The following is a 115,343-nucleotide window of genomic DNA, read 5'->3' as shown; positions in this document are numbered from 1 at the left end:
CAGTCATATTGCATTTTCATCAACACCTCCGAAACAGATGAGGCCAAAAAGAGGCTTGATATCATGAATAGATCCAACGACGGATTTGAGATCGCTGAGGAGGACCTTAAGCAAAGGGGCCCTGGAGATCTCTTTGGCATAAGACAGAGTGGTGACCTTAATTTCAGGCTGGGTGACATATATCATGACAGCGATCTTGTAAAGGAATCTGCCATAGATGCGGATATGATTCTTTCACAAGATAGTGAACTTAAGTCTCCACAATATAGTGTACTTAGAGATTTGCTAAGCACAAAATCTGCAAATTTGGTTGACTTTGCGACCTTATAAAAGTAAGATTATTTTAAGTTTAATGCTAAAAAGGAGGAGTGTCGGCATTTTGCCGGCGGTGAAAAAATGGGAAAAATTGCAGTAATAACAGACAGCAACAGCGGTGTAACCCAGAAACAAGCCTCTGAGCTAGGCCTCTTTGTTGTGCCAATGCCTTTTATGATAAACGAAGAGGATTTTTACGAAGATATAAATCTTACTCAGGAGCAGTTCTATGAGAAGCTCGTTGGAGATGCCAATGTATCTACCAGCCAGCCAACTCCTGATTCTCTTATGACCCTTTGGGATAAAGTTCTTAAGGAATACGATCAGATCATTTACATTCCTATGAGTAGCGGCCTTTCAGGCTCTTGCCAGAGCGCATACATGATTGCCCAGGAAGAGTACGAGGGAAAGGTTTTTGTAGTTGATAATCAGCGTATCTCTGTAACCCAGAGACAGTCTGCTCTTGAAGCTAAGGCTATGGCTGATGCAGGTCTTTCTGCACAGGAGATAGTTGATAAGCTCATGGCAGATAAGTTTGAGTCCAGCATTTACATCATGCTTGATACCCTTTATTACCTTAAGAAGGGCGGACGTATCACTCCAGCTGCAGCAGCACTGGGAACTCTTTTAAGACTTAAGCCAGTGCTTCAGATTCAGGGTGAGAAGCTTGATGCCTTTGCCAAGGCAAGAACCACATCTCAGGGTAAGAGCATTATGATCAATGCCATCAAGAGTGACATCGAGAATCGCTTTGATGGTATGGAGAATGGCGATTTTACTATTGCCTGCGCTTATACTCAGGATTTAGAGGCTGCCACAGCCTGGAAGAAGGAAGTTGAAGAAGCTTTCCCTGGATTCGATATCCATATGGATCCACTTTCACTTTCTGTTGCCTGCCACATTGGGCCAGGCGCTTTAGCTGTTACAGTTACCAAGAACATCCGCGCTTAATATCAAGGATTAAGCTTTCGGCTAAAAGAGATAGCTCTTTTAGCCAATTATCATGAAATAAAAGTTTTGAAGAGGGGTTATAGGAATGTCTTTACAAGAACAATATGATGCTTCCAGTATTACCGTACTAGAAGGACTTGAGGCTGTAAGAAAACGTCCTGGTATGTACATTGGAAGTGTTACTACAAGAGGTCTCAATCATCTGGTGTATGAGATTGTAGACAACGCTGTAGATGAACATCTTGCAGGCTTCTGCACTCAAATCCATGTTACTTTAGAAGCTGATGGCTCAGCCACAGTAGAAGATAACGGCCGAGGTATTCCAGTTGGAATGCACGCTAAGGGCATCACAGCCGAGCGTGTAGTTCTTACTATGCTTCATGCCGGTGGTAAATTCGATAATAACGCATATAAGACAAGTGGAGGACTTCACGGTGTAGGTTCTTCTGTTGTTAATGCGCTTTCAACCAGAATGAACGTCCGTGTTAAAAAGGACGGATATATCTATGAGGATTCCTACGAGAGAGGTATCCCAACAACAGCCCTTGAAAAGGGTCTTCTTAAGCCTGTTGGAACCACTAAGGAAACTGGTACCACCATCAATTTCCTTCCTGATGATACTATCTTTGAAAAGACTAGATTCAAAGAGGATGACATTAAGTCCCGTCTTCACGAGACAGCTTACCTTAATCCATCCCTTACGATCATATTTGAGGACAAAAGACCTGGCGTTGAAGAGTATATAGAGTTTCATGAGCCAGATGGAATCACAGGCTTTATCAAGGACATGAATAAGTCCAAGGAAGCTGTATGTGATGTTGTGGCCTTTAGCGGCGAGAGTGAAGGCGTAGAGGTAGAGGTTGCCTTCCAGTACGTTAACGAGTTCCATGAAGAAGTTCTGGGCTTCTGTAATAACATCTACAATGCCGAGGGTGGTACTCACCTTACAGGCTTTAAGACTATGTTCACCAACATCATTAACCAGTATGCCCGTGAACTGAACATCCTTAAGGATAAGGACAACAACTTTACAGGTACCGATGTTCGTAATGGTATGACAGCTGTTGTTTCAATTAAGCATCCTGACCCAAGATTTGAGGGCCAGACCAAGACTAAGCTTGATAATCAGGACGCTGCCAAGGTTGTTTCCAAGATTACCAACGACGAAGTCACAAGATTCTTTGACAGAAACCTTGAGACTCTTAAGTCTATCATCGGATGCGCAGAAAAAGCTGCCAAGATCCGTAAGACAGAAGAGAAAGCCAAGACCAACATGCTTACCAAGCAGAAATACTCCTTTGATTCCAATGGTAAGCTTGCAAACTGCATAAGTAAGGATGCTTCCAAGTGTGAGATCTTTATCGTAGAGGGAGATTCCGCCGGTGGAAGTGCCAAGATGGCAAGAAACAGAGATTATCAGGCTATCCTTCCTATCAGAGGTAAGATTCTTAACGTAGAGAAGGCCAGCATTGATAAGGTCCTTGCCAACGCCGAGATCAAGGCTATGATCAATGCCTTTGGCTGCGGTTTCTCAGAAGGATACGGTAACGACTTTGATATTAGTAAGCTTCGCTATGATAAGATCATTATCATGGCCGATGCGGACGTAGATGGTGAGCATATTTCAACACTGCTTTTGACTCTGTTCTACAGATTCATGCCTGAACTTATCTATCAGGGACATGTATACCTAGCTATGCCACCACTTTATAAGGCAATACCAGCAAGGGGCAAAGAAGAATATCTTTACGATGACAATGCCCTTGCTAAATATAGAAATTCTCACAAGGGAAGCTTCACACTCCAGAGATATAAGGGTCTTGGTGAAATGGATCCTGAGCAGCTTTGGGAGACAACCCTTGACCCTGAGCGAAGACTCCTTAAAGCAGTAGAGATTGAGGATGCCAAGATGGCTTCCCAAATGACAGAGCTTCTTATGGGAGTTGACGTTCCACCAAGAAGAGAATTCATACACCAGCACGCCACAGATGCTGCTCTGGATATCTAAAATAACCAAAGGACAAAATTATGGAAGATAGAATTATAAAAACCGAGTATTCGGAAATAATGCAAAAATCTTTTATAGATTATGCCATGAGTGTAATTGTGGCCCGTGCACTTCCTGATATCAGGGACGGTCTTAAGCCTGTTCAGAGAAGAACTCTTTATGATATGTATGAGCTGGGCATCAGATATGACAGACCATATCGTAAGAGTGCAAGAATCGTGGGCGATACCATGGGTAAATATCACCCTCATGGTGACAGCTCCATCTATGACTGTCTTGTGGTAATGACTCAGGACTTTAAGAAGATGGTTCCTCTTGTGGATGGCCACGGTAACTTCGGTAATATCGAAGGCGACGGCGCAGCTGCCATGCGTTACACAGAGGCAAGACTTTCCAAGATCACACAGGAGAACTTTCTTGAGGATCTTGATAAGAACGTGGTAGATTTTTTACCTAACTTTGATGAGACAGAAAAAGAGCCATCAGTTCTTCCAGTTAAGATTCCCAACTTCTTAGTTAACGGATCTGAAGGTATCGCTGTAGGTATGGCTACCAGCACACCTCCTCACAACCTTGCTGAGGTAATTGATGCTGAGATTGCCTTTATTCAAAATGATACTCTGACAACCAAAGACCTTATGAAATACATTAAGGGACCAGATTTCCCTACAGGCGGTATCGTAATCAATAAGGACGAGCTCCTTAGTATCTATGAAACCGGAACAGGTAAGATTAGGATAAGAGGTAAGGTTGAGACTGAGAAGGGTAAGAACGGTCACATCAACCTTGTGATCACAGAAATTCCTTACACTATGATCGGTATGGGAATCGGTAAGTTTATGTCAGATGTTGCAGAACTTGCAGAGAAGAAGATCACCAATGATATTGTTGATATTTCCAACCAGTCTTCTAAGGAAGGTATCAGAATCGTAATCGAGCTTAAGAAGGATACTGATGTTGAGAACTTTACCAACCTTCTTTATAAGAAGACCAAGCTCGAGGATACCTTTGGTGTCAACATGCTTGCTATCGATAACGGAAGGCCAGAGACCATGTCCCTTAGAGATATCATGAGGGCCTGCACTGACTTCCAGTACGAGATCACCACTAGGAAATACACAACACTTCTTAAGAAGGAACAGGAAAAGAAGGAGATACAGGAAGGTCTCATTAAGGCCTGCAATGTAATCGATCTTGTTATAGAGATTCTCCGTGGTTCCAAGGACAGAGCAATGGCTAAGAACTGTCTTGTAAATGGTATCACAGAGGGTATAAACTTTAAATCAAGAGAATCAAAAGCCATGGCAGCTCAGCTTATGTTTACTGAGGCCCAGGCAGATGCTATTCTTGAAATGAGACTGTACAAACTCATTGGTCTTGAGCTTGATGCCCTTGTTAAAGAACATGAGAATACAGTTGCCAACATATACAGATACGAGGATATTCTTGAAAGCCATGACTCTATGTCCATGGTTATCCAGGATGAGCTTGTAAGGATCAAGAAGGAATATAACCAGGCAAGAAAGACTGTCATCGACAACAGAGAAAATGCTGTATATGAAGAAAAGCCAGTAGAAGAGATGGATGTAGCCTTTATCATGGATAGATTCGGCTATGCCAAGACCATCGATGCTACAACCTATGAGAAGAACAAAGAGACTATTGAGAACGAGTTCAAATTCTCATTTATCATGAAGAACACCGGTAAGGTTTGCTTCTTTACTAATATGGGTAATCTCCATACTGTAAAGGCCACAGACCTTCCTCAGGGTAAGATGAGAGATAAGGGTGTTCCTATCGATAATATCAGTAATTTTGATACATCCAAGGAGACCATTATCCTTGCTGCCAGCCAGTCAGATCTTAATCTTTACAGACTTCTTTTCACAACAAAGATGTCTATGATGAAGGTAGTTGACGGTGGTGAGTTTGATGTAAGTAAGCGAACAGTTGCTGCAACAAAGCTTACAGACGGCGATGAAGTAGTTAATGTTGAGATACTTCACACACAAAAGACCGTTATTCTTTGCTCCAACGAGGGATATTTCCTACGCTTTAACGTGGATACTATTCCAGAGAAGAAGAAGGCGGCTGTGGGCGTTAGGGGTATGAGACTTACCAAGAACGACTATGTAAGAGAAGTTTACTATCTAAATGACATGGAAGAAAGAACTATCAAACACAATGATAAGGATCTTCATTTAGGTCATTTAAAGGTAACAAGCAGAGATACCAAAGGTACAAAGGTGAGATTATGAGAGTAATTGCAGGTTCTGCCAGGAGACTTAAGCTTGTAACTCCAGAAGGAAAGGATACAAGACCAACTCAGGACAGAATAAAAGAGACACTATTTAATATGATCCAGATTGAGGTCCCAGGCTCAGTCTTCATAGATCTTTTCTCTGGATCAGGCGGAATAGGCATTGAAGCCCTTTCTCGCGGAGCCAAGAAGGCTTACTTTATAGAGAACGGACAGAATGCCTATAAATGCATAATGCAGAATCTTAAGACCACACACTTTGAAGATGTGGCTACAGTCCTTAAACAGGACGTGGTCCTTGGTCTTAGAAATATTCATGAAGAAGAGGCTGATATTATCTTTATCGACCCTCCTTACCATGAGGATCTGTATGAGAGAACACTTTCACAGCTTGCTAACATGACCTACGTAACCCCTCATACTATGCTAATCTTCGAAAGTGACTTGGATAAGGATTTCTCCTTTGTAGAGGATTTCGGTTTCGAAGTAAGAAGAGAAAAAGAGTACAAGAACAACAAGCATGTATTCGTATACAGGAAAGGATGACGTATGAAGGTTGCAGTATATCCAGGAAGTTTTGATCCGGTAACCTATGGTCATTTGGATATAATTCAGAGAGCATCTGAAATGTTCGATAAGGTAATTGTGGCAGTTATGTGTAATTCCGCCAAAACTCCATTGTTTACCCTTGATGAACGTGTTAAAATGTTAAAAGAGTCTATAGGAAATCTTAATAATGTCGAAATCAAATCCTTCGACGGGCTTTTGATCGACTATTGTAAGGATCAGGGAATTCATATTATTGTAAGAGGTCTTCGTGCCATTACAGATTTCGAATATGAACTTCAGATTGCACAGGTTAATAGAGAGCTGTCTCATAACCAGGTGGATACAGTATTCCTTACAACCAACATTAAGTACTCCTATCTTAGTAGCTCTGTAGTAAAAGAAATTGCAAGTTATAATGGGGACATCACTCCATGCGTTCCTAAGAACGTGGAGGATGCACTATATCAAAAATATGGATTAAGATAAAGTCAGGGGGTAGTTTTTATGACAAGCAGGATAGAGCAGCTGATTGACGAGATAGAAACATATATCGACAACTGTAAGCCACAGCCTCTTTCACAGACCAAGATAATTGTTAACAAAGAAGAAATTGATGAGCTTTTAAGAGAGCTTCGCAGTAAGACTCCTGAAGAAATAAAGCGATATCAGAAGATCATCAGCAATAAGGAAGCCATCTTAAATGATGCCCGCCAGAAGGCTCAGGCCCTTATTGATGAAGCTACAGTTCATACCAATGAGCTTATCAACGAGCATGAGATCATGCAGCAGGCCTACGCTCAGGCTAATGAGGTAGTTTCTCAGGCTGCTAAGCAGGCCAAGGAAATCCTTGATAATGCTATGAATGAAGCTAACGACATGAAGGCAGCTGCTGTACAGTACACAGATCAGCTTCTTGCTGGTGTTGAGGATATTATTTCTCAGGCAATTGATGCTACTAACAAGCAGAACGACGAGATCATTGCTTCCGTTAAGCAGAACAGTGAAGCTATTATAGATTCTGTTAAGCAGAACAGCGACGCCATTGTTGCTAATGTTGGTGCTCACAACGACAACATTCTTTCTGCTCTTACACAGTATAGTGAGGTCATTAAGTCCAATAGATCAGACTTAAGACCACCAGAGGTTGTTAAGCAGGAGTCAGTAGTTAACCCTGAATCACCTCTCGATGCAGGTATTCAGCCAATGGTTAGCGAAGAGGGTCTCAATTTAGATATGCTTAACTGATATTCATTTGTATTTAAGCTGCCATAATCTATATTTTGGCAGCTTTATTCTTTAAAAGGACAGGGGGACATTATGAAAAGAACTATATCTGGTTTTTGCAAAGTAATCTTAAGCTCTATTATTTTTCTTATGGCAGTCCTGACATGCTTTAATACTCAGGAGTTCACTTCCAATGCAGCTAATAATATCGTAATTGTCATTGATCCAGGACATGGCGGCACAGGAGACAGAAATCTTGGCGCCCAGTACAATGGCTTTTCGGAAAAAGAGCTGACATTACAGGTAGCAAACGCCATGAAGGCAGAGCTTGAAAAGTACGAAGGTGTTACTGTATACCTTACAAGAACCACTGACGTATACATGTCACTTGATGACAGAGCAGCCTTTGCCCAGAGCGTTGGTGCTAACTTCGTATACAGCATTCACTTTAACGCTTCCAGTGAGCATGAATTCTATGGATCAGAGATCTGGACTTCAGCTTTTGGTTCTTACTATCAGAAGGGCTATGATTTTGGACAGATCGAAAGCACAGAACTTGGTGCTCTTGGCCTTTACCAGAAGGGTGTTAAGACAAGACTTGGCTCCTCTGGAAAGGATTATTACGGAATTATCAGAAGCTGCGTTGCAAGAAGTATCCCATGTGTAATCATTGAACACGCATACATTGACCACGGTTATGATGTGCCACTTCTTCGCTCAGCAGATTTTATCAATAAGCTGGCTGTTGCTGATGCCACATCAGTAGCTAAGTACTACAATCTTAAGTCATCTACCAATGACTTTGCAGGCTTTAAATACAGTAAAGTAGCTAAGCCTTCCAGGGCAGTTCCAGATGATACAACAGATCCAGAGGTTTGCGATATTAAGATTCTTGGAACTGATAAGGCCAGTGGCAATGTTCTTGTGGAGATGACAGTTAAGGACAGCCAGAGTCCTATTATCTATTTTGCCTACAGCTATGATGGTGGCAAGACCTACAGCTACCTTCAGATGTGGGATAGGACCAAGGCAACCCAATCCTTTAATGTTAAGGTTCCAGCTGGCTACAGCAATCCAGTAATCAAGTGTAAGTGTTACAACAGCTACGAGAAATTTAAGGAAAGCCAGGAACTTACAGTAACTTTTTAAGAGGTAATAATTTAGTACATGAGATTAGATAAGTTTTTAGGTGAACAGGGCATAGGTACAAGAAAGCAGATCAAGGAATATGTTAAAAACGGTCGCTGTATTGTAAATGGCGTTGTTGCAACCAAAAGTGATATTCATATTGATGAAAACAACGATGAAATAGCCTTTGATGGCATTGTTATAAGCTATCAGAAGTATCACTATTACATGCTTAACAAGCCTGCAGACGTGGTTTCTGCAACCTATGACGGAAAGAACACTACAGTCATAGATCTTTTAAGAGATGAGAATGTTAAGGATCTAAGCCCTGTAGGAAGACTGGATATAGACACAGAGGGACTGTTATTATTAACTGACGACGGAGCCCTGATACACAGACTCCTTGCTCCTAAAAAGCACGTTGATAAGGTCTATGAGGTGCATATTAAAAAGGATCTCACAGATGCCCAGATAAAGCATCTTGAAGAAGGCGTTGATATCGGTGATAAAAAGGATAATGGAGAAATCTACTACACCAGACCCGCCAAAGTAGAAGTTGTTGGAGATAAGGTAATTCATCTGACAATCCACGAAGGCAGATTTCATCAGGTTAAGCGCATGCTTGAGGCTGTAGATAATGAAGTTCTTTTCCTTAAGAGATTATCTATGGGCCCCATCAAATTAGATGAAAACCTTGAAAAGGGTGAGTACAGACCTCTAACAGAAGAGGAAATGAAGAGTCTTGGAATTTAAGAGGTATATATGGTTTCAATCAATTTAAAGGATTACGATGCTGTCATATTTGATCTGGATGGATCCCTTGTAGACAGCATGTGGATGTGGAAAGCAATAGATGTTGAGTATCTTGGAAGACACGGAATCACGCCACCTGCCACACTTCAGCAGGAAATTGGCGGCCGTAGCTTCGTAGAAACAGCTCAGTACTTTAAAGAGCGCTTTAATATCAAGGATTCAATCGAAAAAATCGGTAATGACTGGAACGAAATGGCTTGGGAGAAATACACCTATGAGGTTCCACTTAAATCAGGTGCTCTTGAGTTTTTGAAGGCCTGCAGAGACCTTAATATCAAAATGGGAATCGCTTCAAGTAATTCCAAGGAACTTATAGAGCAGGTTCTTTCTGTACACGGCATAAGAGATTTCTTTGTAAGCATCAAATCAGGCACAGAGATAGTAAAGGGTAAGCCCGCTCCAGACGTATATCTTGCTGTATCAGAGGAGCTTAATGTAATCCCAGACAGATGCCTTGTTTTTGAGGATCTTGTGGATGGCATCATGGCAGGAAAGAGCGCAGGTATGACTGTAATAGCTGTTAATGACGCCTATTCAGCCCACAGAGATACAGAAAAGAAAGATCTCTCAGACTTTTATATAAACGATTATAACGACATCGAGGTTAGCGCCTAATGAATAATAAAGTAACTAAAGGTGAATTTGGATATATTGAGTATTGTAAAAAGAGGGGAATTATAAGGACCAGCTTATGCTTGGGACTGACACTTCTTTGCTTTTTTATTGGCCTAATCTTAACCCACACTCAAAAGAACCTGTTTAGTATCCTGGCAGCTCTTTTATGCCTTCCAACAGGCTGGTTTGCCGTTAATATGATCATGTTCATAAAGGCAAAAGGCTGTAATAAGGATGACTACGAGAAAATAGAAAATGCCAAGGGTGGCCTTCTTATTAACTATGACCTTGTGATCACAGCCTATGATCAGAACTTCAACTTAGGCGCTGCCACAGTTCTTGATAAGAACATTTGCTGTTACTCAAGTGATCCTTCAATGGAGCCAGGGGACTGTGAGAAGCACATTAACAAGATGATAGCCCAGAGCGGTTATACAGACTATAGTATCAAAATATTTGATAACATTGATAAATATGTAGACAGACTAAAGACCCTGGATAAGCTTAGAAGCGATAAGAACATCGATCCACAGGCCATTGAGGATAACTGGGAGCGTGGTACAGTTCAGACTCCTACAGGAATTCTTTTATCAATATCTCTTTAAGGAAAGCCATGAAAGAAATAAATATAAGTAATAATGAAGCAGGAAAAAGGCTGGATGCCTTTCTAAAAAGCTATCTTCCTAAAGCATCCGGTGGCTTTATATACAAAATGCTTCGCAAAAAAAATATTGTCCTTAATGGTAAAAAAGCTGACGGCAAAGAAAAGCTTAATAAGGGCGATAGTATCAAAATATTCTTTGCTGACGAAACCCTGGATAAATTCAGGGGTGACACAGCACAGAAGGTTAACAGCTTTGAAAAGGGAAATGTACTTAAAGCTGTTGGTGACCTGGATATCATCTATGAAGATGACAACGTTTTATTCGTTAATAAGCCAGCAGGTCTTTTGTCTCAAAAATCAACTGATAAGGACATCAGTCTTAACGACTGGCTAATAGAATATCTATTGTCAAAGGGCGACGTTACAAGCGCCACTCTAGAGACTTATAAGCCTTCTATATGTAACAGACTTGACCGTAACACTAGTGGTCTTGTAATCTGCGCTAAGTCCTTAAATGGCGCCAGAGTAATGAACCAGATGCTGAAGGAAAGAACTGTTGATAAATATTACAGAACTATTGTGGAAGGCAAGCTTGATAGCAACGTGACACTTAAAGGATATCTTTCCAAGGATGAGAAGACCAACAAGGTTAGTATCTGTGCCAAAGATCCAGGAAGCGATGATTATTCCTATATCGAAACCTTGTATGAGCCTTTAGCTTACAATTCCAATGATAACTTAACTTACCTTGAAGTTAAGCTCATTACTGGTAAGCCGCATCAAATTAGAGCTCATTTATCCAGCATTTCACATCCAATTATTGGAGATGTTAAATACGGCGGAAGTAAATCCTTTGGCATGAAGTATCAGCTTCTGCACAGCTACAGACTTAAGTTCCCAGAAGAAATGCCAGAGGGGTTTGATGCTCTTTCAGGAAAAGAGTACAAAGCGAATTTACCAGAAGTCTTTAATAAATATTTTTCTAAATGATCTTAAATAATTAGGGGGACATATGCCTACTTGGAACTCAAGGGGCCTAAGGGGCCAGGCTTTAGAAGAACTGATAAACAGAACCAATGAACGCTACTTAGAGCTGGGCCTTGCCCTTATTCAAAAGATTCCAACCCCCATCACACCTATAAAGATAGACAAGAATACAAGACATATTACATTGGCATACTTTGACCAGAAAAGTACCGTAGACTACATAGGAGTAGTCCAGGGTATTCCTGTGTGCTTTGATGCCAAGGAATGTGCCTTCGATACCTTCGCCTTAGAAAACATCCATCCTCATCAGGTCTCTTTCATGGACAGCTTTGAAAAGCAGGATGGTGTGGCTTTTTTCCTTATTCATTTTTCCAAAAAAGAAATCTATTATTATCTTCCCTACAGAAAGCTTAAAGAGTTCTGGGACAGGGCAGAAAAGGGCGGTAGAAAGAGCTTTAGATTCGATGAGCTCTCAGATGAATATATACTAAGTGACAAGAATGAAAACGGCATTTTTATCCCTTATCTGGAGGCAATTCAGATAGATCTTGATAATAGATAATAATTTTTCATTGACACCGTCAGGAATATTAGGTAAACTCTGTATTATGATAACGAATTAGCATGGTAGCACTGTGACGTGCTAAAGTGAGGTTTATATGAACAAAGTACTGTTACATACACCAGATGGAGTTCGAGACATTTACGGAGAGGAATGCAGTGATAGAAAGATCATCGCTTCCAAGATCCATAGCAAAATGAAAAGCTATGGCTATAGAGACATAGATACTCCAACCTTTGAATTCTTTGATGTATTTGCTGAAGAAATAAATACAAAGGATGCCAGAGAGCTGTATAAGTTCTTTGATAAAGAGGGTAATACGCTGGTCCTTAGGCCTGACTTTACGCCTTCTATTGCAAGATGTGCATCTAAGGTCATGCTTGAAAACGGCGATCCTGTAAGGGTTTGCTATGAAGGCAATACTTTCCTTAATACTTCTGAGCTTCAGGGTAAGCTTAAGGAGAATTATAACCTGGGCGTTGAGCTTATGAATGATTCTTCTGTCTATGCTGACGCTGAGATCATAGCTCTTTTGGTAGAAACTCTTTTATCAGCTGGTCTTAAGAACTTCCAGGTTAGCATTGGAGATGCCGATTATTACAAGGGCATCTGTGAAGAAGCTGGAATTGATTCAGAGACAGAGGAAGAGATCAGAGAACAGATCACTGGAAAGAACTATTTCGCAGCTGAGAATATTATGGCAAAGCGAGGAGTAGTTGATAAGTACAAGGATCTTATCATAGGCGTATCAGAGTTTGTAGGCTCAGATGAGGCCCTTGAGAAGGCTCTTAAGAAAGTAACCAATAAGAGGTCAATAGAGGCTATAAACAGGCTTAAAAAGCTATATGGAGTGCTTACATCCTACGGTGTTGAAAGCTATGTATCCTTTGATCTTGGTATTCTTAGTAAATTCAATTACTACACCGGCGTGATTTTCAGTGCTTACACCTATGGCGTTGGTGATGCCATTGCCAAGGGCGGAAGATACAACAATCTTCTTGGCAAGTACGGAAAGGATGCTCCAGCTATTGGCTTTGCCATTGTACTTGACGATCTTGTAAGTGCTCTTAAGAGACAGAATGAAGAGATCGATCATGAGAAGCCATTAACAGTAGTTGAGTATGATGAAGACAGCTTTGATGCCTGCCTTTTAGAGGCTAAGAAGCTACGAGAAACCGGTAAATATGTAGTTCTTAAAAAGAAAGCTTAAGCCCTGGAGGTTTATATGAGATATCTGACTTTTGCCCTTGGAAAGGGAAGGCTCGTGGATTCTACCATGGAGCTTCTAAATAGATGTGGGATACAATGTGCGGAAATCCTTGATAAAAAAACAAGAAAGCTGATCTTCACCAACGAAGAGCTTAAGCTTAAGTTCTTTTTGGCAAAGGGTCCTGACGTTCCAACCTATGTTGAATACGGCGCTGCCGATATTGGAATTGTTGGCGCTGATACAATACTTGAGGAAAAGAGAAGAGTATACGAGGTTCTTGATCTTGGCTTTGGAAAGTGCAGAATGTGCGTATGCGGACCTCACGAAGCTGCTAAGCTCTTAGAGCATAGAGAGATGATTCGTGTAGCCAGCAAATATCCTAATATTGCCAAGGATTATTTCTTTAATCAAAAACATCAGACAGTAGATATCATCAAGCTTAACGGTTCTGTTGAGCTTGGACCTATCGTCAACCTGTCCGATGTTATCGTAGATATTGTTGAGACAGGATCTACACTTCGAGAGAACGGACTTGAGGTCCTTGAAGAGATCTGTCCACTTTCTGCAAGAATGATCGTCAACCAGGTCAGCATGCAGATGGAGACTGAGAGAATCAGAAAGCTTATAAGTGATATGAAGGAGAATCTGCAATAATGCGTACTTTAGAGTTAAATGATAAGACAATGGATGAGCTTTTGGGAAACCTCCTTGGAAGAAACCCTGGAAGCTATACAGAATATGAAAATACAGTAAATGAGATTATAGATAACGTAAGGAAAAATGGAGATAAAGCTCTTTTTGATTACACCCTTAAATTTGATAAGTGTGAGATAAATGAAAGCTCAGTCAGGGTAACTGATAAAGAAATCGAGGATGCCTATAAAGAGCTGAATCCAGCCTTTGTAGAGGTTATGAAAAAGAGCGCTGAGAACATCCGTCTGTTCCACGAGAAGCAGAAGAGAAACACCTGGATAGAGACAAGGGAGGATGGCTCAATTCTTGGTCAGAGAATCCTTCCAATCGAGATCTCTGGTGTTTACGTTCCTGGAGGAAAGGCTGCATACCCATCAAGCGTTCTTATGAACGTTGTTCCAGCCAAGGTTGCAGGAGTAGAGAGAATCGTAATGTGCACACCTCCTGGTAAAGATGGAAAGGTCAACGCTGGAACTCTTGTTGCAGCTAATATCGCAGGTGTTACCGAGGTTTACAAGGTTGGCGGAGCTCAGGCTATCGCTGCTATGGCATTTGGAACTAAGTCAGTTCCTAAGGTAGATAAGATTACAGGCCCTGGTAATATCTTTGTGGCTCTTGCCAAGAAGGCCTGCTTTGGACATGTTTCAATTGATTCAATTGCTGGTCCTAGTGAGATCCTGGTTCTTGCAGATGAGACAGCAAACCCACGTTTTGTGGCTGCAGATCTTTTATCTCAGGCTGAGCACGATGAGATGGCAAGTGCCATTCTTATCACAACTGACAAGGCTCTTGCAGAACAGGTTTCAAAAGAGATTGATGAGTTTTTGAAGACTCTTTCAAGAAGTGAGATAATAAAGAAGTCACTGGATAACTATGGATATATCTTTGTGGCAGATTCTATGGAAAGAGCTATAGAAGGCGCAAATGCTGTGGCTTCTGAGCACTTAGAGATCATCACCAAGGATCCATATGAGACCATGACTAAGATTAAGAATGCTGGCGCTATTTTCCTTGGTTCCTATTCATCAGAGCCTCTTGGAGATTACTATGCAGGCCCTAACCACATTTTGCCAACCAATCGCACAGCAAGGTTCTTTTCACCTCTTAATGTTGATGACTTCCTTAAGAAGACAAGCATCATTTCATATTCAAGGGATGCTCTTATGAAGGTACATGAGGATATCGAGCTCTTTGCCAAGGAAGAGGGATTAACAGCCCACGCCAATTCAATTGCTGTAAGATTTAGTTAACAATTAAGTAATATTTAGTCCGATTTTATTGTATTAATTTGTTTTTAAATTGCAAGATAACTTTCTAAATTAAGTATAAATTGCAAGTTTGCAAGATTAAATTTAAGGCTTTTACAATATTTAGTTAGGACTTATGAGGGAGACACAAATTATGGGTAGCAGAGTTGCAACTGTTGAAAGAAATACTAAGGAAACTAAAATTACATGCACCTTAAATATTGACGGTTCTGGGCAGGGTAAAATCGAAACCGGAATTGGATTCTTTGACCACATGCTTGAGGGATTTGCCCGTCACGGTCTCTTTGACCTTGATTTAAGGGTTTCTGGAGACCTGAATGTTGACGGTCACCACACAGTTGAAGATACAGGTATCGTCCTTGGAAAAGCCATAGCTGAAGCCATTGGTGACAAGAAGGGTATCAAAAGATACGGAAGCATGATACTTCCAATGGATGAAACATTAGTTATGAGTGCTATTGACTTATGTGGTCGACCATATCTTGTAATGGATGGTGAGTTTAGTTCACCTATGGTGGGGGATTTTGATACTCAGCTTGTTAGAGAGTTCTTTTACGCTGTATCCTATTCAGCTGCCATGAATCTTCACCTTAGAGTTATCACAGGAATCAACGATCACCACAAGATTGAAGCTATGTTCAAGGCCTTTGCCAAGGCTCTGGATGAAGCTACAACAAATGATAGCAGAATTACTGACGTATTAAGCACAAAAGGAGTTTTATAATGGCTAACTTAGGCAAGAAGTTCATTGCATCCATATATCTTTATAATAAACAGGCAGTTAAGAATCTTGATGATAAAACAGTTGTGAACGCTGATCCTGTGGGGCTTGCATGCAAATACTCTGATTCAAACGTTGATGAGATCATAGTTTTTGACATGTCAGAGGGCGGAAGTGATGCTGATCACGAAGCTTCCTTAGATATTATCAAAGACATTTCCAAGGCTGTTGATGTTGACGTTACAGGCTGTGGCAACGTTAAGAGAATGGAAGACATCAAAAAGCTCTTGTATGCTGGCTGCAAAAAGGCCTGTGTTGACTTCTCCAAGCAGGGAAATGTTGATATCATTCAGGAGGTTTCTGAGAAGTTTGGAAAAGAAAAGATTGGCATTACCTGCACAGATTTAAAGGAGCTTACTGATAATCAAAAATTGGCAGAGGAATTCGCCAGCGAAGTTATCCTGATGGCAGGAAAGGATACATCTAAAGTCCGCCAGGCAGAAATCCCCCTTCCAGTGACAGTTCTTTTTGATGAAGGTGCTGTATCCGGCGATGCAGTCACAGCATTCGAAGAATACGAGTTCATGGCTGGAATCACAGGTAATATCGTCAATTGCAGTATTGATAAGGTTAATGAATATAAAGACATATGTATCTCAAAGAACATCCCTATATGCAGGCTGGAAGCTGCCATAAGCTGGGATGAACTTAAGAAAAACTCCGACGGTCTTATTCCTGTTATTGTTCAGGACTACAGAACAGATCAGGTTCTGATGTTGGCTTATATGAACGAAGAGGCTTATAATAAAACTCAGACAACAGGTAAGATGACATACTTTAGCAGGAGCAGAAGTTCCTTATGGCTAAAGGGCGAGACCAGCGGTCATTTCCAGTATGTAAAGGCTCTATATGCAGACTGTGACAAGGATACGATCCTTGCCAAGGTTAAACAGATAGGCGCTGCCTGCCATACCGGTTCCTATTCCTGCTTCTTTAATGAAATTGCTAAAAAGGATTACACAGAAAAGAACCCTCAGAAGGTTTTGGACAGTGTCTTTGACGTGATCAAGGACAGACAGGTTAATCCAAAGGTTGGCTCCTATACCAATTACCTTTTTGACAAGGGCATCGATAAGATCCTTAAAAAGGTCGGTGAAGAAGCCACTGAGATGGTTATCGCCGCCAAGAATCCTAATAGCAATGAAATAGTTTACGAAATGTCTGATTTCCTGTATCATATGATGGTCCTCATGGCTGAAAAGAATATCAGCTGGGAGGAAATAACCGACGAACTGTCACGAAGATAAGGAAAAGAAATGAATAATTGTTTAGCATTATCAGATGAGACACTCCTAAGTATTGAGAAACCGGAGAGATATATCGGAAATGAGGTCAACAGCGTAACTAAGGATAAGAACGCTATTGATATCCGCTTTGCCATGTGCTTTCCTGATGTTTACGAGATAGGAATGTCTCATTTGGGTATACAGATTTTATATGGAATGTTCAACTCCTATGAGGATGTATGGTGTGAGCGTGTGTATTCACCATGGCTTGATATGGACAAGCTCCTTAGAGAAAAGAACATTCCTCTTTTTGCGCTTGAATCACAGGATCCTGTAAAGGACTTTGATTTCCTTGGTTTTACTTTGCAGTATGAGATGTGCTATACCAACATACTTCAGATTCTGGATCTGTCTGGCATAGCTCTTTTATCCAAGGATAGAACCTGGGACGATCCTATCGTTATCGGTGGTGGTCCATGTACCTATAACCCAGAGCCAATCACTGACTTCTTTGATGTGTTCTACATTGGAGAGGGCGAGACTAAATACAGAGAGATCTTTGACCTTTATAAAGAGGCTAGGAATAGCGGCATGTCCAGAGAGGATTTCCTTCATGAAATGGCTAAGATTCCTGGAATGTATGTGCCTTCTCTTTATGAGGTTTCCTACAAGGAAGATGGCACAATCCTTGAGTACAAGCCTATTTATGAGGATGTTCCATCTACTATTCAGAAGGAGATGTGCACTGAGCTTGCGGATGCCTTTTATCCTACAAAGCCTGTAGTTCCTTATATCAAGGTTACTCAGGACAGAGTAGTTCTTGAGATCATGCGCGGATGTATCAGAGGCTGCAGATTCTGCCAGGCAGGACAGCTTTACAAGCCTCTTCGAGAAAAGGATGTTGAGCGACTTAAGAAGATTGCTATAGAGTCCCTTAACAACACTGGCTATGAGGAGATTTCCTTAAGTAGTCTTAGCTCCAGTGACTATAGTAAGCTCCCTGAGCTTATCGACTTCCTTATTGACAGCTGTAACAAGAAAAAGGTCAATATTTCTTTGCCATCTCTTAGAATTGACGCCTTTTCTCTTGATGTTATGAGCAAGGTTCAGGATGTTAAAAAGAGCTCCCTTACCTTTGCGCCAGAGGCTGGAACCCAGAGAATGCGTGATGTTATCAATAAGGGTCTTACTGAGGAGGATATTCTTAGAGGCTCCCACGAGGCCTTCCTTGGTGGCTGGAATAAGGTTAAGCTATATTTCATGTTAGGTCTCCCTACAGAAACTGATGAAGATATCGCTGGAATCGGCGATATTGCCAATAAGGTCTGCGTTGAATACTACGAGACCGTTCCTAAGGAAAAGAGAAATGGAAGAGCAGTTGAAGTTACTGCCAGCACATCCTTCTTTGTTCCAAAGCCATTTACCCCATTCCAGTGGGCTCCTATGGACACTAAGGAAGACTTCCTTGAAAAGGCTGCCAAGACTAAGGCAGGAATCATGTCTCAGCTTAACCAGAAGCACATTAAGTACAACTGGCACGAAGCTGATGCCAGCATGATGGAAGGCGTATTCGCAAGAGGCGACAGAAGATTAAATGAAGTAATACTTAAGGCCTATGAAAAGGGCTGTATTTATGATGCCTGGGGCGAATACTTTAAGTTTGATGTATGGATGGAGACCTTTAAGGAATGCGGAGTTGATCCATTCTTCTATACAACAAGAGAGCGCAGTGACGATGAGGTATTCCCATGGGATATTCTTAACTGCGGTGTTACAAAGGCATTTCTTTTACGTGAATGGAAAAATGCCCTTCAAAACAAGAAATCATCCAACTGCCGTTTGAACTGCCTTGGCTGCGGTGCTGCAAGTTATGGCGTTGGTGTCTGCATGGAGGGAAGAAATAATGCATAAGCTTAGAGTTAAATTTACCAAGACAGGCCCAATCAAGTTCATTGGTCATCTTGATGTTATGAGATATTTTCAGAAGGCCATAAGAAGAGCAGAAATCGATATCAAGTACTCAGAGGGCTTTAGTCCTCATCAGGTTATCTCTTTTGCCCAGCCCCTTAGTGTTGGTGCCACTTCCGAAGGCGAATACATGGATATGTCAGTTAATTCCATGGAAAGCTCTAAGGATATCAAGAACAGACTCAGCAGTGTCTGTAACGAAGGAATCGATATCCTTGCTGTGACCGAGCTTCCTGAGAATGAAGACAAGGCCATGACTCTTACCTATGCTGCCAAGTACAGGGTTAAGATAAGAGAGAGCCTTAAGCCAGATTTTGACTGGGTAAGCGAATTTGAGAAGTACCTTGAGAACAAAACACTTCCTGCAATGAAGAAGACTAAGAGCGGTGAAAAAGAAATCGATATGAAGCCGATGATCTTTGACTGCAGCTTTGATCACAAGGGAGAGTCTGTAGTTCTTTTACTTAGCATGAGTAGCATGGCTACTTTGAAGCCAGCTCTTTTATTCGAAGGCTTCTATAAGTCCAAGGGCCTTGAGTTTACTTCAAATGCTCTGGACCTTCACAGAATAGATATTTACAAGAAGGAAGAGGACGATAAGGGCGAATATATCATTCCTTTTATCTGCGATAAGAACCAGGAAAAGATCTATCTATAAATAATATGAATACTATTGTTATTTCGAACTACAGAAATCAGGATGTTGTCTGCGGTCTTATCGATAACAAGCTTGAGCACCTGTCTGTAGTAAGACAAACACAACTTCATAATATCTATGTGGGCAGAATCGATAACATAGTAAAGAACATTGAAGGAGCCTTCGTGCGATTTGGAGATGGGGAAATAGGATATCTTCCTCTTAAGGCAGTTATTGGATCCTGTGTCCTTAATAGAGAGGACCTTTCAAAGGGGCCTAAATGCGGCGATGAAGTCATCGTTCAGGTGGAGTCAGAAGCCATAAAGACCAAGAAATGCAGGCTCACAACATATCTGTGCATTAACAGTAAGTACTGTGTGATCACCCTTGGTAGAAAGGGAGTTGGATGTTCATCTAAGATATCCGAGCCCACAAGAAAGCTTCTTGTAGAAGGAGTTAAGGCTCATTACGAAGAACTTCTTGATGAGTTTAGCAAGGATATAGGAGACAGCTCTTTTGGCATCCTGATAAGAACCAGCGCCTATCAGTTTGCAGAGGACCAGACTTTGCTCATGCAGGATATTAAGGACTGCTTAGAAAAGCTGATATCTATATACAGAGAAGCTAAGGTCAGAACTGTTTATTCCTGCATTTACAATGAACTGTCTTCTGATGATAACGAGATCACTGTTGACACTTCCAATATGGAAATAGAGGAAAGTACTAACATAGAGCCCTATAAAGCCTATATTCAGAAGGCTGGCTCTTTTATCCATAATAGGAATAAGGAGCTGATCAAGGTCACAAACGACACCGGAATATATGGAATTAAGTCCAAAATTGATGAGCTTATGTTTAATAAGGTTTATCTTAAAAGCGGCGGATTCCTTATTATCGAGCAGCTTGAAAGCTTTAATGCTATCGATGTGAATTCAGGAAAGGCCATTCAGGGAAAGAGCAATATATCTTTGAAGCTTAATCTGGAAGCCGCTGACGAGATCATGAGACAGGTAAGGCTCCGTAACTTGACTGGAATGATCCTTATTGACTTCATCAATATGGATAAGGAGGACTACGAGGTTCTGATCCAGCATGTAAAAGAGCTATGCAGGTTCGATACGGTTCACACCAATTTTATTGACATTACAGGCCTTGGGATTATGGAGCTCACCAGGAACAAGAACGATAAATCGTTAAAAGAAATCCTTCAATAACTGGCCATGTATTTATAAACCCAGATACAGCCTTAATTAAGATTTTCGAAAAAATACAAATTATGTGTTGACAATACTTCGCCGTGATGCTAATATATCATGGTATGCCGCATAACTAGGCATAAGTGGGCCATGCCCCGCCAAAGTTAGCGAGTTTTTTGAAGAAGGAGGTAACTTATGTACGCAATTATTGTAACTGGCGGTAAGCAGTACAAAGTTTCCGAGGGCGATCAGATCAAGGTTGAGAAGCTTGATATCGAGCCTGGAAAAGACATAACATTTGATAATGTTATTGCAGTAAACGATGGAAAGGCACTTAAGGTTGCTGATGATGTTAAGTCAGCAAAGGTTAGCGCAACAGTTGTTGAGCAGGGCCGTGATAAGAAGGTTATCGTTTACAAGTACAAGAGAAAGACAGGCTATCACAAGAAGAACGGTCACAGACAGCCTTTCACTCTCGTTAAGATTGACAAGATCACACTGTAATTATTAACTAGCGGAATATTATGACTACTATCACGATCACTAAGACAAGCAATGATTCTTATAAGAGCATTGAATGTAAAGGTCATGCTGGATATGCCGATTATGGTAAAGATATAGTTTGCTCAGCAATCTCTGTTCTTACCATAAACACTATCAATTCTATTGAGTCCTTCACCAAGGATGAGATGGTTGTTAGCTCCGATGAATCGAAGGGTATAATCAGATTTGAGTTTAAGAGTGAGCCTTCAAAGGAAGCAGATCTATTATTAAGATCCTTTGAGCTTGGTGTAGACAATATATTTCAGCAATATGGTAAGAAATTTTTGAACATTAAATTTAGGAGGGAATAAGTCATGATGAATATGAACCTTCAATTTTTTGCTCATAAGAAGGGTGTAGGATCTACTAAGAACGGTAGAGATTCTGAATCCAAGAGACTTGGAGCAAAAAGAGCTGACGGACAGTTCGTAAAGGCTGGTAATATTTTATACAGACAGCGTGGAACACACATTCATCCTGGTGTTAATGTTGGAATCGGTAGCGATGATACATTATATGCACTTGTTGATGGTGTTCTTAGATTTGAGCGCAAGGGCAGAGATAAAAAGCAGGCTAGCGTTCATCCTGTAGAGAATAAGTAATTTTATGTCTAATCGGGCTTCAAACTATTTGTTTGAAGCCCTTTTTACTACTAATGTGAAAGGGTAAAAATATGCCTGTTTTTGTAGATAAAGCTAGAATTTTCATACAGAGTGGAAAGGGCGGCGACGGACATATCTCTTTTAGAAGAGAAAAGTATGTTCCTAACGGCGGTCCTGATGGTGGTGACGGCGGAAAAGGCGGAGATATCATCTTCAAGGTTGATGAGGGTATCAATACTTTAGCTGACTTCCACTATGGTGGTAAATATAAAGCAGAAAATGGACATGACGGTGATAAACGTCGTTGCCATGGTAAAAATGGTGAGGACCTTATCATTAAGGTTCCTGAGGGAACTGTAATTAAAGAAGCAAGCACCGGCAAGGTTATCGCAGATATGAGCCGCGATAACAAGGAAGCCGTTATATTAAAAGGTGGCAGAGGCGGAAATGGTAACATGCACTATGCAACATCTACCATGCAGGCTCCTAAGTATGCGCAGCCTGGCCAGCCATCAATAGAATTAGAGGTTCTTCTTGAGCTTAAAGTAATTGCTGATGTAGGCCTGGTTGGCTTCCCTAACGTAGGTAAATCAACCTTCCTTTCAAAGGTATCTAACGCTAAGCCTAAGATTGCCAACTATCATTTCACAACACTTTCACCAATGCTTGGTGTAGTGGATCTTAATGATGCAAGAGGCTTTGTTGTTGCGGATATCCCTGGACTTATAGAGGGTGCCAGCGAGGGCCTTGGTCTTGGCCATGAGTTCTTAAGACATATTGAGAGAACCAGAATGATGATCCACGTTGTGGACGCAGCATCAACAGAGGGCCGTGATCCTTTAGAGGATATTGAGGCTATCAACAAGGAGCTTGAGGGCTACAACGCTGATATTTCCAAGAAGCCTCAGGTAATTGCTGCCAACAAGATTGACATGCTTCCAGAGGGCGAGCAGGCTGAGATCATCCAGAAGATAAGAGATAAGTATGAACCTCTTGGAGTTAAGGTCTTTGCCACATCTACCCTTACTGGAAAAGGCATTCAGGAACTGTTATACTATGTAAGTAGAGTTCTTTCTGAAATGCCAGAAAAGCCTGTTGTGTTTGAACAGGAATTCTTCCCAGAGACAATGGCTAGAGAAGCCGACGAAGCATTTACTGTTACTTACGACAGCGATGCAGCTGAATATGTAGTAGAAGGTCCCAAGATTGAGAAGATGCTTGGTTATACCAACCTCGATTCTGAAAAGGGCTTTGCCTTCTTCCAGAAATTCCTTGTGGATAATGGAATTCTTGATGAGCTTGAGAAGCTCCATATTCAGGAAGGCGATACAGTAAGAATTTACGGATTTAGTTTCGAGTACTATAGAAACGCAGATACAATCCCAGTTGAAGAAGAGGATACAGATAATGAATTTGACCAGTAAGCAACGTTCATATTTAAAGAGTCTGGCCCAGGTCCTTGAGCCAGTATTTCAGATAGGTAAATCAAGCGTAACTCCTGAGGTTACTGAGGCTATCGCTGAGACCTTCAACACTCATGAACTCGTTAAGGTTACAGTTTTAAAGAACTGTGTTGACGACGTTAAAGAGGTTGCCCAGACTGTAGCTGACAGAACACGTTCTGAGCTTGTACAGGTTATTGGAAGAAAGTTTGTTCTTTACAAGCCTTTCAAGGATAACCCAAAGATTGAGTTACCTAAGTCCAAGAAAAAAGACATTTAAGATCTGTTATAAATATATACCAGAGGAGGCTTAATTATGGATTGCAGAAAGATTGGTATACTTGGTGGAACTTTTGACCCTATACATAACGCGCATCTTCTTTTAGGAGAGGCTGCCAGAGAACAGTTTGGATTGGATAGAGTTATCTTTATCCCTAATTATCTTGCGCATCTTAAGAACAGGACAGAAGTATCTTCTGGTGATACCAGATATCAGATGGTAAAGATGGCCATCAATGACAATCCATACTTTACCTGCTCAAGGCTTGAAATCGATAAGCCAGAGGGCACCTATACCATCGATACTCTGGAAGATCTTAAGCTTATGTATCCCGGGGATGAATTGTACCTTATACTTGGTGGAGATTCAGTAATCGGCATTGATACCTGGTATAGATATAAAGACATTTTAAAGTCCTGCATTATTCTTGCAGCAGTTAGAGAAGAGGAAGATATCGCAGCTCTTGATAAAAAGAGACGTGAGCTTAAAAAGCTTTATGATGCTGATATCAGGATCCTTACCTTTAACAGAATTGATATTTCATCAACAGATATCCGTGACCGAGTAAGAACTGGAAGAAGCGTCAGATATATGCTTCCTGATGAATGCATAGAATACATATGTATAAAGGGACTGTATAAATGAAGACTAAGACTATAGAAATAACCAAAAGGCTAAGTTCTACACTTGAAAAAGAGCTTAAGCCCGACAGATATGTCCATACTCTTGGCGTTGCTTATACAGCGGCGAGCCTAGCTATGGCTCATGGCGCAGATGTAGAAAAGGCTTTAATTGCCGGACTTTTACATGACTGTGCTAAATGCATGTCCCATGAGGAACAGATTAAAATCTGTGAAAAGAACAAAATAGATATAACAGAGGTTGAGAGAAAGAATCACTCACTTCTTCATGCAAAGGCTGGTGTATATATCGCAAGGACCAAGTATGATGTCTATGATACAGAAATCCTTGGGGCCATAAGATGGCATACAACAGGAAAAGAAGACATGTCTTTGCTTGAGAAGATCGTATATATAGCTGATTTTATTGAACCGAATCGTAAGCCTTTAGAAGGAATGGATCAGATTAGAAAAGAGGCATTTACAGATATCGATAAGTGTCTTGCGCACATACTTCATGATTCAGTTATCTATCTTAAGACAATAGGAAAAGAAATTGATGAAATGACTATGACCGCATACGATTACTATAAGGACTTTTATAAAGAATAACCATTAGAAAGAGGTATTTATGGCAACAATTGAAGTATCAAAGGAAATGGCCAAGATGGCTGTTGAAGCCCTTGAAGATAGAAAGGGTGAAGACGTAAGAGTAATTGATATTACAGAAGTATCTACTCTTGCAGATTATTTCATCATTGCAAGCGGAACCAATATTAACCAGTGTCAGGCCATGGCTGACAGCGTTCAGGAAAAGCTTGGCAGAGCAGGTCACATGACCAAGGACGTTGAAGGATATGACTTCGGCAACTGGATTCTACTTGATTTTGGTGACATCATTGTACATATCTTTGACAGTGAGAACAGACTTTTTTATGATCTTGAAAGAATCTGGAGAGATGGAAAGGTAATCGCAGCAGAAGAGCTGTAATATACAAACATATATAATCATCTATATGAAATGATTAAGTGCAAAATAAGCCCACAGCAATCAAATGATTGTTGTGGGCTTTATTATTAGTCAAACATTAAAACAGATAACAGTACATTAAAGCCAATTATTTATAAAATCTCATTACACCAAACACTTTACCTAAGATAGTACAGTCATCAACAATAATAGGATCCATAGAATCGTTCTCAGGCTGTAATCTTATGTGTCCATCTTCCTTGTAATAGGTCTTAACAGTAGCAGAATCATCAATAAGAGCAACTACCTGATCACCATTCTTAGCAGTGTTACACTGTTTAACAAAAATCTGATCCCCATTATGAATGCCGGCATTGATCATAGAGTCACCCTTAACATTAAGAATAAAGGCATTGGCACCCTTAGGACACATACTAGCTGGAATAGGAATATATGAATCTATATTCTCCTCAGCAAGAATTGGAGTACCGGCAGCCACCTGGCCAATGACAGGAATACTAACTATCTCTGTTCTAATCATATTAAAGCTGTCATCAATGATCTCGATAGCTCTTGGCTTAGTAGGATCCCTTCTGATGTAACCATTTCTCTCAAGAGTTGCAAGATGAGAATGAACAGTAGAAGTGGAGCTGAGATTAACAGCTTTACAGATATCACGAACAGCTGGTGGAAAGCCCCTTTCAAGAATCTGTTCTTTGATATAATCCAGAATTTCCTGTTGTTTCTTTGAAATATTACCTTTTTCCATGAAAACCTCCTGTCAACGTATACAGTTCACAGATTTATGGTATCATAACCGAGTCAAAAAATCAAATACTTGTTCGGAAAATTTGTTCGATTTTCTATTGACATTCGAAACTTTGTTCGCTAATATAATAACAGAACAATTGTTCCGAACACATGTTTATTGATTGAGTAATAGTGGTTTAGTTTCATATTGTATGTGAGGTGTATCATGAGTGATGCAATGTATGCAGCAGTAAGCCTTTATAAAGACCCAAGATTCTTTTCAGAAAGCGAGATACGTATTCGCAACAACAAGATCAGACGTAGGAGAATAGTAAGACGTCAATTTGCGCTTCTTATGTTAGTTCTAACAATAATTGTTTTTGCTCTTATCTTTATGGCTAATTCATTTATGTCAGATGCCCAGAGCGATAACTTTACTCCAGAGTATAAGTATTATAAGAGTGTAACAGTACATACTGGTGACACTATATGGGATATTGCATCTCAGAATTATTCCGCTGAGCATTATGACAGCATTGCTAAATACATTAATGAGATCAAAGAACTAAATAACATCTCTGATACTACCAAAGTATACGCAGGCGAATGCATTGTAATTCCATATTATGCGCCTTTCCAGTGATTATTGATGACTCTCCCTTTAATGTATATAATCATTAAAGGGAGAGTATTAAGATGAAGTTATCAAGAATGCTACAATATGACACAATTGTAATACAGTGCCATGATAACCCGGACGCAGATGCCATCTGTTCTGGGTATGTTTTATATAGATATTTTAAGAAATACAATAAAAAGGTTCGCTTTATCTATTCTGGAGACTTCCAGATAGCTAAGAGTAACCTTGTATATCTGATAGATAAGCTACAGATTCCAATTGAATATGTCTCAAGCCTTAAGAAGGCTCCGGATCTTTTAGTCCTTACAGACTGCCAATATGAGGAAGGTAATGTTACCAGATTCCATTCCGAGAATATAGCAGTAATCGACCATCATCAGGTTTCCACCAAATTGCCTAAGCTTAATGAAGTTCGCAGTAATCTTGGAAGCTGCTGCTCAGTTATATGGAATCTTTTAAAGATTGAACATGAAGAAGACGTAATAGACGATCATGCGGCAACAGCTCTTTATTATGGTCTTTATTCAGACACTCATAGCTTTTCAGAGATTTCTCATCCGCTGGACCGAGATATGATAGATTCTCTTCAATACGATAAAAGCCTTATCCTTAAGCTAAAGAACATGAATCTGACCCTTAAGGAAGCCAAGATTGCAGGAATTGCGCTACTTGGCATAGATTACCATAAGGACTATGGATATGCTATTTTAAGAACTGACCCTTGCGACCCTAACATATTAGGCCTTATCGGTGATTTTATTCTAGCCATCGATTCCATAGATGTATGTCTTGTTTACAGCGTTCTTCCTTTTGGTATTAAATTCTCCATAAGGAGCTGCACTAACGAAACAAGAGCCAATGAGCTTGCGGAATTTATCGCTGAGAAGATAGGTTCAGGCGGTGGTCATACGGAAAAAGCCGGCGGAATTCTTAAATACGAGCTTCTGGCCAAGGAATATAAGCATTTCTCACAAATAGATGATGAATCCAATAAACATTCAACAGCCAATATTATCAGCGAAAGAATGAGTAATTATTTTGAGAACTGTGATATTATTTACGCCGGAAAGACTAAGATGGATACTAAATCCATGAAGGAATATGTTACTGATTCCATTTCCCGCGGATATGTATATCCAAGTAAGCTGATTCCAGAGGGTAATATGGCAATTATCAGAACAATTTCTGGTGATACCAACTATCTGGTAAAAGATAATTCAGTCCTGGTTATAGACGGTAACGGAGAGGTAACTACAGCAACTAAGAGCAGATTCAACAGTAACTATTCCAAGATCAAATGCTCTTTTGATCCCCATATTGATTACATACCATCTCTTAAGAACGCTGACACTGGTAAAACCTATCCGCTGCTTCCAACTGCCAAGTCATGTATCTACACCAGTGCCCTTAGTATATATGCTAGGCCCCTTCATAAGACCACTAAGGTATTCTCAGCATGGGATAATGACAACTACATCCTTGGCAAAAAAGGAGATTATATAGCCGTTAGCAAGAATAATCCAAAGGATATTTTTATCATACCTAAAAAAGTCTTTAAAAAGACATATTACGAGCAATAAACATGACGATTCCTCTCATTTTCACTGGTTTTTTTGGCCAATTAGTGTTAAGATTGAGAGGAATTTTCTGTTGGGCGGGTATTTATTTTGGGCATTAAATCAAATTATAGAAAGCGGGATGGCAGACGTCTTTCCGCTTCAGAATATAGAGCAAAAAGAAAAAAAGAAATAATCATCCATATTTCACTTTTAATTCTGGCATTTATAGCTGTATTGTCTCTGATCATATTCGGAGTATACAAGCTTACTCATAGGCCAAATAAGGGTGTAAATGACAATTCAAATGAGTCTACTACCGAGATGACAGTAATAGATACCATCATTAAGGATGTTGAATTGCCTGTGGAGAATCCCTATCTGGCGCAGTCTCCTGAAGCCGCCGGATTTTTTAATGGCTATAATGTCAGTGTTTCCACTAATACTCCTTATATCTACAATGAGGATGTATTCAGTTCCTATGCTGTTTTAGTCAACATAGATGACGGTACTGTTGTGGCATCTAAGGATGGCAATCTCAAGATAAATCCAGCATCTATGACCAAGATTCTCACACTCCTTGTAGCGGTTGAGCATTTAGAAGGAGAGGATGCCTTAGATGATAAGGTGACCATGACCCAGGAAATTGGTGATTATGTCTTCAAAAATGACTGCAGTGCTGTTGGTTTTGAAGTGGGAGAGCAGGTTATAGTCAAGGATCTGTTATACGGAACAATACTTCCATCAGGCGCAGATGCTGCAATGTTATTGGCAGAATATACTGCTGGCAGCCAGGAAGAATTTGTTGCACTGATGAATGATAAACTTAAGGAGCTTGGTCTTTCAGATACTGCTCATTTTACAAACTGTGTTGGTATGTATGATACCGATCACTATTGCACTCTGTTAGATATGGCTATGATCCTAAAGGCTGCAGAAGAGAATGAACTATGCCATGAGGTCTTAAGTGTAAGGAAATACACCACATCAGCAACCATTGAGCATCCAGAGGGAATCAACATATCAAATCTCTTTTTGAGAAGGATAGAAGACTATGACACCAATGGAGAGGTTCTAGGGGCCAAAACAGGCTTTGTAAACCAATCAGGGTGTTGCAGTGCCAGTTATATGGTTTCAAGCCGGGGAGGCCATTATATTTGCGTTACATGCGATGCCATGTCTCCGTGGAGATGTATTAAGGATCATATAGCAATTTATCAAGAATATACAACGTAAGGATTTATCTTAGAAATGAAACTCATTAAGAACTTATCTGCATTAGAATTTGTGATCAATCTTATTGTACCTGTATTATTTGCTTTCTGCTTAGTTATTTTATTGCCGGTCCTTCTTATCGTCCCAAGCTTAATGGAAGATCTGGCAGAGACTACACGTCAAAGTTATCTGGCAACATATAGCATTGGCATGATGTTCTTGATTGTTCTTATTGGAACAGTAATAACCTTAGTCATTCCAATCATAATGAAAATCTGCATTTTCAAAAACAATATAGGATATTTAGTAGCATCAGGTTTTCATATGGTTCTATATATTACCTGCACTACATCTCTTAGCCTTGTCAATTATTCCAAGGTAGAGAATGGTTCTCTGAATTCGTTATATAACCTTATTATTTTCTTTTTGGTCATTATTATAGGAGCAAATATACCAACAAAAGTATTGCTTATCCAGAATATGATTAAAGAACACAGAGAAAAGGTCTTAAACGCAGAGAAGCTAAGAGAGTTTAACTGGTATAGAGAACAACAGGAAGAATTAGATGAACAGATAGCAGAGATCAGATCACATGTTAAATGTAAATACTGTGATAGCGTTGTTCCATACAACAATGGATTATGTAGCCATTGCGGAGCTAAGCTAGTAATATAATCAAACAAGAATCTACAATAAACGTTCATAATTTCTTAATTGAAGTTATGAACGTTTGTTCTATTTATATCAAATTTCTAAATTTTCAAATCCATGGTTATGAATCAGATTTTATGTCCGATATAGTATTTGAGAAAAAATATAGGAGAGAATACTATGGATTTTGGATTCTTAATGGCAGCCAACAGTATAACAAGCAAGTATCTGGATCAAAATACAGTTGGCAATAATCCTGTAAATGTTCTTAGTGATGAAGAAAAGAAGAAATTTGGCCAGCAATTTGAAGAAGCCTATGATTCACTGGTAGCAACCAAAATGCTAAGTGAAAACATGGCAAAAAGCTACCAAAATAAGCAGGACAATAATTTCTATGAGCATGCATCAAGACTTGGTTATTCAATTGATAACAGAGTCATAGATATGTTACATGTTCAGTTATCAGATAGTATGGCGAATAAAGTAAATGAAGCCATAAAAAACACCGAAATTTAAGCCTTTGCATCCGTTTTTATCAAATACTGGCGGAGCAGAGGCTTATATATCGAGATATTCTTTTTCGCAAAATTCTAGTTTTACGCAGTTTGATACCGTAAAATCAATCAATCTAGATAAAATCCTTCAAATTAGGCACATATTATATAAGTTCACCAATACATAAAAATACCAGGTAAGACTATTTGCTTACCTGGTATTTATTCTTAGTTATTCGACGTTATTAGTCATCCTCAAGAAGGTCTGCAAGATCTGAACAAGCTTCTGTTACAGGATCACGAAGATCAATTGCATCGTTAAGGTCATCGCAGTACTTCTGGCAAGAATCTACATTGTACTTAGGCTTATCCATAGGCATTGTATCAATAAGATTCTGAAGAGCTTCCTTGATATCAGCAAATTCCTCGTAGTCGCCACATGTCTCAATAGCATACTCATAGCTATCATAAGCTGTCTCGAAATATGACATATCACGAGTTCCCTCGTACCAGCCCTTATCATACTGAAGATCATAATATGAAAGGTGTGTTAAGTAATAATCAAAATATGTATCACCAAGAGCTACAGCTGCGATAATATCGTAAATCTCATCCTCGAGTTCATCCTGATACTCATCACATCTCTCACAATAACCCTGAATACAAGTGTGGCCAAGAGGCTCTCCCTCTACTTCTCCACATCTGTCGCAATACTTAGCCTCAGTACATGTAGCATCTACCCAATCATGTCCAAGAGGATCACCCTGCTCAAGTCCACAAATCTCACAAGTCTCTGGATGTGTACAGTCAGCTTCTGTGAAATGATGCTGTAAGCACTTACCAGTTACATTGTAGATCTTAACGAGCTGTCCATGCTCATATAAATATCCGGATTTAAGAAGATGCATGAATACACCCACACCAATTCCGATAAGAAGAAGCAATACAACTGGAACAATGATAAGTCCAAGGTGCTTTTTCTTTTTAGGTGGCTGCATAGGAGGCATTCCGCCGCCAAATCCACCGTTATTATACATATTATTGTTTCTGTTAAACTGCTGATTAGGATTGCCCATAGGTGGCATTCCATACCCCTGATTCTGCTGATTAAAAGCAGGTCCGTTATTAGGCATACCATTACCCTGCATATTGCCATTCATGTTGTTGAATGGGCCCTGCTGCTGAGGTCCTGGTCCCCCAAATCCGTTATTCATGTTATTCTGGTCGTTCATACACTTCTCTCTCCTTAATAATTACAACATTACAAGTATTTATACCACATTATTAAGTTTTTTTCTAGTTCTAAAATTCATTTAAAAATAAACACAAAAACAGATAGGAACATAGAAACTCTGTTCCTATCTGCTTTTTACGCATATTCATACTTCTTTATGAATTTGATTTATCTTTTAACAAAGAACTAACTATATCTTCCAAAGTATTCCCTTTATAGGAATTACCATTAATGTCAGCAAAGAAATTCATCTTGCCATTCTTATCGACACTGATTCCAAAATTAGAAATTTCGTCCTTTTCGTCAGTGTTTTCGCCTATCTGCTGACTCATCTTATCAATTGAAGTCATAGCATCATCAATCTGCTTAAGAAGTTTATCTTTTGCCTCCTTATCAGATGGATCATCTGATGCAAGGAGTTTCATTTCATTTTCAGATAAAATAATGCTATATTCCAGATCTCCGCCTATCTGCGATAGATCATCACCCTTTGAAGCCACAAATACATCGGCATTTTCATACTTTCTTTGGAGAAGGTCCACAACTTTTCCGTACATTTCTACTTCTGGAGACAACTCCAAGGATGCACTTTCTCCAAATTTGGAAGCTACTGTAGAAGCTTTTGTATTGTCAGCTTTTGAAGGAGCTTTGGGTTTTGCGCCCTGAACCTTGCCTTTAGGAATATCATTTGATACTCTGTATGGCTGGTTAAAAGTTCCGTTTACGTTACCTGCCATAAGCTTTTCCTCCTTGAAAACCACAAGCGGAATCCATTCCGCTAATAAGTAACAAATATTAAACAGATACCTTTATGCAAAAAAATCATTCTAAGATAGCCTCATTATATCAGAGGCTTTAGAAAATATTATTAAAATAAACTAAAATTTCCCACCTATAACAACAAAGTTACAGGTGGGAAATATATTTCTGAAATAAAAAATTATTTGTTTAATGCCTCAAAATCTTCAATGTACTGAATGATGAATTTAACTGTTCCTTCAATTCCCAGTATTGATGAATTTATTGAAAGATCATAGCTGTCACTTCTGCCCCACTTCTTGGAAGAATAGTAGTTGTAATAGCTCTGTCTCTGTTTATCCTTCTTGTTCATCATCTCTCTTGCTTTATCATCGGTCTTGATATCATCAAAACGCTCTTTAATCCTGGCGATCTTAAACTCTTCATTAGCATGGATAAAGATATTAAGAACATTAGGAAATTCTGATAAGGCATAATCTGCGCATCTACCAACAATTACGCATGGGCCCTCTTCTGCAATCTTCTTGATTGTATCGAACTGTGCAAGAAAAACCTTGTGGCTTATAGGCATATCTACAAAGCTTGAAGAATTATAGCCAAAGGAATATGTATCCATGACAAGATTATATAAGAATGAATTGGTAGGTCTTTCGTCGTGATTCTTGATCATCTCCTCACAAAAACCACTTTCCTTAGCAGCTCTGCTAAGAAGCTCTTTGTCATAGCATTTAATTCCAAAGTACTTAGCTACCTCTTCACCAATTTCTCTACCGCCTGAACCAAATTGACGTCCTATAGTAATAATAGTATTCATAGGCTCACCCCTTTTGCAAAAAATATTATGTTGATAGCTTTATTATACCCTATTTGAGAACATCCAACAAATGGGAAAAGTATTGTGGTAAAGGGGCATCCGTCTCGATATACTCGTTGGTTCTTGGATGAACAAATCCAAGAGTCTTGGCGTGGAGACACTGTCCCTGAAGTTTGAACTTACTGCTTCGTCCCTGAGCGTATACCTCATCCCCTAAAAGAGGATGCCCGATATGAGCCATATGGACGCGAATCTGATGAGTTCTGCCAGTTTTAAGCTTGCACTCTATATATGTAAATTTATCCTCAGGAAAGCGCTTTAAAACGCGATAATGGGTATATGCCTCTTTACCGCCGCTCTTAACTACGGCCATCTTCTTACGATCATTCTGACTACGGCCAATAGGAGCATCTACAAAACCTTCGTCCTCATCGATTATTCCGTAGCAGATTGCATGATATACCCTGTTAATAGAATGCTCTTTTAACTGATCAGCTATGCTGTTGTGAGCAAAGTCGTTCTTGCAGATAATAACAGAACCAGTGGTGTCCTTATCAATTCTATGAACAATTCCTGGTCTCATAACCCCGTTTATACCTGAAAGGTTGTCCTTGCAATGAAACATGATGGCATTTACAAGTGTATCCTTGTAATGGCCCGCAGCAGGATGAACCACCATGTCCTTAGGCTTATTAACGACAATCACGTCGTCGTCCTCGTATAGAATGTCCAATGGAATATCCTGAGGAACAATCTCCGGAACCTCCACAGGCGGAATCTCAACCTGAATCACATCGTTCTCAGATAGAGAAAAGCTTGCCTTTACAGGCTTTCCATTGCAAAGAACCTTCTTGTCATCAATAAGCTTTTTAATATAGGTCCTGGAAACAGACTCCACAAGCTCACTTATAAGCTTATCGATTCTGTATCCCTCATATTCATCTGTAACAACAAATTCAAAAGTATCGCTCTTTTGATCCATTATTTGAATTCCTTATACTTTTTCTGCTGTTTAAAGGTTAAGAAGTTAAAGTCGTTTTCCTTGTAATAAAATATGAAAAGGAAAACAAAAAGAAATGTTGAAACAGTAACGTAAATATCAGCCACGTTAAATACAGGGAAGTTGATGATTGAAAAGTAGATAAAATCAACAACATAATCATATCTGATTCTGTCTATCATGTTACCAAAAGCGCCACTTGCAATAAGAACAAGAAGCACATGCATTACATTGTATTTCTTGTCATCAGGAACTCTGTAAAGCACATAGCCAATGATAAAAAGAATCAAAACAGCCACAAGAACAAAGAATGTTTTCTGGTTCTGAAGCATTCCAAAGGCTGCTCCTGAATTCTCCAGATACTTAAACTCTAAAACGCCCTTGATAATATTGAACTCAGGCTTATTCTCAAGATACTTAACTGCAAGGAACTTGGTCAGCTGATCTATAAATACAAAAGCGATGATCATCAGTAAATCTGCGACTAAAAAGAATTTCTTTTTCTTAGACAACTTGTTATTCATTAAATAAATCCCCTCTTACTCATTATCTTCAACGTAAATAATCTCATTAAGTGCATCCAGCATTTCCTTATCGGTAACATCTGTGGATACAAATGCCTTACCAATGCCCTTAAGGAGCACAAACCTTACCTTGTCAGAATCAGCTTTTTTATCAGACTTGGTAAGCTTAACAATCTCTTCTGCGTCAACGTCTTCGATTGAAATTGGAAGGTTAAATGGAACAAACATATCTCTTATCTCATAGAACTCTTCCATGGTAAGCAGCTCTTTTTTCCAGGAAATGTAAGCAGCCGCAACGCAGCCAAGAGCTACACACTCACCGTGGGCAAGCTTAAAGTCCTTAGCCTTCTCAATGGCATGTCCAAGAGTATGACCAAAATTAAGAAGCATTCTGTCGCCCTTTTCTGTAGGGTCCTTCTCAACAACCTTCCTCTTGATATCGCAGCTATGCATAACCATCTCAAGAAGAATATCCATGTCCTTTTCGCAAATTTCATACATATTTTCAAGAAGCCATAAATAAAACTTCTGATCCTTGATAAGGCCATGCTTCATAACCTCTGCAAAGCCTGAAAAGAACTGTCTATCATCAAGCGTTTCAAGAACTGAAATATTCATATATACAAGTTTTGGCATATAGAAAGCGCCAACCATATTCTTATATCCATCAAAGTCAACGCCAGTCTTACCGCCAATACTGCTATCCGTCTGAGCTAAAAGAGTTGTAGGAATCTGCACAAAAGAAATTCCTCTTAAATATGTTGAAGCTGTAAAGCCCGCCATATCTCCAACAACACCGCCGCCCAGAGCAACGATCAGATCGTGTCTGTCAAAGTGGTTCTCAATAAGAAATGCATATATCTTGTGAATCTCATCCAGATTCTTATTCTCTTCCCCTGCAGGAATAGCATATACATATACATTTTCAGATACTGGTAAAAGAGCTTTCTTAACCTTGTCAGCATATAAAGGCTCTACATTGGTATCTGTAATAATCGCAATCTTTCTATTTTCAAAGGAAAGATCCTTGATTTCCTTAGAAAGACCATCAAAGCTCTTGTCAAAAACAATGTTGTAACAAGGCTTCTCCTGGTAGTTTACTGTCATAACCTCACTCATCGTCATGTCCATCCTATTGTTGTATTTTATTACGAAAGAAAAGCTGTTGACAATCAAAACGTCAACAGCCTTTAATATCAATCAATCTGCTGTGGTCCCTCAGCTATACCGCTTCCGAAGGCTCCATTTATCATGCTCTGGAAATCACCGGAAATATCAACACTTGAAGGTGTGATAATAAATATATATCTTGATATCTTCTGGAGATTACCAGAAATAGCAAAGCAAGAACCTGATGTAAAATCAATGATTCTCTGTGCTATGTCAACATCAAGACCTTCAAGATTAAGTACTACTGTGCGGTTAGCTAAAAGAGTCTCTGTAATCTCTCTTGCATCCTCTACTGAAGTAGGTTTGATAACACAAACCTCCATGCCAGCAGCGCTTAAGTTTCTCTTTCTGGAAGGAACAACCTTAGGTGCTACCTTCTTAACCTTTTCCTCAGATGCATCAATTGTAGGATCATCCTTGCCAATTGGTGCATTTGCATTTATGGATTCAATCTTAGAACTTCCGTAGTTATCATAATCCTCATCATAATAACCACTATCATCATCCCCATTAAGCTGAATTGCTTTCAAAAACTTGTCCATTACGCTCATTGTATTATTAACTCCTCAAAATAATTTCCCAATCAAAACTAAATATAATATTAGCTTAATATTACATGTTCTGTCAAATTTCTGAGCCATTAAGTAATAATTATTCTGACGTTTCAGAACCGGCGCTTTCGGAATTTTCAGTTTCTGTTTCTTCAGTATCAGCGCTTACGCCTTCTTCTGAATTCTCTTCTGAAGACTCTTCTGAAGTCTCTTCAGATGCCCCTTCAGATGCCTCATCCTTGGAGTCATCTTTATCAATGCTTAGATTACTGCTCTTCTTGGCATTTCCGTCCTCACCAATGGTTGAGGAATCAAGCACGATGTAATCATAAACAGAAAGACCATACATAGTATTAGATTTAACTATGGCGTACTCCTCATTCTGATAAAGGATCTTGATCTGTCTAAAGTCCGCATAGCCCTTATTGATATTGTAAACTCCAATAAGCGAATCCGTCTTGGATACCGTATACCTTTCTGTAGACTCAGGCTTAATAAGGCTATCGCCACTTCTAAGTACCTGAGTGTCCAGGTAATACTCAGTCTCTGTCTCATTATAAACGGTAACGGTTACAAGCTCAGTGGTTTCATTACCCTGTTCATCATATTTAACTCTAAGAACGGTAGACGAATTGTCATTATTCTTGATCACATAGTCCTTAGGAACAAGATAGAAATTCTTGTTAACTATGGCAGAATTAGGAATCTTAAGTCCGCTCTCATCCTCTGTGATCAGCTCCACATTAAGAAATCTGTCTCTGCAAAAGGTGATCATTGAATTAGTAAAGGTAAGCTGAACAAAAGTATCACCATCAGCATTAGTAAAGGCTGTAACCTTTCCCCAGGATTCATCCTGATTCTTGATGAATCTAACCTTTACATATTCTCTCTCCACCAGCTCGTTAACCTTGTCCTGATCATTCTCATGAATAACTATGGACCATTCCTCACTGGTACAAAGCTTATAAACAGGATCTCCCACCTTAACGAGATTATTGTTGATCAGCTGATTCTTGTTATAGTTTGGTTCATCAAAATCAGCCACAGTAAGCGTCTGTAAGGTTTTGTCCTCATATCCGTCAGTTGAATATACTACAATTCCGGTGTTACCAGCATATTTGTAATTAATTGCCGCCAGTGTAGAGCCTCCGGAATTAAGAGACTGAATATTAGAGAGAATACTGTTGTTGGAAAGCTTCTGAACAGTACCACTAAGTGACACCTTAAAGTCATACACAGTATGGAAATTATGTGGGTCAAAAGAGGCATCAAAGCTCACCATCTGAGTTCTAAGCTCAGACATATCATCATCAGAAAGAGCTACCTCCTCAGAGCCCTGGGACTTAAGGTAATCAAGAAGCTGTCCCGATTCATCTACAGTATAGACAAGATTTCCAACGGCAACTCTTCCGCCCTCTGAAGCGAAGTAATTCACATATCCGGCGGTGTCACTTTCTACAATCTCCTCTTTTCGAAGGGCCACAGCCTCATAGATATTGTTTGAAGAAAGAGATCCCTCTTTAACCTCGTATCCTACAATATGATCCTTACGAAGATATGTAATAACACTGATAACAACATAGATAGCAATAACAGCAAAAAACACCATGCCGATATTGATGTTATTCATATTCTTAGGATATTTAGTAACTTTCTGGTTTGTATCCAAAGACTAAAAACTCCCTCAAAGAATAAGCCGCGGCGTAGTTCCGCGGCTTATAGAACTATTCAATATTACAAAGAAATAACAACCTTAGATTTAACTGCTTCTGGAAGCTCAGATTCATCTCTTGATACACTAAGAACGAAGTCTACATTAAACTTCTCAGAAAGCTTCTCTAGCTTCTCAATGGTAGAAACCATGTCATCAATATTCTCTTCTAAACATGAGATATTAAGGAAACTATCAAAATACATCTGCTGGAGATCGTGGTCCTGCGAAATGATACCACTTACGAATCCGATAAACTCATCGGAATTTGAAATCATGAAATCTGAAACAACAATTAAACGGATCTTGTTATTAAGCTCATACATGTGCTTAGTGTTCTTATCAAGAAAGGCAACACTACCTAAAACGTTCTTAACCTCAGTGTTTACCTTGTCCAATAAGCATTTGGTCTTACCCTTTCCCTTTTTCCCAACAATTAACTGAACCATCGGCATACCCTCCTGCAAGCAAGAATTTAAATTGATGTATTAATTATATGTTATTAGGGCGGAAAAGACAACCTTAATTCACTATTTCTCCGAGTAATTGTGACATATCATTATAAAGAGTTGCAGAGTCTGTATCCCGCATGATTACTGAGATGTAAGGATTGCCACTTGTGTCTCTTGCAAGGAGAACAAGACAATGACCTGCAGCCTGAGTTGTTCCAGTTTTACCTCCAATAACTGTAACGCCAGATGGAGCTGCCTGTGCTCCGGCAAGGTATCCATTGGTGTTGCTGACACTGACCTCTTTGGAAGTACCACTTGCGTCAAGATATGAAGTAGTATATTCATTCATATTGATGATCTCACTAAAGGTATCGTACTCCATAGCAGCATTAAAGATCAGATACATATCATAAGCAGTAACATAGTGATCCTCTGCTGTTAAGCCATGGGGATTAACAAAATGAGAATTGGTTGCTCCAATTTCAGAGGCCTCTTTGTTCATAAGCTCGATAAATTCAGCGTAGGAACCGCCAATGTTAGATGCGATAAGATTGGCCACATCATTGGCAGAATATATAAGCAGAATATGAAGGGCCTGATCCAAGGTGAGTCTGTCTCCCTCTTTAAGACCGATCTTCTGTGCTCCGCTTTCGTTTACATAAACATCAGAACCTGCAACAAGCACCTGATCCAGACTTCCATACTTAAGGGCAACAAGAGCTGTCATAACCTTTGTAAGAGAAGCTGGCTGAACCTGCTCATTGACGTTCTGAGCATAAAGAGTCTCTTTCTTATTAAGGTCAAAAAGACCAGCGCTGACCTTATCACCAAGGGCAACGTCATCAGAAAGTATATCTGTATTCACAACACAAATATCTGAGGCAAATGTAGGATAATAAAGATTATTCCTGGAATCTGTCTCAGATGTCTGATTGGTATAATGGGCAGAATAGTCAAAAAGACTGCACCCAGTTAGATTTAATGTGATTGTTATAGTCAGTAGAAAAGCTATAATAAGCTTATTTGTACATCTCACGCCACTCAAGATCTCCCCTGTCAAGTGATTTGATAAGAAGTTCAGCTGAAGCAAGGTTAGTTGCAACAGGGATATTATGCATATCACAAAGAGTCATAATATTATTGATATCTGGCTCGTGGGATTTAACTGTAAGTGGATCTCTAAGGAAGATAACAAGGTCAGTCTCGTTGTGCTCAATAGCAGCTCCAAGCTGCTGAACACCACCAAGATGTCCTGCAAGATACTTGTGTACAGTAAGATTGGTAACCTCTTCAATAAGTCTTCCAGTTGTACCTGTTGCATAAAGATCGTTTTTACTAAGGATACCTCTATATGCTATACAAAAATTCTGCATAAGTTTCTTTTTTGCGTCATGTGCTATAAGTGCTATATTCATAAAACTTATACCCTCCAATACTTATTGTTTATGACTTTGAAGTCTTACATTTAATACAAACCCGACTCCCATGTATATACTTAGAAGCGAGGTAAGTCCATAACTAACAAAGGGAAGTGGAAGTCCCGTATTAGGCATTACTCCAGTGGCAACTCCGATATTAAGAAGTCCCTGAAATCCAATCCAGGCTCCAACACCGGCTGCGATAATCTCTCCTGCTCTGTTACCGGCTCTCATGGCGATCATAAAGCACTTCATTGCAATAACCATAATAAGAACAATAACAAGGCAAGCGCCTACAAAACCAAACTCTTCACCAATAACGGCAAAGATAAAGTCTGTCTGAGATTCAGAAATAAATCCACTATTAAGAACTGAACTGATCTCATTGGTATTATAACCCTTACCATACAACTGTCCAGAACCAATAGCCATCATAGAATTAAGGGTCTGATAGGCATCTGAATTGGCATAGTCTTCAGGATGTAACCATGCAAGGATACGTCTTCTTTGATAATCATGAAGAAAACTACTCTCACCCTGAACGGCACTATAAATTACAAAGAAAACAGTAGGAACTGCGACAGATAGAACTGCAACAACAATCTTCCAACTAATGCCACTGACAAACATGATCGTAGAAAAAATAAGTAAAAGCATGATACATGTGGACAAGTCAGGCTGCTTGTATACCAGTCCTAACGGAATTGCTAAAAGACCCACACAGATGACTACAAAACCAAAGTTTTTAATCTTATCTTTATACTTCATAATAAACTGCGCATAAAATAAAATCAATAAAATTTTGGCCGCTTCAGAAGGCTGAAAAGTAACACCAAAAAGGTTGATCCATCGCTGCGCACCGTTGGTACTACTGCCTAAAGGCGATAAAACCAGTGCAAGAATTACCACATTAAGTATATAAAAAACAAAATAAAGTTTGATTATAAACAGATAATCCAGGATAGAAATGAACACCATAAGAACGATACCCATAACCAAACCTGCAATCTGTTTATTCCTAAACGAAGGCTCAGCTGAATTAATAGCCATTATTCCAATTATAGTCAGTGCTATGACCATGACTACCAGTGAAAAGTCGTAGTCGATGATCCTATATTTCTTAATCATCAAATGTCTCCTTGATCAGTCTGCGTTAGTAGCACCATCCTGGAGAGTCTGAGCTGTTCCAGAAAGAATATCATCCTCATCCCTAAGATCAAAGTAATATGCAAGTACTTCTTTAGTAATCTGCGCTGCATAACTTGAAGTATAACCATTAGCTATACGTGTTGCTATGGCAATCTCAGGATGTTCATAAGGAGCATAGCATACAAACAACGCATGGTTTGGTCTGCTGGCTGATTCCTGAGCTGTTCCTGTCTTACCAGCAACTGAAACTCCAAGGTCTGCATAATATGATTTATCCTGCACCACCTGTCTCATACCAAGATGGATCGCATTCCAATAAGAAGTAGGCATTTCTACAGTGTTCCTAACTTCTGCGCTGTAATCTTCAAGAAGATTACCGTTTGAATCTGTGGTCTTATCTACAAGAGTCAGGTTATAGCAGGTTCCGCTATTGGCGACAGTAGTTACATATCTTGCAAGACCAACAGTGGTATAAAGGTTAGTACCCTGACCGATGGCAGAACGAACTGAGTCCATATCAGAAACCTGAGGCTCTGACTCAGCGATCTCAATGCCAGACTTCTCAGTAAGTCCGTAAAGACCTGCATAATTAGCAAGCTTCTGAAGACCTGTATCAGAAGAATAGGAATCTCCCACAAGTCCTAATCTAAAACCGACTTCATAAAAGAATACGTTACAGGAATTTCTGATTCCGCCGGTAACATTTAATCCTCCATGTCCGCCAGGATAGATCCAACACTTAGGATGAACGTCAAGCTTATCAAAAATACCACCGCAATAGATAACAGAATCAGTGGTAATAACTCCCTCCATAAGGCCAGCAGTAGCTGATACCATCTTGAAGGTAGAACCAGGAGCAGTCTTCTGCTGAGTTGCGTAGTTATAAAGCGGATTGGACTTATCACTACGAAGCTTAGCGTAGTAATCTGCATCAACTCCATTAGCCATCATATTGTTGTCATATCCAGGATATGAAACAAGGGCAAGTACATCACCGGTATTAACATCAGTAATGACCATAGAACCTGAACATGGATCAAGGGCAAGCTGCGCAGGTGTAATATCCAGATTGGATATTCTGTTGATCATGAAGGTGTATGAACTTTCTCCACCTCTTTGCCAAAGAGAAAGCTCTTCGTCCTCGATACTTACAACATCCTGTTCAAGAAGAATATTGCATACCTGATTGCCGCTGATATATCCATCAAGCAAAAGATATTTATAATACCTGGTCTGAAAATCCACATCAGAACCAAGCTTATCAATGATATAGTTAACTATCTGATTAAAGATTTCCTCAGAATCAGCGTACTGGTTATCAATGCTAAGCTTAGATACATCTACCCAGTTCTCAGAGATTGTAAATCTGATATACTCTGCCAGTGAAATAGTCTCATCTGTAGTCCAGGCAATATATTTCTCATTCTGCTTATCTACTAGACTACTGTCGATGATTCCATCAGAATAAAGCATGGCAGCGATATGTGACATATACCACTGATACTCCTTGGAAAGCTTATCATAAGGAGTAGCCTTGCTTGTAAGCTCGCTCCTTATCTCTGATAACACCTCTGTATTCTTGTTTATAAAAGCTGAATATACAGCCTTCTCATTCTCTCCTGCTTTATCAGAAGTAAAATGATCCAAATCTACCACATGATTATCAAAAATTGCAAAATAAACATCATAAATAGGAATAACAATGCTGCTGGAACTTGATGCAGAAGTATAGGTATAAGTCTTAACATTCTGAATCTTGGATGTAAGAATACCTGCAAGTGACTGCTCAATGATATTGTAGCAAGCCTCAGTAAGGTCCTTATCGATAGTAAGATAAACATCATTACCAGCAACAGAATCTACATAGCTGGAGGTCTCAATTACCTGACCTGTATTATCTACATAAACAGTCTCAGATCCCTTTGTACCCTGAAGCACACTCTCCATGGCCTGCTCAATTCCGGATTTACCAACAGTATCATTGATACCGTAATTAGGATTGGTTTTAACAAGCTCAGCAAGCTCATCCTCAGAAACCTTACCGGTATAGCCAAGAACCTGTGAGAAGTAAACAGAATCTACGTACTTTCTTGCAGTGCTTTCTTCAATGGAAACACCCTCAAGAATATCAGCATTCTCCATAACATCAGCAACAGTCTGGTCGCTAACATCAGAAGCAACTGTGGTATCAATATATTTCTGGTATGAGTTTGAACTCATATTATATCTGACATTTAAGATCTTAAGAGCTCTGTCATTGGTATAGCCAAGTCTTGGAGTGAAGGTCTTACTGTCATCTTCTACCTCATTACTTCCAATGCCAAAAGTAGTGCAAAGATCGTCAACAACCTCCTGGGCAGTCTTGGTCTTCTCTTCATACTTAAGGTCATTTATGGAAGAATGTCCATAAACATCAGCAAGAAAACGTAGTAGCGCATTGCCTTCAACTGTGAATACGAAATTATCACCCTCGTCAAGAATAATCTTAAAATCCTGATCAACACTATCACCGTTTGACTCAATGATATCGATCAGAGTGTTAAGAGTATTATTGATATTACTGTTCTTACTTCTACCGGATTTATAAACGTCCTCGATAGTAACAGAATTAGCAAGCTCGTTATATGCAAGAAGATTGCCGTTTCTGTCGTATATATTTCCTCTTGTAGCAGCAATTGTCTTCTCCTTCTTGATCCTTAACTTAAAAGAGTCAAGATAATACTCACCACTTACAATCTGCAGAGAAAACAGCCTGTAGATAAGAACACAGGCTAAAAGAAATACAACTGCACAAACAGTTACAAATCTGGATGTTATGAACTTAATAAAATTCTCTTTAAATTCATTAAACAAATTTCTTAGCGCTCCTTTGCTCCTTCTCATCTATTGACGTATTAATGCGAAGGATTATTGGATAAAGAAAAATAGCTACAATAGCTGTATAGACCATTTCCGGAATAACAATCGTAACCATGAAATAGCCAATGTCGTACTTATTCCTAAACAGGAACATAAGCACATAACAAATAAAGCCAAAAATGAAATCGGATATTGTTATAAACACAATTGGAATAGCCAGATTCTGGGAAAAGAAAATTGCATGAAGCTTACCCATAATAAAACCAATATACATATAGATAAGTGCAAAAAAGCCCAGATAATTGCCAAAAAAGATGTCGATCAAAAGGCCGCTAAAAAAGCCCACCAAAAGCCCTGGCTTATCTCCCTTCATGAATCCGGTAGAAGCCACGATAACCATCATGATATTAGGTGCAACATCGCCAAAATCAAGGGCTCTAAAAATCGTGGTCTGAAGAATAAAGCCCACGATAACAAGTATGAAATTAAAGATTATACGTCTAAAATTCATAGAAAAACCTTAATTATCTATATCCTTTTTAAGCTCAAGAATAACAAGAACCTCATTCATATGCTCAAAATCAACAGCAGGTGTAAGAGTCCCTGACTTGGTAAGGTTATTGGAATCATCGTCAATTGTAGAGATGTAGCCAATAAGGATACCTGGAAGATATTTATCAGAAATATTAGAAGTAACTATCTTATCACCGATACTCACCTTGTCTGCATCATCAACCAGCTTGGAAAATCTGATAAATCCTGTTCTGTAAAGCTCAAGGTCACCAGATACGATCAGGTTATCTGAAGATGAAAGGACCATGCCAGAAACTGCCGCATTATCCGCAATGATAGACTGAACCTTAGCCCAGTCAGGACCAACATCAATAACTCTTCCCACAAGACCAGCGCCGGCAATAACATTCATATCAATCTCGATACCATCATCAGAACCCTTATCAATAACAAAGGAATAGTACCAGTTACCGGCATCCTTAGCTATGATCCTTGCCCCAGTCTTCTCATACTGCTCATACTGGGCATCAAGCTCATAGAGATTACGAAGCTCAGTAAGCTCATATTTCTCCTGCTCTAAGTTGGTATTCTGAATAGTCAGTTCATCGATCTGAGCCTTCAGCTGTTCATTCTCATCAAGAAGCTGAGTAATGGATGAAAGCTTATCAGTTGTATCCTTAATAGATGATCCAACATAGGTAATGCCCTTTTGGAAAGGCACAACAAAAATACCTGTAAATGAATTAAGGGGACCATTAAACAGGTTAGTATTAAATGTGACTATAATTAAACCAGCGCATACCACTGTTAAAATAAAGAGGAGATATTTACTGGGAAGCGTAAATTGTTCTCCTCTTCTCTTTATAATAGGACTCATTATTTATCCTCTTCGTTTAAGTAAGTAAGAGCCTTATAGTTGTCGTCCATAATGATCTTGGCAAGACCAAGTGCAACTGATCCAACAGGATCCTCTGCGATATTAACATTAAGACCAATACCATTACTGAGTCTCTGAGCGAGGTGACATACCTGTGAAGCGCCACCTGTAAGATAAAGACCATGCTTAAAGATATCAGCTGCAAGTTCTGGTGGAGTCTTCTCAAGTGTAGCCTTAATATTATCAAGAATAGCATCGAAGTTCTCAACAAGAGCCTGATTGATAAGCTCTGTAGGAATCTGTCTCTCAACAGGAAGACCTGTAACAATATCTCTACCGTAAACAACAGCGTCCTTGCCTTCCTTCTCAAGCTCCTTAAGTGAGATCTTAACCTGCTCTGAAGTCTTCTCACCGATAAGAAGACCAAACTCCTTACGAATAACGTTTCTGATAGACTCATCAAACTTCTTACCGCCAACCTTGATGAGCTTACTTACAACGATACCTCTCAGGGAAAGAATTGAGATCTCAGTTGTATCATAGCCGACGTTAACAACAAGAACACCCTGTGAATTCATAACGTCAACATTCATTCCAAGACCATCTGCCAAAGGCTTCTTAACCTTCATGATTTTCTTAGCCTTGATCCCTGAATCGTTGATAAGATCGTGGAACGCTCTACTCTCAACATCTGTTACATCATAAGGAACAGCAATATAAACCTCGCAAGGCTTAGTCTGACCCTTCATCTGATCTGTGATAAAAAGCTTGATTAGAGTCTCCATGTGCTCGATATCAGCAATAACACCGCTGTTAAGAGGGTATGAAATCTGAATCTTATCAGGAGCCTTCTCATACATCTCATATGCTGAATTGCCATAAGCAAATACATTAGTCTTGTTCTCGATAGCGATCATATTCTTCTCAACTGTAAGAGAATCGCCATCCTTGTTGTAAATCTTAATGTTACTTGTTCCAAGATCAATTCCGAAAACGTTACTCAAAATATCCTCCTTATTGCCACAGTAGTCCTCTGTCCTTGAGGCTACAATATGACTGATCACCTATAATAATATGGTCTCTTAAAATCACGTCAAGCATCTGGCCTGACCTTGTAATTCTATTCGTGATAGAAATATCAGCAGAGCTGGGACTTGGATCCCCACCCGGATGATTATGAACTATTATCAGATTGCTGGCTCCGCACTTAAGGGCATGTATGAATATATCCCTGGGTGAAACACTGGCACTGTTGATAGTTCCAATGGATAAAAGAACTTCACTTATAAGCTTAAGCTTATTATTGAGGCACAGAAGAATAAACTTCTCCTTTTCCTCATGTCGAAGCCTTTCCATAAAGTAATCTGCAACTGATGCAGAATTATTACATTCCAGAGTTAAAAGAGCTTTCGTAGCACTCATACGCTTTGCTATCTCTGAAATACACTTAAGTCTGACCGCCTTAACCTCACCAATTCCGCTTATACTCTTAAGCTCATCCACTGACAGGGAATAAAGACTATTAAGTCCTCTTTCCTTACCCTTTTCAAGATTAAGAACCCTGCGGGCAATATCCGTAGGAGAACTATCTCCACTGCCTGTGCGGATTATAATCGCCAAAAGCTCCACGTCAGTAAGGCTCTCCGGCCCATACTTTAAAAACCTTTCATAGGGAAGCTCATCCTTAACGGAATCCTCCCTTAAAATCATGTTACTATATGATCCCATCTACATCCTTTCAGCGTTTCTCCAGACGACCAAAAAGATGCACATCACAATATATAATATCACAAAATGCCCTGTTATGTACACATATAGGCTTATTTTAAACTATCTTCTGTCACAATACCTGCATCAACAAGCTTCTGAAGGCTCTTGAGAATTCCGTATTTAGCATGAGGCGCTGTAAGTCCGCCCTGGAAGAATACAGAATAAGGAGGCTTAATAGGGCCATCTGCAGAAAGCTCAATTGAAGAGCCTGATACAAAAGCTCCAGCAGCCATAATAACCTGAGCGTCATATCCTGGCATATCCCAAGGCTCAGGAGCCACAAAGGAATCTACTGGCGCAGCAGCCTGAATCCCCTCACAGAATGCAATAACGCCCTCTGGCTTACCAAAAGTCACAGCCTGAATAATATCATGTCTTGATTCAGTAGCATTTGGCACAACTTCAAATCCAAGCTTCTCATAGATATTGGCAGCAAAGATTGCACCCTTTAAAGCAGATGCTGTAACTGTAGGTGCCAGGAAAAATCCCTGATAGAACTGAGGAAGGATTCCAAGAGAAGCGCCAACCTCTTTTCCAAGTCCTGGAGAAGTAAGTCTGAAGGCTGCATTTTCGACACATTCTCTTTTGCCAGCAATATATCCGCCAATAGGGGCAAGTCCGCCACCTGGATTCTTAATAAGTGAGCCAACAACCATATCAGCCCCAAGATCTGTAGGCTCAATGGTCTCAACAAATTCGCCGTAGCAGTTATCAACCATGCAAAGAACGTCACTTCTAATAGACTTGATAAAGCTTATAAGCTCACCAATTCTTCCAACAGAAAGAGTTGGTCTTGTCTGATATCCCTTAGATCTTTGAATAGTGCAAAGTCTGATCTGTGGATTCTCTTCCAAAGTCTTTTTGATATTGTCAAAATCAAAGCTTCCATCAGGTAAAAGATCTACCTGAGTATAGTCAATTCCGTATTCCTTAAGGGAACCCTTGGACTCTCTGATTCCAATAACCTCTTCAAGAGTATCGTAAGGCTTACCAACTGGGGAAAAGAGCATATCTCCAGGTCGAAGATTACTCATAAGAGCCAGCGCAAGAGCGTGAGTTCCGCAGGTGATCTGTGGTCTTACAAGGGCATCCTCAGTATGGAAAACAGAGGCATAAACCGCCTCAAGCTTCTCTCTTCCAATGTCGTTATAGCCATAGCCGGTGGTTCCAAGAAGACATGCCTCTGAAACCTTGTTATCCTGCATAGCCTTAATAACCTTAAGCTGGTTGTACTCAGCCACCTCATCAATTTTCTTAAATCTCTCTTCAAGATCCTCAAGTATCTTTTCTCCGAAGTTGTAAACCGCCTCAGATATTCCTAATTGCTTATAAATTTCCTTCTTCATAAATCCTTATCATCTCTTTCAAAATCAATTCATCATCGTAGCCAAACTTACTCTTATCAAGCCAGATTACTTCCTTTTCACGCCTGAACCAGGTAAGCTGCCTCTTGGCAAAGTGCCTTGTGTTCTGCTTGATCAGATATATAGCCCTGTCAAGATCAGTAATTCCATCAAGATAATCAAACATTTCTCTGTAGCCTATTGCCTTTGCGGCAGTAGAACTAAGAGGAACATCAAGCTTTACAAGACTTTTTACCTCATCAAGAAGACCTTCATCGATCATCTGATCTACTCTTTGGTCTATGCGAGAGTATAGCTTTTTTCTATCATCTGTCAAGACAAAGTATCTAAAATCGTAGGGTGATGTTCTCTCATGCTGCTCTTTGTTGTGCAAAGAAATAGGCTTTCCGGTCTTATGATAATATTCCAAAGCCCTGATTACACGCTTTGAATTATTCTCATGGATTATTTCTGCAGATTCAGGGTCAACGGCTTTAAGTTCCTCATGAAGTACATGAACGCCCTCTTCTTTAGCTCTTTTCTCAAGAAGAGCGCGATATCCGTCGTCCTCATCCTCAGTTTCAGTAAAGTCAATATCATAAAGGATTGCCTGGATATAAAAGCCAGTTCCACCAACGATAATCGGAACCTTTCCTCTTGATGCGATATCTTCAATAGCTTCCTTAGCCAGCTTCTGGAAAGAGAACACATCAAACTCATCCTTGGGATCCAAAATATCTATAAGATGGTGCGGAACCCCATCCATTTCCTCTTCCCTTATCTTGGCTGTTCCAATATCCATCAACTTATAAACCTGCATAGAATCAGCGGAGATTATCTCTCCGCCAATTCTTTTTGCAAGTTCAATTGAAAGCTTTGTCTTACCTACCGCAGTAGGTCCGGTTAATATCACAAGCTTTTGTTTGTACATATTATTCAACCACTCTCTTAAACTTCTTATCAATTTCGTACTTGGTCATAGAAATAATAGTTGGTCTTCCATGAGGGCAGTTATAAGGATTCTCCAGGGTCAGGAGCTCATCCAAAAGAGCTTCCATCTCCTGCCTTGTCATCTTGGTATTTCCCTTAACAGAAGCCTTACAAGCCATGCTGGCAATCTTATAATTGATAACATCAGGAGTTCTGCTCATATTAGTCTCATGGGACAGCTCATCCAATATCTCGATAAAAAGATCCTTCTCAGAGCCACAGCCATACAGGTCAATTGGAATCCCTCTCATAGCATATTCATGGCCACCAAAATTCTCAATATTAAAGCCAAGCTTTTCAAAAAACTGCCTGAAATTCAGGAATATATCCTCCTCAGCAGCAGAAAGAGCTACGATAACAGGCGGATTTACCATCTGAGATAAAAGTTCGCCACTTTTGTATCTCTTCATCATGCGCTCATAATTAACCTTCTCATGAGCAGCGTGCTGATCCACCAGAAACATCTTATCCTTAAAAGCAATTACCCAGTAAGTACCAAACAACTGACCTAGTATATCATATTCCTTAACATTGTCCTTAGTTAGAACCTTCTCATCGAATAAATCAAGCTGAGTTACCTTTTCTACCACTATGGCATCTTCCTGCTTGATAATTGGTGAGGGACGCTCTTTCTTTTCAGCAATTGAGCCGTCAGAATCACCAAATATCCTGGTCCATACAGCAGATTTATTGGAATCCTTAATCCTGATCGGTTCTTCCTTGACGCCTGTAGCATATACAGGTTCTGCTTCAGCCACCTTGTTTTCTTCAAACCTTATGGTCTCAAAGGGCTGAGGTGCAATCTGTTTAAATTCAGGCTCTTCCTTCTTTTCTGGCTCCTTAGAAGCTTCCTCATCCGGTTCAAAGGTCTGGGTAAAAGAGCTATCTCCATTATCTTCAGCTGGCTCAACATTTGTATGAATCTGATTCTTTGCATCCTTCTTCTTAGGCTTGTCATCACCAAGAAGGGCATCTGGAATCATCTCTTTATGCATCAAAGTCTTCTCAACTGCATTTCTTATGGTCTCATAGAGAAGCACCTGGTTATTAAATCTGACTTCAAGCTTAGCTGGATGCACATTAACATCCACAAAGGCTGGATCCATCCTTATATGGAGAATCGCAAAGGGGAACTTGTGCATCATAAGGTACTGCTTATAACCCTCTTCAAGAGCCTTACTTATGACCTTATCCTTTACATATCTTCCATTAACAAAGAAAACTTCGAAGTTCCTGTTAGATCTGTTAATTGATGGCTCGCCAAGATATCCTTCAATAGTAATGCCATTCTCAACAACACCGATAGGCACAACGCTCACAGACACATCGCGGCCATAGATCCTATAAATAATCTCCTTAAGGTCACCATTACCAGAGGTGGAGAACTTGTCCTCCTTGTTGTTGATGTAATGGAAGGAAATGGTTGGATTATCTAAAGCCATATGCTCCATAACATCGCCAATATAGCTGGCTTCCGTCTGAGGTGTCTTAAGGAATTTCTTCCTTGCTGGTGTATTGTAAAAGAGATTACGAATAATAAGGCTGGTGCCATCAGGAGCACCAATTTCTTCAAATCCGGCTTCTTCTCCGCCATTAATAGAATACCTTATTCCTGTAAGCTCATCCTTGGTCTTAGTGATCATATCAACCTGAGCCACAGAGGCAATACTTGATAAAGCCTCGCCTCTAAAACCAAGAGAATGAATACTGAAAAGATCCTCAATATTCTTAAGCTTACTTGTGGCATGCCTATTAAAAGCCTTTCTGATCTGGCTTTTCTCAATTCCGCTTCCGTTGTCAGTGACACGTATCATATCGATACCGCCGCCTCTTATCTCTACGGTAATAGCATCAGCCCCGGAATCAATGGCATTTTCCACAAGTTCTTTAACTACACTGGCAGGTCTTTCTACAACTTCTCCTGCAGCAATCTGATCAATGGTATTCTTGTCCAGCTCATTTATTATAGCCATTAGCTTTTCCACCTGTTCTTAAGATCACTTTGCAATTTGTATAAAGTATTGAGGGCATCCATTGGAGTAAGTGTTGTAATATCGATTTCTCCAAGCCTTCTAAGTACTTCCTCGTCAGTTACAGTATCAAATAAGGACATCTGGTCAATATCAACATCGTCGTAGTGTTTAACTCTGACCTTCTTATCCAGTTTATTCTCTTTTACCAGGGCCTGAACCTTATCGGTAATGTCGTTATCTGAAAGCTCAGAAACAATCTCTTTTGCCCTGTCTATTACCATATCCGGAACGCCGGCAAGCTTGGCAACCTGAATACCATAGCTCTTGTCAGCCCCGCCTTTAATGATCTTACGTAAAAAAACTATGTCATCCCCATTTTCTTTAACGGCAATACAGTAGTTGTTAACATTGTCCATCTTGCCTTCAAGCTCAGTAAGCTCGTGATAATGGGTTGCAAATAAAGTCTTGGCTCCAAGGATCTTCCTGTTACTGATGTGCTCAATAACTGCCCAGGCAATAGCAAGTCCATCGTAGGTGGAGGTTCCGCGGCCGATTTCATCAAGGATAAGCAGTGAATTAGGTGTGGCATTTCTAAGGATATTGGCCACCTCATTCATCTCCACCATAAAGGTAGACTGGCCACTTCCAAGGTCATCGGAAGCACCAACTCTTGTAAATATCCTGTCAACAACGCAGATGTCAGCCTTCTTAGCTGGAACAAAGCTTCCTATCTGGGCCATGAGAGAAATTAGAGCTGTCTGTCTCATGTAGGTTGATTTACCAGCCATGTTAGGTCCTGTGATTATGGAGATACAGTGCTTTTTGTTATCAAGATATGTGTCGTTGGAGATGAACATATCTGATGTATCAAGCATCTTCTCAACTACAGGATGTCTTCCCTCTTTGATATTGATAACGCCCTTGTCATTCATGGTTGGCTTTACATAATGGTTCTTCTCAGCCACGTGGGCAAGGGATGCATATACATCTAAAAGAGCAAGTGCCTTAGCAGTTACCTGAATTCTGTTAATCTCAAGAGCAATTGAATCCCTGATCTTACAGAACATATCATACTCAAGATTGTTAAGCTTATCCTGAGCATTAAGGATGGTGTCCTCAAGCTCTTTAAGCTTTGGTGTTGTATATCTTTCGCAGTTAGCAAGGGTCTGCTTTCTTATAAAGTACTCAGGAACCTTATCCTTAAAGGAGTTGGTTACCTCAAAGGAATAGCCAAATACGTTACTATATTTGATCCTAAGGGTCTTGATCTGAGTCTTTTCTTTTTCCTCTTCCTCGAGCTGGGCAAGCCAGTTCTTACCATTTGATCCAGCCTCTCTAAAGTGATCAATATCCGCATCAAAGCCATCCTTAATAATGCCGCTTTCTCTGATGGTAAGAGGCGGTTCCTCAACAATGGCACTATCTATAAGCTCATAGATATCACGAAGAGGATCCAGATTATTAGCAAGGTCATTAAGGGCCTTATCATCCTGAACATCCAAAAGAGATGTTATTATAGCTGGAATCATCTTGATAGAATTCCTAAAGGCCAGAAGATCTCTTGGGTTAGCCGTCTTAAATACGATCTTGGACATAAGTCTTTCAAGATCATACACAGGGTTAAGGTATTCTCTTATCTCTTCTCTTGTAACAACGTTCTTAACTAAAGTCTCAACAGCGCCCTGTCTAAGCAGTATCTCATCAAGATCAACTAAAGGCTGCTCAATAAAGTTCCTAAGGGTTCTGGCTCCCATGGCAGTCTTGGTCTTATCAAGAACCCACAAAAGAGTTCCTCTCTTTTGCTTATCTCTCATGGTCTCAACCAGCTCAAGATTGCGCCTTGTGGAGCTATCGAGAAGCATGAATTTACTTGTAAGATATGGATAGATATGAGTGATATTGGAAATATCAGACTTCTGCATATCCACAAGATATTGAAGCAGCGCTCCGGCAGCCACTATACCATTTGGAAAATCGTCTATACCAAGACCAATAAGAGATGATACCTTAAAGTGCTTAAGAAGTAGCTTTTTACAGGAATCCTCATCAAAATATCTTGAATCCAGCGGATTAACAAAGATCTGCATCCTGTTCCTGATCTCATCAATGTCAGCACCACTAAAGGTAAAGGCATCATTGCAGATAATCTCTGAAGGATTGTACTTACCAATCTCATCCATAAGAGATCTTAAATTATCAACTTCTGTAAGATAGTAATCACCTGTTGTAACATCGGCAACTGATAATCCCACAATATCTGAAGAATACAGAATACACATCAAATAATTGTTCTTGGTCTCCTCAAGAGACTGCATATTGAGATTGGTTCCCGGTGTGACAATTCTTGTGACTTCTCTTTTTACTATTCCCTTAGCCTGCTTAGGGTCCTCGGTCTGCTCACAGATAGCAACCTTAAAGCCCCTTGAAACAAGCTTGGTAAGATAAGAATCTACAGCATGAAAAGGAACGCCACACATAGGCGCTCTCTCCTCAAGGCCGCAAGCCTTACCTGTAAGTGTTAGTTCCAGCTCCTTAGATGCAACCTGAGCATCATCAAAGAACAGCTCATAAAAATCTCCCAGTCTGTAGAACAGGATACAATCCTTATTCTCCTTCTTGGTCTGAAGGTAATGCTGCATCATAGGAGACACTTTATCTATATCAATAGTATCGTAAACTGAGACTCCCTCCACGACTTAACTCTCTCCCCTTATCCTAAAGATTTAAACCATCTGTCCCATATAATAGAAACCGTGGCATTCCAAAAGCTTAACCTTAACAAAGCTTCCGATCATTTCCTCATCCCCAGGGAAATGAACCAGGGTATTATTGGACATTCTTCCGGTAACAAGGCCTCTATCGTGCTCGTTAACTCCCTCTACAAGAACGAACTCCTCATTACCTGTATACTTCTCAGCCTGCTCTCTGGCTGTATCCTGTACAACCTTTAAGAGTCTGTCAAAGTTCTCCTTAACCTCTGCCTCTGGAACCTGATTCTCAAAAGAAGCTGCTGGTGTGCCGGTTCTCTTTGAATATATAAATGTAAAGGCATTATCAAAAGCAGCCTTCTTAACTACATCGATGGTATCATCTACGTCTTCTCTTGTTTCTCCAGGGAAACCAACGATGATATCAGTTGTAATAGCAACATCAGGAAGCTCTCTTCTGATCTTATCTACAAGGGCAAGATAGCTGTCCTTAGTATACTTTCTATTCATACGTCTTAAAATCTCTGTACTTCCAGACTGAAGTGGAAGGTGGATATGACGGGCAATCTTGGGATTTCTCTTAATAACTTCAATAAGCTCGTCAGAAAGATCCTTAGGATGAGGAGTCATGAATCTTACTCTCTCAATACCTTCAACCTTACAAACTTCTTCCATCAGCTGTGGGAATGAGATTCTGTTTGGATCATCATCCTTAAAATCAAGACCGTAGGAATTAACGTTCTGACCAAGGAGCATTACTTCCTTAACTCCGTCCTTAGCAAGCTTCTCACACTCTTTGATAATATCCTTAGGTGACCTTGATCTTTCTCTTCCGCGAACATAAGGAACGATACAGTAGGTACAGAAGTTGTTGCAGCCAAACATAATGTTAACGCCTGACTTAAATGGATACTTACGAAGAACAGGAAGATCCTCAACGATCTTATCTGTATCCTTCCAGATATCAATGATCATGCGGTCTGACTCAAGGCATGTGCACAAAAGTTCAGCAAACTTATAGATGTTATGGGTTCCAAATAAAAGATCCACGAATCTATAGCTCTTTTGAATCTTCTCAACAGCGCTCTGCTCCTGAATAAGGCATCCGCAAAGAGCTATCTTCATGTGAGGATTCTTTTTCTTATAATTGCTGCACTGACCAAGACGTCCATAAACTCTCTGGTCCGCATTATCTCTGACTGTACAGGTGTTATAGATAACAAACTCCGCATCCTCAGATTCTGTCTCCTCGTATCCAACAAGCTTAAGGATAGCAAGGAGCTTCTCAGAATCTCTGGCATTCATCTGACATCCAAAGGTTACAACACAGGCTCTTGGCTTACGTCCAAGCTCTTTTTCCAAAGAAGAAACGTATTCCTTGGCCTTATCAATAAAATCAAGCTGACGAAGGCTCTCTGCATCAGCTACTTCTGTTCTGTTACTGTTTAAAATATTGATTTCTTTACTCATTCATAAAACTCTTTCTAATACTGATACTAATACTAAAACTTAAATCAAAAATCCTTGCCGTATGCATCAACGATTCCAAGGAGGATATCAACAACCTTCCTCATCTCCTGGATTGAAGCATACTCATACTTACCATGATAGTTATATCCGCCTGTGCAAAGGTTAGGACATGGAAGACCCTTGTAGGAAAGGGCTGCTCCGTCTGTGCCGCCTCTGATCGGGGAATCGATAGGAGTGATTCCAAGGCTCTCCATAACCTTCTTGGCATTATCAACAAGGTGCATGTGAGGACGGATCTTCTCAATCATGTTGTAATACTGGTCTCTTACAGAAACCTCTACTGTTCCCTGACCATATTTCTTATTAAGGAACTCTGCGGCTGCAAAGAACAGTTCTTTTTTCTTGGCAAAAAGAGCTTCATCATGGTCTCTTATGATGTATGAAGCTGTAGCACTCTCTGTTCCGCCATTTACCTCTGTAAGGTGGAAGAAGCCTTCTCTTTTCTCTGTGTACATAGGATTCTCAAATACTGGTAAAAGAGAATGGAACTCATAGCAAAGAAGCGCTGCATTGATCATCTTGTTTTTGGCATCACCTGGGTGAACGCTTCGTCCGTTAATTTTGATAACTCCTTCTGCGGCATTGAAGTTCTCATACTCAAGTTCACCAAGCTTACCGCCGTCTACAGTAAAGGCGTACTTGGCGCCAAATCTGTCTATATCAAAATATGCTGTTCCTTCGCCGATCTCTTCATCTGGTGTAAAGGCAATCTTGATCTCGCCGTGCTTATGCTCTGGATTTGATAAAAGAGTCTCGGCCATAGTCATGATCTCAGAGACACCAGCCTTGTCATCAGCTCCAAGAAGAGTTGTGCCATCAGTAACAATAAGGTCTTCTCCAATATGGTTTAAAAGCTCAGGGAAGTCCTTAGGTGAAAGAACTACCTTTTCAACCTCGTTAAGAACAATATCCTTGCCGTCGTAATTATCTACGATACGTGGCTTAACGTCCTTGCCACTAACCTCATCTGATGTGTCCATATGAGCAACAAAACCAATAGCTGGTCTGTCCTTGCCATCATCAATATTAGATGGGATAGTTGCATATACATAGCAGTGCTCCTCATCATAATAAACATCTGAGCAGCCAATAGCCTTAAGCTCCTCAAAAAGGATCTTGGCAAGATCATGCTGCTTCATAGTTGAAGGAGAAGTACCTGTTGTATCATCGGACTGGGTGTCAATCTTAACGTATCTTAAAAATTTCTCAATTACATCAACTGTCATTTCTTAGTTCCTCGTGTCTTCTTTTTAGGTTTATAATTGGGGTCTTTCTCCCCAAGATAGATCCTTACAGATCTCTCTTCCATTGTCACATAAAGGTTCTTCTGCTCATCCTCTTTAAAGCCTGAATCCGCCTTTTCCATACCTGTATCTGATAAAAGGTTAAATTCATAGCCCTCAGGAAGCTTAGGAAGTGCTATCTCCTGCTTGGTCCAGTGCATGTTGTAGCAAACATAAATAAATGGCGCATCCTTAACCTTGGAATCATAGTTACCGCAGTAAAGCATTCCAAGAAGGTGGCTGTGTCCAGAAAGATCTGGTCTCCAGGCCTCTCTTCCATGACAGGAAAGATCAGGATAGCCACAGGATAAGTAATCCATCAGCTTGTATGGGTGCTTCTTGTGAAAGAGTTTGTACTTAAATCTAAGCTCTGTTAAGAATCTAAAGTACTCAAATATATCCTGGTTCTTATCAAGTGCCTTCCAGTCCACATAGCTTATCTCATTGTCCTGGCAATAAGGGTTATTGTTACCCTGCTGGGAATTACAGAATTCATCACCCCCAAAAAGCATAGGTGTACCCTGGGATAAGAAAAGCATTGTCAGGATATTCTTGATCTGCTTCTTACGAAGCTCCAAGATGCTCTGCTTACGGGTGCGTCCCTCTATACCACAGTTCCAGCTAAGGTTATTATCACTTCCGTCCTTGTTATTCTCGCCGTTTTCCTCGTTGTGCTTATGCTCATAGGAAACAAGGTCAGCAAGTCTGAAGCCTTCATAATCCGCAACGTAATTAACTATGCCATGGTCTGTGCCATTAGCGATCATGCAACGAAGGAAGTCATTAACTGTATTGTCGTCGCTTTTAAGAAATCTTCTGGCAGTGTAAAGGAAGGAGTTATTGTACTCACCAAGAAGTCTAACAGGAGGCTTCTGTCCCTTATAGATATCACCATAATCAAACCATTCATAAAAGATCTTAACGTCAGTAAATAAAGGCTCCTTGGCAATAAGCCTTATAGGAATCCTTGCTCCCTTAAGATGGAAGCCATCTACGTGGTAAGTGCATCTCCAAAAACGGAGAACATCTATGATAAGGCTCTCACTTTCATTTTCGCTAAAATAGAACTGCAATATGACTTCGAGGCCATTATCGTGCATAGTCTTAACGAAGGATTTAAACTCAGTGACTGGGTCAGAGGCATTCTCACAATAAGCTGTTCTTGGAGCAAAGTAATAGCCCCTCTTATAGCCCCAGAAATTAAGCTTACTAGGCATAGTGTTGGTGTCAGTGATACTGCCATTTCTTGAATAAAGAATATTGGTCTTTCCTTCAAGCTTTGCGCTATTATCATCTGTATCCATCTCATTCATCTCGATGACAGGCATAAGCTCTATACTTGTAACACCGATGGATTTAAGATATGGAATTTTTTCAATTATTCCGTTAAAGGTTCCTCTCTTCGAAGAAGGGAGATTGCTTGAAGAAGCCTTAGTAAAGCCTCTTACATGCATCAGGTAAATAAAGCTCTCCTCATATGGGATCATCGGAGACTTCTCTTTACCCCAGTCAAAGCCCTTATCTACTGTTCCGGATAAGGATTTATTCTCAAGTCTTGCTCTGATATCAGAAGCAGCCACATATTTGCCAAAGGACTCAAGGCCTAAAATATGCTTGGCATAAGGATCGCAAAAATAGGAATCATCCTCGTAGTAGTTATAAGAAGTATAGGAATCAATATCCTCAATTCCTGAGATTCTTGCAGAATAAATGGAACCTCTTTTGTTAGCCTTAGGAAGTTCTATAGTAAGTATTTCTTTATTGCGGTCCTTAGAATCAGGATAAAGCTTGATACCACAGCTCTTGTTGTCTTCGAAAACGGCACGAACCACAAGACTCTTGTCGTAGTCAATGTAGCAACCCAGTGGATAAGGCTTTTCCCTCTCTATCACATATCTGTTAGCCATGTATTACTTCCCCTTAGTAAATTTAGCTTTTATTCTAGCCTTCATAGATTTTCATACGCCGTAATATTTTAACACATAATTCACTAAAGTGCACTTATTGTGTGCTATAATCAAGCTATAAAGATATCTAAAGTAGTCAGGAGGACTTTTCATGGAATTTTCCAAGAATGCAATTGATATGAATACCAAGATCGAGAACGGTGAGCAGACAACTGTCGACATCGACTTAGGAGATGGCAAGATCGTAACCTGCGCCATTATGGTAGTTTTAACAGTTAAGGACAAGGACTATATAGTTCTTTTACCACTTGATGAAAACGGCCAGAATGACGACGGCAACGTTTGGATCTACGAATTCATAATGAAAGATAAAAACTCAGACCCAGAACTTGGCAACATCACTGATGATGATGAGTATATGGCAGTTTCAGAAGCCTTTGATCAGTATCTTGATGATGTTGAGTTTGATGAGTTTGTTGAGCTCCCTCAGGAGGGACTTGATGGCGAGGTAGAGGGAGAATAATTCTCATTTTCCCATAAATGTCTAATGGGTCTTAAGAACCTTGAGGGCAACATAGGATTACCGCTATTACCGGTTAAGTAAGATAGGAAGAGCTTTCGCTTTGCTCTGGTCATTCCGACATAGAGTATGCGGCGCTCTTCTTCTAATTCTGGAGGCTCTACAGCACTTCTTGAGGGTATTATTCCCTCATTAAGATTAGGAATCCAGACATTATCAAATTCAAGGCCCTTCGAGCCATGCATAGTCAAAAGCTTAAGGCAATTTCCATTCCGCCTTCTCGTGGCAGATCTATCACTTTTTTCCCTTTCTGCAATGAATTTAAGGAATCCTTCCATGTCGCTATATTCCCTTGCAATCTCACTAACCTTATCAAGAATATCCTTATCCTTTGAAAAGAGCTTATCTATACCCATTTCCCTTCTGATATACCTGATAGACAGAGCCGGTCTCATGTGGGCGATCATATTGAGCTGATGAAAGAACTTCTTAACATCATCCTGTTTCCTATAATTTCCCCTGTAATACTCAAGAACATCACCTTCTGTGACCTTATCTTTTCTGGCACTTTCCCTGGATATAAACCTCATAGGCTTATTTATGATCTTAAGATATATCTCCCTTTCATTGTGACCCGTAGCAAACTTAAGGTAGTTAATAATTGTGATCACTGAATCATAGGAAAAGATATCCCTAGATGCCTCATCAAGGCTTGTGGGAATATCCATCATTCTAAAGACAGCCGCCATATTCATGGCTTCCTGGTTGGTTCTGAAGATCACCGCATAGGTTCCAATATTCTCAATATCCTCTTTAAATACTCTGACCATATCTTGTATCTGATCATTATTGGTCTTATAACGTCTTGCTGACACAAGGCCGGAAGGACTTTTATCGTCTGCATGAAGGCTCTTTTTAAACCTGTTCTTATTATCTCCAATCACGCATAGTGCGGCCTTTAATATATCCTTTCCGCACCTGTAATTGACATCAAGCTCCACTCTCTTAGGGTTAAACGAGCTATATCTTTCATAAAAGGACAGCATGATCTCAGGGTTAGAGCCTCTAAAGCCGTATATAGACTGATCATCATCTCCCACCACGAACAGATTCATATTCCCCTGACACAGAAGATCAATTATGGCGCTTTGAACTGGATTAATATCCTGATATTCATCAATCAAAAAGAACTTGAATCTCTCCTGCCATTTCCTTAAAACAATTGGGTTTTCCTTAAGAAGCTTAAGGCACCTAAGGAGCATATCGTCAAAATCGATCTTGCCGTATTCAATAAGAGCCTTGTTGTAGCTATCAAAGATACGTTTAAAGTATTCCTTATAGGGTATGTTACTAACCTGCTCAAAATCAGGTTCGAGGGTATTTTTGATCTTTCCAATCCTTTGAATTATCTCTTTTACCGCTTCATCAGTGATGTCGTATTCAAAAGAGCTTAGATTTTCCCTAAACTTAATATCCTCAAGAATATCTCTTAAGAGCTTAATCTTAAATGTTTCGTTTACAATTTCAGGACTTTTTTCTGACTGGGATTTACTTTGACGAATGATCTGATAAAAAACAGAATGAAATGTTCCGAAATTAACTTCTGGATAAGAACTATCCGTGATTTTTAAAAATCTTTGCTGCATCTCGATGGCAGCAGCCTTTGTGAAGGTAATGACTAAAATGCTTGAGGGCTCAATATTACAGGATGTAATAAGATTTATGAGCCTTTGCACTATAACAAAGGTTTTACCGCTCCCCGGCCCTGCAAGAACCATTGCAGGACCGGAAACATGGCTGATAGCCTTTGCCTGAGCGGCATTTACCAAAAGGTCATTACCAGTTGGTACATTATTTCTCAAGTAATTCAATTCCTTTTTTAATTCTATTTATTGTCTCTTCCTTACCGATAACCTCCATGAGCTCTGTAGCTCCGCATGGAGTCATCTCCTTGCCGGAAACAGCAATTCTTACTGGCCAAAGAACATATCCGTTCTTGTACTCCTTCTCTTTGATGTAGTTAGAAAGAAGTGCAAAGAGCGCATCGTTTGTATAATCATCATGAGCCTCAAGAAGTGGAAGTACTTCCTTAAGAACTGCAAGAGAAGTCTCCTCGTTAGTCTTCATCTTCTTGTGTGAGTAAATAGCTGTGTCATAAGAAGGAAGCTCGTTGAAGAAATCAACCATTCCCTCGATATCTGGGAAGATCTCAATTCTTGTCTTAACCATAGCTGCAATCTTACGCATCTTAGTCTCATCTGACTTAAGAGCCTCATTGGTTATTGCCTTATCAAGATAAGGCTTAGCCATCTCAAAGAACTTATCATCGTCCATAGCCTTTAAGTACTCGCCGTTCATCCACTTAAGCTTAGTGTAGTCGAATACAGCTGGGGACTTGTTGATACGTGTATAATCAAACTTCTTGATAAGATCCTCAAGGCTCATGATCTCCTGGTTATCATCTGGAGACCATCCAAGGAGAGCAACAAAGTTAACTACTGCCTCAGCAAGGAATCCCTGTTCGATAAGATCCTCAAATGAAGAATGACCAGATCTCTTAGAGAGCTTGTGGTGCTCCTCATCTGTGATAAGTGGGCAGTGAATGTACTTAGGTACCTCCCAGCCAAATGCATCGTAAAGACGATTGTACTTAGGTGATGAAGAAATATACTCATTACCTCTTACAACGTGTGTGATTCCCATAAGGTGGTCATCAACAACGTTAGCAAAGTTATAGGTTGGATATCCGTCAGACTTAATAAGGATCATGTCATCCAACTCTTTGTTCTCAACGGTTACATCTCCGTAAAGCTCATCATGGAAGGTTGTTGTTCCCTCTGTTGGATTGTTCTGTCTGATAACATAAGGCTTACCAGCTGCAAGATTAGCCTCGATCTCCTCTTTAGAAAGAGAAAGACAGTGCTTATCATAAACGCTGATCTCCTTAGTGCCGCCATTGCCATCATCGATCTTCTGAACGAGGGTAGAAAGTCTTTCCTCATCGCAGAAGCAGTAATAAGCCTGGCCCTTATCAATAAGCTCTTTGGCATACTGAAGGTAGATACCAGCCTTCTGTCTCTCTGACTGAACGTATGGGCCTACTGGTCCACCGATGTCTGGACCTTCGTCGTGCTTAAGGCCTGTGTCTTCAAGTGTCTTATAGATAATCTCTGTAGCGCCCTCTACGAAACGCTCCTGATCTGTATCCTCAATTCTTAAGATATAATCTCCGCCTTCGTGCTTAGAAATAAGATAAGCATAAAGAGCTGTTCTAAGGTTTCCTACATGCATACGTCCAGTTGGACTTGGTGCATATCTTGTACGAATCTTAACCATTTTCTCAACCTTTCAAATAAACTTAGTTTTCTTGTGCAACTACATATTCTAGCACATTGTGTTTATTTTTCAATATACCGGTAGGTTAATATAACCCGGACAGTTGTCGCCAATAAAAATCGAGTGCGGTTCTTGCTCGCGCTCTCGCTACGTAAAAAACGTAGCAGTACTAAGTTGCTAAAGAACAGCAACTAAGTACTGACGTTTTTTAAGTCCCGCCACGTACCACACTCGTTTTTATTGTCTACAACTTGTTCACATCAGCCATACAGCCAACCAGAAATAATATATTGAAATAATAAGACACAAAGCTCTATATCAGTTTGAAGAATCTGCCTCGCCTGAAACTTCAGAATCCATGTCTACTGCTTCTTCTACTGATGAATCTTCTGTGGAAGCATCTGTGGAAGCATCTGTAGACGGCTCTAATGAAGCCTCAGCGGCTGAATAGGCCATAGCGTCTTCGTCTGACATGTAGTTGGTTTTTGGATAGCCCATGTAGCCTGTGATGTCGGCGCCAACCATGTAGCACTTTGTTGTACCGTCGATGAAGCAGAAGTACTTGGAGTTGATAGTACTAAAATCGCCTACGGTGATGGTGTGTGTTGTGCCGTCAGTCATTGTGATGACTGCAGAAAGGTCTGAGTTATCAAGGCCGTATTGTGAAATGTCGCTATCTGGGTCGAAGGTGTAGTAACTGTTTACTGATGATAAAGCAGATATTACATAGTCTACACTCTCAGGAACCAGGGTCAGAGATGGATCTTCTTCAAGGGTCCAGACACCGTTTGTCTTAACCAAGGTGTAGGAGCCACTATTATTTGTGATTGCGAGTTTAGCGATGTCGTCCTTGTTAAGGTCAAGGACAACTTCGCCTTCTTTTTTATCAGCGTCCTTTGCGGAAGCTACTTCGTTATATTTAAGAAGACCGAAGTAACCGCCCACAAGAACAAGAAGTACTACAACAGCTACAATGAGCTGGATTTTCTTTTTCTTCATTACTAAGTTATACTCTCCTTCTTACGATATATACTGCCAGGCCTGCAATAAAGATAATTGCGCAAGCAGAGAAAAGAAGAATCTTGAACATCTTGATATTAAGTGCTGAGATCATGATGCTTGTATCAAGAGACTTACCTGGAATATATACATAATCAGTGTTAAAGTCAGCAAGCTGATTAAGTGTGTTTGCAAAAAGCTTTTCATGTGTACCAAGTGTGTAGTTTTCATCCCAGTAGTTATAGAAGATATAACCAGCAGAATAGATAGCTGCATATGATACCTTGTCTGTACCCTGCTTAGCACAAAGAAGACCAAAGGTTGATGTTCCTGTAGTTGCTCCAGCAGGCTTCTGGTATGTTCCAGCATCGTCTGTTGCCACATAAGCCTCTTCACTTGTTGTAAGAATTGGGCTGTATGATACAGAACCATCCTCTGAGCCGTAGCTAAGTGGAGCTGCGTTATAAGCAATAATCTCCTGCTGTCCAACTGACTTAACGCCATCTGTTACTGAGCTGTCGCCAAGAGTTGCAAGGAAGTATGTGTTGATCTGAGCAAGAGCAAACTGTCTGTCTGCCTTAGTCTCGATGATAACACCGTCATCAACAGATACACCGTAGTAAGCCATAACCTTTTCAAGGTTTGGAAGACTCTGATCAAATGACCAGAACTCATAAGTGATAAAGAGGTTACCGCCCTTAGTGATGTAGTCAATAATTGCGTTTGCCTCAGCCTCTGTAAGGTCTGTCTGAGGTCCGCAGATAAAGAGAACGTTACAATCCTCAGGTACACTTCCAGAATTCAATAAGGACAGATCCTTAACGTTCATGTTGAATTCGCCAAAAAGATCAGTGCAGTTTGTCTCGAATGGAGCCTCATCATGACCTGTAAGTGTGTAACACTGAAGGAGCTGATCCTCAGTAAGTGTTACATACTGAAAAGCTGATGTAAGCTGGTTTTCATAATTGATACCAGTTTCTATCTTTTCACCTGAATAATAATCGTAAGTATATGTATGTAACTCGCTCTCATTGATTGCTTTGCTTCTTCCATTAGTTTCATCTACTACGATAACACTACCATCATCAAGAGATGTGTCGGAATAGTTCTTATAAAACTTGGTATTAACAATAGGATCTACATATTTGATCTGGATCTTACTATTAGCCTTAACATATTCTTTCAATAATGACTCAAGGTTCTTATCTTTAGTTGTAATTGAATCATTTTCAACTTCTCTGGCAAGATAATAGATTGTGATATCATCAGTAATCTTGCTAACTACATCCTTTGATTCCTTAGAAAGCTTATAAGTATAGTAATTGCCAGGAGTTACATCGATTGCTCTTACGCTATCAGGAATAATTCTCTCAGGAAGCTTAGCATATATAAAGTTAATTGCTACAACGATTGCAATTACAATAACTGTTGTAAGTGTGCTGTATGTTGAAAGAGAAAGAGTATTCTTAGAAACTGTAAATCTTCTCTTCTGAATTACCTGTCCGCAAAGGAAAAGGAAAAGAGCTGTCACTGAAACAAAGTAAATAACACTACCAATTGTAAGCCAGCCCTTCATCATATCCATAAGATAATCAGAAAAACCGATAACAGACTTAATTGCATAGCTAACTTTTGTATTGGAAATACTCTCATAAATATAGTATGAGAATGTTCCAAAAATCATTGCAACTGCAGAAAGAACTACTGATACGATCATGTTCTCTGTTAATGATGAAAAGAACATTGAAATAGCAATAGCCATAACACCATAAAGGAAAAAGCCAAGAATACATGTATAGTTCCAGGCATATGGAATATTACCAAATGGTGTAAGAGCTAAAGGAAGGATACAGATAACAGCAGTTGGAATTGCAAATATAGCTACAAGAGAAAGGAATTTACCAAATACTATTTCAAAAATTGAAACAGGTGCTGTCATAATAAGCTGATCTGTCTTATGTCTTCTATCATCTGAAAAGCTTCTCATACCAAGTATAGGCATAAGAATAATAAAACCTAAATATGCAGTGATAAACAAAGCCTGATAAAGGTTACCTGTTCCAGAAAGGAGTGTTGCTCCAATAAAGAAAAGAGTAAAAACAAGGAGCACTGCAGAAATGAATAAAGGACCAATGACAGTATTCATGTATCCTTTAAATTCTCTTTTAAATATTGCTATCATTTCTCCTCCTCCTTGGAATCCTTATCTTTTTTCTTTTCAGATTCCTTTTTATCTTCAGATTCTTCTTTATCAGAATCCTCTTCTTCAGATTCTTCATCAGAATCTTCATCATCTTCAACGGCGTCTTCACCAAAAATAGCCTTGTATTCTTCTTCAGTCATCTCGAATTCGATCTCAGGCTCTTTTTCCTCAGACTCCTCACCCTCGTCCTCATCGTCTTCTTCCTTGGCTTTCTTCTCAGCAGCCTTACGCTCTGCCTCTTTCTTCTCAGCCTCAAGAATCTCCGCCTCGTGGTGAGTTGCCTCAATGAAGATCTCCTCAAGAGTCTTGTTGTCGTACTTAGCAATAAGCTCTTCCTTAGTACCATTCTCGATGAGCTTACCATGACTGATGATCATGATAACATCGCAAAGCTCCTGGATCTCATAAAGCATGTGGGAGCTGATAAGAACAATGTGGTCCTCTTTAAGACCCTTAACCATCTCTCTGAATTCAATAGTCTGCTCTGGATCAAGGCCAACTGTTGGCTCATCAAGAATAATGAGCTCTGGGAAACCAAGAATAGCCTGTGCAAGACCAACTCTCTGCTTGTATCCCTTTGAAAGGTTTCTGATGAGCTTCTCAGAGACTTCCCCGATCTCTGTCATCTTCATAACCTTTGCAAGCTGATCTCTTCTTTCTTTCTTAGGAACTCTTTTAAGCTCAGCTACGAATCTAAGATACTCCTCTACAGTCATATCCTGATAAAGAGGTGGCAGCTCTGGAAGATATCCGAGATGCTTCTTAGCCTCTTCAGGCTCAAGTACAATATCGTGATCCTCGATAATTACCTTACCCTCTGTTGGTGCAAGATAACCTGTCATAATATTCATAGTAGTAGACTTGCCGGCGCCGTTAGGTCCAAGGAAGCCGTAAATCTTACCTTTTTCCAGTTCAAATGAAAGGTTTTCTACTGCTTTATTTGAGCCGTATGTTTTTGAAATACCATCAACCTTAATCAAAACCTTCTTCCTCCAAAAATAATTCTTTAAAAAACAACGTTCTAATTATAGCATTAAAAACTTAATTGAACATAAAATTTTATGATTATAGGGTCGAAAGGTCATAATGCGATCATGCTTGCATGGTTCGAATCATGACTTTGAGACCCGCCGAACATGAGGAAGTAGCAATTTACATAGTAAATTAGCGGATTCCGAATGTTCGTAGAATTGCGAGAGTTTCGAAGAAACGGAGCAATTCGTATCATCATATAATTTACCAACAGCCACTTATGTCTTATAATGTTAAAAGTATGAAATAAGATTTCGGGAGGAAAAAATGGAGAAAACCATAAAGATCAAATACTTTAACGACCAGATCCAAAAGCTTGAATACATCGACGGTAAATCCGATTGGATAGATTTAAGAAGTGCAGAGGACATCGACCTTAAGCAGGGCGAATTCCACCTTATTCCTCTAGGCGTAGCCATGGAGATTCCTGAAGGCTACGAAGCTCACCTGGTTCCAAGAAGCTCTACCTTTAAGAACTTCGGAATCATCCAGGTCAACCACATGGGTGTCATCGACCACTCCTACTGCGGAGACAATGATCAGTGGCTTATGCCTGTTCTTGCAATGCGCGATACTCATATTTCTTTTAACGACCGTATCTGCCAGTTCCGTATCATGGAGAACCAGCCACACATCAACTTCGAAGTATGTGAACACTTAGAGGGTGCTGACCGCGGAGGCTTCGGCTCCACAGGTAAGCAGTGATCATCTGTTAAAAGAACTAAAAACCACTTAGAAGTACTGACAACCAGTAATCTTCTAAGTGGTTATTATTTAGCCCATATTCTGTCTTTCTACAAGGTGCTCACCACAGTAGATCTCACGAAGCTTAGGCTTATCGATCTTACCGGTGGCGTTTCTGATAACATCAGCAAATATAATCTTGCGAGGTCTCTTATATCTTGGAAGGTCCACGCAGAAGTGCTCTACCTCTTCCTCTGTCATGGTCTGACCCTCTTCCACCTGGATAATGGCAGCAGCGATTTCGCCAAGACGAGGATCTGCAAGACCAATTACCGCAGCATCATGGATCTTTTCATGCTTAACAAGGAAGCTCTCGATCTGAACTGGATAAAGGTTCTCACCTCCGGAAATAATTACATCCTTCTTACGGTCTACCAGGAATATGAAGCCGTCCTCATCCTCCTTGGCCATATCTCCTGTAAAGAGCCAGCCATCCTTAAGGATCTCATCAGTAGCCTCTTTATTCTTGTAATAGCAGACCATAACGCCAGGACCCTTAACACAAAGCTCTCCGATATCACCCTTATTAACGATATTTCCTTCCTCATCAACGATCTTAACTTTCCAGCCATAGCCTGGAACACCGATGGCACCTACCTTATCAACATGGTCAAGGCCAAGATGTACGCAGCCAGGACCTGTAGACTCGGACAGGCCATAGTTAGTATCGTACTTATGCTCTGGGAAGTAATGGAGCCATCTCTTAATAAGGCTTGGTGGAACAGGCTGAGCTCCAATATGCATGAGTCTCCACTGACTTAAATGATAGTCCTCCAGTTTAAGTCTTCCTGTATCAAGGGCTGAGAGAATATCCTGAGCCCAAGGTACCAGGAGCCATACTATAGTACAATTCTCATCAGATACAGCTCTAAATATTGCCTCAGGAGAATTTCCTTTTAAAAGAACTGCTCTGCTTCCGGTATACAAAGAACCAAACCAGTGCATCTTAGCTCCTGTGTGATACAGAGGCGGAATACAAAGGAATGTGTCATTTCTAGTGGTCTCATGGTGGATAGCCTCCATCTTGGCAGACTGCATAAGAGCAGTATGAATATGGAGAATAGCCTTTGGAAATCCAGTAGTACCGGATGAGAAGTAAATAGCCGCATCATCCTTGTCTTCCAAAAGAACCAAAGGCGCACTTGATGAGCTATTGGAGGACTGTCTGTAATAGTCCTCAGCGTAAGGCGGTGTCTGATCTCCTACATAGTATAGAAGCATCTCTTTTTTGATCTTCTCGGCAATGTCCTCGATACGTCCAATGAACTCAGGACCATAGAAAAGAACATCTGAATCAGAGGCCTTTAAACAATAATCAATTTCTTCAGCTGTAAAACGGAAATTAAGCGGAACAGCAACGGCTCCGGCTTTAAGAATTCCAAAGTAAATTGGAAGCCACTCAAGACAATTCATCAGAAGAATTGCACATTTCTGACCCTTCCCAACTCCCCTTTCAATAAGCAGATTGGCAACTCGATTGGCCTTCTCATCAAAGACCTTCCAGGTGATCTGTCTCCTGTAAAAAGCTGTGGAAGTAGGCTGAATCAGCTCGTACTCCTTCCAGGTAACCCTTTGCTCTTCTTTGATCTCGGGATTGATCTCAACTAAAGCCACCTCGTCCCCAAACAATTTGGCATTTCTTTCAAGCAAATCTGTAATCGGCATAACCCCTCCTTATACGCATTAACGCGTTAAAGTAAAGTATAATGGAATTTGTCATAAAGGTCAAACAACAAATGCTTTTTACCCTTGATTTTGTGCACTTTTTCCTTTATTCTAAAAAAAGGGTTTCGGCTCTTTATTTTTTATCTATTATGCTTTATCACTTTAAAGCCTAAAATAGCCGAAAATTAGGAGGTTGAGGTATGAATAATGCAAGTAACAAGCAGTTGATGCTGGGTAATAAGGCTGTTGCCCGGGGACTGTATGAAGCGGGGGTGTGCTTTGTTTCCAGCTATCCTGGAACTCCCAGCACAGAAATAACGGAAGAAGCAGTTAAATACGATGATATATATTGCGAATGGGCACCAAATGAGAAGGTTGCAATGGAATCTGCCTTTGGTGCATGTCTTGCAGGGCGCCGTTCTTTTTGCGCTCAGAAGCACGTTGGTCTTAACGTTGCTGCAGATCCACTTTACACAATGTCATATACAGGAGTTAACGCAGGTCTCGTGATCGTAGTTGCTGATGATGCAGGTATGCACTCATCCCAGAACGAGCAGGATTCACGTCACCATGCAATTGCTGCCAAGGTTCCTATGCTTGAGCCATCAGATTCTCAGGAAGCTCTTGAGTTTGCTAAGCTTGCCTATGAGCTGTCTGAAAAGTACGACACTCCTGTTCTTCTTAAGATGTGCACACGTGTGGCTCATTCCCAGTCAATCGTGTCTACATCAGACAGAATTGAAGTTAAAAAGAACTATGAAAAAGACATTGCAAAATACGTAATGATGCCAGGGAATGCCAAAAAGCGTCATCCTATCGTAGAAGAAAGAATAAGAAAGCTCATTGAGTACGCAGAGAACTGCCCAATTAACAGAGTTGAAATGGGTGATACTAAGATCGGTATCATCACCTCATCTACATCCTATCAGTATGTGAAGGAGGTCTTTGGCGATAAGGTAAGCGTTCTTAAGCTTGGAATGGTTAATCCTCTTCCAGAAAAGCTAATTAAGGATTTTGCATCAAAGGTAGATAAGCTCTACGTTGTAGAGGAACTTGATCCAATTATCGAAGATCATGTTAAGAAGCTTGGCCTTTCTGTTTCTGGAAAAGACATGCTTCCTATGATCGATGAATTCTCACAGAATCTCCTTTCCAAGGCCTTTGGCAATTCTGTTGAAAAGAGCTATGAGATTGATGCTCAGATTCCTGGAAGACCACCAGTTATGTGTGCTGGCTGTCCTCACAGAGGTCTTTTCTACACTCTTAAAAAGAACAACTGCACCGTTCTTGGAGACATCGGCTGCTATACCCTTGGCGCTGTTCCACCACTTGGAGCAATTGAGATGACTCTTTGTATGGGTGCTTCTATCGGTGCTGTTCACGGCTTTAACAAGGTTCTTGGCAAAGAATCAGAAAGTAAGACCGTAGCAGTAATTGGCGATTCAACCTTCATGCATTCAGGTATGACAGGTCTTGCCAATGTTGCCTACAACCAGTCCAATTCAACTATCGTTATCGTTGATAACTCAATTACAGGTATGACTGGTCATCAGCAGAATCCTACAACTGGTCTTAACATTAAGGGAGACCCAGCCGGCAAGATCGATCTTGAGGCACTTTGCAAGGCAATGGGCTTTACCAATGTACGAGTTGTGGATCCATATAACCTTAAGGAATGCGATGAAGTACTTAACGAGGAGCTTGCAAAGGACGAGCCTTCTGTAATTATCTCAAGACGCCCTTGTGCTCTTCTTAAAAATGTAAAACACAATCCTCCTATTTCAGTTAAAGAGGATAAATGCGTTGGCTGTAAGAGCTGCATGAAGATCGGATGCCCTGCTATTTCTGTAAGAAACAAGAAGGCAACCATCGATGCAACACTTTGTGTTGGATGTAATGTATGTAGTCAGCTCTGCCCTGTAGGCGCACTGTAATTTATCTTTTAGGAGGAAACGCAAATGGAAACTAAGAATATTATGATCGTGGGCGTTGGCGGACAAGGCTCACTTCTTGCAAGTAAAATGTTGGGCTATCTCTTTTTAACAAAAGGGTATGACGTTAAGGTATCAGAGGTTCACGGCATGAGCCAGAGAGGCGGCAGCGTTGTAACCTACGTAAGATTTGGTGATAAGGTCTACTCTCCTGTTATCGATGAGGGCGAAGCTGATTATATCGTATCCTTTGAGCTGTTAGAGGCTGCAAGATGGCTTCCATACCTTAAAAAAGGTGGTGTCATCGTAACTAACACTCAGCAGATCGATCCAATGCCTGTTATTACAGGTGCTGCAGAATATCCGGAGAATCTTGTTAGTAAGTTAAAAGAGTCCGGAGCTAAAGTTGACGCTCTTGACTGCCTTAAGTTTGCCAACGAAGCAGGTTCATCAAAGGCTGTTAACATCGTTCTTCTTGGAAGACTCTCACACTACTTTGACTTATCAGAGGAGGCTTGGATGGAAGCTTTGGAAGCAAACGTTCCTGAAAAGTTCCTTGCCATGAATAAGAAAGCCTTTGAGCTTGGCAAAAACGCCACTGAAGAATAATAATCCTAATATTGGGAAATACATAATAAAACCGGGAGGAAGTTATGGAAAGGTACTACCAGGAAGAAATCGAATGCGCACCCCTTGAAAAAATCAGGGAAATCCAAAGTAAAAAGCTTGTAGAACAGGTTAAGCATGTATGGGATAACGTTCCCTATTATCGTAAAAAGATGGAAGAAAAAGGTGTAACACCTGATGACATCAAGTCAGTTGATGACCTTCATAAGCTCCCATTTTTATCAAAGCAGGATCTTCGCGACTCTTACCCAACCGGACTTCTTGGTGTTCCAATGAAGGACTGTGTAAGAATCCACTCAACTTCTGGAACAACAGGTAAAAGAGTTGTTGCCTTCTACACCCAGGAGGATGTGGATCTTTGGGAGGACTGCTGCGCTAGAGCTATTATGGCAGCAGGCGGCACCAGCGATGATATTCTTCAGGTTGCCTATGGCTATGGTCTCTTTACAGGAGGAGCTGGTCTCCACGGCGGTTCTCATAAGGTAGGATGCCTTACAATTCCAGCCAGCTCAGGAAACACAGACAGACAGATCATGTTCATTAACGATCTTAAAGCCACTTTCCTTTGCTGTACTCCAAGCTATGCAGCATATCTTGGAGAGCGTTTCAAAGAGCTTGGCTATAAGCCTGAGGACATCACTTTAAAGGCTGGTATCTTTGGTGCTGAGGCCTGGAGTGAAGAAATGAGAAGAGATATTCAGAATACTCTTGGAATCAAGGCTTATGATATCTATGGTCTTACAGAGCTCTCCGGTCCTGGTGTTGCCTTTGAGTGTTCTGAGCAGAAAGGTATGCACATCAATGAAGACCACTTTATTGCAGAGATAATCGATCCAGATACTGAAGAGGTTCTGCCTCTTGGAAGTGAGGGCGAACTTGTATTTACAGCCATCGATAAAAAAGCCTTCCCAATGATCCGTTATCGTACAAAGGATATCTGTAAGCTTTCAAGAGAGAAATGCTCCTGTGGAAGAACCCATATCAGAATGGCTAAGCCTATGGGAAGAAGCGATGACATGCTCATCATCAGAGGTGTTAACGTATTCCCAAGCCAGATAGAGACAGTTCTTTTGAACAATGGATATGCTGCCAACTATCAGATTGTTGTAGACAGAGTTAACAATACTGATACACTGGACGTTCAGGTTGAGATGACTCCTGAGATCTTCACTGATAACATCGGTGAAGTTGAGGAAAGACAAAAGAAATTGTCAGATGATCTTAAGTCTATGCTTGGAATCAAGGCTAAGGTTTCTCTCCTTGCACCTAAGTCAATTGCAAGAAGTGAAGGCAAGGCTGTAAGGGTAATTGATAAGAGAAAAATCTGATAGAGACTGGGGATTATGCTAAAATATTAGTATATAATTCTCAAATTTCTAAACCAGTTTCAGACACTAAGTTTGGGAGGATAACTTCATGAGCGTAATGCAAATCTCTGTATTTCTAGAAAATAAACCAGGTACACTTAAGAAAATGACTGAGGTTCTGGCAGCAAGTAAGATCAGCATGCGTGCTACTTCTCTTGCTGAGACCAAGGACTTTGGAATTGCCCGCCTTGTTGTGGACGATGCCATGGAAGCAGTAAATACTCTTAAGGAGCACGACTTTGTAGCGAGCCTTACTCCTGTTCTAGCAGTTGAGATTCCAGATGAGACCGGCGGTCTTGATAAGCTCCTGTCTCACTTCTCAGAGGCTGGCGTAAACATCGAGTACATGTATGCTTTCCCAGGTCGAGGCAACGGTGGTCAGGCTTATATGATCTTCCGTGTTGCTGATACCAAGAACGCTGAGGCTAAGCTTGCAGGTAAGGGCCTTAAGCTCCTTACACAGGAAGAGATTGCTAATATCTAATTAGTCTTTGAGCATTAAATGATTAGAACATAGCAACATAAAGCAATCATCCTGATAGCATAAATGATAAGATATGTTTGTTCATATTTTTCTATTAGGAGGAGTACAATGAAATTCTTTATTGACACAGCCAACATTGAAGAAATTAAAAAAGCTAACGACATGGGTGTTATCTGTGGTGTTACTACAAACCCATCTCTTATCGCTAAGGAAGGCCGCGATGTATACGAAGTAGTTAAAGAAATCGCTTCTATCGTTGATGGACCTATCAGCGGCGAGGTTAAGGCTACAACTCAGGATGCTGAGGGCATGATCGCTGAGGGTAGAGAGATTGCCAAGCTTCATAAGAACATGGTAGTTAAGATTCCTATGACAGTAGAAGGTCTTAAGGCTTGCCACGTACTTGCTAAAGAGGGAATCAAGGTTAACATGACTCTTATCTTCACAGCTAACCAGGCTCTTCTCGCTGCAAGATCAGGCGCTGCATTTGTTAGCCCATTCCTTGGAAGACTTGATGATATCTCAGTTCGTGGAACAGATCTTATCTCAGAGGTTGCTGAGATCTTCAACATCCACAACATCGAGACAGAGATCATCGCTGCTTCTATCCGTCATCCTATGCACGTTACAGACTGCGCTCTTGCAGGTGCTGACATTGCAACAGTTCCTTACAAGGTAATTGAGCAGATGACACATCACCCTCTTACAGATCAGGGTATTGAGAAGTTCGTTAAGGACTATGAGGCTGTATTTGGTAAGTAATTCATAAGATATAGTGATAAGTAAAAGAGCTTATATCATCCAGTTTAATGGTGATATAAGCTCTTTATTATTTTATGTTTAATTGAATAGTTTTTTAATCGATTCCATCTACCAGAACCACTACGCCCTCTGGATATACAAGGAAGAAAATGTTCTTCACTTCAGTTCCAAGAAGTGTCTCATGAAGGTCTTCATAGTTCTTTTCAACAAGGGCTCCTGTAGGCTTAAGAATCCTAATAAGGTCTCCACCAAGAATCTCACTTAATCTGTAATCCATGGATCCAACATAAGAAATCAGGTCTTTTGCATATTTCTTATCCAGTGGAAATGTATTCTTAACTAGTTCAAAAATGTCCTCTGTAACCTCTGTAAGCTCAAAATCAATACTATTAACTCTTCTCTTGGTTACTTCATCATCGTCCCCAGTATAATAGGTGATGATATAGTCCTTGAACTGCTGCTTGATATCACCATTTGGGTCCTTTAAAAACATGTCCTCAAAGTATCCCTTCTTGGTATCGTAAACCATGATCAAGGTATCAAAGATTACTTCATCTACACTTTCTTCCAGAGGATCTAAATCTTCACTTCCAGAGGTATCCCAATGACCTTCCTCGGCATCCTTAAGAACATAGGCTGTGATAAGCTTTTCATAGCTCTTTGTCACATAGAAAGCTATGGTATGAATAATAAATATTGGAACCAGAATGTAGAAGGACAATATCAGCTGTTCTTCTGTTATTCCCAAATCGTCATAGGTAAAAGATATAAATAGATATCCAAGAAAAACAATAAATGAAAGAATCTTGAATACTATAGCGAGGATGCTATATTTTCTTTCTATAAAGACATCATAGTAATCCTCTGTAATCAGATAGTTAAGTCCAAAAGATCCGCCATTTGATACTCTTAGCTTAAATCTGTTTGTATACTCAGTATTGTCTATCTCTACATTATTGAGCTTAGGAAATGACGGCTTCTTAACATTAAGATATTCAAAGGCATCCATGTACTCGCCAGCTCTTAATTTAGTATTAAATGTTGGAACAACATCATCTACCTTTTCACTAGGTTTGGAATTAGCTATATAGTGCTTAATCCATACAAATGGGGCAACTATAGTTGCGACGACTAAAGCAACAAGGCTTATAGCCAAGGCCACCATCACATATTCACCGCCATATTGGTAGTAAGTGGTTCCTAATAATCCATAAATAAATGCAAGTAAGATCAGCCCATACACTGATGATAAAAATGGTAACTTCTTTGGTCTGTCAACTTTAAACTTAACTAACTTCATTGATACTTCCTGCTTATAAATAAATTCCGAATAACACTCTACACCAGATGGTAGAACTAATCAATCAAATTTTCCCGTCCCCACGAATCTTAGTAATTATAATTGTATGAATACATCATATTTCTTTTTCTATTCTTGTTGTCTTCTGCCATGCATAAAAAGATAATCACTATGCCCGCAAAATTGATAAAACAACACCCCACAGATAAAAACATATTTAAAAGAAGTCTCTCAGGGCTATCCAAAGAATAATCATTGGTGTAAGGATCAAAATAAACTGTATCAAGATCAGCATTAGGGCTATACCTACTATCCTCTACATCATAGCTGTATTTCCTGCCCTCGTACTCCCAATTAACTGTGTAATCATATCTAATAGATATATATCTGCTGCGGGCCCTCGTATGCGAATCCACATCCGATACATACCCATCTGCCACAACATAATCCTCAACAGCCTCTGCCTTTTTACCATACTCATAAACATTCTCAAAACTTACAAACATGAAAAGAGCTACAATAAGAAGCGCATATATTGTCTTTCTAAGACTTCTCTGTTCGTGGTTCTTATCCCTCCAAAAGATATTAAATAGGATAAGTATCGCACTCCATACAAAAGCCCAATAGATCTTATTCTCAATAAAATAGATAGTCAAAAGATTAGCTATGGCTACTACAATATTCACGACTTTTCTAACTATATCTGTGTTACTCATACATTATCTCCTTAAAATGTCCTTTCATAGATATACACAGATAAAGTATGGATTATGTTGCACCGACAAGATAATTCCTACAAAACACAAGTTGCCAGGATAAAAATATACTATTTTTATCCTGGCAACTGTCCTGTCCGAATTAAACTTCCGGTACTACAATCACTTTCCTAGCTTCTTGTATAAATCCTTCATAACAAACCTGTAGAGGATGTAGGAGAAAACTCCAGTTAGTAGCCAAGCGAGAGCGTCGCCGGCAACGGCCAGAGGATAGCTCTTTATGGCCATGGATACGAAGGCCGTGATGAGCCTAGCAAGTAGCTCCATTCCACCGAGGGCCAGAGCTGTTACTCCGTAGCCACAGGCCTGCATTGCATTTCTGTAAATGAAGATCATGGCCAGCGGTATGAAGAAGAATACGCATTCGTGCACGTAAGTTCTTGCATATGGCATGTAAACACTGATATCAACGTTGGCATCAAAGAAGAATTTGATGATTATAGGCAGTAGTCCAAGGCTTAGGATTGCATTAACTATAGAGTAAACAATAGCTATCTTCATGGCATCCCTTGTGCCCTGATGAACACGATCAAGATCTCCATAACCGTAGTTCTGTCCGCAATAAGCTGCAATAGTCTGTCCAAGAGAAGGCATTCCGGCAGTCATAAGATTAATGACCTTACCTGCAGCAGTAAATCCAGTAAGGGCAACTGACTTGTAGATATTGATAGACGCCTGCATAACCATGGTTCCAGAAGCAGTAATTCCAAACTGAAGTGCCATTGGAATACCGATTCTTAATTGCTTACCTGAATACTCTTTATTCAGGTGGAAATCACTAAGCTTAGGACGAAGCACATCAACATTTTTAATGATGTATCCCATACACAGTATAGCAGATAACCCTTGGGATATGTCTGTTGCAAGGGCTGCTCCAAAGGTTCCCAAATGGAAAAGAACTATGAAAACAAGGTCCAGAGCGATATTCATAAAGGCTGAGAAAATAAGGAAGTACAAAGGTGTCCTACTGTTACCAATAGCACGAAGTGATGCCGCCAAAAGGTTGTAGCCAATAAGGGCAATACTTCCTGCACAGATTGTAGTGATATAAGCATAGGCATCAGCATAGATGTCTTCAGGGGTATTCATGAGCTTAAGAAGAGGATTCATCAGCACTATAAAGATAGCCGTAATGATGGCAGTACTAATAAGGCCAAGAAGGATTGCATTAACAAAGGCTCCTCTTGTACCCTCTTTATCTCCGGCTCCGAATTTCTGACTGATTAGAACTGTATATCCAGTGGTCATACCGTTTGCTAGGCCCATTACAAGGAACATAACCGTTCCTGTGGATCCAACTGCCGCAAGAGCCTGTGGGCTTACAAAACGACCAACAATAACAGTATCAACCATGTTATAAAATTGCTGGAAAATAAATCCCAGGAAAATTGGGATAATGAACTTAAGCAGAAGTGTAAGTGGACGACCCTCAGTCATCTTAGAATTCATTTTCATAATATTCTCCTTGCTCCAAACTAGTGAAGCAAGCTAATTATATCATCAGTAATTCCCAATAGTAATACTGTAATTTATTAAAGTTTTGTGTAAGTCACTGGGGGACGGTTCTAATTGACTCCAAAAGGAGTCAATTAGAACCGTCCCCAGTGACTTGAACCGTCCCCAGTGACTTACTTCTCAGACTTCCGCAAATTGTGAGAACAAAATAGAAATATCTGCGTAGAGATTTTTATGGGAAAAATGTAGTATTTATGTGGGGTTACAATTAAATATTTTAGTCTGCTAATGTCAGACACAACTTTTGGGAGGTAGGTATGAAACAACTAATCTATTCAGTCTACATTATTCTGCCAATCATTCTTTTATGGGGAGCCAAGTATGCTGGAAAGGGCAAGTTTAATGACAGCCTTTCCCTTGAGCAGACCAAGGCATTTCAAGGATTTTTGGCAATCTGTATTATGCTCCATCACATTGGTCAGAAGACCGCTGCATCATGGATTCAGCCACAGAGCCGAATTGTACACGGTCTTGATTTCTTTGTTCCAATTGGTTACATCCTGGTGGCAGTATTCCTTTTCTTTAATGGCTATGGAGTTTATAAGAGCTTCCACACCAAGGACAACTACTTAAAGGGTTATTTTACAAGAAGAATCCTTCCTGTTATTTTAGCTCTTTATTCAACAACACTTATCTTCTTCATCGCAAGACTTCTTGTTGGTGAAAAGATTGATGGACAGCAGGCTTTCTATTATCTTACAAGCCTTAAGCTCTGCAATCCTAATACCTGGTATGTAATCGTTCTTCCATTCTTCTATCTGGCTTTCTATCTGTCATTTAGATTCATCAAGAACGATCACCTGGCTGTTATTGCTACTACAGCTTTTGTTGTAGCTTACATGCTCTTTGGAACAACAGTTAACCATAACAATTTCTGGATCAGAGGAGAATGGTGGTACAACTGCGTACACCTTTTCCCAATAGGTATTATCTTTGCTAAGTACGAGGACAAGATTGTTCCTCACCTTCAGAAATACTTCTGGGTATACCTTATCCTTGCACTTGTTCTTCTCCATCCACTTAATATGCTTCAGGAAATCTGGTGCAATATCTATGGATACTACGGAGAGAACTGGGGAGCTCCAGATACAATCTTTAGAAGACGTATGAGTCTTCTTGGACAGGTATTCTATACTACAGATTTCGTATTCTGCTGCATCCTTCTTGGCATGAAGGTCAAGATTGGCAATAAGTTCCTTAAGTTCATGGGCACTATAACCCTTGAGTTCTATCTCATCCATGGACTTTTCGTAGAGCTCTTCGGATGGCAGTTCGATGGCGGCGTTAAGTCACCTCACCACATTAAGTACGTTATCGTTTATGTACTTGTTGTATTTGCTCTTGGTCTTCCATCAGCAATCCTTCTTAAGAAGTTCCATGGTCTTATCCTTGGACTCTTTAACAAAAAGAAAACAGACAAGCCTCTTGAAGCAAAGAAAGAAGCTAAGTCAGCCTGATAAAACCAAAGCAAAAAGAAAGTGGGTAATCCGTTATGGACTACCCACTATTTTAATCTGATTTATTCGCAATCAATTGTAAAAAGAGCTATCACTTAATCTTAGAAAGGCCATCAAACAGCGCCTGTGTATTATCCTCTCCATAGTTGGCAATTGTGATATGGATTGCATATCCATCCTTAAAGAAGGCTATCTGCTTTTCATAGAATCCAAATCCGCCAATCTTTCCTTCCACATACATTACATCATTAGTTGTTCCAAGAGCTTTCTTCTGTTCAATGCCGGCATTGATATCAATAAATCCGCTATCCTCAAGAATTGGAACTATCTCTTCAATAGCAGCATCCATAGCTTCTTTAACTGTTACAGAGCTATTGGCATTCTTGGATAAAACAATGTTTATCGAATTAAGTCCTGTGGAATCAGAAGCGAAGGCATAGGTAACAACCTCACCATTTTCAATGGAAGCAATTGTACCCTCGTTATCTTTAATCTCTGCCAAAGTTCTTCCAGCAATCTGAGTAAGCTGTTCGTCACTTACAAATTCATATCCATCAGGAAGTGTCAGCTTAAAACCAAAGAATTCGTTCTCATATACATTGTCTGTAATAGCACCAGTTGAATAACCTGCAGCTCTTACAGCAAAGGCAGGAATGCAGGATAAAAGAACTACTGAAAGGATAAGTGTTAAAGAGCGCTTAAACATAGTTTTCATAAATTTATGCCTCCTTCCACGGAAAAACATCTTCGTACTCTATTATTGTCCGTTTCTTTAGACCAAATTTCAATAAACTAAGAATAAAAAATAAGTAAACTATAATTTGATAATATCATCACCACAGTAATTACTCAATAATGCTTATCTTTTTAAGAAAACCTGTCACATATTCTACGTAATCCTCAGGAGCTGTAAGCATAGACATTGCATGCTCTGCACCAGGGATGATGTGTACTTCGCTATATCCCTTAGTTCTTTGTGCCATATCCTCTGAGTTCTTAGGAACAATAAGGGTATCCTCTGCTCCATGGATAAAGAGAATCGGAACCTCATTATCATCTAATGAATCAATAGGTCTCATCTCACCAAGAACATAATGGTATCTGATCTTACCGGTAAAATTGGCCACATCGTAAAGCCATGTTGGTAAATGAAGGTTTTTATATCCATTTCTAAGAACGTTCTCAATATCAGAAAAACCGCAATCGCAAACTGCAAAATCAACCTGGGGCTTATATTTAAGGGATGTAATTGTGGTAGCTGAACCAAGGGATTCCCCGTGAAGGCCAAGAACTGTAATGTCACTATATCGCTCTCTGGTATCATCAATAACACAGATAAGATCCTTAGCTTCCCTGATTCCATAGGTGGTAAATGTAGGCTCATTCTCACCATGACCTCTAAGGTCATAGATCACACAGTTAAAGCCAAGGTCTAAATACATCTTAACGTATTTAAGAGTTCCAATATGGTTATCAGTATAGCCATGGGTCAGGATCATATACTTGGTTGTAGGATTAGGATTCTTTAAAAACTGTACGTGAAGCTCATAGTCTTCAAAGCCCTTAACTATATAATCCGTCTTATCAAGTTCGTTATAGTAAGAGGCATCATAATGCTCCATCTGCCAGTTGTAGGCTTCTTCCAGGGTCTGCCTATTTCCTGTCATAATAAACTTAGGAAGCCAAAATGCGATATAAATGCAGATTACTAGCAATATACAAAGAATAATAATCAGAATCTTCATAAGTTTCTTCACTCCATTCCTCCGCATAGTCATTCCCTGTTTCCAAGTTCCCTCTCAAGGCTTATCCACTCAAGAAGAGTTAATGGCGTATAGTCGGATTTCATGCAAAAGCAGTTGATCATATTGCAGGGAATCTGGCCCTCATGCTCACTTCCAATTGGCACATAGGGTGTTTCCTGGATCATATTGATGATGCGTTTCATAAGAGCCTCATCCCTTGTCTCATGAACATGACCATAAAGCATAAATGCCTTGGGATCGCCATTGTGCCTCTTTCTATACTGTCCCTCATAGAATGGAATCGGATAATGGCAGCAAACAACCTTTTTCTGGGAATCAGTGATCTCCCTGTAATTATCAATCCATTCAAATCTGTCTAAATCAAGCCCTGGCTTATCAACGAACTTGTCGTGATTACCCTTTATCAGGCATAGCTTTCCATTAAGTCTATGAATGAGTTCATTGGTCTCATCTACATTACCAAGGGACAGATCACCAAGAACCACTACTGTGTCAGCCTTTGTGACCTTACTATTCCACTTTTCGATCATGTACTCATTCATTTCCTCAGCGCTGCCAAAGCCTCTTTTATCCATCTTGTCATTAAGGGCGCCGTGATAGAAATGACAGTCCGCAATGTAATAAATCAATAATTGTTCCTCGTTTCATTATTGTGAAAAGAGCTATTTAAGGTCTCCACCATCATCGTGCAAAAGAAGCGATGTATCCTGATCGGCAGCAGCTGTGGCCAGCTGATCGCACCTTTCATTCTCCGCATGTCCTGCGTGACCCTTAACCCAGTTCCACTTGATCTTATGGGGCTCTGCAGCGGCCATAAGTCTCTTCCAAAGCTCCACATTCTTAACAGGCTGCTTATTAGCAGTCTTCCAACCACGCTTGATCCAGTTATCCAGCCAGTGCTCATTGAAAGCACTGATCACATACTTGGAATCTGATGTGAACACCACATCACATGGACGGTTCAAGGCTTCCAGTGCCACTATGGCTCCAAGAAGTTCCATTCTGTTATTTGTTGTTTTGTCATAGCCTGCAGACAGCTCTTTTTCATGAACCTCTCCCTTGGCATCTGTATATCTAAGAACTGCACCGTAGCCACCAGGTCCGTCTGGGTTACCGCGGGCAGAACCATCTGTAAAAATCTCTACTAACATATCTTGTCCTTATTCATTATAGAGTCTGTGTTTATTTCCAGCTACCTGATTCAAGGAAGCGATCAGCCATGTGCTGAGCCTTATCAACGATATCCTTGTCATAGCCAAGAGCTCCAAGAAGCTTAATGGCATTTCTATTGGTGGCTGGGCCATCCTTCATAACGTAGTCAAAGTGAACGTCGTTGTCAGATACATTTCCCTCAAAGTGATAAAGCTGATACTGCTCCTTAAGAAGCTGAGTAAGCTCAATATCGTGGGTTGCAGCAAAGCACTTGATCTTACTGTCAGCAAACACCTTAAGAATCTGGGTTGAAGCTGCAATTCGCTCAATTGTATTGGTTCCGCGAAGTACCTCATCCACAAAGCAAAGTACCTTGCAGCCCTTCTCTCTTGCTGCATCCAGAATTCTCTTAATGGACTTGATCTCTACGATGTAATAGCTATCGCCCTCAAAGAGGTTGTCAGTAAGGGCCATTGAGGAATAGATCCTATACATTGGAGCCTTGTACTGGTCTGCTAAAGCTGTATGTGTGGACTGAGCAAGAAGTGCGTTAACTCCGCAGGTCTTAAGGAATGTGGATTTACCAGATGCATTAGATCCTGTTAAAAGAACTCCCTTATCAGCCACAATACTGTTGGCTACCGGATCAGCTATAAGTGGGTGAATCAGCTCTTTTGCCACATAGGAATCTCCTGCAAATTCAGGAATGCAGAAATGATCCCTGTAGGACTCTCTAAAGCAGGCAATTGAGATCTCAGCCTCAAGCTTACCTGTAATAGTGATGATCTCATCTATGGCGTCCTTATTGTCCCTGATTTCCTTGAACATCTGATTGAACTTGATAATATCAAGGTGAAGAGCCATTCTAAGGTAGTCAACAATAGCCTCAATCGGGTTCCCGCCAGAGTTCATTCTGGTTGGAGACATGAGAATGTAGGATCCAAAGTTAAAGGCTGTAAGCTTCTTCTGAGCTGCTATAAGCTGATCAACGTCATCTCTTATTTCTTTATAATCCAGCTTTTTAAACTCATCTACAGAGTTGTATACGTTCATTATGTAGCCGTAGGTTGCAATAAATGGCTCAATATCGCCCTTAACCTTAAAGTATGACAGGATATTGATTGCCATAAGTCCTATAAGAACGCAGAAACCCAAGGTGAAATTATAAAAGCAAAGGCCTATAGATGCTGCCATAAGAACCAGCATTAAATAGTGCTTCTTGTTGCTGTAATTATCGTATTTATCAAGCTGATCAAGATAATCATAGATTGAATAACGGATGCGGCGTCCGATAGTTCCGTAGATAAGCTGAATCTTTCTTCTGGCTTCGTGATCATGCCTGAAGAACTCAATGTGGGACTCAAGCTCATCAAAGTCATCCTCCTGCCTTGGAGTTCTTAACATGTAATAAAGATACTCCTCACCGCTGGCGGAAAGGCAATAATTCATGCGGGCAAATACACCGTCCATGTTAAGGTCATTCCAGGTTGTATCATCAATCTGAAATCCATCTCTGTGTCTTAGGAAATAACCAGGGATGTGGTCAAAATCATCCTCTTTGTATTTCCTGTTTGGTGCATCTCCAAAGTCCTTTATAAGCTTTTTAAGAAGGAGTTTTCTTGCATTTCTCTGGTCTCGAAGCCCTAAAAGAAATGCTATAAAGCTAACTCCTACAAGTGCTGCTAAAAAAATGATTGCTTCCATATTAACTAGTATTTCCTTTTCTGTCTTTTTGAGCCACTACCCAGTCCCTGTGGCTCATTTTATGAATATAATCTTGCTTTTATCTCTTCTGCTTTAGCATAGATAGCATCAATATCTTCGCCAATATTGAACTTGCCGTTTTCGTATCTGATGACGCCGCCGATCATGGTCATGATGACGTTTTCTTTGCTACCACTATATACAATGTTCTTTTCGATGTTGTTGATTGGCTGCATGTTAGGTCTCATAAGATCAAGCATGATAATGTCAGCTTTTTTACCAGGAGCAAGAACGTCACAGTCATTAAGTCCCATGGCCTTAGCGCCGTTAACTGTGGCCATCTTAAGAACTTCCTTGGCATCTACGCTGGAGGCATCCATGTTCTTAACCTTGGCAAGTCCTGTAACCAGGAACATCTCCCTGAACATATCAAGACAGTTGTTGCTGGCTGGTCCATCAGTTCCGATGGCAACAGGGATTCCTGCCTCAAGATACTCCTTAATAGGTGCAATACCACTGGCAAGCTTAAGGTTAGAGCCAGGGTTTGTTACTACGTAAAGTCCCCTCTTTTTCATGATCTCTCTGTCGTGATCATTGGTCCATACAAGGTGGTATCCACCTCCGCCGTAATCAAACAGACCAAGACTGTCAAAGAATTCGATAGGAGTCATGCCATATCTTTCGATACACTCCTTGGTCTCAGACTCAGTCTCCTGAATGTGAGCCCAGAAAGGTGCCTTATACTTATGGGTAAGCTTGGCACACTCCTCTAAAAGCTCCTTAGAGCAGGTATATTCTGCGTGAACACCAAGGATAAAGGAGTTAAACTCATCCTTACCATTGATATCTGTATAATACTTTTCAAGCAGTTCTACGCTCTGGCTGAAATTGTTGACACAGCTGGTCTGAACACATCTAAAGCCGCAATCTCTAAAGGAATCTGCCACGGTAAAAGGTGTCAGATACATCTCAAATGCAGCTGTGATACCACTTGATAAATACTCCAAAATCGCAATCTTGGATAAATGATAAATATCTTCCCCAGTCATCTTAGCTTCTATTGGGAAAATCTGTGTATTAAGCCAATCAGAAAGTGGCAGATCATCAGCCTTTGATCTCATTAAGGTCATGGCTGAATGGGTGTGGGCATTTTTAAATCCGGGCATGAGTAAGTTCTTTTTACAATCTATCTCTCTGTCCCAAATAAGGATCTGATCCGGATGGTCGTTGCAGTAAGACCTGCCTTCTTCCTCTGTCCCCACAAAGATTATCTCATCCTTAACTACCCAAACCTCGCCAACAAAAATCTCTCTATCTGGCTCCATAGTAAGAATTCTTGCGTTAAAAAATCTAGTTCTCATACCATTCTCCCATAAAATATCTATGCATATGCCATAAACAGCATATGCATAGTAATAGTCATTAAACGCTTATTAGAAAGCTTTGATAGATTCAGTTACAAGCTTAGTAAATAAAGGAGCTGCCTTGTCAGCTGCCTCCTGAACCTCTTCGTGACAAAGAGGCTGATCGCTGATACCTGCAGCAAGATTACTGATGCAGGAAACACCGCAAACCTTAAGTCCCATGTGGTTAGCTGCGATAGCTTCTACAACAGTGCTCATACCAACAGCTGAAGCGCCAAGACCCTTAAGCATTCTAATCTCAGCTGGAGACTCGAAAGAAGGACCTGTAAGCTGTGCGTAAACACCTTCCTTAAGCTCTATGCCGTTATCTGAAGCAACCTTTCTGATGGTATCTGCAAGGTCCTTCTTATAAACTTCAGACATATCTGGGAAGCGTGGTCCAAGCTCCTCAAGGTTAGCACCAATAAGTGGATTAGGTGCAAAGCAGGAAATGTGATCTGTGATAAGCATAAGGTCTCCTGCCTTAAATCCATCTCCCATACCGCCTGCAGCGTTTGTAAGGAAAAGGATCTTAGCTCCCATCATGCCCATGAGCCTTGCTGGAAGTACAACATCTCCAATATCATAGCCCTCATAGTAGTGAACACGGCCCTTCATACAAACAACCTTAACATCTCCAACGTAGCCGAAGATAAACTTGCCTGCGTGACCTGGAACTGTAGATACAGGGAATCCTGGAATATCCTTATACTCTATCTCACACTCAATCTTAATGTTCTCAGCGTAGTTACCAAGGCCTGAACCAAGGACCAAAGCCACCTCTGGAACAAAATCTGTCTTTTCTCTTACAGCCTTTAAGCATGACTGTAACTTCTCATATCTGGAATTACTCATTTCTATCCTCCAAACTTATTTCATCCTCTGATTGTACCATAGTTCCATCCCCTATGACTATGGTTCCATGAATAATTGGCTGAACCATATCAACCATGGCATTCTCAATAACGTATTTAAGACCGCCCTTGTAGAACTTCTCAATAAGCTTGGATTCTATGGATCCAAGACTTTCCGGGGAAAGTCCATTAATTGTATTCATCAGCATGTCAGCTCCCGGATTTTCAAGGAATCTGACTTCGATGGCCTTGGGAACTGCAGGATGAATAAATGTGGCCTTCCCATCTTCCCTATCAAGGGCGTCATTTTCAAAGTAGATGTTGATGGATCTTCCGCAGGCTTCTTCCATGAAGCATATATCATTTCTTATGACGAACCTGTTGTATTCATCTGTCTGGCAAAAAGAACTAACGGTAACCCTGTACTTTTCTCCATGCATGTTGATCATGCTGATATATCTTTTGCCGCCAAAGCCACATCTAAGGCTATAGATCTGATCTCCCTCATAGAGCTCTATAAAGAAGCTGTTATTGTCGCCTTTTCTAAAGCCGATCTTGCTGATTCCATCCGTGAAATTATTATGGACTATCTGCATCATAAGAGGGAATACGCCTACTCCGCTGACATCCATCTTATACTTTGTTCCATCCAGTTTATCAAGCCACATGGCTCTTAACTGGTTTTCATTTCTTACGTTGTAGGCATTTACATAGTCTTTGAAGGTGCTTCTCTTATTAACGTCTACATTTACAGAACTTGGTCTTGGTCTTCCTGTGGTCATCTTAACGCAGCGTCTCTTCCAGCCTCCACCAGAAATTGTCGGAAAAGCAGCTGTTCTGCCGCTAACGGATTTGCAGATGGCCTTAAGCTCATTAAGAGCCTTGAAATCCTCTGGCAATGGCTCGTCAGATACCACCAGATCATTCTTCATGGCATTCCTTATCTTCATGGCCATTTTACTGGTCTCAAAGATATCGCTGTTACCTGCGTTGGTTACCACCACCATATCAACATCAGGATATACAAACACGTTCTGACCAAGGATTCCGTTGTAAGCAAAGGAACCCTTTCTGTCATCGTTTACCCAAATCTGATAGCCATAGTGCTCATCTGTGTCGTTTGAAGTCTCTATCTGCCAGGAGGTGGACTCTTTTACCCAGTCTTCAGGAACGATCTGCTTACCCTTCCACTGGCCCTTTTGAAGATACAACTGGCCAAGCTTAGCCATATCCTCGGCCCTGATAAACAGACCCCAGCCGCCCTTTGTTATATGCTTAGGGCAGCTTTCCCAGAAGATTCGCTTAATTCCCATAGGTTCAAAAATTCTCTCCCTGCAGTACTCAAACAAAGTCTCCCCAGTAACCTCTGTTACTATGGCAGAAAGCATATAGGTGTTCATGCTGTTGTAATCAAATTTGGTTCCGGGCTCGAATTTTGAGCCAGATTCAAGAAAGCTCTTTTTCCAGTCATTACCACTGACTATGCCAGCCTCGTTAAAGTCCGAGCCGCTGGACATGGTAAGCAGGTGTCTGACTGTAATATCCTTTTTAAGAAATGAAAGGATTCCTCCAGAGCTAAAGATTTCGCTTAGCTTAGTATCAAGGGTAAGCTTTTCCTCATAAATAAGGATTCCGATGGCCATTCCCACTATGCTCTTACACATGGAATAGGAAACGTGCCAGTAATTAAGGTCATAGGGTTCAAAGGCGCACTCAGCGATGACCTTACCATGGCGAAGGGCCATGAACTTGTGCATATTACAATCCTTATCCCTTGACAGTGACCTGATCAGGTCCGTAAAAAAAGCAGAACTTACGCCCTGGGATTCAGGACTACTCCTTTCAAGTGCCTGCTCAAGAAATACAGTCCCCTGCTCAAATTCAGGTTTCTGCGGATAGTAATCAACCTTACTTATTTCCCCAGTTTCTTTACTAACAAGCTTAAGAAGTAGTTCTCCCACGGAAAGTTCTGCTCGTGCCATTAAATGTCCTCCTAAAAGAAAGATATTTAATCGTATTTAAGGGCTCTCATGGAATTAAGTATTGCAAGGACTGCAACGCCAACATCGCCAAATACAGCAAGCCACATGGTTGTAAGTCCCAGTGCTCCAAGAATAAGGATTGCAATCTTAACAGTAAGAGCGAATACGATATTCTCTTTAACGATTCTAAGAGTCTTGCGGGCAATCTTGATAACAGATGGGATCTTGCGAAGATCATCGTCCATAATTACGATGTCTGCAGCCTCAATAGCTGCGTCTGATCCAAGGGATCCCATGGCAATTCCAACATCAGCTCTCATAAGTACAGGAGCATCATTAATGCCATCACCAACAAATGCAAGCTTACTGTTATTATCCTCTTCTGAAAGCATTTTTTCAACCTGAGTGACTTTATCAGCTGGAAGAAGCTCGTAGTGTGTCTCGTCAATTCCAACCTTCTTGGCAGTGAAAAGTGCTGCATTCTTACGGTCTCCTGTAAGAAGAACTGTTTTGTCAACTCCGGCCTTTTTGATATTAGCTATGGCGTCTACTACGCCGTCCTTAATAACATCTGAGATAACGATACAACCAAGGTATTTGCCATCAAGAGCAACATACACTGTAGTTCCAGGGCTGTCGATCTCAGAATACTCGATATTATTTGCTAAAAGAGCTTTGCCATTTCCAAGAATAAGCTCTTTTCCATCATAAACAGTAGTGATACCGTGACCAGCCACTTCTTTGGTAGATGCTTCATCTACAAGGCTCTGATCAACTGCATAGCCCTTCTGCTCGTAGGCTTCCTTAATGGATCTTGCGATTGGGTGATTGGATAAGGCTTCACCATGGGCAGCGATCTTAAGAAGCTGTGTCTTAAGGTCATTATCACCGGATAAAGAGCTATCTATACCAGAATTGTCAGCAAGAACAATGTCAGTTACCTTAAACTCGCCCTTTGTGATGGTTCCGGTCTTGTCAAAAACGATGGTATCTATAAGGGATGCTGCCTCTAAGAAGTTACTGCCCTTTACAAGGACACCGATCTTGGAAGAAGCACCAATTCCTCCGAAAAATCCCAGAGGAACTGAAATCACAAGTGCGCATGGGCAGGAAACAATAAGGAAAATGCAGGCTCTTCTGATACTATCCATAAAAGAGATTCCTGTTGCAAATGGAAGAACCACTGCAAGAAGGACCGCACCGATTGTAACTACAGGTGTGTAGTATCTGGCAAATCTGGTGATGAAGTTCTCCATTCTGGACTTCTTGTTGCTGGCATTCTCTACAAGCTCCAAGATCTTGGCTACTGTAGAATCCTCGTAGGCCTTAATAGCTCTAACCTTGAGAACTCCGTCCTGGTTAACGCAGCCGCTTATGATATCATCTCCAGCTACAACCTTTCTAGGAACTGACTCACCGGTAAGGGCTGCTGTATCAATAAAGGATTCGCCCTCCACAACCACTGCGTCTACAGGAACCTTTTCACCGGCTCTGATCTGAAGAATATCGCCAACGCTTACTTCCTCAGGATCCACCTCCTCAACAGTTCCATCTTCCCTTACAATATTGGCTATCTCTGGCGCAATACTCATCATTTCTGTGATGGACTGTCTGCTCTTACCTACTGCATAACTCTGGAAAAGCTCACCAACCTGGTAGAAAAGCATTACAGCCAGGGCTTCAGAATACTCGCCAATACCAAAGGCTCCGAAGGTTGCGATCATCATAAGGAAGTTCTCATCAAATACCTGGCCGTGGCTGATATTGATGGCAGCCTTCTTGATTACATCGTAGCCAATGATGATATAAGGAATAAGATAAATCACAAGCTGAAGATACCATGGAACCGGCTCAAGAACGCCTGTCTTATCTAGTATTAGAAGTGCAAAGAACATGATCAGCACAACTATTATTCTGTTTCTGACTTTTTTTTGTTTCTTGGTCATAGTAACACGCTTTCTGTTGCGACTTGTTAAAGCGGTTTAAATTGCGTCACAACACTAAATATAGAAAAATAGAACTATCAGACTTCGATCTCGCAGTCTGGCTCAACCTTCTTGCAAGCCTTAACTGCCTTCTCAAGAACTTCTGCATATACAGCATCGTCTGCCTCAAGCATGAATTTCTGAGTCATGAAGTTAACTCTTGCATCTGTTACGCCTTCAATCTTCTTAACAGCCTCTTCCATCTTAGCTGCACAGTTAGCACAATCTACCTCACATTTGTATGTCTTTTTCATAGTTTTGTTCTCCTTTTTCTTTATATATTTTGATTGTCATGGCTTAAGTTACTAAATAAACCAGGTCATGACCCAATAATTAACAAAAAAGCTTTCGTTCATCACTCATTGATATGAGTAATACCTTGATTGATGATGGTTCTTACATGATCGTCAGCTAGGAAGTATATGATTGACTTACCCTCACGTCTATTTCCCACAAGTCTTGACTGCTTAAGAACCTTAAGCTGGTGGGAAATAGCTGACTGAGTCATGTTAAGAGTGTCTGCAATGTCACATACACACATCTCTGATTCAAAAAGCGCAAACAGGATCTTAATCCTGGTGGAATCGCCAAAGACCTTAAAAAGCTCTGCAAGATCATAAAGCTTATCATCATCTGGCATATCCTGATGAATCTTATTGGCAAAATGGATGTGAACGTGCTTCTCTTCACACTGTTCTACGTCGTTTAAAGCCATATATGAACCTCCTTCCGAAGAATCTTAGATTTTCATTTCAACATATGAACGATTGTTCATATGTTGAATATAAACCTATTGTTTCTATTTGTCAACATATCCTTTTGTTTTTTTTCATAAAATAAAAATCCCCCGAAGAACAGCTTTATTTGCTCTCTTCGGAGGATTTAATAATTCAGTTATAGTTCTTTTTCCTATGTAACTGATCAGCCTACATACATAAGCTCATCAAAGTATTCATCTACTGATGTTCCATCGATAGCTGCAGGATATTCATAGGATGTATAAGTAATTCTAACTACGCTTCCATCCTCAAGCTGAACATCAACGTAGCTCTTTCCATCTGTTGCAACAGGAACTACTGTTGTTCCAGGAGCTATTGGCGAGCTTTCTGATGTAGCCTTTCCGTCCACAACCTTAACAGCAGGAACTTCCTTCTTAGCCACGATTTTGTCTGTAGCAACCATTCCAAAGTCGCATACATCATCGTTTTCTACAGGCATTCCATCAGCACCAACGCTGTATAAGTTGTAATACTGGAAGGATCCAAGGGCTTCTCCCACATGGCCAAGAAGCATGTTATCTGGATCTGTAAGGCATGGCTCTCCGCTAAAGTCCTGATCCTGATAATCAATATAAATATCGTGGAACCAGTCAGAACCACAAAGCTTAACATCACCACCAGTTATATCAAAGGCCACAAGGGAAGTAAAATCATTAAACTCACTAAAGATTATGTAGATGTACTCTCTACCATCCTTGGTATAAATGTGGTAGCAGTCACCATAATAATCCTCGGCATAGATGTCCGCATCCACTGATGCCTCTTTATCTCCATTTACAAGGGTAATTGATGAAGCATAAGTGTGCTCTTCATCCTCATAGGCAAGTTCAAATCTCATGCCTTCAATTTCGTTCTTGTACTCATAGTCCTTACCACATACAGGAATCACCTCATGATTGATATAACCCTGGTCAGGAACAAGCTTGTATTCATCAGCAATTACGCCCTCATCATATCCAAATACAACATCAAAGGCTCCGCTGGCATAGTCAGCAATGTCATAAGGGTTAAATACAATATGAACGCCCTGATAATCAAAATAGAAGATGTACTCTGTTTCCCAGTCTTCAGCTCCACTACTTACATCCTTACTTGAGTCAGGTTCAAACTTATAATGGCTTAAATACTCATCAACATAGTCAGAGCTAGATCCTCTTTCATTAAACTCAACAGAGAGCTTATCCTTAAGCTTAGAAGCAAATTCATCCTCAGAAATAGTAAATACGTTAGAAAGAGCTATCTTTTCACCAGTTTCTACAAGGTAACTATCGCCATAAGTAGCATAGTATCCATGAGCACCGCCGGAATAGGTCTCATAGGATGAGCAAATACTTACGATCTTGGAATCAGCTCTTGAAATGTAGTCGTATTGATTATCTACGTATGCAGGGAAAGAAGCTTCATCTCCGCTTTCTGCCATGGACTGATACTGCTCAGTGGCATCAGAATACATGGTATTACTATAATCGCCGAAGTTCTTGATACCCTCCTGTGCTCTGTCCATAAGGGCATCGTAAAGGCCTGGATAAGCTCCTTTATCAGCTTCCCTTAAAAGAACCCAGGAATGAGTCATCTGAGTAAGATTCACATAATTGTCATCCTCAGAATATCTGTAATCGTAGCGGTAGACATTCTTATATACTGGTAGTGCTGAGCTTACTATATCTACAATATCTTCTGTATAATCAAATTCTGATGTTCCCTCTGAGGATACATCACCTGCATTATCTGCGTTATCACCCACATTCTCTACAGATAACCCAGTGTCTGCCTCATCTTTTGCAAATGGATTAGTAAAAGAGCAGCCTGTGAGAAGCACAGCGCACAGTCCCATCGCAATAATTCTTGTCTTTTTCATAATTCCTCCTGTTTAAAAAACTAGTAATAATAACAACACTGATAATTATGGCCACTTCATGCACATATTGCAAGAAGTGGCCATAAATAAGCACTGACTATATATCTGTATAGATGTTTCTATTTCTTATTTTCAGGAAGATTCAGCTGACTTCCGGTTCTTGAAAGATTAACACAATGAACAAACCTATAGGCTTTTTCAGATTGTGCCTGGGTGATTCCAAATAGTTTTTTACCCTTACTATAAAAGCCATACTCACCTGACATAGGGTTATTTCTTATCTCATCAATTGCCTCAACATCAAAGGTCTTTTTTCTTCCAAGAAAGTTTCTGAAGGTAATCTTATTATCCTTTAGGGTAATCTTTGTAAGCAGGAAATACAAAGTAAAATAAAGGGATGCAATAACAAATAAAAGCATGAATAGTCCTAGCACAGCACCAGCTATGTCCTTATCCTGCATGTATGCTCCATATCCTATCAAAAGGAAAAACACAGTAAAAATTCCAAAGAGTATACCTGCAAATTTAGAGTAATGTATCTCTTCTTCATAGGTTTCTTTCTTTGAAAGCTCTCTGTCTATTACCTTAATAAGGCCTTCACTTCCGGAATCATTGCCATAAAGTCCAATGCCCTCCCACTGACCGTCATCATTTTCTGCAGCCTTTATTACGCCGCATACATCAGCGATTATAAGAGCATATCTCTTTCCATTTTGAGAATAATATAGCGCTATAGAGCCCTCAGAATAATCATCAAAGAAGTCTCCTGGCTCAACGTCCTTAATCTGATATCTGTCCTTGTAGTGCTCTTTTACCTTAGAAATAGCGAATTTACTGTCACTACTAAGTACATGGGGCTTAAGATTAAGAACAGGCGTAATACTGGATAAAAGATCAAAAAGCATATTGTACGTAGTAAGAAATTCCTTTTCCTTAAAAGTTAGGTAATGTGAATCTCCACTATTCATGATGATAAATAAGGTATACATCTCATCATCATGTTTTAAATAATCTAAGGCTTTGATTTCTTTTAAACAAACGTACTTTAGAGGCCAGTCAAAAGCACATATCATCATTTGAGAGCCCACATAAATCTTGAACTTCTCAATATATTTAACTGTCTCTTTCTTAAATTCCTCTTTAAGCGCACGTCCTTCACTGGTTTTAAGGACCATCCTTGCAACTTTTTTTGATATCAATCCCAGAATCAGATCGTAAAGGGTTTTGATAAAGTAAGCAAAACACGCAAAGAAAAAAATAAGGGCAAGATTGTCGTTTATAGGGCCAGTCAGAACAAATAAAACCAGCGTTATTATAAAGATCAGTAAAGAAATCCAAAACTTTTTCCAAGGTTTTTTAATTACCTTGTCTATATTTTTATCAAAATACAACATTAGCGTCTCTCTTTGATAATGCGTCTTCATCCTTAAAAAACTCAAGTGGTGTAACATTCTTCATAGACGCTACGATTGAGCTTGGGAATACGACGATAGCCTGGTTAAACTGAGTTACATTTGAGTTATACATTCTCTTGGCAGCTGCGAAATGTTCGTTCTCATCAGCAATCTGCTTCTGAAGTGTAACCATTACTTCCTGTGACTTAAGCTCTGGGAACTGTTCTGCAAGAGCAAGAAGGCCCTTCTGAGCCTTATCCTGAAGGCTGCTCTGCTCAGAAAGCTCACTGATAGTCATGTTTGAATGAATCTCATGGATCTTTGAAAAGATCTCATCCTCATGGCTCATAAATTTCTTGGCTACCTCTAAAGAGTTCATGATAACGTCATATCTTTTTACCATGTAAATCTCAATATCGGCCTTAGCCTGGTCTGTAGCAATCTTAATCTTCTCAATTCTGTTGCTGATACCTACAAAATAGATCACAGCAATAATCATAACTAAAATCAAAAAACTAAATAAAAAACCCATCATTATTATCTCCCAATTATATAGTTCTTTCTCTTTCTGTACTCTTTGATATCGCAAAGGCAATATCATTAAGACTTTCAATCAGTTCGTTAAGATTATTTCTAGCCTCTAAGAATGGATTATCTCCAATATCAGAAATCTTAGAAGGTACAAAAATAAATTTATCCTTCTGGTTAAAAGACACATAAAGAGTATCAGCAGTAATAGTAAGAGCGAAAGTTCCATACTTAGCTCTAAAAGCCTGCAATTTCTCAATTACATAAGCATTAAGAACATAGAAGCCTGTATGCTGATCACTTGCAAATACTTCAAAGTTCTCGTCAAAGGTTACTGATCCTGTCTCAATCTTCTCAGGAGTAATCGGTGTATTTTTCCTGACGAAGGTAGTCTCCTTCTTAACTACAAGTAAATTCAGAGGTTTAGATGCTATAACTCTGACAACTCCCTGTATATTGGTAGGAGTCTTGTACTTAACAACTGTTCCCCTAAAGGTTACTACTGTAGAAGAATTACCATCTGAATCTGTATCAGTATGCTCACAAAGTAGTGAAAAGTTCTCAAGTTCATGTTCATCATTAGAAACCAGATGGTTAGTTACATACTCATCATCATCTCTGGTGATAAGTCCTAAATCAAAATAGGAATCCAGGGTAATGTACTTCTCATTGTAAGTAAACTCAGCATTTGGGAAGACCTGTCTGGCCATGGGCTCAACTATGGTCTTTCCATACTCATCCATAGCGCTATTCTTTATTTTTAGTCCAATAAAAAGCAGAAGCACACCAATCGCCACAACTGGAATAATTAGCAAAAAGGTATGGTATACCAACATAAATGGTATTACTATGAACGGCGATACAAAGCCTACTATCCTAAGAAACTTGGCGAGAGCAAGTTTTCCCTTGATCCCGCCAATATCTGCTGAATTACCTGAGATTCCATTATATTCGTTATAATCAGAACTCATGTTAACTCCTTAAAACTCTGCTGTTACTTTCTTGTAAGACTTCTTACCCTTACGAACCATGATGCCTTCAGCAAATGTATCCTTGGTATAAGTTGTCTTAACGTCAGATACCTTCTCCTCATTGAAGGTTACGCCGCCCTGCTCAACAGCACGTCTTGCCTCACTTCTTGTAGCGCAAAGGCCGCTTGAAACAAGTACCTGAAGGATATCGATAACTCCATCTCTGAAGTCCTCTGCCTTAAGTGATGTAGCTGGCACACTTGCCATATCTCCGCCACCTGCAAAAAGAGCTCTTGCAGCATCCTGAGCCTTCTGAGCTTCCTCTTTACCATGTACAAGGGCTGTAAGCTCGAATGCAAGGATTTCCTTCTTCTCGTTGATTCTTGAATCATCCCACTTCTCCATCTCAAGGATCTCTTCGATAGGGATGAATGTAAGCATCTTGATACACTTATCTACGTCAGCATCGCCAACGTTTCTCCAGTACTGGTAGAAGTCGAATGGTGATGTCTTGTTAGGATCAAGCCATACTGCATTTCCAGCTGTCTTACCCATCTTCTTACCCTGCGAATCTGTAAGAAGTGTGATTGTCATAGCATGAGCATCCTTACCAAGCTTACGACGGATAAGCTCTGTACCACCAAGCATATTGCTCCACTGATCATCTCCGCCGAACTCAAGGTTACAATCATACTTCTGGAACATGTAATAGAAGTCGTAGGACTGCATGATCATGTAGTTAAACTCAAGGAATGAAAGACCCTTCTCCATTCTCTGCTTGTAGCACTCAGCACGAAGCATGTTGTTAACTGAGAAGCATGCACCAACCTCTCTAAGAAGCTCGATGTAGTTAAGGTTCATAAGCCAGTCTGCGTTATTAACCATAAGTGCTTTTCCATCTGAGAAGTCAATGAACTTCTCCATCTGTCTCTTGAAGCACTCTGCGTTGTGATCGATGTCTTCTCTTGTAAGCATCTTACGCATATCTGTTCTTCCTGATGGATCACCGATCATGGTTGTACCACCACCGATAAGTGCGATTGGCTTATTGCCTGCTTCCTGAAGTCTCTTCATAAGAGTAAGAGCCATGAAGTGACCAGCTGTAAGTGAATCAGCTGTACAGTCAAAGCCGATGTAGAAAGTTGCCTTTCCGTTGTTTACAAGGTCTCTGATCTGCTCTTCATCTGTAACCTGAGCAATGAGGCCTCTTGCCTTAAGTTCTTCAAATATCTGCATAATGCACCTCCAAATAATTGTTGCGGAAAATAAAAAGCCCTCCGCAACCATAATAGTTGCGAAGGACGAATAATTCGTGTTACCACCTTCATTCACACATGATTCGCATCATGCGCCTCAGCAAGTACGACCATTACTGGCGATACTCTTATGATATAACGGTCATCCCCGTCAGAACATATTAGTTCAAAAGAACGTTCCGCTCTGCAGCTCACGGAGGTATTCATCATCGCTCTTAACATACGCCTCTCACCAACCGGCAATTCTCTGTTGTCAGCCTGCGATTCTTACTTATTCCGATCATCGCTTTTTAATATACTCATAAATTTTAATTTTATACCAATATTATGTCAAGCACTTCTTGGTATAATAATCAACTAAATCAATTAGCCTTCTCAAGATACTCTCTGTTATTCTGCTCAAGCTTAGACATCATATAAGTGCTTCCTTTGATATTCTGGCTCTGAACATTTCCTCCCTTATGAAACCTTCTCTGAATCATTTTCTAAATTCTTGAAATACTCTTTATTCTCTTCTGTATATCCTACTTTGATATCAGGATTCTTCTTAATGATATTGTCCAAAATCTCATTAACGATAACTGTATTCTGATTTGGCTTAGAGAATCTGATAATAACCTGCTTACCAATATCCCTGCCATATACAGTAGCTCCGATATTATCGTGATAGTTGGCATTCTCTAAACCGATTATGCTTCCATAAACCCACTCAATATCCTTATACTTGGCAAAAAAGGTATCTACATCATTACCAGTTGTGGCTCCATGATACCTGCCTGAATGAAGCTTAACAATAAAGCTGTCTGTTAGATACAGATTCTGAGGATATATCTTAGTGCTAGGTCTATCAAGCTCATCCTCAATTCTCTCAAAATCAACATCTGAGAATACTTTAAGATTATTAATAAATCCAATAAGTCTTGTTATTCCTGCAAAGAACAAAAATACAGAACCTATGGCAAGCACAACTACCAGCTGGCTCCATTCCTTCATAAGGCCTGTTAATACTGCATTCTTGCCAGGATTACTGATGTCATACCAAAGAAGACCAAATATCAAAACACCAACCACAAAGGAACCAAGTATTTCCAAGCGCATCTTAGCCATGTTCCACTTAAGTCTTCTTGAAGTAATTCTGTTTCTTGCTCTTAAAAATGATACCTGATTAGCTCTGTAATCCTCGTTGCTTTCGATATCTACTGGTTCTCTTATGCCAAGAGATTTTCTTATCATTTTAGCTACAGTTGCTATCAAAAGAACTATTCCAGCAAATAAGAACAGTACACATGCTATAAACTCAGCAATCTTCTGCACTTTGTAATGAGTAAGTGTCTCAGATTTAAGAACAGTCATCCTTATGTTGTAGTTATCAGCTGTAACTCCGCACTGCTGAAGGTAATCAATATATGAATCCCTGACATCCTTGCTTTCACTATCAAGACTCTTAGCCTGAGCACTGATAGCAAGAGGATTAGCAGAAAGTGCGTTTGTTACACCATCAATATAATCCCATGTGTCGCCTTCAATCTCATCAAGAGCCTTAGCCTCTTTATCCTTTGATACATCTAATGCCACAAAGGAATTATCATCAAGCCAGACTACATAATAATAGTCCTGGACATCCTTGCCCTCTGACATGGTGCCAAAGCAGCCAAGACAACCATCAATGTTGAGACTGTAATAGCCTTCATTAATTTCACCATCATTTTCAAAAATGACATCAGAATAACTCTGGAATCCTCCAGAAAGCGCACCCTTGATGTAAGGCCATTCCTTGTAGTAATCGATGTAGAGCATAAATGATGATAAAGCAATGAAAAATACGGAAAATAGAATTAACCAGAAACTACCCTTTGTACTTTTTTTCATCCCCAACTCTCTCCCAATAGAAATATAATAAACATCCAAATTATAACAGATTACTTCATATAAAAAAAATTGTTTTTTATCAAAACGTGTAAAATCTGATAATATAGCATAGACGGTATAATTTTCAGACTATATGAGGAGAAAAAATATGAAAAAAAAGACAGTTCTTTTACCATGTATTCTTGCATCTGTACTGGTTATGTCTACTGGATGCAACAGCACCGGCGAAGTCACAGATACTAATAACGAAAGCACCGGCGATGTAACTAAAGACACCACCGCAGGCGAAGCTTCTTCTTTATTTGAGCAGGTTGAAAACGCTAAAGAAGATCAGGCTCCATCCGGAACCTATGCTGTTACCTGTACTGAGGAGTTCGATGAAGATGAAATAACCTATGAGATTTCATATACCTTCTGTGATGATCATACCGGAATCTTCAGTTGCCAGGACTTTGTAGAGTTTACCTGGGATGAAGACAGCATCAATTTTGAATCCTATGAGACTCCATATACATTAGATGGCGATACCTTAATCATTGAAGAAGATGGTACTAAATCAGAGTTCCCAAAAAGAGTAAGCGATGATCCGCTACTTAATGGAGATTTCTCATCATTAGCAGGAAGTTACAAAGCTACTGATTTTACAAATGATGGCTATGGCGGAGGAGAAGCTCTTAACGACCTTGTTCTTGGAAGCGATGGTTCTGTATCAGGAGGTAATCCAACCTACTCAGTAGACTTCTTTCCTGCTGGCGCACCAAAGCTTGTTACAAAAACCAATATTGGCACCTATATGTGTGTAGTAACACCGGATGCATACTATACAATATATCCAGAGGGTGTTGCTCAGCTGATCTATACAGAGGATGAAGCCTACTCATATCTTGTGGATTCAGTTTATATCAACTGCTTTGTGTTTGACGGCGGAGTTATGGATACCATCTACTATCTGGAAAAATAAACTCTTGCAAATTAAAACTATATGGGCTATTATCAAGAAAAATAAATGTTTGTGCAGAGTAGACGTCTAAGCGTTAAGTGCCTGGTGAACAGGGAGTTGTCATCGGGACGAAGGAATTGTCCGCGGTTTAGGTGTCGCATCCCGCTGCTACATCTTTGGTATGTCTGTTTATGACCTCCGATGTGGTGAAGGAAACTGCAAAGGAGGTTAATTTTATGGAAAAAAATCAGCAAAAATCAAATCTTTTTAGTCGTGAGCGCCTTTCCTACAAATCAATTGAACACCTTGGAAACGTTAGAGTCCTTACATTCTGCGGAATGATGGGTGCTCTTGCAGTTATTCTCAGTTCTGTTGCTACTATCAGAATTGGCGATTTTCTTCGTATAGGATTTGCCAATATTCCTAATCAGATTGTAGCTTTTCTATTTGGACCATGGGTAGCAATGATATTTGGAGGAGCCATGGATATTGTTAAATTCATAGTCCACCCAGATGGTGCTTTTAATTTTGCTTACACAATAGTTGCTATGGTTGGCGGACTTATTTATGGTTTCTTTTTATACAAAAGGAAAATCAGCGTTATAAACGTTCTTTGTGCTGAATTGTTTGTTAAAATCATTTGCAACCTTGGAATGAACTCATTCCTTATCATCATCACAACAGGAAAGGCCTTTAATGCTATCATGCCTGCAAGAGTCATCTCAAATGCCGGTAAGCTCCCAGCAGACGTAGCAATCATGCTGCTGCTCCTTCCTGTAATCAATAAAGTTGTAAAGCCTCAGCTTGAAAACAATAGCTCAAAGAAAAGTGCAGACGACAAGTCAACAAAAACAATGGAAATCACAAAAGGATAATACGTAATAAAACAGCTCCCTTACCATTCAAGGGAGCTGTTTTCTATTCTTTTATCTCGTTCCATTAGTTCTTTTAACGCATCCTCAGGCTTCTTGCCTTCAAAGAGAATCTCGTTAACTTCCTGAACAATTGGCATATCTACTTCATATTTCTTGGCTAGTTGAAGTGCAGCCTTAGCACTGTACACACCCTCAACTACCATCTTAACCTCATCCATGGCTTCCTGGTAGGACTTACCCTGACCAATAAGGATTCCGGCACGGCGGTTACGGGAATGCATTGATGCGCAAGTTACGATGAGATCACCGATTCCAGATAAACCGCTAAAGGTCTCAAGCTTACCGCCCATGGCCATTCCAAGTCTGCTCATCTCGGCGATTCCTCTGGTAATAAGAGCAGCTTTTGCATTATCGCCAAGACCATAGCCATCAGCCATTCCGGCAGCCAGCGCAATTACATTCTTAAGAGCTGCGCCAATCTCGATACCAAGCATATCGGGACTTGTATAAACTCTGAAAGCACCGTTCATAAACACATTCTGAACAGTTCTTGCTACGTCTTTATCAAAAGCTCCTACAACAATTGTGGTAGGAAGAGCCTTTCCAACCTCCTCTGCATGGGATGGTCCGGAAAGAACACATACATTACTTCCAGGTATAACATCAAGGATAACGTCTGACATAACCATAAGTGTATCCTCTTCAATACCCTTAGAGCAGTTAACAATTATCTGCTCTCCATCTGGATCAATGTATGGAGCAAATAGCTTGACTGTTTCCCTCATATGAGCTGAAGGAACAACCACTACGATCATATCTTTTCCAGATACAGCCTTTTCCATATCACAGGTATATTCAACTGATTCTGGTAACTTAACGCCTGGAAGCTTATCCTCGTTACCGTGATAGCTCTTTAGCTTATCAACTGTAGACTGACTTCTTGACCAGATAGTAACATCATGGCCATTTGTTGTAAGTACGTACGCAAGAGCGATTCCCCAGCTACCTGCGCCGATAATTCCGATTTGTTTACCCACGTTTTCCCCTCAATTAATCAATTTTGTTCTTCTTAAATATATATGTCTTACGCTCTTTGCCTGACATAAGCTTCTTAATATTGGATCTGTGCTGGTAAAATGCCAAAGCTGTAAGGATAAAGGCAACTATATACATCTCAATCCTTATACTCTGTGGCATAAGGTCAATTCCAATACCAAAAAGGCCTGTCTGGCCCTCAACAATAAGCTGAATAAAGAAACATGTATAAAGGCAAAGGCTTCCAAGAGAAACGAAATGTGTAATGTTAAATGGAATAAGGAATCCAAGCATTCCAACAATCACAAAGGTCCAATGCATAGCGATAATGTATCCGCTGGTAACTGCAATTCCCTTGCCACCCTTGAACTTAAGAAATACAGGAAAGTCATGGCCAAGAACACAGCCAGCTGCTGTATAGATCCTAAGAAGATAATTGTAACTAGTGTAAACCTCGTCCCCAAGAACATTCTTAAATACAAGGCTTGTGATAACGATGGCCAGGATACATTTGATCATATCGCCAAATAAAACTGTAAATCCTGCCTTCGCACCAAGAACACGAAGTGTATTGGTAGTCCCTGCGTTTCCGCTTCCCACATTCCTTATATCAACGCCCTTTAACTTACAGTAAAGAACTGCTGTCTGGAATGTACCAAAAATATAGCCCACCAGGATACAAATTATCCTAACTCCCAACATGTTCATTTTTTGTCCTCTTTTCTCTCCCTGATAATGAATCTAAGCGGTGTGCCCTTAAATCCAAAGGCCTCACGAATCTGGTTCTCGATATATCTTGTATAACTAAAGTGCATAAGCTTCTTATCATTTACAAAGATAACAAAGGTTGGTGGCTTAACAGATGCCTGTGTGATGTAAAAGAGCTTAAGAATCTTACCCTTATCACTTGGTGGCTGCTGCATTACAACTGCCTGTGTCATAATCTCGTTAAGTACACCTGTTGAAACTCTAAGAGAGTGGCTCTCATTGACCATATCGATCATATCATAGAGCTTAACAAGCCTCTGACCTGTCTCAGCGGAAATAAAAATGATCTCTGCATAGTTCATGAATGCCAGAGTGTTTCTGATATCCTTAGTGAACTCTTTAACTGAGTGGTTGTCCTTCTCAATAAGATCCCATTTATTAACGGCGATAATAACAGCCTTTCCGCTTTCATGGGCAATACCAGCAATCTTGGCATCCTGTTCTGTGACACCTTCCTCTGCATTGATAACAAGAACTGCGATGTCAGCTCTTTCTACAGCTCCTACAGTTCTAAGGATCATGTAGTGCTCAAGCTCGTCCTTGATCTTGTTCTTTCTGCGAAGTCCTGCTGTATCAATAAATGTGTACTTCTTACCGTTATATTTAACCTCTGTATCAATGGCATCTCTTGTAGTACCAGCGATATCAGATACGATAAGTCTGTTCTCACCGATGAGCTTGTTGATGATAGAGGACTTACCTACGTTAGGCTTACCAATAATTGCGATCTTAACATTGTCATCCTCTTCCTCATTGGTTGAATCCTTAACGAAGTGGCTTACTACCTCCTCAAGAAGGTCACCAATACCCTGCTTGTTAATTGCAGAAATTGGGAAAGGCTCGCCAATTCCAAGGTTGTAGAACTCGTATACATCCATGGAATCTCTATTAAAGTTATCTACCTTGTTGACACAAAGAACTACTGGCTTACCAGATCTGCGGAGCATATCCGCAACTTTGGAATCAGAATCAGTAAGTCCCTGCTTAACGTCTACCATGAAGATGATTACGTCAGCAGTATCAATAGCAATCTGGGCCTGATCTCTCATCTGTGAAAGAATGATATCCTTGGTATCTGGCTCAATACCACCAGTATCAATAAGAGTGAAGCTGTGATTAAGCCACTCTACATCCTGATAAATTCTGTCTCTTGTTACGCCTGGCTTGTCCTGAACGATAGCAATTCTGCTACCAGCCAGTGCATTAAATAGTGTGGATTTACCAACATTTGGTCTTCCTACCACTGCTACAATGTTTTTTCTACTCATTATTAACTCCCATCAAAAGGTCAGCCAGATCGTGCCCATCGCACTTGGATATGCCAACCTTAACATTTAGTTCCCTTTCAATATCAGATATCTTCACGTCATCAAGAAGATAATCCTCGCCGCTTCTTAAGAGGTTCTCAGGTAAGATAAGTTTCTCTCCAAGCTCCTTGTCCTTTAGCTGCTTGATTATGTCCTGACCTGTAAGAAGTCCGGAAACTGTGATCCTTTCGCCAAAAAACTCATTGATTATCTCATAAACCCTTACATTTAGTAAAGGGCAAACTTCCATTGCTTTATCCGCAAGCTCTTTTATCACAGGATACACAAGGCGTCCAGTGGCCAAAGAAATCTCTCTTTTATAATTCTTAAGGTGCTCAGGATAATTCTCAAGGATATACTGATATTCCTCTTCAAACTCATCCAGTAAAAGACGTATCATTCCTACGCCATTCTCAAGCTGGATATAGCCATCATAGCGCTCCGCCTCTGGGAAAGGTCTTCCAGCCAGGAAGTACCACTCGTCACTTGCATGAATAAAGTGGATTCCATGCTCATCGTATACCTTCTTCTGCCAGCTCTCGATCATGTCGATAACCTTCTCAGCATCCTCTTTATTAAATGGCTCCAAAGGATACAGTCCGTCTCTGTACTTGGAAAGGCCAACGGGAACCACAGATACACTCTGAAGGTTAGGAATATACTTGGTCATATCCCTTATGGACCTTTCAAGCTCAGCTCCATCGTTGACATTCTTACAAAGTACAATCTGACCGTTAAGCTCGATACCAGATCCATCGGCGCAGAGTCTGTCCACCTTTTTAAGAGCATCGCCAGCGAAACGATTTCCAAGCATTTTGCACCTTAGTTCAGGATTGGTTGTCTGAAACGAAACGTTGATTGGTGATAGATGATACTTAAGTATTCTGTCGATATCTGCATCTGACATATTAGTCAGCGTAACGTAATTTCCCTGCAAAAAAGAAAGTCTTGAATCGTCGTCTTTAAAATATAGGGTATCTCTCATACCCTTAGGCATCTGGTCTATAAAGCAAAATATACAGTTATTGGAACATCTTCGGTAATCATCCATGAGGCCATTTTCAAATTCTATTCCAAGGTCCTCATCAAAGTCCTTGTCGATGTCCAGAAGCCACTGCTCTCCATCCGCCTTTTCAATTAATACATCCAGGTGATCATCCTGGACTAGATACTGAAAATCAAATATATCTTCAATATCCTGATCGTTGATCTTAAGGAGTTTATCTCCTACTTCAATATTAAGTTCTTCTGCTATGCTTCCCTCGTCTACGCGAGAGATAACGTGTCCTTTACTACTTTTCATAATCTTTAGTATAACATGAAATCGCTTGACGTGTCAGTATATCTGATGATAAAACAATAGGTGGTGATTTATTTATTTTCTAAATGAAAGGACAAATTATGCCTGATTTTCATTCACTGGAAGGAACAATTCCTGTCGCTCCACTTAATCTTATCGTAATGGAGTCTGCCAAGGAGCTTGGCGATAGCGTTAACCGTTACATTTCCCAGTTTAGACACGAGCTTTACAGCATGCCTGACAATGACCCTGCTTTCCACGGTTATGTTAAGGATAATTACGAGATTAAATTCTCCTTAGACCGCTTTGGTAGCGGAGAAGCTAAGGCTTCCATCAGTCAGAGTGTTCGTGGTAACGACGTTTACATTATTACTGATGTTTGTAACTACAGCATCACTTACAAGATGTACAACTACGTCAATCACAAGTCTCCTGATGATCATTATCAGGATCTTAAGCGTGTTATCGGCGCTATCACAGGTAAGGCCAAGAGAATCAACGTAATCATGCCATTCCTTTACGACGGCAGACAGCACAAGAGAAACGGCATGGAATCCCTTGACGCAGCTCAGATGTTTAAAGAGCTCTATGATATGGGTATCTCCAATTTCATTACCTTTGATGCCCACGATCCAAGGATTTCTAATTCCAAGCCTCTTGGAGGATTTGATAACTTCCTTGCTTCCTACCAGTTTATGAAGGCTCTTTTATCTCATATTGATGATCTTGTAGTAGACAAGGACCACCTTACTGTTATCTCACCTGATGAGGGTGCTTTGGACAGAGCTGTGTACTTTGCCAACGTTATCGGCGCTGATACCGGTATGTTCTACAAGAGACGTGACTACGCTCACATCGTTAACGGAACTAACCCAATCGTTGCTCACGAATTCCTTGGTTCAGATATTTCTGGAAGAGACGTTATCATCATCGATGACATGATCTCCTCTGGCTCAAGTATGATCGATACAGCCAAGCAGCTTAAGAACATGGGTGCTAAGCGAGTATTTATCTGTACAACATTTGGTCTTTTCACAGATGGTATGACGAAGTTTGATGAAGGTTATGAGAAGGGCTACTTTGACGCTGTTATCACCACTAACCTTACCTACATGAATGATGACGTATTATCAAGAAAGTATATCTTCATTGCTGATATGGGTAAATTCCTTGCAACCATCATCGATTTCCTTAACCATGACGCTTCTATGTCAACGGTTAATATGCCAACTGAGAAGATCCGTGAGATCGTTGGCAGATACAATTCAGGCTGCAAGACTCCTGAGGAGTTATTCGACTGATACAGTTCTTTTTATAGCAAATAAATGGGACGCTTCAATAATTGAGGCGTCCCTTTTTGTTGTCCATTATGTTGTAGTCAAATCCAGTTACGTGATCATTCAGTTCTTTCCAAGGCGTCAAAGGAAATAATAACCTTAAACAGGTCTCCATCAAGCTTTATCTCAAAGTCTCCGCCCTGAGCCACAGTGAGGTTCTTGGCAATAGAAAGTCCAAGGCCGCTTCCCTCTGTGGTTCTTGACTGATCTCCTCTTATAAATCTCTCTGTAAGCTCCTCTGCATCGATATTAAGCTCAGAGGCTGATATGTTCTTGATCGAAAAGACAACCTTTTTATTGCCATCCTTTCCATCTGCAAGACGCATATCCATATATACTCTGGTGCCGCTTAAAGCGTATTTACATACGTTATTAACTAGGTTCTCAAGTACTCTCCAAAGGTGCCTTGCATCGGCATTTATCACCATCACATCCATTTCAGGCTTAAAGATTGGCTGTAAAGAGCTCTTTTCAAACTTCTCATAGAATTCGCCGATTGTCTGATTAACCAGCTCTACGAAGTTGATCCTTGTAAGGGTGATACTGATATTGCCTGAACTTATCTTGGAAACTTCCACCAGGTCCTCTGTGAGCTGCTTAAGCTTCTGGCTCTTAATATCCAGGATATTCAGGTACTCTTTTACCCTTTCATTATCAATGTCCTCTCTCTTCATAAGGTCCACATAGTTGATAATGGAGGTAAGCGGAGTCTTAATATCATGGGATACGTTAGTGATAAGGTCAGCCTTAAGCTTCTCATCCTTCATGCTGACATTAACTGCTTCATCTATGCCTTCTCCGATGGAGTTAACGGCATCTGCAAGGGCAATATTGTCAGAATGAAGCTCGCTGATGTCTACCTTGGCCTTAACGTCACCATTTTTGATATTCTCGATCACATGGATTATCTTTTCCCTGTCCATGTTCTGACGGTAGAGATATATTCCCACAAGAATATCAATGAATATGGCTATTATCATGCCGGAAAGTCCAAGCTTTAATAACAGGATATTAAGTGCAAGGAATGCCACGTATGGGATCCAGGTCCTTATAATAACATTGCCGTTATCTGTGGTATTAACAATTATATTCTTGGAGAAAAGAGCTATCTTTCTTACGAAGCTGTCCTTCCAGATGCTCTTATTCTTTGCTTTGCTATAAAGTCCAAAGATAATCTCCAAAAATCCAATGTCAGCCACAAACAGGCTAAGACCTGCGATAAACGGAAAGGCTTTAAGCTGGGTATATTTGGCAATTCCTGTATTCATAAGCATTATTATGATCATATTGACGATCACAGGAATAGCCATTATAAGAAGGCCCCAAAGGACAATTCCCTCGGTGTACTTATTCTTTTTTGTTACGGTCTCAGGAGCATTTACAAGCTTAAGATTGATTGTCATTAGAACTATGTAGATGATACCTGCAAATGCGCAGAGAATTATCAGCTGAGTTCTATATGGCATGTACTTGGAAAAGCTCTGTTTACCCTGGGTAAAATCATCTGTACATGGGTAATTAACTGTATCTACTGCCACGTAAACCTTAATCTGATCAGGATAAGCATAGCTGTAGTTCTTGATAAGGCTTCTTACAACAGATTCTGAAATGCGGGTATTGGTGTCATACTCAAGATCATAGGGGCAATAATACATGTATTTGCCATATTCCATGAATATAGACTTGATATCAACACCTGTTGTCTCGCCCTTTAAGCTGTCAACGTTGGTATAGACATCTGTTCTTCCGTTGATAGTTCTGGTGATATAATATCTTAGATTACTATTCTGATAGCTATAGTATGGAATCAGAGTTCCATAGTCTTCGAAGCTATTTGCTAAGGTGTTAGCCGCCTCCTCAATGTAGCTGCAAAGAGTATTGTACTCCTCCCAGTTAGAGACGATATCTTCTACGTTCTTACCATCAATTGTCTGATACCTGGAGATAAGAACAGTATGCTCTCCCCCAGCAGTTGAGGAATTTCCGGAAATAGTGAAGGTACTACTGTTATTATCAAGCTGGGAGCTAAGATATGAATTCATTCCCCCAGATACCAGGTTATTATCAAGATGTGTATAGGTAGTGTAATGGCTTAAGAAATTAGCTGTGTCTGTTTCGCTAAAATTTCTTTTCTCATACTGGAATCCACTCTGGGACCATTTAAGAAGGTCAGACAGACTGTACTTAGCAGTAATATAGTCTCCAGGAAGCGTTGTGCCACGGTTAACAAAGGCTGTAACGTCCACAACCTTATCTCCGTCATATTCTCCTGCTGTTTCCAGCTGAGTTCTCTCAGCCACCAGTTTAAATACATCTGACAGATTATTACCAAATATGTTGTTAAAAAGATATGAATCCTCATAGGTTCTGTTCCTGTCAGATTCATACAGGTTGTAGGAATAATCATTTCTTGCCGTGGAAATAACAATGCTTGTTCCAGCAAAGGCAAAGGTCAGACCAAAGGCAATAAATGCCATTAAAAGGTGCTGAAGAATTTTAAAAGTAATCCTTTTCATGTTCAAATATCCTCGATTTTGTAGCCGACACCCCAAACCACCTTAAGATACTTAGGATCCTTAGGGTTAATCTCTATCTTCTCTCTAATATGTCTTATGTGAACAGAAATGGTATTATCTACTCTTACAGCTGAGTCGCGCCAGATTTTCTCATAGATCTGGTTAATGGAAAAGACCTTACCCTTATTCTTAACAAGAAAAGAAATAATACTATACTCAATAGGTGTAAGCCTTACAGGCGCACCGTCAACAAAGCACTCCTTGGAATTATCATCAATTACAAGGCCGCCTGTTGAGTAGATATTCTCATTCTCTTCTCTGCTTCCAAGAGCCATGTATCTGCGAAGATTAGACTTAACTCTTGCAACCAGCTCAAGTGGGTTAAAGGGCTTGGTAACATAGTCATCTGCACCGATGTTAAGGCCCAGGATCTTGTCAGCATCCTCGGATTTGGCTGACAGGAAGATAACAGGAATTGTGCTGAATTTCCTAAGCTCTTTTACCATATGAATACCATCCAGCTTAGGCATCATAATATCAACGATTGCCAGCTGAATCTTACATGACCTTAGTTTCTCAAGACCTTCTTCACCGTCATAGGCTTTGTAAACTCTGATTCCTTCCTGTTCAAGATAGATCTCAATGGCTTCAACTATCTCTTTATCGTCATCACAAACAAGTACGTTTTCCATTTTTCCCTCACATTCTATTCACTAATACTATTAAATCAAATAAATCTTAAGATTTACCATCGAAATTTCTTAAGATTTCTTAAGAAATTGACGTTTATCCGCATACTATTCCTTCAAAGCCAGAAATGCTGCAAGATTGCCGCGATTCTCATGATGTATACGATGAGAAAATAAAAGCTCTGGATTACATCTGGTACATATGTCAGTTACTATTATGTTTTCTTCTTTTACGCCGCTTTTTACAAGAGATAGCTTAATAGCATTCCAAAGATACAATCTGTATTTATGCTCAGGATATTTGATAAGTATCTTATTATCCTCAAGCTCTTTACTTGTGTAGCTTTCGCTAAATTCATCTGCCACATCACTGCCTATTTCATAGCAGGGGCCACATATTGATGGGCCAATGGCACAGATAAGGTCCTTGGGGTCTGTTCCATAATTCTTTGTCATGGCTTCAATGGTAACCTTGGAAATCTGACCCTTGGTGCCCTTCCAGCCTGAGTGGGATAAGCCGATAGCTCTTTTTACAGGATCAACGAAATATACAGGCGGGCAATCTGCATGGAAGGTGGAAAGGATAATTCCAGGCACGTTGGTAACAAGTCCGTCCACGTCTGTATAATCTCTCTGAATATATGGGCCCTTTCCTCTATCTTCCTCAGTTACAACCCTCACGTTGGTGGTGTGGGTCTGAAAGGTAGATACGAAGTCATTAAGCTTTTTGCCGTGGCCCAGAGCCTCTGAAATACGCTTGTAGTTCTCATCCACAGCCTCTTTGTCATCACCCCTTGTATAGCTTAGGTTACAGGTCGAATAATAGCCCTTACTTACGCCTCCAAGCCTTGTACTAAACAGATGGTCAACTATTCCCAGTTCTTCTATTCTTGGGAAAACCAGATAATAAAGCTCTCCCTTGTTTCTAAGTTCCATGGTTCTTTCAAGACCAGTTCTTTTAATGTTTATGTCCATATTCTTATCTTCCAATCTGATATCAGTTCATAATACGAGCCACAAATGCCCATAAAATGATTATATCCAATGCTTTTATGAATAATCAAATGCGTTTTTAATCCATCTTATCGTTGTAGCCGATTCTTCGTTTGAAATAGCTATAACATCGTATCGAATGGGTGTATCTTCGGAGATATTCCGAAAAGAGAGGTAAAACCTAGAAATCTTACAGATCTGTCTTATCTTAGCAAATGATACAGCGGCCAAAGGACCGCCGTATCTATTGTCTTTCCTATACTTAACTTCTATAAAGCAAATATAGCCTTCGTCCTGGGCAATAATATCAATCTCGCCCTGACGTAATCTAAAGTTCCTTTCAAGAATCCTGCCCTTGTTCTTAACTATATAGTCGCAGGCAAGATCCTCATAAAAAGAACCGGATATTCTTTTGTTCATATATTACTTCCAAAGGCTGTTATCATCCTGATATACTGAGCTGTCAAAGTGCTGATCCTCTGGATCCTTCTTAGCTTCAGGACTGATTGAATCTTCGTTTGTCATGTTCTCAATACTAACGCCTGAGAACTGTCCGCCATTAGGATTAGCTGCAGGTGCTGCTGGCTGAACCGGTGTCTGATTAACTGGCTGAGCTGGCTGTACTGGCTGCTGGTAAACTGGCTGTGCTGGCTGTACTGGCTGCTGATACACTGGCTGTACTGGCTGCTGGTAAACTGGCTGGCCCTGCATCTGTCTGTTTACCTGATTGTAACCACCTGCTGTATATGGGTTAGATGCATATGACTGACCATAAGTTGGGTATCCATAAATTGGAGCTCCACTTGGATCATATCCCATAATAATCTTCTTAGGGCACTCACCGTACTTATTATCAAAGTACTGAGAATCTTGACAAAGGAAAATCAGAAGAATGATATCAATAACAAGAGCTGCCAAAGCTAACAGCATAATTATAATAATAAGGAATCCCAATCCCGCAAGAGCCGCATCATCTGGCTCGTAGTCATATCCCTTAGCTACAGTCGCAATAACAAGTGAGAAACAGCTAACGATCATAATGATTGCAAGAACCATGATGGCAACATCCATTATGAATTTAACAAGTGCAAGAGCACCAGATCTACCTGTATCATGAAGTCTTCTAACCATTACTGCGTACTGAGGAAGTGTAAGAAGAAGTCCTAACAGATACTGGATTCCATAAACACCAAGAATTGAGAAATTGAAATCTCCATAGGAATCAACCCATTGCATACTCATTGCTGATGTAGCAAACGAGGTTATCATATTAAGCGCTAATGAGCATACATAACAGAATAAAAAGAAAAACCAAAACTCAGATCTTCTGGCTCTCCCCTTAAAATTGGCATAATTAGAAAAACAACTCTTTATAGCCTGACCAAAATTCATTTAAATACTCCTCCTTAAATCTATCGGCTTCGATCCTTGGCCTTAATCTTGTCCATAGCATCAACAAATACAAGAATCTCAGCAACCACCTCATAAAGCTCAGGTGGAATCATCTCCCCTATCTCTAATCTGGACAAAGTGTCGGCCAGCTTGTCATCTTCATGAATGGGAATGTCATTTTCCTTGGCCTGTTCAATGATCTTCTCAGCCAAAACTCCCTTTCCTGAAGCTATGACCCTTGGCGCTCCATCTTCATTAGGATCATATGAAAGCGCCACAGCGGTTTTTATTTTATCACGTTTGTTACTATCCATCTACACCTTCTTTAAATAAATTAAGTTAAGTTAAATACTTTTTATGCTCTGGCATCAAAGGATGTGGTAGAAAGTATGGGCATTTTAGTCACATCAAACATCTCATCTACAGCTGCATCCTTTGAAGAAAAATCATCAAGAAGCTTCATGGTAACCTGCATAGTGTATCCTCTTTTACTGAGCCTTTCGTTGAGAATATCAATATTGTCATTGATAAGATCAAGGATTGAGTCATCTGCTACATAAAAGTTCGTGGTGACCTTTTTATCCAGCATCTTAACATATACATCAAGAGGTCCCAAATGCTCCATATCAAGGTGAAGAACCGCACTAACTGAACCATCCTCACTCATCTTCTTGTTCTTATTGCGATAAACGTATAGATCGCCGTGGGTGTTCTGTCCAGCCATCATTAGCGGAAGCTGTACATACTGGAACATCTGATTTATCTGATTCATGAAATCCAGGTTGTTCTGAAGATTATTAACCGCCTGAGAAACCTTGGTCCCGGCCAGTCCACTTTCCTGGATCATATTAGACAGATTTTTTACCTGATTATTGATCCTCTGATAGAGATGATCAACATTCTCCTTCTCTGTGACATCCTCTGGCTTTATAAGCCACTGGGAGGAAATCTTATCCTTTAAGAGGTTTTTAAAGGTATCATCGGAAAAGACATTCTTCCAGGCATTAACTTCGCTCTTATTAGATAGATCCGCCTTTTCAAAGGCTTTGTTAAGCTCATTTAAAAGATCTGTCTCTGAAAACTTACCCTGCTGTGCTTTATCCATAAGGCTGTTTATATCATTATCACTAAAGCCTACATTTCTAAGCTTATCACCAAATTCTTTAATAGAGTTGTTAAAAGAGCTGTCTCCCTGTCCCTTATCCTGAACGCCTTCTTTAAGCTTTTCTCCTTCACTTAATTCTTGAAGAAGTTTTAAGGCATTATCTTTAGCTGATTCAGGTGCCTGCTTGGAATCATCAATGGCCTCTTTTGCCGCCGCTTCGCCCTTTGCTGCTTCATTAGGTTCTTTACTTACCAGCTCAGTATTCTCTGCTTCAAGAGCTAACGCAGCTTCTTTTTCAGCGCCTTCGCCGGAAGTAACCATCTTAAGAACAGAACCATAGATATTTACAGCTTTTGCAGTTTCGCCATTTTCCATAAGAGTATCAAGAGCCTTTGGAAGCTCCTCTACAACCTCCTCAAGTTCCCCAAGAACCTGATGCTCATAGTTCTTGTAGCTCTCATACTGAACGATGTTTTTGTCATTAATTGGAATATTAAGGCTTTTCATTTCAACCAATGTAGTAATGTCCGCATCAGCATATGTACTGGCAGTCTTAGCCATATCCTGTAAAGAGTCTTTGTCGATTGGAAGGTTGTGCTCCATCATCTCTTTTACAAGCTGGATATTCTTATCATTAACCTCAATGCCTGCAGCATTAAGGGCCTTAATTGTACTTTGTAAAGTGGAAGTATTTTCCAAAAGCGGAAGAAGAGTCACTCCATTTCTTGAAGTTCCTCTAATAGAAAAGCTCAGGGTCTGCCCCTCTCTAAGCCCCATGCCATCTGTAAGCTTAGCAGAAATCACGGCATCCCCAATATTGATATTAGCTATTTTACCCTCTTCAGTGTCGGAAACGGACATAATGGTCCCTTTGATAACAGAACCCCTCTTAAGCTCAATTGCCACCGGCTCTTTGCCGGAGCTTTCAAGGTATCTGCCATCAACCTGGACCATATTTGATTGTGAGACGTTTCCAACACCACTCATACGAAGTTACCTATAAAAGATCTTCTGTGAATCTCACAAGGGCCATATTTCTTGATTGCAGCTATGTGATCAGCACTTCCATAGCCTTTATTAGATGCGAAGCCGTATTCAGGATACTGAGTATCCAGTTCTTTCATAACTCTGTCTCGAGTAACCTTGGCAATAATACTGGCAGCCGCGATGGATACACTCTTGGCGTCTCCCTTAATTATTGAAACCTGCTTGTACTCTTCAAGAAGCGGGATATGAACCGCATCAATCAAAAGACCATCAGGCTTAACGCTGAGGCTATTAACTGCCATTGCCATAGCTTCATAGGTTGCATTAAGTATATTTATCTCATCGATTCGTGTGTGAGAAGAATGGCCAATTCCAACAGCCACAGCCTTTTCCATGATCACATCATAAAGCTCTTCTCTCTTTTTTTCGGATAATTTCTTAGAATCATTTAGATATAGGATATCGCAGTCCTTGGGAAGTATAACTGCCGCTGCATAGACAGGTCCTGCTAAAGGACCTCTTCCAACCTCATCGATACCGCAAAGGAGTCCCAGATCGCCGTACTCCTTCTCATATTTCTTCATTGT

Annotated in this window: 108 protein-coding genes, 1 riboswitch and 1 other annotated feature (2 of these 110 cut by a window edge); of the genes, 45 read left to right on the top strand and 63 right to left on the bottom strand. The window is 40.2% G+C overall.

What is annotated here, in order from left to right; all coding sequences use genetic code 11:
- The 29 genes from recG to rsfS all read left to right on the top strand — a co-directional run.
- A protein-coding gene (recG, locus tag T541_RS0102645; protein ID WP_026651228.1) for an ATP-dependent DNA helicase RecG crosses the window boundary here: on the top strand, positions 1 to 330 show its 3' end. 1,740 nt of this gene lie to the left of the window's left edge; only the last 330 of its 2,070 coding nucleotides appear in the window; its start codon lies beyond the left edge, outside the window; its stop codon occupies positions 328 to 330.
- Between the two features lie 66 nt (positions 331 to 396).
- Entirely contained in the window at positions 397 to 1,266 is an 870-nt protein-coding gene (locus T541_RS0102640) for a DegV family protein (RefSeq protein WP_026651227.1), read from the top strand.
- An 85-nt stretch (positions 1,267 to 1,351) separates the two neighbouring features.
- On the top strand, positions 1,352 to 3,274 hold the full coding sequence (locus T541_RS0102635) for a DNA gyrase/topoisomerase IV subunit B (protein ID WP_026651226.1): 1,923 nt from the start codon (positions 1,352 to 1,354) through the stop codon (positions 3,272 to 3,274).
- Positions 3,275 to 3,294: 20 nt separating this feature from the next.
- Entirely contained in the window at positions 3,295 to 5,532 is a 2,238-nt protein-coding gene (locus T541_RS0102630; RefSeq protein WP_081779828.1) for a DNA gyrase/topoisomerase IV subunit A, read from the top strand.
- Entirely contained in the window at positions 5,529 to 6,080 is a 552-nt protein-coding gene (gene rsmD / locus T541_RS0102625) for a 16S rRNA (guanine(966)-N(2))-methyltransferase RsmD (RefSeq protein WP_026651224.1), read from the top strand. Before T541_RS0102630 ends, rsmD begins: the two co-directional genes overlap by 4 nt.
- A gap of 3 nt (positions 6,081 to 6,083) precedes the next feature.
- Positions 6,084 to 6,569: a pantetheine-phosphate adenylyltransferase gene (gene coaD / locus T541_RS0102620; RefSeq protein WP_026651223.1), complete on the top strand. Its 486-nt coding sequence runs from the start codon at positions 6,084 to 6,086 to the stop codon at positions 6,567 to 6,569.
- A gap of 18 nt (positions 6,570 to 6,587) precedes the next feature.
- A complete protein-coding gene (locus T541_RS0102615) occupies positions 6,588 to 7,328 on the top strand; it encodes a hypothetical protein (RefSeq protein ID WP_026651222.1) in 741 nt (246 codons plus the stop codon).
- A gap of 72 nt (positions 7,329 to 7,400) precedes the next feature.
- Complete coding sequence (locus T541_RS0102610) at positions 7,401 to 8,456, top strand: N-acetylmuramoyl-L-alanine amidase family protein (RefSeq protein ID WP_026651221.1); 1,056 nt, start codon at positions 7,401 to 7,403, stop codon at positions 8,454 to 8,456.
- An 18-nt stretch (positions 8,457 to 8,474) separates the two neighbouring features.
- The gene (locus T541_RS0102605) at positions 8,475 to 9,188 is read left to right on the top strand and encodes a pseudouridine synthase (RefSeq protein ID WP_026651220.1); all 714 of its coding nucleotides are present in this window, start codon (positions 8,475 to 8,477) and stop codon (positions 9,186 to 9,188) included.
- A gap of 9 nt (positions 9,189 to 9,197) precedes the next feature.
- The gene (locus T541_RS0102600) at positions 9,198 to 9,863 is read left to right on the top strand and encodes an HAD family hydrolase (protein ID WP_034465741.1); all 666 of its coding nucleotides are present in this window, start codon (positions 9,198 to 9,200) and stop codon (positions 9,861 to 9,863) included.
- Positions 9,863 to 10,468, top strand: coding sequence for a hypothetical protein (locus T541_RS0102595; RefSeq protein WP_026651218.1), 606 nt, complete (start codon positions 9,863 to 9,865; stop codon positions 10,466 to 10,468). The genes T541_RS0102600 and T541_RS0102595 overlap by 1 nt, the downstream gene beginning before the upstream one ends.
- An 8-nt stretch (positions 10,469 to 10,476) precedes the next feature.
- Complete coding sequence (locus tag T541_RS0102590; RefSeq protein WP_026651217.1) at positions 10,477 to 11,457, top strand: RluA family pseudouridine synthase; 981 nt, start codon at positions 10,477 to 10,479, stop codon at positions 11,455 to 11,457.
- 22 nt (positions 11,458 to 11,479) lie between these two features.
- On the top strand, positions 11,480 to 12,016 hold the full coding sequence (locus T541_RS0102585; RefSeq protein ID WP_026651216.1) for a Holliday junction resolvase RecU: 537 nt from the start codon (positions 11,480 to 11,482) through the stop codon (positions 12,014 to 12,016).
- 97 nt (positions 12,017 to 12,113) lie between these two features.
- On the top strand, positions 12,114 to 13,226 hold the full coding sequence (hisZ, locus tag T541_RS0102580; protein WP_026651215.1) for an ATP phosphoribosyltransferase regulatory subunit: 1,113 nt from the start codon (positions 12,114 to 12,116) through the stop codon (positions 13,224 to 13,226).
- A 15-nt stretch (positions 13,227 to 13,241) separates the two neighbouring features.
- A complete protein-coding gene (gene hisG, locus T541_RS0102575) occupies positions 13,242 to 13,880 on the top strand; it encodes an ATP phosphoribosyltransferase (protein ID WP_026651214.1) in 639 nt (212 codons plus the stop codon).
- Positions 13,880 to 15,169 carry a histidinol dehydrogenase gene (hisD, locus tag T541_RS0102570; RefSeq protein WP_026651213.1) on the top strand — a complete coding sequence of 430 codons (1,290 nt, stop codon included), beginning with the start codon at positions 13,880 to 13,882 and terminating at the stop codon, positions 15,167 to 15,169. Before hisG ends, hisD begins: the two co-directional genes overlap by 1 nt.
- A 151-nt stretch (positions 15,170 to 15,320) precedes the next feature.
- Positions 15,321 to 15,911 carry an imidazoleglycerol-phosphate dehydratase HisB gene (gene hisB, locus T541_RS0102565; RefSeq protein ID WP_026651212.1) on the top strand — a complete coding sequence of 197 codons (591 nt, stop codon included), beginning with the start codon at positions 15,321 to 15,323 and terminating at the stop codon, positions 15,909 to 15,911.
- The gene (gene hisIE / locus T541_RS21020) at positions 15,911 to 17,215 is read left to right on the top strand and encodes a bifunctional phosphoribosyl-AMP cyclohydrolase/phosphoribosyl-ATP diphosphatase HisIE (protein WP_026651211.1); all 1,305 of its coding nucleotides are present in this window, start codon (positions 15,911 to 15,913) and stop codon (positions 17,213 to 17,215) included. Before hisB ends, hisIE begins: the two co-directional genes overlap by 1 nt.
- A gap of 9 nt (positions 17,216 to 17,224) precedes the next feature.
- Positions 17,225 to 19,105 (top strand): TIGR03960 family B12-binding radical SAM protein, encoded by a 1,881-nt coding sequence (locus tag T541_RS0102555; protein WP_026651210.1) that lies wholly within the window; start codon positions 17,225 to 17,227, stop codon positions 19,103 to 19,105.
- On the top strand, positions 19,098 to 19,820 hold the full coding sequence (locus tag T541_RS0102550) for a TIGR03936 family radical SAM-associated protein (RefSeq protein ID WP_034465737.1): 723 nt from the start codon (positions 19,098 to 19,100) through the stop codon (positions 19,818 to 19,820). The genes T541_RS0102555 and T541_RS0102550 overlap by 8 nt, the downstream gene beginning before the upstream one ends.
- Positions 19,821 to 19,825: 5 nt before the next feature.
- Positions 19,826 to 21,013: a ribonuclease E/G gene (locus T541_RS20490; protein ID WP_026651208.1), complete on the top strand. Its 1,188-nt coding sequence runs from the start codon at positions 19,826 to 19,828 to the stop codon at positions 21,011 to 21,013.
- A gap of 177 nt (positions 21,014 to 21,190) precedes the next feature.
- On the top strand, positions 21,191 to 21,499 hold the full coding sequence (gene rplU / locus T541_RS0102540) for a 50S ribosomal protein L21 (RefSeq protein WP_026651207.1): 309 nt from the start codon (positions 21,191 to 21,193) through the stop codon (positions 21,497 to 21,499).
- 20 nt (positions 21,500 to 21,519) lie between these two features.
- On the top strand, positions 21,520 to 21,849 hold the full coding sequence (locus T541_RS0102535) for a ribosomal-processing cysteine protease Prp (protein ID WP_026651206.1): 330 nt from the start codon (positions 21,520 to 21,522) through the stop codon (positions 21,847 to 21,849).
- Between the two features lie 3 nt (positions 21,850 to 21,852).
- On the top strand, positions 21,853 to 22,140 hold the full coding sequence (rpmA, locus tag T541_RS0102530) for a 50S ribosomal protein L27 (RefSeq protein WP_022774002.1): 288 nt from the start codon (positions 21,853 to 21,855) through the stop codon (positions 22,138 to 22,140).
- A gap of 71 nt (positions 22,141 to 22,211) precedes the next feature.
- Positions 22,212 to 23,564, top strand: coding sequence for a GTPase ObgE (gene obgE / locus T541_RS0102525; RefSeq protein ID WP_026651205.1), 1,353 nt, complete (start codon positions 22,212 to 22,214; stop codon positions 23,562 to 23,564).
- On the top strand, positions 23,554 to 23,862 hold the full coding sequence (gene yhbY, locus T541_RS0102520; RefSeq protein ID WP_026651204.1) for a ribosome assembly RNA-binding protein YhbY: 309 nt from the start codon (positions 23,554 to 23,556) through the stop codon (positions 23,860 to 23,862). The genes obgE and yhbY overlap by 11 nt, the downstream gene beginning before the upstream one ends.
- A 36-nt stretch (positions 23,863 to 23,898) precedes the next feature.
- On the top strand, positions 23,899 to 24,507 hold the full coding sequence (nadD, locus tag T541_RS0102515) for a nicotinate-nucleotide adenylyltransferase (RefSeq protein WP_026651203.1): 609 nt from the start codon (positions 23,899 to 23,901) through the stop codon (positions 24,505 to 24,507).
- The gene (gene yqeK / locus T541_RS0102510; RefSeq protein ID WP_026651202.1) at positions 24,504 to 25,094 is read left to right on the top strand and encodes a bis(5'-nucleosyl)-tetraphosphatase (symmetrical) YqeK; all 591 of its coding nucleotides are present in this window, start codon (positions 24,504 to 24,506) and stop codon (positions 25,092 to 25,094) included. The genes nadD and yqeK overlap by 4 nt, the downstream gene beginning before the upstream one ends.
- A gap of 19 nt (positions 25,095 to 25,113) precedes the next feature.
- Positions 25,114 to 25,473 carry a ribosome silencing factor gene (rsfS, locus tag T541_RS0102505; RefSeq protein WP_026651201.1) on the top strand — a complete coding sequence of 120 codons (360 nt, stop codon included), beginning with the start codon at positions 25,114 to 25,116 and terminating at the stop codon, positions 25,471 to 25,473.
- 127 nt (positions 25,474 to 25,600) lie between these two features.
- Here rsfS and lexA read toward each other — a convergent pair whose 3' ends face one another.
- Positions 25,601 to 26,221, bottom strand: a complete 621-nt coding sequence (gene lexA, locus T541_RS0102500; RefSeq protein WP_026651200.1) for a transcriptional repressor LexA — start codon at positions 26,219 to 26,221, stop codon at positions 25,601 to 25,603.
- 207 nt (positions 26,222 to 26,428) lie between these two features.
- Here lexA and T541_RS0102495 point away from each other — a divergent pair, with 207 nt between their 5' ends.
- The 5 genes from T541_RS0102495 (at position 26,429) to T541_RS0102475 (ending at position 30,780) form a co-directional block, all read left to right on the top strand.
- Positions 26,429 to 26,845, top strand: coding sequence for a LysM peptidoglycan-binding domain-containing protein (locus tag T541_RS0102495; RefSeq protein ID WP_026651199.1), 417 nt, complete (start codon positions 26,429 to 26,431; stop codon positions 26,843 to 26,845).
- Positions 26,846 to 26,898: 53 nt separating this feature from the next.
- Positions 26,899 to 28,422: a DHH family phosphoesterase gene (locus T541_RS0102490; RefSeq protein ID WP_026651198.1), complete on the top strand. Its 1,524-nt coding sequence runs from the start codon at positions 26,899 to 26,901 to the stop codon at positions 28,420 to 28,422.
- A gap of 87 nt (positions 28,423 to 28,509) precedes the next feature.
- Positions 28,510 to 29,634 (top strand): D-alanyl-D-alanine carboxypeptidase family protein, encoded by a 1,125-nt coding sequence (locus T541_RS18610; protein ID WP_051538051.1) that lies wholly within the window; start codon positions 28,510 to 28,512, stop codon positions 29,632 to 29,634.
- A 15-nt stretch (positions 29,635 to 29,649) separates the two neighbouring features.
- Positions 29,650 to 30,288: a hypothetical protein gene (locus T541_RS0102480; RefSeq protein WP_026651197.1), complete on the top strand. Its 639-nt coding sequence runs from the start codon at positions 29,650 to 29,652 to the stop codon at positions 30,286 to 30,288.
- A gap of 156 nt (positions 30,289 to 30,444) precedes the next feature.
- Positions 30,445 to 30,780, top strand: a complete 336-nt coding sequence (locus tag T541_RS0102475) for a hypothetical protein (protein WP_026651196.1) — start codon at positions 30,445 to 30,447, stop codon at positions 30,778 to 30,780.
- Positions 30,781 to 31,003: 223 nt separating this feature from the next.
- Here T541_RS0102475 and T541_RS0102470 read toward each other — a convergent pair whose 3' ends face one another.
- The 24 genes from T541_RS0102470 to T541_RS18600 form a co-directional block, all read right to left on the bottom strand.
- On the bottom strand, positions 31,004 to 31,990 hold the full coding sequence (locus T541_RS0102470; RefSeq protein WP_026651195.1) for a hypothetical protein: 987 nt from the start codon (positions 31,988 to 31,990) through the stop codon (positions 31,004 to 31,006).
- Positions 31,991 to 32,147: 157 nt separating this feature from the next.
- Positions 32,148 to 32,729, bottom strand: a complete 582-nt coding sequence (locus T541_RS0102465) for a DUF6033 family protein (RefSeq protein ID WP_026651194.1) — start codon at positions 32,727 to 32,729, stop codon at positions 32,148 to 32,150.
- Positions 32,730 to 32,932: 203 nt separating this feature from the next.
- Complete coding sequence (locus tag T541_RS0102460) at positions 32,933 to 33,565, bottom strand: AAA family ATPase (RefSeq protein WP_026651193.1); 633 nt, start codon at positions 33,563 to 33,565, stop codon at positions 32,933 to 32,935.
- A 49-nt stretch (positions 33,566 to 33,614) separates the two neighbouring features.
- Complete coding sequence (locus tag T541_RS0102455) at positions 33,615 to 34,547, bottom strand: RluA family pseudouridine synthase (protein WP_026651192.1); 933 nt, start codon at positions 34,545 to 34,547, stop codon at positions 33,615 to 33,617.
- A complete protein-coding gene (gene lspA, locus T541_RS0102450) occupies positions 34,547 to 35,089 on the bottom strand; it encodes a signal peptidase II (protein ID WP_155839448.1) in 543 nt (180 codons plus the stop codon). The genes T541_RS0102455 and lspA overlap by 1 nt, the downstream gene beginning before the upstream one ends.
- A 15-nt stretch (positions 35,090 to 35,104) precedes the next feature.
- Positions 35,105 to 36,208, bottom strand: coding sequence for a 3-dehydroquinate synthase (aroB, locus tag T541_RS0102445; protein WP_026651190.1), 1,104 nt, complete (start codon positions 36,206 to 36,208; stop codon positions 35,105 to 35,107).
- A gap of 77 nt (positions 36,209 to 36,285) precedes the next feature.
- Complete coding sequence (locus T541_RS0102440) at positions 36,286 to 36,810, bottom strand: cell division protein SepF (protein WP_026651189.1); 525 nt, start codon at positions 36,808 to 36,810, stop codon at positions 36,286 to 36,288.
- A gap of 100 nt (positions 36,811 to 36,910) precedes the next feature.
- Positions 36,911 to 38,479: an HlyD family efflux transporter periplasmic adaptor subunit gene (locus T541_RS18605; RefSeq protein ID WP_242840741.1), complete on the bottom strand. Its 1,569-nt coding sequence runs from the start codon at positions 38,477 to 38,479 to the stop codon at positions 36,911 to 36,913.
- Positions 38,480 to 38,544: 65 nt separating this feature from the next.
- On the bottom strand, positions 38,545 to 38,970 hold the full coding sequence (locus T541_RS0102430) for a hypothetical protein (protein ID WP_026651188.1): 426 nt from the start codon (positions 38,968 to 38,970) through the stop codon (positions 38,545 to 38,547).
- A gap of 73 nt (positions 38,971 to 39,043) precedes the next feature.
- A complete protein-coding gene (locus tag T541_RS0102425; protein ID WP_242840740.1) occupies positions 39,044 to 40,009 on the bottom strand; it encodes a D-alanyl-D-alanine carboxypeptidase family protein in 966 nt (321 codons plus the stop codon).
- Positions 39,993 to 40,388 (bottom strand): methylglyoxal synthase, encoded by a 396-nt coding sequence (gene mgsA, locus T541_RS0102420; RefSeq protein ID WP_026651186.1) that lies wholly within the window; start codon positions 40,386 to 40,388, stop codon positions 39,993 to 39,995. The genes T541_RS0102425 and mgsA overlap by 17 nt, the downstream gene beginning before the upstream one ends.
- Before the next feature lie 21 nt (positions 40,389 to 40,409).
- Positions 40,410 to 41,519 carry an FtsW/RodA/SpoVE family cell cycle protein gene (locus T541_RS0102415; RefSeq protein ID WP_026651185.1) on the bottom strand — a complete coding sequence of 370 codons (1,110 nt, stop codon included), beginning with the start codon at positions 41,517 to 41,519 and terminating at the stop codon, positions 40,410 to 40,412.
- Between the two features lie 15 nt (positions 41,520 to 41,534).
- Positions 41,535 to 44,393 (bottom strand): penicillin-binding transpeptidase domain-containing protein, encoded by a 2,859-nt coding sequence (locus T541_RS0102410; RefSeq protein ID WP_026651184.1) that lies wholly within the window; start codon positions 44,391 to 44,393, stop codon positions 41,535 to 41,537.
- A complete protein-coding gene (gene mreD / locus T541_RS0102405; protein ID WP_026651183.1) occupies positions 44,386 to 44,910 on the bottom strand; it encodes a rod shape-determining protein MreD in 525 nt (174 codons plus the stop codon). Before mreD ends, T541_RS0102410 begins: the two co-directional genes overlap by 8 nt.
- Before the next feature lie 9 nt (positions 44,911 to 44,919).
- The gene (gene mreC, locus T541_RS0102400) at positions 44,920 to 45,789 is read right to left on the bottom strand and encodes a rod shape-determining protein MreC (protein WP_026651182.1); all 870 of its coding nucleotides are present in this window, start codon (positions 45,787 to 45,789) and stop codon (positions 44,920 to 44,922) included.
- On the bottom strand, positions 45,789 to 46,793 hold the full coding sequence (mreB, locus tag T541_RS0102395; protein WP_081779826.1) for a rod shape-determining protein MreB: 1,005 nt from the start codon (positions 46,791 to 46,793) through the stop codon (positions 45,789 to 45,791). The genes mreC and mreB overlap by 1 nt, the downstream gene beginning before the upstream one ends.
- 10 nt (positions 46,794 to 46,803) lie before the next feature.
- Positions 46,804 to 47,517 carry a RadC family protein gene (gene radC / locus T541_RS0102390; RefSeq protein ID WP_026651180.1) on the bottom strand — a complete coding sequence of 238 codons (714 nt, stop codon included), beginning with the start codon at positions 47,515 to 47,517 and terminating at the stop codon, positions 46,804 to 46,806.
- A gap of 92 nt (positions 47,518 to 47,609) precedes the next feature.
- Positions 47,610 to 48,905 (bottom strand): aminotransferase class I/II-fold pyridoxal phosphate-dependent enzyme, encoded by a 1,296-nt coding sequence (locus T541_RS0102385; protein ID WP_026651179.1) that lies wholly within the window; start codon positions 48,903 to 48,905, stop codon positions 47,610 to 47,612.
- On the bottom strand, positions 48,886 to 49,833 hold the full coding sequence (gene miaA, locus T541_RS0102380) for a tRNA (adenosine(37)-N6)-dimethylallyltransferase MiaA (protein ID WP_026651178.1): 948 nt from the start codon (positions 49,831 to 49,833) through the stop codon (positions 48,886 to 48,888). Before miaA ends, T541_RS0102385 begins: the two co-directional genes overlap by 20 nt.
- A gap of 1 nt (position 49,834) precedes the next feature.
- On the bottom strand, positions 49,835 to 51,865 hold the full coding sequence (mutL, locus tag T541_RS0102375; RefSeq protein ID WP_026651177.1) for a DNA mismatch repair endonuclease MutL: 2,031 nt from the start codon (positions 51,863 to 51,865) through the stop codon (positions 49,835 to 49,837).
- A complete protein-coding gene (gene mutS / locus T541_RS0102370) occupies positions 51,865 to 54,507 on the bottom strand; it encodes a DNA mismatch repair protein MutS (protein WP_051538060.1) in 2,643 nt (880 codons plus the stop codon). Before mutS ends, mutL begins: the two co-directional genes overlap by 1 nt.
- A gap of 81 nt (positions 54,508 to 54,588) precedes the next feature.
- On the bottom strand, positions 54,589 to 56,043 hold the full coding sequence (gene miaB / locus T541_RS0102365) for a tRNA (N6-isopentenyl adenosine(37)-C2)-methylthiotransferase MiaB (protein ID WP_026651175.1): 1,455 nt from the start codon (positions 56,041 to 56,043) through the stop codon (positions 54,589 to 54,591).
- Positions 56,044 to 56,087: 44 nt separating this feature from the next.
- Positions 56,088 to 57,329 (bottom strand): peptidase T, encoded by a 1,242-nt coding sequence (gene pepT / locus T541_RS0102360; protein ID WP_026651174.1) that lies wholly within the window; start codon positions 57,327 to 57,329, stop codon positions 56,088 to 56,090.
- Positions 57,326 to 59,293, bottom strand: a complete 1,968-nt coding sequence (locus tag T541_RS18600; protein ID WP_051538050.1) for an alpha-amylase family glycosyl hydrolase — start codon at positions 59,291 to 59,293, stop codon at positions 57,326 to 57,328. Before T541_RS18600 ends, pepT begins: the two co-directional genes overlap by 4 nt.
- A gap of 151 nt (positions 59,294 to 59,444) precedes the next feature.
- Here T541_RS18600 and T541_RS0102350 point away from each other — a divergent pair, with 151 nt between their 5' ends.
- Entirely contained in the window at positions 59,445 to 59,816 is a 372-nt protein-coding gene (locus tag T541_RS0102350; protein ID WP_026651173.1) for a DUF1292 domain-containing protein, read from the top strand.
- On the opposite strand, the gene T541_RS0102345 is transcribed toward T541_RS0102350, so the two are convergent.
- The 5 genes from T541_RS0102345 to T541_RS0102325 form a co-directional block, all read right to left on the bottom strand.
- Positions 59,780 to 61,675: an ATP-dependent helicase gene (locus tag T541_RS0102345; RefSeq protein ID WP_026651172.1), complete on the bottom strand. Its 1,896-nt coding sequence runs from the start codon at positions 61,673 to 61,675 to the stop codon at positions 59,780 to 59,782. The genes T541_RS0102350 and T541_RS0102345 overlap by 37 nt on opposite strands.
- On the bottom strand, positions 61,665 to 63,149 hold the full coding sequence (gene gltX / locus T541_RS0102340; RefSeq protein WP_026651171.1) for a glutamate--tRNA ligase: 1,485 nt from the start codon (positions 63,147 to 63,149) through the stop codon (positions 61,665 to 61,667). Before gltX ends, T541_RS0102345 begins: the two co-directional genes overlap by 11 nt.
- A 318-nt stretch (positions 63,150 to 63,467) precedes the next feature.
- Positions 63,468 to 64,148 carry a DUF4340 domain-containing protein gene (locus T541_RS0102335; protein WP_026651170.1) on the bottom strand — a complete coding sequence of 227 codons (681 nt, stop codon included), beginning with the start codon at positions 64,146 to 64,148 and terminating at the stop codon, positions 63,468 to 63,470.
- A 7-nt stretch (positions 64,149 to 64,155) separates the two neighbouring features.
- Positions 64,156 to 66,330, bottom strand: coding sequence for a Gldg family protein (locus tag T541_RS0102330; protein ID WP_026651169.1), 2,175 nt, complete (start codon positions 66,328 to 66,330; stop codon positions 64,156 to 64,158).
- Positions 66,327 to 67,331 carry an ABC transporter ATP-binding protein gene (locus tag T541_RS0102325; RefSeq protein WP_026651168.1) on the bottom strand — a complete coding sequence of 335 codons (1,005 nt, stop codon included), beginning with the start codon at positions 67,329 to 67,331 and terminating at the stop codon, positions 66,327 to 66,329. The genes T541_RS0102330 and T541_RS0102325 overlap by 4 nt, the downstream gene beginning before the upstream one ends.
- Before the next feature lie 319 nt (positions 67,332 to 67,650).
- Between T541_RS0102325 and T541_RS0102320 the strand changes: the two genes are divergently transcribed.
- Positions 67,651 to 68,088 (top strand): dUTP diphosphatase, encoded by a 438-nt coding sequence (locus T541_RS0102320; RefSeq protein WP_026651167.1) that lies wholly within the window; start codon positions 67,651 to 67,653, stop codon positions 68,086 to 68,088.
- A 69-nt stretch (positions 68,089 to 68,157) separates the two neighbouring features.
- On the opposite strand, the gene T541_RS0102315 is transcribed toward T541_RS0102320, so the two are convergent.
- Positions 68,158 to 69,792 (bottom strand): class I adenylate-forming enzyme family protein, encoded by a 1,635-nt coding sequence (locus T541_RS0102315; RefSeq protein WP_026651166.1) that lies wholly within the window; start codon positions 69,790 to 69,792, stop codon positions 68,158 to 68,160.
- Positions 69,793 to 69,992: 200 nt separating this feature from the next.
- Between T541_RS0102315 and iorA the strand changes: the two genes are divergently transcribed.
- From iorA to fsa, 5 genes are all read left to right on the top strand, one after another.
- Positions 69,993 to 71,726 (top strand): indolepyruvate ferredoxin oxidoreductase subunit alpha, encoded by a 1,734-nt coding sequence (gene iorA / locus T541_RS0102310; RefSeq protein ID WP_026651165.1) that lies wholly within the window; start codon positions 69,993 to 69,995, stop codon positions 71,724 to 71,726.
- Between the two features lie 24 nt (positions 71,727 to 71,750).
- Entirely contained in the window at positions 71,751 to 72,332 is a 582-nt protein-coding gene (locus T541_RS0102305; RefSeq protein ID WP_026651164.1) for an indolepyruvate oxidoreductase subunit beta, read from the top strand.
- Positions 72,333 to 72,376: 44 nt separating this feature from the next.
- The gene (locus T541_RS0102300) at positions 72,377 to 73,678 is read left to right on the top strand and encodes a phenylacetate--CoA ligase family protein (protein WP_026651163.1); all 1,302 of its coding nucleotides are present in this window, start codon (positions 72,377 to 72,379) and stop codon (positions 73,676 to 73,678) included.
- A gap of 88 nt (positions 73,679 to 73,766) precedes the next feature.
- On the top strand, positions 73,767 to 74,201 hold the full coding sequence (locus T541_RS0102295; protein ID WP_026651162.1) for an acetolactate synthase: 435 nt from the start codon (positions 73,767 to 73,769) through the stop codon (positions 74,199 to 74,201).
- A gap of 108 nt (positions 74,202 to 74,309) precedes the next feature.
- Entirely contained in the window at positions 74,310 to 74,963 is a 654-nt protein-coding gene (gene fsa / locus T541_RS0102290) for a fructose-6-phosphate aldolase (RefSeq protein WP_026651161.1), read from the top strand.
- A gap of 94 nt (positions 74,964 to 75,057) precedes the next feature.
- On the opposite strand, the gene T541_RS0102285 is transcribed toward fsa, so the two are convergent.
- The 3 genes from T541_RS0102285 to T541_RS0102275 form a co-directional block, all read right to left on the bottom strand.
- Complete coding sequence (locus tag T541_RS0102285; protein WP_026651160.1) at positions 75,058 to 76,263, bottom strand: hypothetical protein; 1,206 nt, start codon at positions 76,261 to 76,263, stop codon at positions 75,058 to 75,060.
- Positions 76,264 to 76,352: 89 nt separating this feature from the next.
- Positions 76,353 to 76,979, bottom strand: a complete 627-nt coding sequence (locus T541_RS0102280; protein ID WP_026651159.1) for a hypothetical protein — start codon at positions 76,977 to 76,979, stop codon at positions 76,353 to 76,355.
- 162 nt (positions 76,980 to 77,141) lie between these two features.
- The gene (locus tag T541_RS0102275) at positions 77,142 to 78,494 is read right to left on the bottom strand and encodes an MATE family efflux transporter (protein WP_242840739.1); all 1,353 of its coding nucleotides are present in this window, start codon (positions 78,492 to 78,494) and stop codon (positions 77,142 to 77,144) included.
- Between the two features lie 317 nt (positions 78,495 to 78,811).
- Between T541_RS0102275 and T541_RS0102270 the strand changes: the two genes are divergently transcribed.
- The gene (locus tag T541_RS0102270) at positions 78,812 to 80,011 is read left to right on the top strand and encodes an acyltransferase family protein (RefSeq protein ID WP_026651157.1); all 1,200 of its coding nucleotides are present in this window, start codon (positions 78,812 to 78,814) and stop codon (positions 80,009 to 80,011) included.
- Positions 80,012 to 80,102: 91 nt separating this feature from the next.
- Here T541_RS0102270 and T541_RS0102265 read toward each other — a convergent pair whose 3' ends face one another.
- The 17 genes from T541_RS0102265 to T541_RS0102180 all read right to left on the bottom strand — a co-directional run bounded on the left by T541_RS0102265 (position 80,103) and on the right by T541_RS0102180 (position 99,512).
- Positions 80,103 to 80,726 (bottom strand): hypothetical protein, encoded by a 624-nt coding sequence (locus T541_RS0102265; RefSeq protein ID WP_026651156.1) that lies wholly within the window; start codon positions 80,724 to 80,726, stop codon positions 80,103 to 80,105.
- A gap of 130 nt (positions 80,727 to 80,856) precedes the next feature.
- The gene (locus tag T541_RS0102260) at positions 80,857 to 81,768 is read right to left on the bottom strand and encodes an alpha/beta hydrolase (protein ID WP_026651155.1); all 912 of its coding nucleotides are present in this window, start codon (positions 81,766 to 81,768) and stop codon (positions 80,857 to 80,859) included.
- A 17-nt stretch (positions 81,769 to 81,785) separates the two neighbouring features.
- Positions 81,786 to 82,406, bottom strand: coding sequence for a metallophosphoesterase family protein (locus T541_RS0102255; RefSeq protein WP_026651154.1), 621 nt, complete (start codon positions 82,404 to 82,406; stop codon positions 81,786 to 81,788).
- Between the two features lie 33 nt (positions 82,407 to 82,439).
- Positions 82,440 to 82,928, bottom strand: a complete 489-nt coding sequence (rnhA, locus tag T541_RS0102250; protein WP_026651153.1) for a ribonuclease HI — start codon at positions 82,926 to 82,928, stop codon at positions 82,440 to 82,442.
- Positions 82,929 to 82,959: 31 nt separating this feature from the next.
- Positions 82,960 to 84,633: a MutS-related protein gene (locus tag T541_RS0102245; protein ID WP_026651152.1), complete on the bottom strand. Its 1,674-nt coding sequence runs from the start codon at positions 84,631 to 84,633 to the stop codon at positions 82,960 to 82,962.
- Positions 84,634 to 84,692: 59 nt separating this feature from the next.
- Positions 84,693 to 85,994 carry an amidohydrolase gene (locus tag T541_RS0102240; protein ID WP_026651151.1) on the bottom strand — a complete coding sequence of 434 codons (1,302 nt, stop codon included), beginning with the start codon at positions 85,992 to 85,994 and terminating at the stop codon, positions 84,693 to 84,695.
- A gap of 72 nt (positions 85,995 to 86,066) precedes the next feature.
- Complete coding sequence (locus tag T541_RS0102235; RefSeq protein ID WP_026651150.1) at positions 86,067 to 86,891, bottom strand: purine-nucleoside phosphorylase; 825 nt, start codon at positions 86,889 to 86,891, stop codon at positions 86,067 to 86,069.
- Positions 86,884 to 88,872: a serine hydrolase domain-containing protein gene (locus T541_RS18595; protein ID WP_051538049.1), complete on the bottom strand. Its 1,989-nt coding sequence runs from the start codon at positions 88,870 to 88,872 to the stop codon at positions 86,884 to 86,886. Before T541_RS18595 ends, T541_RS0102235 begins: the two co-directional genes overlap by 8 nt.
- A 26-nt stretch (positions 88,873 to 88,898) precedes the next feature.
- The gene (locus T541_RS0102225) at positions 88,899 to 90,818 is read right to left on the bottom strand and encodes a heavy metal translocating P-type ATPase (RefSeq protein ID WP_026651149.1); all 1,920 of its coding nucleotides are present in this window, start codon (positions 90,816 to 90,818) and stop codon (positions 88,899 to 88,901) included.
- Between the two features lie 77 nt (positions 90,819 to 90,895).
- Positions 90,896 to 91,111 (bottom strand): cation transporter, encoded by a 216-nt coding sequence (locus tag T541_RS0102220; protein WP_026651148.1) that lies wholly within the window; start codon positions 91,109 to 91,111, stop codon positions 90,896 to 90,898.
- A gap of 101 nt (positions 91,112 to 91,212) precedes the next feature.
- A complete protein-coding gene (locus T541_RS0102215) occupies positions 91,213 to 91,572 on the bottom strand; it encodes an ArsR/SmtB family transcription factor (RefSeq protein ID WP_026651147.1) in 360 nt (119 codons plus the stop codon).
- A gap of 206 nt (positions 91,573 to 91,778) precedes the next feature.
- On the bottom strand, positions 91,779 to 93,494 hold the full coding sequence (locus T541_RS0102210) for an RsiV family protein (protein WP_026651146.1): 1,716 nt from the start codon (positions 93,492 to 93,494) through the stop codon (positions 91,779 to 91,781).
- Positions 93,495 to 93,613: 119 nt separating this feature from the next.
- Positions 93,614 to 94,669, bottom strand: coding sequence for a DUF6560 family protein (locus T541_RS0102205; protein ID WP_155839447.1), 1,056 nt, complete (start codon positions 94,667 to 94,669; stop codon positions 93,614 to 93,616).
- Between the two features lie 205 nt (positions 94,670 to 94,874).
- Complete coding sequence (locus tag T541_RS18590; protein WP_051538048.1) at positions 94,875 to 95,423, bottom strand: LemA family protein; 549 nt, start codon at positions 95,421 to 95,423, stop codon at positions 94,875 to 94,877.
- Between the two features lie 13 nt (positions 95,424 to 95,436).
- Complete coding sequence (locus T541_RS0102195) at positions 95,437 to 96,387, bottom strand: DUF3137 domain-containing protein (protein WP_026651144.1); 951 nt, start codon at positions 96,385 to 96,387, stop codon at positions 95,437 to 95,439.
- A gap of 9 nt (positions 96,388 to 96,396) precedes the next feature.
- Entirely contained in the window at positions 96,397 to 97,623 is a 1,227-nt protein-coding gene (gene tyrS / locus T541_RS0102190) for a tyrosine--tRNA ligase (protein ID WP_026651143.1), read from the bottom strand.
- 58 nt (positions 97,624 to 97,681) lie between these two features.
- Positions 97,682 to 97,936 (bottom strand) — a binding site (T-box leader).
- 166 nt (positions 97,937 to 98,102) lie between these two features.
- Complete coding sequence (locus T541_RS0102180) at positions 98,103 to 99,512, bottom strand: DUF6709 family protein (protein ID WP_026651142.1); 1,410 nt, start codon at positions 99,510 to 99,512, stop codon at positions 98,103 to 98,105.
- Positions 99,513 to 99,660: 148 nt separating this feature from the next.
- Here T541_RS0102180 and T541_RS0102175 point away from each other — a divergent pair, with 148 nt between their 5' ends.
- Together T541_RS0102175 and T541_RS18585 are read left to right on the top strand one after the other, a co-directional pair.
- Complete coding sequence (locus T541_RS0102175; RefSeq protein ID WP_026651141.1) at positions 99,661 to 100,473, top strand: hypothetical protein; 813 nt, start codon at positions 99,661 to 99,663, stop codon at positions 100,471 to 100,473.
- A gap of 52 nt (positions 100,474 to 100,525) precedes the next feature.
- A riboswitch (THF riboswitch) is annotated at positions 100,526 to 100,622 on the top strand.
- Positions 100,623 to 100,688: 66 nt separating this feature from the next.
- Entirely contained in the window at positions 100,689 to 101,327 is a 639-nt protein-coding gene (locus T541_RS18585; protein ID WP_051538047.1) for a folate family ECF transporter S component, read from the top strand.
- 20 nt (positions 101,328 to 101,347) lie between these two features.
- Here the strand turns inward: T541_RS18585 and T541_RS0102165 are convergent, their stop codons facing one another.
- Genes T541_RS0102165 through T541_RS0102150 form a run of 4 tightly spaced genes read right to left on the bottom strand, consistent with a single transcriptional unit; the run spans position 101,348 to position 105,740 of the window.
- Complete coding sequence (locus T541_RS0102165; protein WP_026651140.1) at positions 101,348 to 102,364, bottom strand: NAD(P)H-dependent glycerol-3-phosphate dehydrogenase; 1,017 nt, start codon at positions 102,362 to 102,364, stop codon at positions 101,348 to 101,350.
- 13 nt (positions 102,365 to 102,377) lie between these two features.
- Positions 102,378 to 103,070 carry a glycerol-3-phosphate 1-O-acyltransferase PlsY gene (gene plsY / locus T541_RS0102160; RefSeq protein ID WP_242840738.1) on the bottom strand — a complete coding sequence of 231 codons (693 nt, stop codon included), beginning with the start codon at positions 103,068 to 103,070 and terminating at the stop codon, positions 102,378 to 102,380.
- On the bottom strand, positions 103,067 to 104,398 hold the full coding sequence (gene der / locus T541_RS0102155) for a ribosome biogenesis GTPase Der (protein WP_026651138.1): 1,332 nt from the start codon (positions 104,396 to 104,398) through the stop codon (positions 103,067 to 103,069). Before der ends, plsY begins: the two co-directional genes overlap by 4 nt.
- Positions 104,391 to 105,740 (bottom strand): DUF512 domain-containing protein, encoded by a 1,350-nt coding sequence (locus tag T541_RS0102150; RefSeq protein ID WP_026651137.1) that lies wholly within the window; start codon positions 105,738 to 105,740, stop codon positions 104,391 to 104,393. Before T541_RS0102150 ends, der begins: the two co-directional genes overlap by 8 nt.
- 98 nt (positions 105,741 to 105,838) lie before the next feature.
- Between T541_RS0102150 and T541_RS0102145 the strand changes: the two genes are divergently transcribed.
- Complete coding sequence (locus tag T541_RS0102145) at positions 105,839 to 107,038, top strand: ribose-phosphate pyrophosphokinase (protein ID WP_026651136.1); 1,200 nt, start codon at positions 105,839 to 105,841, stop codon at positions 107,036 to 107,038.
- Between the two features lie 95 nt (positions 107,039 to 107,133).
- Here T541_RS0102145 and T541_RS20485 read toward each other — a convergent pair whose 3' ends face one another.
- The 8 genes from T541_RS20485 to T541_RS0102105 form a co-directional block, all read right to left on the bottom strand.
- On the bottom strand, positions 107,134 to 109,590 hold the full coding sequence (locus T541_RS20485; RefSeq protein ID WP_026651135.1) for a sensor histidine kinase: 2,457 nt from the start codon (positions 109,588 to 109,590) through the stop codon (positions 107,134 to 107,136).
- 2 nt (positions 109,591 to 109,592) lie between these two features.
- Positions 109,593 to 110,282 carry a response regulator transcription factor gene (locus T541_RS0102135; protein WP_026651134.1) on the bottom strand — a complete coding sequence of 230 codons (690 nt, stop codon included), beginning with the start codon at positions 110,280 to 110,282 and terminating at the stop codon, positions 109,593 to 109,595.
- A gap of 105 nt (positions 110,283 to 110,387) precedes the next feature.
- Entirely contained in the window at positions 110,388 to 111,254 is an 867-nt protein-coding gene (gene pgeF, locus T541_RS0102130; protein WP_026651133.1) for a peptidoglycan editing factor PgeF, read from the bottom strand.
- Between the two features lie 75 nt (positions 111,255 to 111,329).
- Positions 111,330 to 111,692, bottom strand: coding sequence for a YraN family protein (locus T541_RS0102125; RefSeq protein WP_026651132.1), 363 nt, complete (start codon positions 111,690 to 111,692; stop codon positions 111,330 to 111,332).
- Positions 111,693 to 111,695: 3 nt separating this feature from the next.
- Positions 111,696 to 112,664 carry a DUF805 domain-containing protein gene (locus T541_RS20480; protein ID WP_051538046.1) on the bottom strand — a complete coding sequence of 323 codons (969 nt, stop codon included), beginning with the start codon at positions 112,662 to 112,664 and terminating at the stop codon, positions 111,696 to 111,698.
- A 20-nt stretch (positions 112,665 to 112,684) separates the two neighbouring features.
- Positions 112,685 to 112,978: an EscU/YscU/HrcU family type III secretion system export apparatus switch protein gene (locus tag T541_RS0102115; protein ID WP_026651131.1), complete on the bottom strand. Its 294-nt coding sequence runs from the start codon at positions 112,976 to 112,978 to the stop codon at positions 112,685 to 112,687.
- 41 nt (positions 112,979 to 113,019) lie between these two features.
- Positions 113,020 to 114,756: a flagellar hook-length control protein FliK gene (locus tag T541_RS0102110; RefSeq protein WP_026651130.1), complete on the bottom strand. Its 1,737-nt coding sequence runs from the start codon at positions 114,754 to 114,756 to the stop codon at positions 113,020 to 113,022.
- On the bottom strand, positions 114,753 to 115,343 hold the 3' portion of the coding sequence (locus T541_RS0102105) for a ribonuclease HII (RefSeq protein WP_026651129.1). 171 nt of this gene lie beyond the right edge of the window; 591 of the gene's 762 nt are visible here — the last part of the coding sequence; the start codon falls outside the window, past its right edge — the gene reads right to left on this strand; its stop codon occupies positions 114,753 to 114,755. Before T541_RS0102105 ends, T541_RS0102110 begins: the two co-directional genes overlap by 4 nt.

The sequence above is a fragment of the Butyrivibrio proteoclasticus P6B7 genome (genome assembly GCF_000622085.1).
GTDB lineage: Bacteria > Bacillota > Clostridia > Lachnospirales > Lachnospiraceae > Butyrivibrio > Butyrivibrio proteoclasticus_A.
This window is presented reverse-complemented; position numbering and strand designations above follow the sequence as displayed.

Bases quoted from the DNA above. Each gene is read 5' to 3' on its own strand.
- T541_RS0102640 (WP_026651227.1), top strand. From the start codon at position 397: ATGGGAAAAATTGCAGTAATAACAGACAGCAACAGCGGTGTAACCCAG.
- T541_RS0102635 (WP_026651226.1), top strand. From the start codon at position 1,352: ATGTCTTTACAAGAACAATATGATGCTTCCAGTATTACCGTACTAGAA.
- T541_RS0102630 (WP_081779828.1), top strand. From the start codon at position 3,295: ATGGAAGATAGAATTATAAAAACCGAGTATTCGGAAATAATGCAAAAA.
- rsmD (WP_026651224.1), top strand. From the start codon at position 5,529: ATGAGAGTAATTGCAGGTTCTGCCAGGAGACTTAAGCTTGTAACTCCA.
- coaD (WP_026651223.1), top strand. From the start codon at position 6,084: ATGAAGGTTGCAGTATATCCAGGAAGTTTTGATCCGGTAACCTATGGT.
- T541_RS0102615 (WP_026651222.1), top strand. From the start codon at position 6,588: ATGACAAGCAGGATAGAGCAGCTGATTGACGAGATAGAAACATATATC.
- T541_RS0102610 (WP_026651221.1), top strand. From the start codon at position 7,401: ATGAAAAGAACTATATCTGGTTTTTGCAAAGTAATCTTAAGCTCTATT.
- T541_RS0102605 (WP_026651220.1), top strand. From the start codon at position 8,475: ATGAGATTAGATAAGTTTTTAGGTGAACAGGGCATAGGTACAAGAAAG.
- T541_RS0102600 (WP_034465741.1), top strand. From the start codon at position 9,198: ATGGTTTCAATCAATTTAAAGGATTACGATGCTGTCATATTTGATCTG.
- T541_RS0102595 (WP_026651218.1), top strand. From the start codon at position 9,863: ATGAATAATAAAGTAACTAAAGGTGAATTTGGATATATTGAGTATTGT.
- T541_RS0102590 (WP_026651217.1), top strand. From the start codon at position 10,477: ATGAAAGAAATAAATATAAGTAATAATGAAGCAGGAAAAAGGCTGGAT.
- T541_RS0102585 (WP_026651216.1), top strand. From the start codon at position 11,480: ATGCCTACTTGGAACTCAAGGGGCCTAAGGGGCCAGGCTTTAGAAGAA.
- hisZ (WP_026651215.1), top strand. From the start codon at position 12,114: ATGAACAAAGTACTGTTACATACACCAGATGGAGTTCGAGACATTTAC.
- hisG (WP_026651214.1), top strand. From the start codon at position 13,242: ATGAGATATCTGACTTTTGCCCTTGGAAAGGGAAGGCTCGTGGATTCT.
- hisD (WP_026651213.1), top strand. From the start codon at position 13,880: ATGCGTACTTTAGAGTTAAATGATAAGACAATGGATGAGCTTTTGGGA.
- hisB (WP_026651212.1), top strand. From the start codon at position 15,321: ATGGGTAGCAGAGTTGCAACTGTTGAAAGAAATACTAAGGAAACTAAA.
- hisIE (WP_026651211.1), top strand. From the start codon at position 15,911: ATGGCTAACTTAGGCAAGAAGTTCATTGCATCCATATATCTTTATAAT.
- T541_RS0102555 (WP_026651210.1), top strand. From the start codon at position 17,225: ATGAATAATTGTTTAGCATTATCAGATGAGACACTCCTAAGTATTGAG.
- T541_RS0102550 (WP_034465737.1), top strand. From the start codon at position 19,098: ATGCATAAGCTTAGAGTTAAATTTACCAAGACAGGCCCAATCAAGTTC.
- T541_RS20490 (WP_026651208.1), top strand. From the start codon at position 19,826: ATGAATACTATTGTTATTTCGAACTACAGAAATCAGGATGTTGTCTGC.
- rplU (WP_026651207.1), top strand. From the start codon at position 21,191: ATGTACGCAATTATTGTAACTGGCGGTAAGCAGTACAAAGTTTCCGAG.
- T541_RS0102535 (WP_026651206.1), top strand. From the start codon at position 21,520: ATGACTACTATCACGATCACTAAGACAAGCAATGATTCTTATAAGAGC.
- rpmA (WP_022774002.1), top strand. From the start codon at position 21,853: ATGATGAATATGAACCTTCAATTTTTTGCTCATAAGAAGGGTGTAGGA.
- obgE (WP_026651205.1), top strand. From the start codon at position 22,212: ATGCCTGTTTTTGTAGATAAAGCTAGAATTTTCATACAGAGTGGAAAG.
- nadD (WP_026651203.1), top strand. From the start codon at position 23,899: ATGGATTGCAGAAAGATTGGTATACTTGGTGGAACTTTTGACCCTATA.
- yqeK (WP_026651202.1), top strand. From the start codon at position 24,504: ATGAAGACTAAGACTATAGAAATAACCAAAAGGCTAAGTTCTACACTT.
- rsfS (WP_026651201.1), top strand. From the start codon at position 25,114: ATGGCAACAATTGAAGTATCAAAGGAAATGGCCAAGATGGCTGTTGAA.
- lexA (WP_026651200.1), bottom strand. From the start codon at position 26,221: ATGGAAAAAGGTAATATTTCAAAGAAACAACAGGAAATTCTGGATTAT.
- T541_RS0102495 (WP_026651199.1), top strand. From the start codon at position 26,429: ATGAGTGATGCAATGTATGCAGCAGTAAGCCTTTATAAAGACCCAAGA.
- T541_RS0102490 (WP_026651198.1), top strand. From the start codon at position 26,899: ATGAAGTTATCAAGAATGCTACAATATGACACAATTGTAATACAGTGC.
- T541_RS0102480 (WP_026651197.1), top strand. From the start codon at position 29,650: ATGAAACTCATTAAGAACTTATCTGCATTAGAATTTGTGATCAATCTT.
- T541_RS0102475 (WP_026651196.1), top strand. From the start codon at position 30,445: ATGGATTTTGGATTCTTAATGGCAGCCAACAGTATAACAAGCAAGTAT.
- T541_RS0102470 (WP_026651195.1), bottom strand. From the start codon at position 31,990: ATGAACGACCAGAATAACATGAATAACGGATTTGGGGGACCAGGACCT.
- T541_RS0102465 (WP_026651194.1), bottom strand. From the start codon at position 32,729: ATGGCAGGTAACGTAAACGGAACTTTTAACCAGCCATACAGAGTATCA.
- T541_RS0102460 (WP_026651193.1), bottom strand. From the start codon at position 33,565: ATGAATACTATTATTACTATAGGACGTCAATTTGGTTCAGGCGGTAGA.
- T541_RS0102455 (WP_026651192.1), bottom strand. From the start codon at position 34,547: ATGGATCAAAAGAGCGATACTTTTGAATTTGTTGTTACAGATGAATAT.
- lspA (WP_155839448.1), bottom strand. From the start codon at position 35,089: ATGAATAACAAGTTGTCTAAGAAAAAGAAATTCTTTTTAGTCGCAGAT.
- aroB (WP_026651190.1), bottom strand. From the start codon at position 36,208: ATGAGTGAGGTTATGACAGTAAACTACCAGGAGAAGCCTTGTTACAAC.
- T541_RS0102440 (WP_026651189.1), bottom strand. From the start codon at position 36,810: ATGAGCGTAATGGACAAGTTTTTGAAAGCAATTCAGCTTAATGGGGAT.
- T541_RS0102430 (WP_026651188.1), bottom strand. From the start codon at position 38,970: ATGGTTCAGTTAATTGTTGGGAAAAAGGGAAAGGGTAAGACCAAATGC.
- mgsA (WP_026651186.1), bottom strand. From the start codon at position 40,388: ATGAATATAGCACTTATAGCACATGACGCAAAAAAGAAACTTATGCAG.
- T541_RS0102415 (WP_026651185.1), bottom strand. From the start codon at position 41,519: ATGATTAAGAAATATAGGATCATCGACTACGACTTTTCACTGGTAGTC.
- mreD (WP_026651183.1), bottom strand. From the start codon at position 44,910: ATGAATTTTAGACGTATAATCTTTAATTTCATACTTGTTATCGTGGGC.
- mreC (WP_026651182.1), bottom strand. From the start codon at position 45,789: ATGAGTCCTATTATAAAGAGAAGAGGAGAACAATTTACGCTTCCCAGT.
- radC (WP_026651180.1), bottom strand. From the start codon at position 47,517: ATGGGATCATATAGTAACATGATTTTAAGGGAGGATTCCGTTAAGGAT.
- T541_RS0102385 (WP_026651179.1), bottom strand. From the start codon at position 48,905: ATGAAGAAGGAAATTTATAAGCAATTAGGAATATCTGAGGCGGTTTAC.
- miaA (WP_026651178.1), bottom strand. From the start codon at position 49,833: ATGTACAAACAAAAGCTTGTGATATTAACCGGACCTACTGCGGTAGGT.
- mutL (WP_026651177.1), bottom strand. From the start codon at position 51,865: ATGGCTATAATAAATGAGCTGGACAAGAATACCATTGATCAGATTGCT.
- mutS (WP_051538060.1), bottom strand. From the start codon at position 54,507: ATGATGCAGCATTACCTTCAGACCAAGAAGGAGAATAAGGATTGTATC.
- miaB (WP_026651175.1), bottom strand. From the start codon at position 56,043: ATGAGTAAAGAAATCAATATTTTAAACAGTAACAGAACAGAAGTAGCT.
- pepT (WP_026651174.1), bottom strand. From the start codon at position 57,329: ATGACAGTTGATGTAATTGAGAAATTTTTAAGATACGTTAAGATTGAC.
- T541_RS18600 (WP_051538050.1), bottom strand. From the start codon at position 59,293: ATGGCTAACAGATATGTGATAGAGAGGGAAAAGCCTTATCCACTGGGT.
- T541_RS0102350 (WP_026651173.1), top strand. From the start codon at position 59,445: ATGGAATTTTCCAAGAATGCAATTGATATGAATACCAAGATCGAGAAC.
- gltX (WP_026651171.1), bottom strand. From the start codon at position 63,149: ATGGTTAAGATTCGTACAAGATATGCACCAAGTCCAACTGGACGTATG.
- T541_RS0102335 (WP_026651170.1), bottom strand. From the start codon at position 64,148: ATGAAGAAAAAGAAAATCCAGCTCATTGTAGCTGTTGTAGTACTTCTT.
- T541_RS0102330 (WP_026651169.1), bottom strand. From the start codon at position 66,330: ATGATAGCAATATTTAAAAGAGAATTTAAAGGATACATGAATACTGTC.
- T541_RS0102320 (WP_026651167.1), top strand. From the start codon at position 67,651: ATGGAGAAAACCATAAAGATCAAATACTTTAACGACCAGATCCAAAAG.
- T541_RS0102315 (WP_026651166.1), bottom strand. From the start codon at position 69,792: ATGCCGATTACAGATTTGCTTGAAAGAAATGCCAAATTGTTTGGGGAC.
- iorA (WP_026651165.1), top strand. From the start codon at position 69,993: ATGAATAATGCAAGTAACAAGCAGTTGATGCTGGGTAATAAGGCTGTT.
- T541_RS0102305 (WP_026651164.1), top strand. From the start codon at position 71,751: ATGGAAACTAAGAATATTATGATCGTGGGCGTTGGCGGACAAGGCTCA.
- T541_RS0102300 (WP_026651163.1), top strand. From the start codon at position 72,377: ATGGAAAGGTACTACCAGGAAGAAATCGAATGCGCACCCCTTGAAAAA.
- T541_RS0102295 (WP_026651162.1), top strand. From the start codon at position 73,767: ATGAGCGTAATGCAAATCTCTGTATTTCTAGAAAATAAACCAGGTACA.
- fsa (WP_026651161.1), top strand. From the start codon at position 74,310: ATGAAATTCTTTATTGACACAGCCAACATTGAAGAAATTAAAAAAGCT.
- T541_RS0102285 (WP_026651160.1), bottom strand. From the start codon at position 76,263: ATGAAGTTAGTTAAGTTTAAAGTTGACAGACCAAAGAAGTTACCATTT.
- T541_RS0102280 (WP_026651159.1), bottom strand. From the start codon at position 76,979: ATGAGTAACACAGATATAGTTAGAAAAGTCGTGAATATTGTAGTAGCC.
- T541_RS0102275 (WP_242840739.1), bottom strand. From the start codon at position 78,494: ATGAAAATGAATTCTAAGATGACTGAGGGTCGTCCACTTACACTTCTG.
- T541_RS0102270 (WP_026651157.1), top strand. From the start codon at position 78,812: ATGAAACAACTAATCTATTCAGTCTACATTATTCTGCCAATCATTCTT.
- T541_RS0102265 (WP_026651156.1), bottom strand. From the start codon at position 80,726: ATGAAAACTATGTTTAAGCGCTCTTTAACACTTATCCTTTCAGTAGTT.
- rnhA (WP_026651153.1), bottom strand. From the start codon at position 82,928: ATGTTAGTAGAGATTTTTACAGATGGTTCTGCCCGCGGTAACCCAGAC.
- T541_RS0102245 (WP_026651152.1), bottom strand. From the start codon at position 84,633: ATGGAAGCAATCATTTTTTTAGCAGCACTTGTAGGAGTTAGCTTTATA.
- T541_RS0102240 (WP_026651151.1), bottom strand. From the start codon at position 85,994: ATGAGAACTAGATTTTTTAACGCAAGAATTCTTACTATGGAGCCAGAT.
- T541_RS0102235 (WP_026651150.1), bottom strand. From the start codon at position 86,891: ATGAGTAATTCCAGATATGAGAAGTTACAGTCATGCTTAAAGGCTGTA.
- T541_RS18595 (WP_051538049.1), bottom strand. From the start codon at position 88,872: ATGGCACGAGCAGAACTTTCCGTGGGAGAACTACTTCTTAAGCTTGTT.
- T541_RS0102225 (WP_026651149.1), bottom strand. From the start codon at position 90,818: ATGACCAAGAAACAAAAAAAAGTCAGAAACAGAATAATAGTTGTGCTG.
- T541_RS0102220 (WP_026651148.1), bottom strand. From the start codon at position 91,111: ATGAAAAAGACATACAAATGTGAGGTAGATTGTGCTAACTGTGCAGCT.
- T541_RS0102215 (WP_026651147.1), bottom strand. From the start codon at position 91,572: ATGGCTTTAAACGACGTAGAACAGTGTGAAGAGAAGCACGTTCACATC.
- T541_RS0102210 (WP_026651146.1), bottom strand. From the start codon at position 93,494: ATGAAAAAGACAAGAATTATTGCGATGGGACTGTGCGCTGTGCTTCTC.
- T541_RS0102205 (WP_155839447.1), bottom strand. From the start codon at position 94,669: ATGGTCCTTAAAACCAGTGAAGGACGTGCGCTTAAAGAGGAATTTAAG.
- T541_RS18590 (WP_051538048.1), bottom strand. From the start codon at position 95,423: ATGATGGGTTTTTTATTTAGTTTTTTGATTTTAGTTATGATTATTGCT.
- T541_RS0102195 (WP_026651144.1), bottom strand. From the start codon at position 96,387: ATGAGTTCTGATTATAACGAATATAATGGAATCTCAGGTAATTCAGCA.
- tyrS (WP_026651143.1), bottom strand. From the start codon at position 97,623: ATGCAGATATTTGAAGAACTTAAGGCAAGAGGCCTCATTGCTCAGGTT.
- T541_RS0102180 (WP_026651142.1), bottom strand. From the start codon at position 99,512: ATGAAAAAAAGTACAAAGGGTAGTTTCTGGTTAATTCTATTTTCCGTA.
- T541_RS0102175 (WP_026651141.1), top strand. From the start codon at position 99,661: ATGAAAAAAAAGACAGTTCTTTTACCATGTATTCTTGCATCTGTACTG.
- T541_RS18585 (WP_051538047.1), top strand. From the start codon at position 100,689: ATGGAAAAAAATCAGCAAAAATCAAATCTTTTTAGTCGTGAGCGCCTT.
- plsY (WP_242840738.1), bottom strand. From the start codon at position 103,070: ATGAACATGTTGGGAGTTAGGATAATTTGTATCCTGGTGGGCTATATT.
- der (WP_026651138.1), bottom strand. From the start codon at position 104,398: ATGAGTAGAAAAAACATTGTAGCAGTGGTAGGAAGACCAAATGTTGGT.
- T541_RS0102150 (WP_026651137.1), bottom strand. From the start codon at position 105,740: ATGAAAAGTAGTAAAGGACACGTTATCTCTCGCGTAGACGAGGGAAGC.
- T541_RS0102145 (WP_026651136.1), top strand. From the start codon at position 105,839: ATGCCTGATTTTCATTCACTGGAAGGAACAATTCCTGTCGCTCCACTT.
- T541_RS20485 (WP_026651135.1), bottom strand. From the start codon at position 109,590: ATGAAAAGGATTACTTTTAAAATTCTTCAGCACCTTTTAATGGCATTT.
- T541_RS0102135 (WP_026651134.1), bottom strand. From the start codon at position 110,282: ATGGAAAACGTACTTGTTTGTGATGACGATAAAGAGATAGTTGAAGCC.
- pgeF (WP_026651133.1), bottom strand. From the start codon at position 111,254: ATGGACATAAACATTAAAAGAACTGGTCTTGAAAGAACCATGGAACTT.
- T541_RS0102125 (WP_026651132.1), bottom strand. From the start codon at position 111,692: ATGAACAAAAGAATATCCGGTTCTTTTTATGAGGATCTTGCCTGCGAC.
- T541_RS20480 (WP_051538046.1), bottom strand. From the start codon at position 112,664: ATGAATTTTGGTCAGGCTATAAAGAGTTGTTTTTCTAATTATGCCAAT.
- T541_RS0102115 (WP_026651131.1), bottom strand. From the start codon at position 112,978: ATGGATAGTAACAAACGTGATAAAATAAAAACCGCTGTGGCGCTTTCA.
- T541_RS0102110 (WP_026651130.1), bottom strand. From the start codon at position 114,756: ATGAGTGGTGTTGGAAACGTCTCACAATCAAATATGGTCCAGGTTGAT.